We start from the raw sequence: 115,343 nt of genomic DNA on the forward strand, positions 1-115,343 counted from the left end.
AAACGGCAACAGGCCCTAGTCTTTAGATACTGCTTAATAATTATTAATTAAGCAATCCGCGTGAATAGATTTATTAATCACCAAACGTGCGTTGGGTAAATCATTTAATTCAGCACGAGCTAATGCGGCCTCTTCTGTCAAGCCATGATCCAACCAACGCTGCAATAAGCGTTGTTGCAGGATCTCTTCCGGCACACATAATGACACCGTTAGATCAAACAGTGGCTGTAGTTGTTGCCAGGGCGCTTGATCCAACAATAAGTAATTTCCTTCTGCCAGAATCACTTTAGTCTCAGGTGGGATCTCAATCGCGGAAGCGCGGGACAGGTCTGCTTTGCGGTCAAATAGCGGGGCATAAATCGTATCATCGCCTCGTTTGATACGCTGAAGTAAGTGAGCATAAGCTGATGCATCAAATGTCTCAGGACTGCCTTTGCGCGGAAGAAGCCCTCTTCTTTCAAGAATTACATTATCAAGGTGAAAACCATCCATGGGGACGACCACCGCACCATCAAGTTGATCAGCTAATTGCGCGACAAAGGTGGATTTACCGGAAGCAGGTGGTCCCGCAATGCCAACAATGACACGTTCATTACTAACAGCTAACCCCTTCACCTGATCCAGCAATTCATGAATATCAGACATATAGCAAAATACCTCTATTTAAGAATCCTATTACTTCATCACAAAAGACACCGGGCCAGAATGTACCGCACGTTTCCGGCGAAACTCGCTGGGTGTTACACCTTTGATTTCCAAAAAGCGCCGGTTAAAGTTGGCGACATTATTAAATCCAACCTTATAACAAATCGTACTGATGTAGTGTTCCGTGCTCATGAGTAGTTCGCAAGCATAACGCACACGAAGATGATTCATATAATCTGTAAACGTTTTGCCGGTAGCACGGCGAAAATCACGAGAAAAGCTATTAGCAGTCATGCCAGCATACTCCGCGACCTGCTTCATAGTGAGCGGATTATCGTAATTTAATGCAATGTACCCGATGGCCTTTTCGACTTTATGAACCTGACTGCCAGACTTTAAACGCTGGTAGTGAGCACTAGATAAGAGGCGATAATGTTGGTGTGAGGATAAGCGGTGTAGCAGTTGCAAAAACACACTGAGCCTTTCAACACCGGACATTTCCCGAATTTTATCAAGACTTTCTTCGACATCCCGACTTATGCGCTGAAATTCAATACCATATTTCGCGCGCTCAAGTAGTGGCATTAGCTCATGCAGCTCAGGGAAAATCAAACTGGTTCGGCGCAATGGTTTATCAGTAAACAAGAGCACTTTATCAACTACCTTAGCCGGTCCTCCTTCAGGGAACTCTTTAGCAATCCACTTGTATGGCAGATATGGCCCTATCAGCACTAAATTACCGGGCCTAAACTGCCCGATATAGTCTCCGATAAATGCTCTGCCAGATGTTTCCGTTATCAGATGAAGCTCATAGTCCTGATGTTGCTGCCAACGCAAGGACTGTTCCAATTGCGCTTCGCCATCTAAAAAGTGCACATAGTCACAGTCATCTGCTGCATCAGAAGCAGTGTTCTGGCTTTGTTTCCAGTCATAACTGACATCTACGACGTCAGGATACGTTATTATGTTACCTACTTCTTCATGAGAGACAGACAATTGTTCTAAACCTCAGGCAGTTGTGTCACCGATTAAAAATAAGTGAAAAGGCAGCAATCGCGAGTGCTCACGATTGCCACCTGGTTTATAGCCAAACGCCTTATTTGAGCGGGGGTCAATCAGGTGTATGGATTATAAACGTCATTGGGTGGATCCATCGCACCAGTCATGATTGCTACCGCATCTGACATACTGATTGTTTTTGGGTCTACCACGGCACAGCGTTTTCCCAAACGATGGATATGAATCCGGTCAGCTACCTCAAACACATGCGGCATATTGTGACTAATCAAAACGATTGGCGTACCACGAGACTTAACATCCTGAATCAGCTCAAGGACCTTGCGTGATTCTTTCACCCCCAACGCAGCGGTCGGCTCATCCATGATGATTACGCGACTACCAAATGCGGCGGCACGTGCTACAGCCACGCCTTGTCGTTGTCCACCTGATAAGGTTTCTACTGCCTGGTCAATATTCTGAATGGTCATCAAGCCGAGCTCGCTGAGTTTGTCGCGGGCGAACTGTTGCATCTTGGGACGATCCAACATACGGAACCACTTACCCAGAACGCCTTCTTTGCGAATCTCACGACCCAGAAATAAGTTATCTGCGATAGACAGCGCCGGTGACAGTGCCAGATTCTGATACACTGTTTCGATACCACTATCCCGCGCCTCCATAGGGGAATGGAAATCGACTTTCTCACCATCCAGCCATACATCGCCGGAGTCCGGAATTGTCGCACCAGAAACAGCTTTAATCAGTGACGATTTACCTGCCCCATTATCGCCAATGACCGCCAATACCTCACCGGGATACAGTTCAAAATCAGCGTGGTCTAATGCCGTTACACGGCCGTATCGCTTGACTAATCCTTTGGCCGATAAAATAGGTTGAACACTCATGACGACACCTTCCTTACCCACTGATCAAACGCAACTGCAATAATAATCAACCAACCAATAGCGAATACCTGCCAAAGCACATCCACACCTGCCAGCGCCAAACCGTTACGGAATACACCTACAATTAATGCACCGATGATCGTACCAACCACCGAACCACGGCCACCAAACAAACTGGTTCCACCAATAACGACCGCTGTGATTGCTTCGAGATTACCCTCATAAAAACTTTGTGGACTGATCGAACCAATACGTCCCACGGCAGCCCATGCCGCAATACCGCATAACAGACCAGCAACGATGTACACCGACATTAATATTCGTTTCGTTCTAATACCCGCTAACTCAGCCGCTTCCGGATCATCCCCTACTGCATAAACATGTTTTCCCCAGGCTGTGCGGTTTAGCAAATACCAAAACAAAATACACAAGAAAATCATTAAGAAGGAACCATAGGTAAACTGTGTTCCAAACACATCTACCCGTTCACCAAAGAACTTTAAGGAGGGTGCCGCCTTGTCGATGGACTGGCTGCGAATAGACTGACTACCTGAATACCAAAGGTTTAAAGCGAAAAAGATATTCCAGGTTCCTAAGGTCGCTATAAACGGTGGAAGCTTAAAGCGGGTAATCAACAGCCCATTCACGGCACCGCACACCATCCCCACAATAAACCCTAAAGGTATTGCTAAGAATGCAGGCACGCCTATGTTGACTGCAAAATTACCCATCACAACCGACGTCAATATCATGATTGCCGCCACCGACAGGTCAATACCTGCCGTCAGAATAATGAGTGTCTGGGCAATCCCCAGAATACCGATAATAGTCACCTGCTGAATAATCAACGACAGATTAAACGGTGTAAAAAAACGTTCTCCGGCAACGAAGCCAAAGCCCAGACAACTTAGTATTAATACAATCATTGGGACAATGGTAATGTTCCCATGAAGAATGTGCTGAATCTGCCCTAAAAAGCCACGCTTCTCAGTTTTAAACTCAGCAACACTCGTATCACTCTCATCCAACACAGTCTCAAAACTCTGTTTTGTCATGTTGTTCTCCACTCTTTAAACAAAAATCCCGCAACAGCCTAAGTCTGCTATTGCGGGATTTATTCCCTACTTTATAACGCTGACATTAGCCCCAGCAGAGCTTCATGCCTTCCTCTGAGCTTGTAGACTCCACACCATCGACTGGCTTATCAGTGATCAACTTGACACCCGTGTTAAAGAAATCCAAACCTTCAGAATTCTCAGGCTTCTTTCCGGACTTCGCGAACTCGGCAATCGCTTCAACACCCATAGAGGCCATCAATAACGGGAACTGCATTGACGTCGCACCAATCACACCATCTTTGATGTTTTCAACACCCGGGCAACCACCATCAACAGAAACAATCAATACATCTTTCTCACGACCAACTGATTTTAAAGCCTCGTAAGCACCTGCTGCTGCCGGCTCATTAATGGTATACACAAGGTTAATTGATGGATCTTTCTGTAGCAGGTTCTCCATAGCCTTACGGCCCCCCTCTTCACTACCACTGGTCACGTCATTACCTACGATACGTGGGTCATCTTCATCACCCATCTTTTTAGGGTCTTTAATATCGATACCAAAGCCCTGTAAGAAACCATTGTCACGTTGGTAATCTACGGAAATACCCGCAACACTTAAGTCTAATAGGGCAATCTTAGCGTCTTTGGCAGAATCGCCCATGGCTGCTTTAGCCCACTCGCCAATGAGTACGCCCGCTTTGAAGTTATCAGTAGCGAAGGTTGCATCGGCTGCATCCAAAGGCTCCAGTGGTGTATCTAATGCAATAACCAGCAGACCTGCTTTACGTGCAGCTTCAACAGAGGGAACGATTGCCGTTGAATCAGATGCTGTCAGCAAGATACCTTTAGCACCGGCTGATACGCAGTTTTCAATCGCCGCAACCTGAGTCTCACTGTCGCCGTCAGTTTTCCCCGCGAATGAACGAAGCTCCATGCCAAGCTCTTTTGCCTTAGCTTCAGCACCTTCTTTCATCTTTACGAAGAATGGGTTGGTATTTGTCTTGGTAACCAAGCAAGCAATATCTGCTGCTGAGGCTGGTGCAGCAAAGCCTGCTGCTAATAAAGAACCTGCGATTGCAATTTTTAGTGAATGATTTTTCATACTTCCTCCAAAGAATAAACAGCGGTACGGCCACCTAAATCCTATACAGACCGACCATGGAAAACTTAAACAGTAACTTCAGGTTCAAAAACGCCCGTTCGCCACTGCCTATTATTAAAACCCTACAAGAGAGTATCTGTCAATTAATAATTCCAAATGATTTATTAATTGACCTTGCAGACACCTATAAGCTAACTTAGAATCCGAGGCCATTACTTTTATACTCTTCCAGAGTGTCTAATATAGGAAACGTTTTATGTTTTTAGTTTGTGGCGAAGCACTGTTTGATATTTTCGTTGATGGCTCTGTGGAGGCCAGCAGCACTGAGCTTCCTCTGGACGCAGTCGCCGGTGGCTCACCGTTTAATGTTGCTATCGGTTTAGCGCGTCTGGCACAACCCACTGCCCTGCTGACAGGTGTTTCTCAGGACTTTCTCGGCCAGCGACTTATGGCTGTTCTGAAAAGCGAAGGGGTTAACACAGACTACATAGCCAGCAAAAATTTACCGACAACCCTCGGCTTTATTCAAAAAGATGAGCACGGTGTGCCTGACTACGCGTTCTATGGCAATGGCGCGGCTGACCGCTCGGTCTCTCTTGAAGATCTTCCGCAGTCTGCAGAGTTCTCAGGTATTCATGTGGGGTCTTATTCAATCGCAACCCCTCCGACCTCAGATTCATTACTGAGCCTGATTGAGAAGCACTCTGGTAAATGCCTGATCTCACTAGACCCCAATGTCAGACTCGGTGTAGAGCCAAATAAAGACATCTGGCGCGAGCGCGTGGCGTTGATTGCTAAGCATGCTGACTTATTGAAAATCAGTGATGAAGATTTCGAACACCTCTATCCTGAAGTCTCGTTTGAAGACAAAGCCAAGGAATGGTTAGCGCTCGGCATCAGCCTGGTGGTACTCACCAAAGGTGGTGATGGCGCACAGCTTTGGAGTCAGTCTTCAACAGCCAGTGTTGAAACACCTAAAATTACTGTTGCTGATACTGTCGGCGCGGGTGATACCTTCCAAACTGCACTGATTGATCAGCTACTTACCATGCGTGAAGCATCTACTGAGTGGTCATCAAAGCTAAGCGAGGAAAAACTCAAATCTATCGGTGAATTTGCAGCGGCCGCAGCAGCGATTACCTGTTCGCGCCAAGGCGCTGATCTGCCTAACCGTGATGAAATTTTAGCATCTATGAAGGGTGAGGCTTAATGCCTAAACTTCGTCAAAATCTAAGTCGCGGCACCAATCAAACGGGTGGTCGTATTTATAACGAGCGACTGGTTTTGTCGATAGTCCGTCATCAGGATGGACTGCCTAAGTCAGAAATTGCCCAACTTACCGGGCTTTCTGCACAGACTATTTCAGTGATTATGCAACAACTGGAAGCTGACCAACTGATTGTAAAAGGCCAACCACAACGTGGAAAAGTAGGACAACCCAGTGTCCCCTTTTCACTAAATCCGGAGGGTGCTTACTCCATCGGTTTAAAAATTGGTCGGCATAGCAGCGAATTAGTCCTGATGAACTTCGTCGGGAGTATTTTAGAGACCCGTGAAGTCAGTTATCGATACCCCGTTGTTGAGGCATTATTGGCGTTTGTTGAGGATTATGTTCCTGAGCTAATTGAAGCAATTGATGAGCCACTGCGTGATCGCATGGTAGGTATCGGCATCGCTACCCCATTTGAGTTATGGAACTGGGGTGATGAGGTAGGCGCGCCAAAATCCGTTATGGACGCCTGGAATGGCTTCGACATCAAACAAGAAGTCAGTCACGCAGCCAGACTACCGGCTTATATGCAAAACGATGCAACAGCAGCCTGTGCGGCAGAACTAACCTTTGGCAATGAAGACCAGCATGATAACTTTTTGTATATCTACATCGGCTACTTCATTGGTGGCGGGGTCGTACTAAACGGCAGTATTTTTGAAGGACCGAACGGTAACGCCGGGTCTTTAGGTGCCTTACCCATCCGAATCAGAAACCAGGGCGAACACTCCAGCGGTGATGCCCACCAACTGATTCGCGACACCTCAAAAATAAGCTTACAGCGATTATTAGAAGCAGCCGGTGAAGATGCTGGGTCTATTTGGGATAAAGAAAGTGACTGGTCGACACTAGGCGACACACTTGATACCTGGATTGATCGCTTAACCGATGATCTGGCCTATGCCATCGTATCTGCTATTTCCGTTATCGACTTTCCGGCCATCGTCATCGATGGGGATTTACCCGCATTAATCAGAACGCGGATTACACAAGAAGTCTCGGTAAAAATCGCTACCATCGATAAGCAAGGGCTATCCCCTGTGACCGTAGTCGAGGGCAGTCTTGGAAATAATGCGCGAGTGTTAGGTGGGGCATCGTTGCCATTACTGGCTAACTTCACCCGCAATCGAGATGTTGCTTTTGGTGCTGACCAGTAAGCACTGAGCCAACACCAATAAGCCTTTAAATGAAGCCTGAAGCAGACACTTCAGGCTATTTCCATGTTAGTTGGATTGCTTAAAAGTAATCGTTCTGATCGCCAACTTTCCACGGCGAATCTTGACCTTTTGATTCGTCACCAAACCACCGTAATTAATGCGAATCACGAACTCGCGTGGTGGTAAGTTAAATCTCGCCTTAGATGTTTGATTAGAACGACGAATCTCAGTCCCGTCCGGACGGTGTACTGAGATATCAGCAATCAATCCCTGCCCTGTTTCAGCAGACACAATGTTCACCTGTAAACCACCACGACGATTCGCTTGGTTTTGAGCAGGTCTTGGAGCTGCTGGCGTTTGTGCTTGGGGTGCCTGAGGAGCCGGGGCCTGAGTCACTGGTGCAGTGGGTGCAGGTATGACCGGAATTGGTGGAGGTGTAGCCGCTGCCGCAGGAGCTGCCGCTCGCTTGGTACTCATCTTGAAGACTTCACGACGTACCTGACCTTCACGAACAATCACCTGAACCGACTTATCTTCATAGCCTGTCGCACGAACCGTCACCTTATACTTTCCGGGTGGCAGCTTGTAGCCAATAGAGTCCACATAGGTTTTATTCGTGACGAGCTTGCCGTCAACCGTCTGTACATAAAAGTTAGACTTGATTGCCGCGTTGTTAGACGCAGACTGAGCAAACAACTCAAGTTTACCGGTCTTGGCAGTATTACTGTCAGCAGCACCGGCAGGACGTGAAGGCGCTGCAACTGCTGCTGGCGTGGCGGCAGGCTGAGTCTGAGCAGGACGTGGTGGTGTTTGTTGAGTAGCTGCAGTTGAAGTCGTCGCTGCCGCTGTTGTTGGTACCTCAGGAATATGGAATATCTCATGCATACCGCGGTTTGCAACAACCGTTACTTCAGTGACAACACGTGCTGTCCCCTTTCTAGCAGTAATACGATATTTACCAGCAGGAAGATTGAATTGCTGAGTGCTAACCCCTTTTACATTCTCAATATTCTCACCATTTAACTTCTGGATATAGAAGCTGGCATTGGTAGGTCGGTTACCAACTTTCGTCAAAGCAGATACTCGCAGACCACCTAACGCTGTGCTTGTGCCTGTCGCGGCATTCGTCACTGTTACTTCAGTGCTGGCTTCTTTAGCAGGCTGATCTACGCCATCCGCAGCAGGGTCTTCACTAGCTAACTCTTCGGACTCAGCAGCCTCTGCACGACTCTGCTCATCACCACTTTGCTCAGTTGCAGCTTGTTGTGCCGTTTGCGTTGTTTGTTGTTGCGCCTGCTGTTGGGCCGTATCTTCACCAGTACTGACCGGAGCTGTTTGCGTGGGAGTAACGACCTGAATCACCTCAGGCGCTTCTTCTTGCAATACAGGCACATCAAGCTCAAACACTTCCGAGCCATTCTGACCTTCAGACACTCCTAAGAAACGTACCAGTTTTGCATCACCTTGTGACACTGTGATTTTGTAATCACCGGCCGGTAAACTCAGCGTGCTGCTTTCTGTATTTTTTACCTGAGCAATCGCTGCCCCGTCACTATTTTGAATTAAGAAGTCAGCAGATGTTGCCTGACCATTCTCAGCGTTGACTGTGCTTAAGGTGAGTGTTCCAAACGCAGGAGACTGATTCGTTTCCTCGATTGCCACATCGGTGTCAGCACTGTCTTCGCTACCAAGCGGCTTTATCTTTATTGGTGAAGCACTGGTCCCCTGACCTGTTTGAGTTGCTGTATTTTGAGCATTGCCAGCTTGGGTAGCATCAGTCTGAGAGGCAGCATCTTGATTGGTAGAAGTCACCTGAATAGCAGGCGGCGTGACTTCTACGGCAGGCGTAGCGAGTTCAGCGGGTGCCGGAGCAACAACAGGCGTTGAACGAGCCACCTCATCACCGGAATCATTCATCATGTTTACAATGCCGAAACCAGCAAAAAACAAAATGGCTCCAATTATTACACCACTGATCAGGTACTTTAAGACCCGGGAAATATTCATCTAGCTACTCCAATAAAGCTGTCTATTTTTATGATGGCCTATAGTAGCAAGTGTTTGGGGCTGACCCAATGCCTTAATTGTTAATGTTTTGTGCAAATATTTCGGAGATTAATAGCAGCATTCGATGACACTACCCTATTAGAGCAGTAGACAGCGCCTGACGTATCACCATAATTAAGCATATTCTAATACTTGAAAGCTAACCCATGACTCAAGCCGCCCCTGTTCAAACACTCGCTGTCGATAATGAAGGTTTCTTGCTGTATCCGGAGGACTGGGATCAGGAGGTCGCGTTAAGGCTCGCGGATTCAATCGATATTGAAATGAATGACGAGCGCTGGGAAGTGGTCAACTTTGTACGTGATTACTTTGAAGCCAACCAAACTGTGCCCGAAGCACGTCGTGCACTCAAAGCAATGACCCTTGCCTTTGGCAAAGAAAAAGCCACACGAAAATACCTGTATCAGTTATTTCCCTATGGCTATGGGCAACAAGCCTGCAAAATCGCCGGTATGCGTAAACCACTCAAGCTAATGTTGGATATGTAAGATTACCCAGCCAACCAAAAGCTGCGGCCATCACCCGAATAAGGCTGTCGCGCCGTCCGCTACATACTGAACCGACAAAGCAGCCAACAACACACCTAACAAGCGCGTCAAAATCATCTTGCCCGTGCTACCGATATACTTATCTAATATCTCCGCCGCGATTAATGTCACTGCCGTCAGTGCCAACAGTACAAAGATTATCCCGATCAATATCAATACACCGAACCAATGATTTTCAGTGGTAGCAGCCGATAACTCAGACGACAACAGAATAGTCGCTGAGATAGTGCCCGGCCCCGCCAGGAGTGGAATCGCCAGAGGGAAAACCGAAATATTGGCAATGTGATCTTTCATCATCGACATCGACACCTCTTCCTTGCGCTCCTGACGTTTCTCATAAATCATTTCAAATGCGGTGTAGAACAGCAACAAACCACCAGCGACGCGGAACGCATCAATGGTAATGCCCATCGCATCCAAAATAGCCGTACCGGTTACGGCAAATAAGGTCAGTATGGCAAAGGCAACCAACACACCTCGAATCGCCACCGTCCTGCGATCAATCGTTGATAAACCTACCGTTAAGCCCAAAAACAGCGGTGCATTACCAATGGGGTCCACTGTCACAAACAGGGTCACAAAAGCATTTAGAATTAAGTCAAAAGATGGCATAAGCGATACACCTATTGCGCGGTTAAAATTGGCGAATATAACGCGATTAACCGGCTATTGATAGGCTAGTGATCTGTCATTTTCTGGCCTGCTACATTTACATTTAAATCAACCTTTTTGGTTGTCACTGCAAAGTTTATCCGCATAAAATGACGCTTTCGCACCACACGAATTCCTAACGAGGCAACACAATGATAAACAAACGTGAGTTTTACATTAATGGCGAATGGGTTGCGCCCGCTCAGGCGAACGACCTTGATGTTATCGACCCTTCTACCGAAGAAGTCTGTGCTGTCATTTCACTAGGTAATCAGGCTGACACTGATGCCGCTGTTAGTGCCGCTAAACAGGCTTTCGACAGCTGGAGCCAAACACCCAAAGCCGAGCGTTTGGCTGTTTTGGAACGCATCGCGGATATTTATAAATCTCGTGAAGCTGAAATGGCACAAGCGATTTCAACTGAGATGGGTGCGCCAATCGACATGGCACTAAACTCACAAGCCAGTTCAGGCTCGTGGCACATCCGTAACTTTATCAAAGCCTTTAAGGACTTTGACTTTGAGCAAGCACTCAATGACCACACGCCTAACGACCGCATACTTTATGAACCAATTGGTGTTTGCGGATTAATTACACCGTGGAACTGGCCAATGAATCAGGTCTCACTCAAAGTGATTCCGGCACTCGCCACGGGTAACACCATGGTGTTAAAGCCGTCAGAAATCGCGCCACTATCCTCTTTATTATTCGCTGAGATCATTCATGAGGCGGGTGTACCTGCCGGTGTATTCAATCTGGTGAATGGTGATGGTGTAGGGGTAGGCTCACAACTCACGCTGCACCCTGATGTTGATATGATTTCTTTCACTGGCTCTACCCGCGCTGGCACGGCAATCAGTAAAAATGCAGCCGATACCATCAAACGCGTCAGTCTTGAGTTGGGCGGTAAAGGGGCCAATATCGTGTTTGCAGATGCTGATGAAGCCGCTGTAAAACGTGGTGTTATGCATTGTTTTAGTAATACCGGTCAATCGTGTAATGCACCGACACGTATGTTGGTTGAGCGTTCTATCTACGATCAGGCGGTTGAAACGGCGATAGAAACAGCCGCTAACGCCTCGGTGGGACATTCAGCCGAACATGGTCGCCACATTGGCCCGGTGGTATCTCAAATGCAGTTCGATAAGATCCAACATTTAATTGGCGTCGGTATCGATGAAGGCGCTCGCCTGATCGCAGGTGGATTAGGTCGCCCGGATGGATTGGACAAAGGCTATTTTATCAAGCCAACTATTTTCGCTGATGTGAACAACCAAATGCAGATTGCCCGTGAAGAAGTATTTGGCCCTGTGCTGACGATGATTCCATTCGACACTGAAGAAGAAGCTATTCAAATTGCCAACGACACACCTTATGGCCTGACTAACTACGTCCAGACACAGGATGGCGCTAAAGCGAATCGTGTGGCTCGCCGCTTACGTTCGGGTATGGTGGAGATGAATGGCAAGTCTCGCTCAGCTGGTTCGCCCTTTGGTGGTTATAAGCAGTCTGGTAATGGTCGCGAAGGCGGCATCTGGGGACTGGAAGATTTCTTAGAAGTTAAAGCGATCAGTGGCTGGACACCGGAATAACCGGAACCACTCAATTGAATAAAGCCTTAAAATAATAAAACCGCTTGGTCGTAGGGGACCAAGCGGCTTGTGCGTACCAATTCTATCAAACAAGGGGTAAAGACAGATTGGGTGGTTCACGCTTTGCATAGCTTGTTTTCATTATTGACTTGCTTGAACATAGTGTAACGCACTTTGTTCGCCTTTTGTATTAAAAAATATTTATTTATCAAAAAAGCAAACAAAAGCCGATAGTAGGAATTTATTTGCTGAAGAAACACCCAGCCCAACCATTCATCATTTCAGATACTCCTTTAGTCACCTCTTACGGTTAATATTGCGATACTCTAAACCGCTCCGAGCCAGTGATAGCCGCCTTTTTCGCTTTTTTGTGACTATTAAAAAGTCACTAGTGCAATTGTCCAAATAGCCGATACGACCTACAAAAAAATATTAATTTACGTAAAAATGTAGAAACAATGACCCGATAAACGGTTGGCCTGCGCATTAGAGGGTGTAGACACAATAATTTCAAATATCGGAGATACCCCATGAACAAGAAAATCGCAATGACCGTGTTATCAGCTTCTGCTCTCTTATTTACGTATCAGGCTAGTGCGCACAACACCTCATCAGAAATCGATAAACAACAACACGAACAAGCCGTGATGATCGCTCAAGGCATGAAGACATGCCAACTTACCCCTGAAGAAGCGAAGTCACTAAAAGCGATGCAAAGCAGTATCGCAGCCCTTGAAAAGAAGTATCGCTACGGCGGACTGCAGAGTTGGGAATTAAACACCTTGGCCAGCAAGCTACACAACGCACGGGTCGAGATTAACAAATTGACTAAAAACAGCACCACTTGCAACGGACGTGTCACTGACCGTGACTTGCAGCCTGGTGTGATCGGTCGCTCCGATGCCTCACGCATATCACGTACAATGGAAGGACGTGGTACCGAGAATGTGGTCATCGGTCGATAAACAATCTCTCGCAGAGATGATTGTTGGAGGGCAGCTTTCGGGCTGCCCTTTTTCGTATTTACACCAAGACTTATGTCTCGATGCAAACACATGAAACACCCATTAGTTACTGAGTAGACTCAGCCTCATGGCTTTTCCAACGCTTCAATAATAAAGAATTACTCACCACACTCACCGATGACAAAGCCATCGCCGCCCCAGCCAGTGCCGGACTCAAGTACCCCAGCATCGCAATCGGAATACACACTGCATTGTAAGCAAAGGCCCAAAACAGGTTTTGACGTATTTTGCCAGCAGTTGCCTTCGCAATATCCAGTGCATCCGCCACCAGGGTCGGCTTCGAACGCATTAACGTCACCCCTGCCGTTTCCATAGCCACATCTGCACCACTGCCCATGGCAATACCCAGCTCAGCAGCTGCCAACGCTGGTGCATCATTAATTCCATCACCAATCATAGCCACGTGTTTGCCCTGCTTTGTCAGCGCTTCAATTTCAGCAGCTTTTTCATCCGGTCTGACATTGGCTTTCACCGCATCGATACCTAACTCATCGGCAATTCGCGCTGCCGACGCTTCATTGTCACCGGTTAGCAACAGAGTTTGAATACCTCTGGTATGCAAAGCATCAATCGCAGCTTTTGCATCCGGACGCGCTTCATCGGCCAGTGCAATCAGTCCGACAGGCACAGCATCCTTAGTCACACAAACCACCGTTCGCCCACCGTCACTCATGGCCTGCATATCAGCACGAATGGTTTCTGCATGCTCAGTAACAGCCTCACCAACCGACACAGCGCTGGTGGTAGGATCATCAGTGACAAAATCGACTTTACCGATACGAATAAGGGCTCCCTGAATCGAAGCAGCAACACCCTGCCCGACTGTTGCTTTGAAATTATCCGCCGCTTGCAGATCCAATGATTTAGCACGGGCAGCTTCAACCATAGCTCGTCCCAGCGGGTGTTCGGAACCTTGCTGAACTGAGGCGGCAATACGCAACACCTCATCTTCGGTGCCATCAAATGCTTTCACCTCAACCACCTCCGGCTTGCCCATGGTCAATGTACCGGTTTTATCAAACACTACCGTATCGATATGACTGGCGCGCTCCAGTGTTTCGATATCTTTAATTAATATGCCTGACTTGGCTGCTGTACCTGTACCCGCCACCAAAGCCGTGGGCGTGGCCAGCCCCAAAGCACAGGGACAGGCAATCACTAATACACTCACCGCAACGGTTAGCGCTGTTTCAAAGTTGGGGCCGAATATCCACCAGCCGATAAAAGTCAGCAAAGCAAGCACCAACACCACCGGTACAAAAATACCACTAATACGATCGACCAAACGTTGGATCGGTGCTTTACCCGCCTGCGCTTGCTCCACCAGGTTCCCAATTCTTGCCAGTGTCGTATCATCACCAATGCGTTCGGTACGAATGCGCAAAGCCCCCTCACCATTCATGGCTCCGGCGACCACCTGATCGCCTTTCACCCGCAACACCGGCATTGGCTCCCCCGTCAGCAAACTCTCATCCAGCTCACTTTCACCGCGCATCACCACGCCATCCACCGGAATACGTTCGCCAGGGCGAACAGCAACCATATCACCTACAAACACCTCAGCGATTTTAACCTCTACTTCCTCGCCACTACGCACCACTCTGGCCGTATCCGGACGCAAATTCATTAGCCCCCGAAGCGCGGATGATGCGGAACGCTTAGCACGTGACTCCAATACCTTTCCGGCTAACACCAAGGTAATCACTACCGCCGCTGCTTCAAAATAAACATGTCCAGCCGCGCCACTGCCACGGGTCAACACCTGCCACAGACTGAAGAAGTACGCCGCAGATGTGCCCAAGGCCACCAAAATATCCATATTGCCGCTGCGTGCCTTAATCGCCCGCCACGCACCTTTGTAGAAACGTCGGCCAATCCAGAATTGCACTGGCGTTGCCAATGCCAGCTCCAGCCACACAGACATATGCGTACCCGGCCAGATCATCATTACAATCATCTGGATCACTAGCGGTAGGGTAAATAAGGCGGCAATGCCCAGCTCGATTAAATCCCGGCGGGACTCCTGTCTGGCTTCTTCATCCTGATCCACCGTTTGCATATCGGCATCGGTAGTGGCGGTATAGCCAGCCTCATTGACTGTTTTCAGAATGGTATCGAGGTCGCATTGACCGGGAATGACACTGATATTGGCGCGCTCAAGCGCTAAATTCACATCCGCTTTAATCACACCCGGCAAGGCTCGTAGCTTTTTCTCAACGCCACTACTGCAACCGCTGCAAGTCATACCTTTGATATGCACTAAGAATTGATGCTCGCGGACGCCATAGCCGCCCGCCTTAATCGCCTCGCTAAGATGAGTGGGGTTGATAACAGCAGTATCAAATTGAATATCCGCCTTTTCCAGTGCCAGATTGACAGTGGCGGATTCCACGCCGGAGGTTTTATTTAATAAGGTCTCTACACTGGAAGCACAGCCAGCGCAGGACATGCCGGTCACAGGCAAGGATATCTGGGACAAAGAGGGATTATTTAAGTCGGTGCTCATAGCGCAAGTCTCACGAAAGCTTTCTAACAATAAGAAAACTCTTATACACCTATCTATACTATCGGGTACAGAGAATTTTCTCGCTAGCTCAGCTTAGACAGTTCCACACGCTCACCATCTGTTACCAATAGCCAAGCACTCAGCTTTGGCAATGCAGCAATCGCGGGCAAACTCAGGTATTCACTGACTTGTTGTTTACCCTCTTCTCGCTTCGATTGCCAACCGGCATCACCCGCACTTTTTTTGGTGTATTTCAGCTCGATTAAATGCTGATGATCGACTTCATAAGGGCTGCGCTCCAATAACAGCACATCCGGATAACGGCGGTTCATTTCACGCTCACTCTGAATAAAATACACCGGCGACTGATACAACAGAGTTAGTAAAATAGACTGAACATGCTTCTCATCAAAACGAATCGCATCACGATTAGACAGCAGCTGCAACACCTGTTCCAACTCATCAACCAAGGGCTGAATATCATCACGCAATGCCAATGCTTCAATCGCTACCAGCAAGTTGCGGCTGGAAATAGTAATTTGATTACGGCGCTCTAGCTCAACCTTAAAGTACTGAAAGTAAAGCTCATTAATGACGTGATTAGGCACTTTAAACACCGTACCAGTCAGCGTTTCATCAATCACCGTAATAAAGCCCATATAAGCCAGCAGACTAATGAAGTCATCGCGGTCAAAGCCTTTATCAAAATCAAATTTGCGGCGTTGGGTTGCTATGACAGAACCATGATTAATTAACTCTTCGAGCACTGCAAAGTTTTGGTCGCGATCCCCAATACTAAATAAGCCCATCAACTTGCCATAATCCGAAGCAATATTTTCATCCAACATCAACTTAGGATAGGCACACTTTTCTAGCTGGTAGTTCTTAATAAAATACAGCACCATATTAGCGTTATAGACTGATTCATTAGCTTCAGCGTGAAAACGATAGCCGTTATACCAAGCTGCCAAGTCAGTCAGCAATGCGTCTTCTTGCAGTCCACACTGCTTTATGAGCGGCTGTAGTAAGCCTTTCACCTCACTACGGGTAAAGCCCACTGCCTCATTAAATGAGGTTGTAAGTGATAGGTTCTCACCAATATTGAAACCACTGGTCATACTATCCAGCATTAACGGGGTGACGCCAGTGACGAATAAGCGATCTAAAGCACCACGCTGGGTTGCTGTTTTCAGCGTTTCATAAAAGCTTCGGACAAACCCACCCTTACCCACAATGCGCTTAAATTGCTGCAAGTCCTCAGCAAGAATGGCATTGGCAAAATGATCATACTCATCAATCAGGAATAAGATGTTTTGTTGATACATCGCCTCAAAAAACACCTTCATTTTTTCATGAGGTGAATCCTTTGAGGCCAGTTGATCAAGCAGCTTCTGGTCATGACCGTATCGTTGTATAAAACTATGCAAGCCAACTTCTACCGCAGTGGTAAATCCAGAATAGACCTGCTCATAACTGGTAGTCGTAATGCCACTAAACTCCATAAACAACACTTGATAGCTGTTTTTGAGTGGTGTGGGGCTTTGACCAATATACAAATCACCAAACAAAGCATCAAACTCATCAGCATGATTCTGATCGTAGTAATACTCCATTGTGGAAATAAGCAGGCTCTTACCAAAACGGCGCGGGCGCAGTAGAAATAAATGACTACCTTGCGCTTCTAAATCAGCGATGTAAGCCGTTTTGTCTACATAGGCATAGCCTTGCTCTCGCACTTTTTTGAAATTACTCAGGCCGTAAGGGATTTTCATGACGATTTCTGCCGGATCACAATGCGACAAGCATAACACTGCTTTGAATAAGCAACAAAGGCCGAAGAATTCCGTCCTTTTTCATTAACTGGCTTAACTTCTCTGCCGCAAATCCACCACCCGCTGCGCCTTCCCCAATGACCTCACAACCTCACCAACACCGCGCACATTCACCTCAGCACTTACACCAATAATCGTCTTCACCTGATGCTGCAGTATCCTCGCTGCCTCATCACGCACGCCATCATTCACATCATTACCACGCACTTCAACATTCACGGTCAGGCTGTCCAAATTCCCCTCCCGACTAATCTCAATCTGATAATGCGGAGACAAATCATCAATCTTCAGGATCTGTTCTTCAATCTGTGTCGGGAACACATTCACCCCGCGAATAATCATCATGTCATCGCTGCGACCGGTGATTTTTTCCATGCGGCGCATAACCGATTCACTGCCCGGTAATAGCTTGGTTAAGTCCCGGGTACGATAGCGAATCACGGGCATGGCTTCTTTAACTAAGGAGGTAAATACCAATTCACCCTCTTCGCCGTCGTCTATCGGCATGAGTAATTCACGATCAACGATTTCAGGATAAAAACAATCTTCCCAGATGGTCGGGCCATCTTTGGTACTGACGAATTCCTGTGCCACACCCGGCCCCATAATCTCTGACAGGCCGTATATATCCACCGCATCCATGCCCATGCGCTCTTCGATTTCTGTACGCATGGCATTGGTCCACGGCTCAGCGCCAAAGATACCAACCCGCAGTGAAGAAGTGCGCGGGTCTATCCCTTGACGCTCGAATTCATCCGCAATATTCAGGCAATAAGACGGTGTTACCATGATGATATCGGGCTTAAAGTCCTGAATCAGTTGTACCTGCTTTTCGGTTTGACCGCCTGACATTGGAATCACTGTGCAACCCAACTTTTCTGCACCATAGTGCGCACCCAAGCCACCAGTAAATAAGCCATAACCATAAGCCACATGCACGATATCTTTGGCACTGCCGCCAGCCGCCCAAATTGAACGCGCTACCACATCAGCCCAACGGTCGATATCGCCTTTGGTATAACCCACAACCGTTGGCTTTCCGGTGGTGCCACTAGAGGCGTGAATACGCACCACCTGTTCCATCGGCACGGCAAACGTCCCGTAAGGATAGTTGTCACGCAGGTCTTGCTTAGTGGTATAGGGAAATTTACTCAGGTCAGATAAGTCCTGTAAGTCACTGGGATGGACACCGGCATCATCAAACTTTTTGGTATACATCGGCACATTGTTATAAGCGTGATCCAGCGTCCATTTCAGGCGTTTTAACTGCAAAGCCTGCAACTCATCCTGACTGGCATCAGTTACCGAACTTAAACGTCCTTCCGGAAATGTACTCATAAATTCCTCCTGTCTATTCCTTCACCTACTACAAGTGTAGCGAGTCAGCTAAACCACCAGATGCATCTGATCCCTATGATTAAACACTCTCGATTATCATTGCGATACCCTGTCCGACACCAATGCACATAGTGCACAGTGCATAACGCCCGCCGACCCGCTGCAATTGATACGCCGCTGTCGTGACCAAACGCGCACCACTCATACCCAAGGGATGACCCAATGAAATCGCTCCACCGTTCGGATTCACATGACAAGCGTCATCCGGTAAGTCTAAATCACGCATCACCGCCAAACCTTGTGCAGCGAATGCTTCATTAAGCTCAATCACATCCATATCATCCAATGACAAACCGGTTTGAGCTAATACTTTGCGTGTGGCAGGCGCAGGGCCAAAGCCCATAATGCGCGGCTCTACACCAGCCGTTGCCATACCGACAATCCGTGCGATCGGCTGCAAACTGTGCTGAGTCAGTGCTTCCTCTGAGGCCACCAACATGGCACAAGCCCCATCATTCACACCAGAAGCGTTACCCGCGGTCACCGTACCACCCTCACGAAATGGCGTACCCAGTTTTGCCAAAGCTTCCATCGTCGTTGAAGCACGGGCATGTTCATCTGTATCAAACACCAGATCATCACCCTTACGCTGCGGAATCATCACCGGAATAATTTCTGACGCCAAAACACCATTGGCCTGTGCCTTAGCCGTTCGCTTTTGAGAGCGCAATGCAAACGCATCCTGATCTTCGCGGGAAATATTAAACTGCTCCGCCACATTCTCAGCGGTTTCCGGCATAGACTCTGTGCCATACAACTGCTTCATTAATGGGTTTGGAAAACGCCAACCAATAGTCGTGTCATAAATCTCAGCATTACGACTCCAGGCACTGCCCGCTTTGGGCATAACAAACGGCGCTCGTGACATCGACTCAGCCCCTGCTGCAATCATAATTTCAGCCTCACCGGACTTGATGGTACGCGCAGCCATACCGACTGCATCCATGCCCGAGCCACAAAGACGATTAATCGTCGTGCCCGGCACTGATACCGGTAGCCCCGCCAATAAAGACGCCATACGCGCTAAGTTGCGATTACACTCACCCGCCTGATTTGCATTCCCCATAATCACATCATCAATGCGCTCCCAATCTACACCGGGATTACGATCGATAAGCGCTTTAAGTGGTTTCGCCGCCAAGTCATCCGTACGAACACTGGCCAAACTCCCGCCGAAGCGACCAATCGCGGTGCGAAGAGGACTACAAATAAACGCTTGCTTCATACTACTGTTGTTCCATTATAAGTTTGTTGTGATGTTTAATCGTCGTGACTAAGAGTCGTCACCCAGAAATGGACGCTGCGTCATCGCCTTGCGCACTAACAAGGGCGACGCGCGGTAACGATCCTCACCATAAGTCGAGAGTAAATTATCGAGGATGGTAGCTACATTCACTGTACCAATCGCATCCGCCCACGCCATAGGCCCTTTGGGGTAATTCACACCAAACTGCATCGCTGTATCCACCGCCTCAGCACTACATACCTGCTGATTCACCGCATCGCTACCCTCATTGGCCAACATGCACACCGTGCGCATCACACACAAACCGGGAATATCATCAATCACCGACACCGTTTTGCCCAAGGCCTGCCAGAAGCCAATCGCCTCCTCCAGTGCAGATTCTGAGGTTTGATCAGCCGCAGCAATCGCAATGCGGGTCGCCTTGGCATAGTCCAGCGCCAAATCAAACACCACCAGATCCGACACACCATCTTCAGCCACCGCCTGTGTCGCCAAACGGCCATCGGTCCGTGCCAATATCGCTTCACCACACACAATCAAAAAATCATCCGGTTGATCCGCCGTTTCACGCTCCACCGCGATACCGGCCTTATTCATCAGATCAATCAATACCGGCGCATAAGGCGCATCACCCACCAATGTCACCATCGGCGGTGGCTCGCACGGTGGTGCCAGCAAAATTTCAGCGTTTGCATCACTGTACCTAACGCCTACATTGCTTGGGGCCTCCGGGCTTTGTCCGCTATCACCCGCAATGTCCTCACGATAATCATAAAAACCACGACCTGATTTACGCCCCAGATATCCCGCATCCACCAACTCTTTTTGAATTAATGACGGAGTAAACCGTTGATCACCGTAATAAGCAGCATGCACCGAGCAGGTCACCGCGTAATTCACATCCAGACCAATCAGATCCATCAGCTCAAACGGCCCCATACGAAAACCAGCGCAATCACGCATCAACGCATCGATGGTAGCCACATTTGCACCACCCACCTCAAGCACACGCAACGCCTCAGCATAAAATGGTCTGGCCACACGGTTCACAATAAATCCCGGTGTCGAGCGGGTGTGAACAGCCTTTTTGCCCCACTGCGTAGCCGTATCAAACACCGCCTCAGCGACACTGCGCTCAGTCGCTAAACCACGCACCACCTCTACCAGTTTCATCACCGGTGCCGGGTTAAAAAAGTGCATGCCCACCAAGCGCTCAGGACGCTCCAATGCCGCACCAATCTCAGTGATCGACAATGACGAGGTGTTACTGGCAAAAATCGTTTGCTGACTACATAAACCTTCAAGCTCTCTAAACAGCGATTGCTTGATATCCAGCCTTTCAGCTACGGCCTCAATCACCAAATCCGCTGCCGCCAGATCAGTCATTTGATTCACAGGAATAATCCGGGCAATCAACGACTGCTGCTCCTCATCACTCATGCGCCCGCGAGCAACTAACTGATTTAGCCCTTTAGTAATCTGCTGCACACCTTTGAGTGCCACACCTTCAGCCACGTCAAACAACAAAACCGGATGACCCGCTTTAGCTGCTACCTGAGCAATACCCGCGCCCATCGTGCCCGCCCCGATGACTGCAACAATGTTATCGGTATCCAATGCTGCCATAGTTTAGAATCCTTTAAATTCTGGCGCTCGTTTGTTAATGAAGGCTTGCACGCCCTCACGATAATCTTCCGTAGCACTCGCCAGACTCTGCAAGTCACGCTCCATATCCAGCTGCGTATCCAGATCATTACTCTGAGATGCATTAATCGCCTGCTTGATATACGCCAAACCTTGCGTTGGCTGTGTTGCTAAATGTAAGGCTAACTTATTCACCTCTGGCATCAGTTGATCATCATCAACCATTTGCCAAATCATGCCCCACTGTGCCGCTTGCTCAGCGCTGACTTTGTCGCCCATCATCGCCAGGCCCATCGCTCTGGCGCGCCCGACCAACCGTGGCAATGTCCAGGTACCACCTGCGTCCGGCACTAAGCCCAAACGACAAAACGCCTGAATAAACGAGGCAGACTTTGCTGCAATAACAATGTCGCAAGCCAAGGCAATATTAGCGCCCGCCCCCGCTGCCACACCATTCACAGCACAAATCACCGGCATTTCCAGCGTCATAATATTGCGCACGAAAGGATTGTAATTTTTCTCCAGTGACTCACCCAGATCCACAGGCTTATCTCCGCTCACATCACGATCCGCCAAATCCTGACCGGCACAAAAACCACGACCATTACCTGTCAAAACCATGCAACGAACTGACTTATCAGCACGAATCACCTCAAATGCAGCACGGATTTCAGCATGCATCTCACCATTAAAACTGTTCAGGCGATCCGGCCGGTTTAAAGTCAGGGTCGCTACACCATCACCGATGCTCAGTTCAATCGTGTTATAACTCATAGTCTAGTCCTTAATTTCCTAGTATTCACGCGTACCGTATCGATAAGTACGCGCCTGCTCCTCAAGATAATTTCAATATACATCAGGGGGATAAAGAGATACAGAATTATTATGTAAATACAATATTGCGTATCACAAAACACCAATCCCTAATAAAAAGCCCCTGCACTAACCGATGCAGAGGCTTTCTGACTAATCGCAATGCAAATACTGCACCGCCTTAGCGTGAATGATTACGCAGTGGTCTCAGCAATAAATGCAATCGCCTTCTCAATACGCTGCAAAGTGCGCTCGCGTCCCACCAAATTCAGAGTGACATCCAGGCCCGGTGACATCGGCGTACCCGCAACGGCCAAACGCAGTGGTGGCCCCACCTTACCCATGCCCAGCTCCAGAGCTTCACAGGTCGCGTTAATCGCTGACTGAATCGACTCAGGGTTCCAATCGTCCAATGCTGCCAAACGGTCATGCGTTGCCTGTAATGTCGCATCCACACCTGCTTTGAACTGCTTCTTCTGCGCTTTGGCATCGTAGCTATCAAAATCTTCAAAGAAATAGCGTGAAGTCTCAACAAAATCTACCAGATTCTTCGCGCGCTCACGCTGCCCCTCAATCACATCCGCCAGTGCCGGGCCATTGCTGATATCCAGCTTTTGATTCTCCAGATGCCACTGCAAATGCCCTTCAATTACCTCAACTGGCAAACTCTTAAAATACTGCTGATTCATCCAGTTCAGCTTTTCCGTATTAAACGCAGACGCTGCACCGTGAATATCTTCTAACTCAAAAAACTCCAGCATTTCCTCACGCGAGAAAATCTCCTGATCACCATGTGACCAACCCAAACGAATCAGGTAATTCAGCACCGCCTCCGGCAAATAACCATCATCGCGATACTGCATAACGCCTACTGCACCGTGACGCTTCGACAAACGCTTGCCATCATCACCCAGAATCATTGGGACATGCGCAAACGCCGGCACAGTGGCGCCCAAGGCTTTCATAATATTGATCTGTCGCGGCGTGTTGTTAATGTGGTCATCACCACGGATAACGTGCGTCATGCCCATATCGATATCATCAACCACCACCGTCAGGTTATAAGTCGGCGTACCGTCGGAACGTGCAATGATCAAATCATCCAGCTCACGGTTATTGATGACGATGTCACCTTTCACCAAATCTTTGATGACAACATCACCTTCCAGTGGGTTGCGGAAACGGATAACCGGCTCAACACCCTCAACCGGCTCAGTACGGGCACGGCAACGGCCGTCGTAACGTGGCTTCTCTTTATTCGCACGCTGTTGCTCACGCATCTCTTCCAGCTCTTCTCTGGAACAATAGCAATGATAGGCATGACCCTCATCCATTAGCTGCTGAATCACCTCAGCATAGCGATCAAAACGCTGAGTCTGAAACACCGGGCCTTCATCATAATCCAGCCCCAGCCATTCCATCCCTTCTAAAATGGCATCCACAGAAGCCTGTATCGAACGCTCACGATCCGTATCTTCAATACGCAGTGCAAATGAACCACCCGTCTTGCGGGCATACAACCAACTATATAAGGCAGTGCGGGCACCACCAATGTGTAAATAACCCGTAGGGCTAGGGGCGAAACGTGTCTTAACGGTCATAGGTCGGGTCTGGATATAAAAAATAAAGGATGAAGGGTATCATTTTGTCCGTTACATCAAAAGCCGTCTATTCCATATTAAGGAATGGTAAAGGCGATAATTTCTAACATTGTCTAAACAACAATTCAAAACACATCATAGCTGGGCGAAAGAGCCTGAAACATTCACCGGCCCATTGTTAGAAGATGTTGTCAAAATCGCCTGTGGTGGTGCTACAAAGATCAATATGAAAGCGTTGAATGATTACGCCATTGACGTTGACTTCGCCTATGCAAAATCCCTCAAGCCTATCGTAGCGCACAGCGTTAACGGCAAACGCATGTCGGTTCGTGACAAAGGACCACTATGGATTATGGTGCCTTCGGATAAGCTAAAGTCAAAACCAAAAGAACTAGATGGCATGCTGATCTGGCAGCTAAGTGACATCATCGTTATGGAAAATAGCTAATACGCTGACTCGATGAAACTTCCTCAAACCTACCAATTACACAACATCTTTCTAATGTTGCTTGGACCACTGTTGATTATTTGCATACTCATCAGTGGTAGCTACATCGTCGAGACGTTTAAGGATGTCGCTTACACCAAGCAAAAGTCGTTCTGGTCGATTGTGCAACTAGACAGAGAACTCGCCCACACACAGGTGAAAGTAAATGAGTACATCCACGACTTGACCACTGCCAAGTCTTTGGAAATGTCCTACAACATCCTGTGGAGCCGTATTCCTATTGCCATGAATACACTCAGTAAGGATGTCTCACTTGCCCGAATAGAAAACAGCTCTAATATCACCGTCCTGATCGATGACTTATTCGTCGATGTGAAACGTTTTGAATCCGTTATTGTGGGGCAGGATAAAATCAGCAAGGTGGCATTGGCTGTCTGGAAAGACGTGCTCAGAGAGCATGAAGAAGCCATTCGTGGCAACCTCATACACAATCTGGCATCAAGCAATAGCATCTACGCGAAACAAACCACGACGACGATCTTAAAAGCAGCGACTATTCCACTGTTCTTTGTGATTTGCTTTTTCCTCTACCTCAGTTATTTGCTATCCGCACTGTGGAATGAGCAACAAATCAACCAGAAAATGCTGGACCATGACAGTATGACTAAACTGCATAGTCGTGACTTCATGATGAACACCCTGAAAACACTGTCTAAAACTAACGAGCCCTTTATTCTTCTGGCGATGAAAAAGCCTTGTAGGATTGGTGAGGACAGCATATAGGCGAGTACCAGTACGGGTGGCGTGGTTTCGACACTCTGTGACAACCACACTCAGTGCATTTTAGAGCTGGCGGACAATGCGATGTATGAAGCTAAGCGCAATAAGCTTAAAACGATTTATTGGGCCAGTCAGGAGCAAAAGCCCAACGAAAATGCGCCTAAGCCCATAGAAGTGCCTTTACCCGTATGAGTAAACTGGCCGAGAAATAAAATCGGCCAGAATGCCTGCAAGGAATCACCTGACAAGGTTATCTGTCCCATCAGCCCACCCATTTTAACCGGCGTTTTCTGACGTGAGGAATAGCGCGTCCAGTCTTGCCAGTACAACTCCCGCTTTAACACCGGCACCTCGCGAGCCTGAGCCGACAAAGCCTTAAAATCCAGCTCTAAAGACTGATCCGTATGAAATGACTGCAATAAAGAAATACGCCGCATTAACACACTAAACAGCGCATAAAAATCCAACTCTGCCGCTTTAATCTCACGCCCCTTTAAGCGAAGTCTCAGTGGCGTGTTAAAACTCACCACCACCTCGCCCGAAGGACACGGCGGTACCTCCGGCATCAGCGGTGGCAACAACTGTAACGATTCACCGGGCGTATAAACACGTTGCCACAGATCACTACGCTGTGACAAACCAGTCACCTCAAATTGCCCCTGAGCAGAACCCAAGCCACGCTCCCCTGCTTTTTCAAAGGCATATAGCATATAAGGGACATGTTGATTTCCCGCACCAAACACCGTGAAGTACACCTGTAAATCTTCACCGGCCTCTACTGTCGTTTTTTGTGCCGGGTCAGGAATAATGACGAACGGATGAGGCGCTGCAGTATACTTGCGCATGACCGTTGTATCAGCCGGTGGCGGCGTTTCAAACACATAACTATAAACACAGTTGCGATACAGCAAGCAACCACCACACTCCGGCTTGCCAGTGACACACACAACCGATTTTAACGAATGACCAAACAAGCCACGCCAGGCCGACCCCGTGTAAGCAGGCAGTTGAATCGTACTTAAGGCACGCGCATGTACCCGATACTGAGCCAGTGGCAACTTCAGAGTCTCCATGGTTATGATCCTGATAATTTTGTTGCCTGATACGGCTCCAAGCGCGCGCCAAACTCACGCATATCCTGCGCGGTTAACTCCTTGCCCCTGCGGTCAGACGGAAGCTCCAGCGTTAGATGTAAGTACTGACCACCCCGTGCATTTACCTCAGCAACCAGATTAATCGGCAATGTACCTAATACACGATCCCCCTGCTGCACGATTGTCACATCAAAATGCGCTAAACGCTCATCAACATGAAAGCCCTCGGACTCTGCCCACTCAACTGCACCGGGGTGTCGGGAAATGAAATACGTTGTCATGAAAAATCTCGCTTGTTGAATGATTCGATATTGGGAGCGTAACGATATCACCTTACGTTGTCACGGTTCACAAGCTTGCGGGAATCCCTTCTTCATCAGGGCATCATTTTCACAGAGCTGGCAGAAGGATTAAGCACAATCCCGTTAACGTCTTAATCCCTTCTTCATCAGGGCATCATTTTCACCTAGACCTACTCGATAAAGGTTTTGGCGCACAGGTCTTAACCCCTTCTTCATCAGGGCATCATTTTCACATCAGCTAAAGAAAAAGAGACGGCGGCGGCGGCGGTCTTAATCCCTTCTTCATCAGGGCATCATTTTCACGGATTCTCTGCCTGCTATTCCCCTGAAGTCATCAGTCTTAATCCCTTCTTCATCAGGGCATCATTTTCACCAAAAACAATTTTTATTTCTGAAGAAGGTAGAGGGTCTTAATCCCTTCTTCATCAGGGCACCGTTTTCACAATCTACGACTGCGAAATCATCAAAGCCATCCCCGTCTTAATCCCTTCTTCATCAGGGCACCGTTTTCACGTACAGGGCAGCGTAATCTTGAATCATGAGGGGTCTTAATCCCTTCTTCATCAGGGCATCGTTTTCACGCACTAATAGACCATATAAACCCATTAGGGGATAATGTCTTAATCCCTTCTTCATCAGGGCATCGTTTTCACAATCTTGACTTCGGTTAAACCTCTAAGCCCTAAAGGTCTTAATCCCTTCTTCATCAGGGCATCGTTTTCACCCAGGCTAGGTTGAGTCATCGGATACCACTACGTGTCTTAATCCCTTCTTCATCAGGGCATCGTTTTCACACAGAGTAATTGAATACAAGGAAATGTTTCACGTCTTAATCCCTTCTTCATCAGGGCATCATTTTCACTTCGACAATGAAGGAACAAAAGAACTATGCAACGTCTTAATCCCTTCTTCATCAGGGCATCATTTTCACTGCAAGCATCAATTCCAGCCTTTGCAATCAACCACTTACAAAGGGGCTTAGCGGGATTTTGCGTTCCCAAAAAGCTAGGTTTCACTCATTTCACCTCCTGATTCAACACGCAAACTTGCGCTAAACGTGTTTGGTTAAATTGTTGCAAATCTTCTGGTTCACAGTCTATCACAACTTCATGAATATCCCGATCCACCTGCGCCAGCATCAAGCCATCAAAAAACGCCGGATCATTCAATGCCGGGATTTGGTAACGCTTACCAGCCTCCTGCATGGGCAACATCCCCAGCAAGCCCTGAAGCTCCGCGCGGGTAAGGTTTTTACGGCGGATTTTGCCCGGTAGTGTGGCACTAAAATTGTTCTCTGGTACATGCAGGGTAATCGCAATCAGATCGTTGTCGCGCTTTTCATTGCGTAGCAGGTATACCCAGATCATCAGAGAAATTAATCCGGTAAAAATACCGACGACAATGCCGATTTTGTCGAGCGTGTCCCAAGTGCTTGCCATTCCTTACCTCTCAATATTCCCATTAATCCTAGTTTGGAATCAGAACTTTAAATGCACGTCGAAGTGCCAAACTTAGTGACGTACGGTTAGCTAAAGCTTTTTTGACAGACTCATGTGACTGAGAACTACTATGAGCAAGGTTATTCCGAATACCTCGTAACATTAAATACTCATTCCAGCTGTCACTGGGCTGCTCTTTTTCATAATCACCTTTCGCTTGGCTACGAACATTGTAACTCTCCAAACCATTTGGATATTCTTCAGCGAGCTTGGTAATAAATGCTTCAAATCCATACAGCGTAGCTCGAAGCAAATTATCGTTTTCCAAAGCTTGCCACGCCACCGCTGACTGGCGCTGATGCGGTTGGTTCTTTTCTACCCATGAAAAACGTTGCTTTAATGCAGGTAGAAACAAAGCGGCATGGGGAGAACAAACCTCCTCTTCCTTTTTCAACAACGTGAGAAAATTTTTCAATTTGACCTGTGCTTTTTGGACGCTGTTTGTCTGTTCGTAAAAGGATGCATCTCGCAAACTATCCAGTGCATTTTTACTAAAACCTGACTGCTCCAGAAGTGGAACAAAGCTACCGTAGTCTCCACTCTCATCGTAAATAGCCAATGCCTGGTTCCAGCGATCTAACTCTAATAAACCACCGAGCTGCATAACTGGCGTAATATTGTCTGAAGTTAACTCCAATGCACCGTAATGAATCCCTGAAATAGTCACCTCTTTCAGGCTTTGTAACACCAAAGCACTTTGTTGAACCAACATTGGAAGGTGGCGCAATCCATGGGTAACATCCAGTATTGCTGTGTCTTTGTGATTAAAGCAGTTAACCAATATCTCCAGTGTTTTTGTTTGTTCTTCGTAATTTCGTCCATACGGAATCAATTTCAATACGCAGGGAATTCCGAGCACACCCTGTAGGTGAGCGGCCAGTTGATTCAAAGTTTCCTGTGTGACCTGGTCGTTTTGTGCTGCCTCACCCAGCTTTAGTAATTCCTCCTCCAAATCAGCATGTTCAGATAACTCTGTCTCTAGTAATAAGTTATCCCACATGCTGCCGGTCGTTCCGAGAATCACTAACTCATCTGGCGATACCTGTTTACAGAGTTCCAACCCAAAAAAGCGAGATGTTCTACGGCTTTTATCTTCAAACTCGTAGGTTGCTTGACGGTAGTTGCTACTGGCCTTTCCCAGCATTGTGACAAGTTTATGTGGCAAAGCGGTCTCCGATATTTGTATGGATTAGTAGTTCTTATTTCAAAAAACCAAGAACAATTTGAGTTCTGGCAAAGGGTTTGTCTTTTGCCGGATTTTTCTTGCTGGACTTCTCCCGCCAGATTTTCTCAGCTTTCATTCTGTCCCGGATGAACTCGGCAGCCTCTTTTTGAGAATCACCTTCCCAGTTACCCGAGGTTAACGCAGTAATTGCATCCCAGTACGTTTCAAACTCAGCAATTTCGCGCTCAATCGGGCTTAATTTGGAAAGCTCTAACTCACGCTGCGCATCTTCTGCCGCTGATCGCTCCATTTCGAGCCGCTCTTGCTCAGCCTCTTCAGCCCGTTTCTTATCGAGAAGCATCTGGCGCTCCTGTTCTTCTTGTTGCTTTTTATCGAGCGCATCTTTCAATGAATTTTTATAATCTTGATTCTGCCGTAACCAATCCGCCTTGCCTTCATTAAAGCGGTGCATCTCATCAACACCACTAAATAACTCAGCAGGATCGGTATCAATTTCTACTAATATCCAACCGAATGGCATCATCCCAAGTGCATTGTTTTTGTCAGTACTTGCCAACCACCACGTTTGAGGCGCATCTTTATACTTTGGCGCATTACCCTTTCCCGTCATAATCTTTATGTTACGAACACCTTCCAGAGTTAGCGCTTCTGCCCCACTATGGCGACCGACACGCAATAAAAATGCTTCATTGTTATCCAGTTTTCTCTGCATATTTTCAGAAAGAACCATTGAAACAAGCCGCACCCAATTAGCATCCAGATAGCCCAACTTCTGCATTGCCGATGACTCTTCTCTGAAGAGCTTCGTATAAAAACGATTACACAAAGCAGCAATATCCCTAACAGACCATTGCAGCTCTGACTTAGGCACTTTCCCATGTGTCTGCCGAATCTCGCTAACATCCTGAATATTTAGAGAGCCAGTAATACAGCGTGGCTGCATCGCACTAACACATTCAAGTGTTTGCGACAGGCCTTTCTCCTCAGCCATAGACTGTTGTAGGCGCTCTCCCTCTTGCAAACGACGCTTTCGATTAACCGCAAAACGGATTTCATTTCCCGGTATATCACCATCTGTTACCCAATGAGCATCACCAACAGAGATTAACCTCATTGGGTCTGTATGAAACTTTCCTTCAAATAAGCTTTCCTGAAAGCCTCTATTCTGGGCAGCACCGCGTTTTTGTTTCAAGTTATGAGATAAGGGCTGTCCTTTGTTTAGGCTATCTAATAATGCGGTTCGAATTGCACCTTTAATACTGCTACCAGGAAACATTGGTTTACGGTTTGCTTGGTTGTAACTGGTTCGCTCAATCTCCAGATTATTAATGACTTGTCTGCCACGCCCCTCATATTGAGCCGCTTTACCGACTCGCTTTTTATACTGCTCTGCAACGCCATCACCCACCGGAAAAAAGTGTTCAGCACCGCCAATCAGAGACTCACGATTCTGGTAGAACAGTGCCTGCACCTGTTTAAGCATTTCTTTAGTTGGCTTTCCCGTTACGATCTTGAGCAGTTCTTTGCGAGCAATATCCGGCAAGTTCCGAATGGCCGTATCAGGATTAAATTCATAGAGTGCCGTGCCTTCAATGACATAATTCGTTGGCTCATAAGTTTCGTTACAACCAATATGCACAGGTGTTAATGGTGTGAAGTGAAGAGTGTGACTCGATAAAAAACTCATAAATCAGCCTCCAACGACTTAATCTTATTGACCAGATCATCAGGAATTCTCAAAGGAACAACCGGACTGTAGCCCTGTTGAACGGTCTCCGGAATGGCACTGGACAACTTTTGCTTCGCCGCTCCTAGCCCTTGTCCAATAAAGCCTGCCTCAGTGTTAACGCCAAAAATTGAACCTGTTTTTGCCATCAATACGGGGCTTTTAAAGGGCTTTCCCGACTGATGAACCGCAATATCCCCATGCCGTCCGAAACGAGTAAATGGCTGATAAAAGCTAAGTGCTGAATCGTAGCCAAGCCCTTGAGGTGCGCAAGGAGCCAGTGTTAGTGATGCATTCGCGCCATCGACGTTTGGAACATCGAATGCACGTTGCTCACCGACGACTTCAAACTTTCCCGCACCTATCGTTGCATCTTTACCAAACCCAAAATGCCCAATGTTCTGTAATGTCTCACGCAAGTCAGTGATATCGAAACGCGTTTCATCCAGCACAATATGGCAGTCAAAATGTGCTTGCCCGGAATAATGGGTCAGCTCAACACTGTAAGGCGCAAACTCACCCGTACCGGTCGTACCACTCAGGCGGTTAATAGTATTATGTGGTTGCGCATCTTCTTTTGACCAAGCGGCACCCTCTGCACCTAGCAACTCTGAGGGAGACTTGCATTGGCCCTGCCACTTGCTTAAGTCCATATCTATCTTATCAAGCGGCATCCAGACCTTCTTTTTTAGTAGCTTCCTTAATTCAGGGTTAGCGTCCTCAAAAAACCAAGCCGGGACACTTGGCTTAGGAATATGTCCAGATGGAAAAGCATCAGAGACCACCATAAAGGGGCGTCCGTCTGTATAGCCATCCAATAACTCTGTTAAACGCCCCTCACCAAGATGATTCCTGATTGCCCAACAAAGCTGACCAAACAAAGTATCACCCAATATTTCCGTCGAGAATGCGGATAACGGTTTTAATGTAAAAGTATAGGTCTGCATCTCAACGCCTTATGCTGCCTGAAGGTCAAAGTCTGCCAATCTTTGCTGCAACTCAGGGTCATCTAATGAAATACTAACTTTTCCGTACCCACGCGAACCCGAGCCTCCAAGCCCTGTCAGTTCGAGGAGCTTTAATCCTCTGAGCAGAGTATGCTCCAGCGCTTCATCATCATGCACCCGCATGGACACATTAAATTCAAAGATGGCACCTGCAGGGACCCGCTCAGTGTTGCGCAAACTACCATTCGCTGCCGTTCCAGAAATTCTATCGATAGACGTTTCCATTTTTACTTCGGTCATCAAAAGATTCCTTTTCCCCATCTCAGATACCCACTCACGATCTAAGCCGCAGTCCCAGAATGCAAGGCGGGTTGGCCCAATCTCTTTTAGAACGTCGTCCGACAAATTCGGCTGTGGTGCACCACCGAACAATTTAAGAATATTTTTAGCGCCTTCTAACTGGGCATTGTGGACTTTTTCTAAATGCTCAAATGTCAGAGGTTTACCATCGGTGGTACCAACAACACCTAGCTCCCACTCAAGTAAGCTGCGCATTTTGCCTTTAATACTTGATCCGGGAATGTACGGCTCTTGAGTAAACGGATTCTTGATCACCGGGCTATCAGTTCCACCAATGTGCATTTCAGCATCACCACTACCAATGTGAAGCCCGGTTAATAGCTTAATTTTTCCAGAGATTTTGTTGACTGCATTCAGTTTCATTTTATATTCCTTTTAAACCTTTTAACCTGATGGACGTTCGACTTTGTAAAAACCCATAAACGCTTCAATGAATAGTTTGAAGACCCTCATATCTTGCGCAGTATTCACTTGCGATAAACAATGGCTGAGCAAAGTTACGTAGTTATCGTCAACAAGGTCACGGCCTTTCGCATAGGCCACTTTTGCGTTCAGCATACGAATAAAAGGTAGGTACTCGGAAAATTTATCCGGATAAGTATTCACCTTGTTTTCCCACATCACCACTTCATCGTAGAAACGTCGCAGCTGAGTTGGCTTATTGTGTTTGCTTTTAGCAGCAGCAACAGACTTCGCACAACGCTCTGCAATTGAGTCAAAGAGTTCCTTAGTAATTTCTGAAAAATTGATCCCACTGGTATCAATTCTAGGCGTGTCATTTTGACGCCTACCTTTGTGTTGGTAACTCATAATGGTTAATCCCGCTGCTGATATAAATGTGAAAATAAAGCGACTTTGTAGTCACCCTTGTGTAGCTCAATGCCATTAGCGGCAATGTCTTGTGCTAATTGCGCATGTCTTTCTTTTCTTTCATCCCCACTCAAGTTGCGTTGCCTCTCAAGCAACCGATAGGTGCGGTATGAAAAATATGAACGCCAAATTGCATTTTCTGGTTTTCCTTGATCCATTGCTTCGCGCATATCAACCAAGTTCAACAAACCATAAACGTAGCCTGTACTCAGTGACTGACTACTTTTGTGATGTTCCAAGCTTTCCCCGAGCTGCATTAATTCTTTGTAGCTTTTCCATGGGACAACTCTGGAAAAACAACTCACTGCATTCTTAGTGGGATCGCCACCCGTTGACGAATAAGCTTTCGCGTTATCTAGCGCTTCTTCGCCCCTCTCTGCAAGATATCGAATCGGTAGTCCTGGTTTTGTCATACTCAGCCCAGATGAAAAATGCACTTCATTGTTCATTGCGGCATACCGCTCAAAGTCTTGCTGCATTTCAAGTGACAACTTCATCATGGAATGCCAAGGACCAATGAGGAAGAAATCATCACCACCCGCAAAAACCGTGTAAGCACTTGGATACTTTGCATGACAAAGTTGAGGTAGGTGAATTGCAAAAAATGCATTCATCTGTCGTGACAGTGCGGCCATTTTCGCAAACGTTGGAGCACCTAACCCTTTCTGAAATATTGAACCCAAATCATCAACATCTCCTTTTAGGGTCATCAACGCAGTTTGCCCTTTCCACTTCCCTGACGTGTCAACCTTCCGATCATCACAGGCAATATGATTGAGTGTTTTCAAATCGCCAAATGAGAGGTCATCCGAGACTTTTTGGTATTTGTGGTGATCACGCTCTGTAAGGTCTCGCTCGGATACAATCGGCACATACGCGTTAATATAACGTCGTGCATAGCCGTTCCATAACACCTCGGATTCAGAATTTGGAATAGAAAAATCAATCGCTCTAAGTAGGCTGCGCTTGTCAACTAGTGGTTTGAATTTCCCGGTGGATTGCTCAGGCTTTGTAAACGCTAACCTGAACCCGAAAATGTCCAAGCCCAACGGCCTCAACTCCTGAGTTGACAACAGCTGTGCGTCCTTTCGACAAATTAGAAATCGATTGAACTTTGTGAGATACCCACCCACATCAATCTGATCTTTAGCCAGTTGGCAAATATACCGTTCAGTGTCTTTAAGCTTCACAACACCAGCGGAGTGGCCATCGATAGCACACACGCCCTGCTCATTGTTAAAGCTATCCAAAAATTCCTCAAAAACCGGAGCAGGAGCGGCCTGATCAACCATCTGCATACGCTTATGCTTTTTTAGCTCAAGCGCTTCAAATAAACGCTTTACCAGCTTCTGAAATGGTGGTTCTTGCGTTTGACCATCTGATTTTCTAAAGTCATTTGAGCTTGCGGGTAACCATGCAAGTCCAACGCCTGATTGGCCGTAACTATGCTTTAAAAACCAATCATCCAAGACGCCCTGGACTGTCTTAAGCTTTTCAGTGACCTCCGGGGTATTCGGGGCCACTATCAAAAACTTCCCTGCCGCATTGATTACCTGACTCGTTGAAGGCAAATCCAAAGCATCTAGTACTTTAAGTGCCGCACATTCTGTGAGTAATGAGATGTAAAATGAGCGCCCTCTCAGTAACTTTGCTGCTCGTTTTTGAGTTTCGCTACCTGCTGAAAAAATGAAGTTTTGGATTCCAAAGAAGTCGCCTTGTATCAGAAGAAATTTCTTATCTGACCAGGCAGTTTGGCTTAGTGGAACATCTTGTCTCTTAACATCCCATTGCGCCGTTAATTCTTCTCGGGCAGCCTCAGTATCATCATGTTGATGGTATCGCCACAGCGCTACCGCAAGCGCAGCTGTCGTTCTGGAGTGGTCATACAGTGAAACATCGGGCAGCGTTTTTCCGACGGTTGCCGAAGGTATCGCATAAGTATACGTTCCCCATAACGTCTCAAAGTGATCCAACCATAGGGACAGGTCACGGCGGTGACTCTCCGGAATCAGTGCCAGTCCAGAAACAAAGCCATTCCAAAGCTCACGATATTCAGCTTGTGAGTTGGTATTGCTATTCGCTTCATAGCCTTTTCTCTCAACCGGGAACAACGCAGAAGAGCTCAATGGTTTTAGCTTGTAACACCACTCAAGATCTTCCGCTGATGGCTCAGGCCTAGGCTCTTCCAAAGTAATTTGCTCAACCAATGTTAGCTGGCGGGTGTTGTAGTGATTCCGCTTTTCTTCGGACTCGTTATATTCTGCGAACTCCTGACGTTCAAAACCAGAAGCGACACGATCCGCAGTTGCAATGACCCATTGTAAGAATGTTTCAGGCTTATGGTGCATTGCGGCAGCATTGATTAAAGAATCATCTGCATCCCGATCTTTCCAAGGTTTAAACGGATACATATCACTACCAATAATTTCTGGTAGGTGCTTTTCGATCACGTCAAAACCAATGGCTGTGTAAGCTGCATGCACATGGGTGTAATGATCCTTAAACTTTGGGCAATACAATTGTTTATTCAGATCAGACCGTCTATTACCTTCCAAATCCATTGAGTCAGCTTCTTCAATTCGTGCGCGCTCTGCAAACTTTCCCAAGTCATGGAGAAAAGCGGCTAAAGCAACACGGCTGGAGGCATCAAGTAGTGATTTCGGATCAGACATATAAAGCCCTTTGAAATAAGATTAAGATTCTGTGATAGAGATTAAGCCGACAGCCGGCACACTGTCACGCTTTACAAGCTTGTAAGCCATTATCAAGTGGGAGAGTTTGATAATAAGAACAACAGTTTTGCACAAGTAAAGACAAACGGTCAATTTGTTTACTTATTAGCGAATAATTCCACAAAAATCAGGTCAATGAAATCGCCGCATCAGGTAAAGTAAGGCCAAACCGCGTATTCGGTCTTTTACCATGAGAATCAATCAGATAGCTTTGTGCAACACGCTTGCCCAGTGCCTTTCTTAACTGACTGTTCACGCGGGATTTTCGCTGTTCGAAGTATTCTTTGGTCATACCGTTGGTCAGTGTTTTTCTGGCACGTTCATAGGCGCCGCTTTCACCATGTAAGTCCCGATATACCGCTAAAAACTCATCCGCAAGCTTAGCGTCCGTCCAACGTATCGGTGGGGCTGACCGGGCAGCACGCTGTAACAACATCACATAAAAGCTAAGTTCCACCGCATTCATTTTTACCGATTTTCCGCTGCAGCTCAGTTGCAGGCTTGTCACATCAAACCCCACTTGCACAGGGGCAAATTCTGCTTGTGCCGCGTCTACCGTATCGCTAAAGCTGGTCTGTCCGCTGAGCAAACGGGATGGCAAGCCCTCGCGCAGGCGCACAAATGGAATATCAGCCAGCGTTACTTCTACTTTGCTGGCGTCAAAGCCAGTATTGTCTGGCCGTACAACCCAGGTTTCTTTGGGCGGTGGGTAGAAAAACTCTTCATTAAAAAAGTACTCATCCTCGACTAATACGTGACTCAATCGATCCTGCGGACGACCAAATAATGACAGCGCATAGCCGATGTAAAATGTCATGGTGCGTCGCCCGCCAGATAAGGACACATACAAGCTACTATCAGCGTCTGCGGTTAGCTCCTGCACGACTCGCGTAATGAAGTCAGCGGCATGTGTATTATCATCGCGGGTGCGTACATCTTCTAAGGCTACGCCGTTGGCATCGGCGATGAGGTGGATATGCGTTGACTCGCAGCTTGGTACAGGCAGCTGGTAGTCCTTGCACAAAGCCCCGATCCACCCCGGACTTGAGTCACTGGGCAACAGCTTCTCTACAAATGGCTGCCCTTTTTTAGTCGTGATGATATGCACCTCAGTCGGCATGCAGGCGTCATCGTCTAACTGAGTCAGTGCATAAATAGTCTCGGTCACAATCTGGGGTGACCGGGCGGCGACTGCCAGCAAAATGCGGCGGGGGTATTGATTTGGCTTCGACAATTTTAGTGGATTCATGACCGGATTATAGGCAGATCATTGTGATTTATAAAAGCAATCATGAAGCCGGTATATTGTTTATTTGTTTAACTATTTGTCATCTAGGCGCTAGTAATGTATAACAAATAGCCATAACTCTAATTCTAAGCAACGAGGATTCCATGCAGTTTGATACAGCGATTTTCTATGACATAGAAAACCTGATTGGCGGATACTCAAAAGCAGAGATGCTACCCTCACTCTCATTAGTCAATGTTCACCGCTTGGTAAATGAGCTGGATATTGGCAATATCGCCATACAACGGGCCTACGCTAACTGGAATACTCCCCGCCTGAATGTACTCAGAGATGATATTGTTACCTTAGGCATTAACCCGGTGCAGATGTTTGGATTTGGTCGTGGTGCTGATAAAAACGCCAGCGACATTCAAATGGTGATTGATGCAATCGACATCGCCTGCCACCGGCAAAATATTACCAACTTTGTGATTGTATCCGGCGACGGTGGTTTCTCCCCGTTGGCCATTAAACTGCATGAATACGGAAGGCGTGTAATTGGTGTCGCCTACCAGCGCATTACCAACCGCGTGTTAGAAAGCGTCTGCGATGACTTTATTTGGCTGCCCGACCCAATCGCAGAAAAGTCTGTCACGATTACGCCCCAACCTATCAAGCCCGTTCCCGCAACAGCACCACAGCAGTACACCGACCCGATTCTGATTAGCTACACCAGCCAGTTTCAGCCGCTGCATGAGCCGACTAAGGATCAGATTATGTCGGAGGGTGTGGCGATTGTTGAGTATCTGGCTACACATAAACCCATAGCCCGCAAACTTAGAAAGACCGGGCTGAATATCTCCGTGCTCGCACAGTTGATAAAGTACCGTTTGGGTGAGCTGAAGTACCCGCCGCTTGGCTTTGTTAAACAAATCGAGTTTATCAATTACATCGTCAACGCATCACCTTGCAAACTGGTGCTTAAAGCGCCTAGTGAATATCGCCTCGCCTTAGAGGGCTTCAGTATTTCCGGGTATTCTGATGTTGCCCCGGTTGAACAGCGGCACAATATGCACACGCCAGCGTGTTATGCCGATTTTCTGCGCAAAGGCCCAAAGCCACACATACGCTTGCCAGAGAAAATTGTTGTGCATGATATCGCCCGATATATGCTGAGCCATCCGACTTTTTTTCGGAATATCTGCTTTGCGGAGATTTGCCATCACTTACAAGAAAACCTGACCTATCAACTCTCCGATCTGGAACGTGGTGCAAGCGCGCTAATGCTTACCCCAGCTTTTACTGATGACGGCACTCGTCCTGATTTTGATGGTTGTCGGTTTACTTTGGCGGCTACTGAGTACGCTGAGATGTTGCAGCACTTGGAAGACACGATGTATGAAAAGCTGTTTCAAATACTCGGTGAAGTCAACGAGGATGCATTTACCGCGCTGTTGTCGTTAGACGCAGAATACGTCAGCCATGAAGCGCCAGACATCTCCCCGCAAGCGCCCGCTACTGATCACGAGTGAACCCCTTGAGACATCACCGAGAGTCTTAATCCCTTCTTCATCAGGGTATCGTTTTCACGTATATACCTGAAGATATTGAAAACATCCTAAGGTCTTAATCCCTTCTTCATCAGGGCATCGTTTTCACTGTAGTTGGCAATAAGTCTGTAAGCGCATAACGTCTTAATCCCTTCTTCATCAGGGCATCGTTTTCACGGTAGAGAAGTGGGAAAGCCTAATGGCTGGCAAGTCTTAATCCCTTCTTCATCAGGGCATCGTTTTCACCTTATGTAAAGAAAGGTTTGATTACCGCAGTGTCTTAATCCCTTCTTCATCAGGGCATCGTTTTCACGAATGGTTAGAAGAAACAGGTAAGCTTGACGTCTTAATCCCTTCTTCATCAGGGCATCGTTTTCACAAGGTAGTACACAGAACGATAATGCGTTCAACATGTCTTAATCCCTTCTTCATCAGGGCATCGTTTTCACTGCTGCCTTTACATTCTAAACACTTTCCAACTTGTCTTAATCCCTTCTTCATCAGGGCATCGTTTTCACCCTAACCCATGCGGTATCTACACCGTCGAGCCAGTCTTAATCCCTTCTTCATCAGGGCATCGTTTTCACACTCGCGCACGCGGAAGTGCTGGGGGCTAAACTGTCTTAATCCCTTCTTCATCAGGGCATCGTTTTCACCCCTTCGGTAGGCGATGTGATTATGAAGTCAGGTCTTAATCCCTTCTTCATCAGGGCATCGTTTTCACTTATGATCCTGACGTAGAGGTATGGCAGCTAAGTCTTAATCCCTTCTTCATCAGGGCATCGTTTTCACCCGTGTTTTACCTGAAAAGTGTTTAAACTTCTGGGTCTTAATCCCTTCTTCATCAGGGCATCGTTTTCACCCAGAGCAAAGGCTGAAGCTGCTGCAGAGGAAAAGTCTTAATCCCTTCTTCATCAGGGCATCGTTTTCACAAAATAGGAGAAAGTTATGAGTTTTGTAATATAGTCTTAATCCCTTCTTCATCAGGGCATCGTTTTCACAATACTCTGTCAGAAAAGAATAATTTGACAGTGGTCTTAATCCCTTCTTCATCAGGGCATCGTTTTCACCCTAATGCAGGCAGCATTGGTTTCTGACAATGTCTTAATCCCTTCTTCATCAGGGCATCGTTTTCACCTGTCACTTGGATGGATAACGATCATGTAGTTTGGTCTTAATCCCTTCTTCATCAGGGCATCGTTTTCACTTTAACAAATGCACGAAGATGGTGGTACCACGTCTTAATCCCTTCTTCATCAGGGCATCGTTTTCACGCTCCAGCGACGGCTCCGGCGACGGCTCCGGGTCTTAATCCCTTCTTCATCAGGGCATCGTTTTCACCTGAGCTTCTTAAGTATTGGTTACACGTAGCGTCTTAATCCCTTCTTCATCAGGGCATCGTTTTCACCCAACCGTCAAGACTACGCTGCAAATGTTCAGGTCTTAATCCCTTCTTCATCAGGGCATCGTTTTCACCTTAAGTATTGGTTACACGTAGCGGAATAAGTAGTCTTAATCCCTTCTTCATCAGGGCATCGTTTTCACAAGCAATATAGTGACATACTGCAAGCTAAGGGTCTTAATCCCTTCTTCATCAGGGCATCGTTTTCACAATCGGCAATGGCGGCTTTTGGTCTTAGTAGCGTCTTAATCCCTTCTTCATCAGGGCATCGTTTTCACGCAAAGCGACCGAGAATATTTATGATCTTAGTCGTCTTAATCCCTTCTTCATCAGGGCATCGTTTTCACCAGCACCGCGCGGATGGATTAAAGAACAAATGGTCTTAATCCCTTCTTCATCAGGGCATCGTTTTCACTGCAAGCATCAATTCCAGCCTTTGCAATCAAGCACTTACAAAGGGGCTTAGCGGGATTTCTCACTTTCAAAAAGCTAGGTTTCACCAAATACTCACCAAAACGTTGTATCTGCAGACCACAAATACCAAGCCCTCATTATCACCAACAAACCACCGTTTGTCACTCCCCACAAGCTTGTCAGTGAATCATTTCAAGCGAAGCTTGTGTGAGCACATAAACACCACGGCTGAACGCCCCACTTACAAGCTTGTAAACCTCCCCTTATCCCGTCGTTCGTGCCTACACTAACGCACATGAAAAATCGCAACCTCTACCTCATTGCCTATGATATCCGCCAACCAAAGCGCCTGAGGGCAGCGCTTAAAGCGACCCGAAGCTTTGCCACCGGCGGACAAAAATCCGTACACGAGTGCTGGATGACCGACGCCGAACGCGGCGACTTACTGGCAACATTATCCATGATCATTAATGAATCAGAGGACAGCCTCATCTGCATTCACCTCGACCCGCGACAATCCGTCATTCCATTAGGCAAAGCGCTATCACCTGCCGATAGCGACTGGTTTTACATAGGCTAAGTATTATGACAACCCTTTATATTGACCGCCGCAACACCCGACTAACCATCGAATCCAACACACTCGTGTGCTTCATAGAAGACAAGCGCCAACGCCCTGTGCCACTGCTGCTGCTTGATCAACTCATCATCAGCAGTATGATTGAGTTAAGCAGCACCGTATTGCTCAAACTGGCAGAGGCTCAGGTCATGGTGGTGTTTTTAAACCCCAGAAACAGCAAGCAACGCGCCAGCGTACATGGCCGTTTGGGCAAGAACCCACACATTCGACTGGCACAGTATCAGGCACAACAAGATACACTGCTAAGCTGCGAAATCGCACAGCAATGGGTGGTGGCTAAAGTAAAAAATCAGCGTCGCCTACTATTTCGCTACCAAGACAGCCGCAAAGATCTACGCTACCCACTGAGTAAGTCCATCGAACAGCTGACGCAAGCCCTTCAGACACTGGATACCCCCGTCGCAAATCTTGATAGCTTGCGGGGAGTCGAAGGCAGTGCTGCACGAGCAAGCTTTGCAGCCTACAAGGAGATTTTACCCAATTCACTCGGCTTTACCGGTCGTAAGCGCCGCCCTCCGCCCGATCCGGTCAATGCCTGTTTGTCACTTGCTTATACTTTGTTGCATGCGCGCGCAGTACAAGCCGCCGTCGCACAAGGCTTTGATCCAATGATTGGCTTCTTGCACGAACCAAAATACAGCAGGGACTCTCTGGCCGCTGACATCATCGAGCCATGGCGACCGCATGTGGACGCGTGGGTACTGGAACAATTTACCACTCAGGCGTTGCGTAAAGACGATTTCACTAACGATCAGGATTCCTGCTTATTGGGTAAAGCCGGTCGATACAAGTTTTACGCCGCCTACGAACCAGTACTCAAAACCCTGACGCGTGGCATGCGGCTGCAACTGTTTCAACTACGCAAAAAACTGTTATGAAGCCACTTTACTTACACGGCGCAGCAGTCAGTGGCATTCGTTTAGAGCACGATGCACTGCGGGTTGTGACCGAGCACCGGGCCGATACTTGGTTTCCACTCAAGCGTATTTCACGGATTATTCTTAGTGGCGATATACAACTCTCTTCCAAAGTACTTGCCGCGTGTTTAAGTGAGAATATCCCGGTTGTGGTCGCTGGTCAGCAAGGTGAGTTTGTCGGTGTCTGCTTTGGCACTAACTTTAAGCAACAGTCCTTACAGTCACACATTCTCGAACTGTACGAATCCCGTGCACAACTTTACATCCTCGACAACTGGTTTTTGGGGCAACAGCGCCAGCAGATTCTGCATTTACAAAAGCGCTTTCGACTGCCGCAAGACGTGTTTGAAGCTAATGAAATCAAAGCCAGACTGGATGAACTGATTTGTCTTGAGCATCGCTTTTACGACTGGCAAAGCTGCCTGCAAAAAATGATCCCCATGTTAGCCGCTCAGCTCACGGTATTACTGAGGCATTTTGGCTTTGATAGCGAAGTGCTAAGACCTGCCCCTGCCAGTATTGGCTTATTGCAACACTTTATTGATTTGCTGGAATGGAAACTCTGGGCACTGGCAGCCAACGGTCACTTACCCAGCGGCACACTGCGCAATCAGCTGATTCATTATTACCAATCACATAGTCACGACATCGAGCAATTTACCCGCTTACAAATAGACAAACTCTGGCACCGCTTTTACGAGGCACAACATGAGCAAGCGTAAATCTAAACCGTATTTAATCACCTATGACATCAGCGATAAGCGCCGCTTGCAGCGCGTACACCGCCAGCTAAAAAGCTGCGCCATCGCCATGCAATACTCGGTGTTTATCGCGGTAATGAATGAAAGTGATCGTGATGAGTTAATCGAAAAACTCAAGCAGCTGATTGATGAAAAGCAGGATGATATCCGGCTTTATCCACTGCCGCAGCAACCAAAATGGTATGCCTGGGGCGAGGCGCTCTGGCCTGATGGCTTAACGCTGACCGGAGATACACCGCTGCCGAAAGTGGAGTGAGCTCATTAAAAAAACCAGCAGTAGTGAAACAGTGTGTTATTTCATTCAGCGAATCGTTTCAAGCGAAGCTTGTGTGAGCACATGAACACCGCCGCAGTAGTGAAGCCGTGTGGTATTCAATTCGGCGAATCGTTTCAAGCGAAGCTTGTGTGAGCGAATTGAATACCACACGGCTGAACGGAAAATGTACTACACTCAAAACTCAACAAACTACCCAGAGAACATTCAATGAAACGCCCAATAAAACAACTTATAAGCGCTCTCTCAGTCTCTTTATTATGCAGCGCCAGTATCGCCGAGGAAGTCGCCGAATCCCACCGCATTAACCCCGCCAATGTCCTCAGCGTCATCAGCAATGACTGGAACAACGACGGCGGCATGGATCGCGCAGTACTTGTTGCCCCCACTGACATGGACGACGACGCCGGTTTATACATCTACCTCAGTGATGCCGCGTCGCCACCGCCACAACTGAATATATTCAAACCCAATCTGGCCTGGTCAGGCATTCTATGGGGCACTATTCCCCGGTTGGCGCTGGGTAAATCAGGCTCGATTGAGGTGCACAGCATGAACGAGGCCATTGGCCGTAACCGCTGGACACAGAAGCTGACCATTGCCTATCGCGACGGTGCCTTTGTGGTTGCAGGTTACACTTATGAGTCCTACGACACGCTGGATCTGAACTATGCATTTAGCTGTGATATCAATTTGTTATCGGGTAACGGCTTTAAGAACAAAAAGCCCGTGAAAGTCAGTCAACCAGTGGTGAAGCTGGCTGACTGGTCTGATCAATCAGTGCCCGAGGTTTGTCGCGCGGAGTAAGCATTAACGCATGGCGCGGACGTTTTCATAACGTGGGCAAGCGATACATGCGGTTGCATCTTTCGCTATCTGTTTCTGGCAATTCTCCGCGATAAACTCAATGAGTTGCGGGAAGATAGCAGGTGCTGATGCATCGCGGTGTCTGTTATTGCAGGAGGATTCCTGACTGCAACATAGCGTATCGGTGAAGCGCATTATTACGCTACCCAAAGCCATGACGCAGGATGAGTCTCTGGCGGGTGACTTTAAACAGTTGCTGGATAAGGCGCGAGAGCTTATCGACATGGGCAGCGACATTCGCTTTGTGTTTGTCGAGAACTGGATAGCCTCGACGAAAAACCGTCTGCCGGAGTGCTTTGCGGTCGTGGATGATGAGTATGTCTACCTCAAAAGTGGCGAGACACACTCTCGGCTGATGCAGCAGAATGATGATATTGCCAATTATCAAAAAGCGTTTAGTGTGAACTGGGATCGTGCGTTGTCTCTGGAAGACTTAGCAAATAATTAACATCCGCGCCATAATAAACAATTATAAATAACAAATATTTCATAAATTATAAGCCATATTTCAACTATCTTAATAGTGTAGTCATTCCGACATCGCCGGGATGATTACGCTATAACGCTGAAATAAATAAAATTATTACAGGTTCCATATCAATAATAACGAAAGGAGCTTATCAACATGGATGTTAATAATAAGCTATATCCCTTACTGTTGTGCGCCATTATTGCAGGATGCAATGGCGGTAAAGACACCGATCCCAAGGACCCCAAAGACCCACCGCCCACTAAAGATGAACAACTGTCGGCACTGATCAAACAAAACGGCCTGACAGGCAACCCGATGACCGGAAAAACACTGCCGGATATTAATGACCCGATCGCCGCTTTAGGAAAGCGATTGTTCTTTTCAAAGTCACTGAGCGGCAATCGCGATACCGCCTGCGTGACCTGCCATCACCCCCAACTTGGTGGCGGCGACAACCTTAGCCTGCCGATCGGCGTGGATGCCGTGGTGTCTGACTTACTCGGCCCCGGTCGCGCACATGACAGCAAAGCACATGGCTATGACGGTGGCCCGACTGTGCCGCGCAATGCGCCGACCACATTTAATATTGCCGCATGGAATACTTTTTTATTCCATGACGGGCGTCTCGAACGGCTTCAGGATGACGGTATTCGCACGCCTGACACACCGTTTAACCAAGGTGACCCACTGGCCGGCAGTAATCTGACTCATGCACAAGCCCGCTTCCCTGTGACCTCTCCTGAGGAGATGAAAGGTTTTGCGCATGAGGATAAAGACAATACACAGATTCGCCAGTTTTTGTCAGAGCGCTTAGGCGGCTATGGCTCGGGTGTCGGTGTATTGCCAAACACTGCTTACTGGCTGGATCACTTTCGCACGGCGTTTAATCAACCCGCTGCATCCGCTGAAGCGCTGATTACTGAGCAGAATATTTCTTTTGCTATCGGTGAATATCAACGCTCCCAAGTGTTTACTGCCTCGCCCTGGCAGCAATACGTACAAGGTAATAACGCTGCCCTGTCCACCTCCGCTAAACGCGGTGCATTGCTATTCTTCACCAGTGAAAAAGAGGGTGGAGTCGGCTGCTCTGCTTGTCACTCCGGCGACTCTTTTACCGATGAAGGTTTCCACAATATCGCGATACCACAGTTTGGTCGCGGCAAAGGTGATGGTGACGGCAGTGAAGATTTCGGACGTTTTCGCGAAACGGGTGATGACGCGGATAAATTCGCTTTTCGCACGCCCGGTTTGTTGAATGTTGAGGTGACCGGCCCGTGGGGACATTCCGGCGCGTACACCACGCTGGAAGGGATTGTCCGCCACCATTTACAACCGTATGACGCGGTCAGCAATTATAATAGCGGTCAACTCAGTCAGGCAGGTGTGCAAAATTTAGATAAACTGCAAAGCAATACACAAGCTGCGCTGAATCATTCCAATTTCGCCTTGCCAAATCTGAATTATACCGAGCAGGAAGTAACGGATCTGGTGAATTTCCTGAAGGCGCTGACCGATACTTGCACCAAGGATGCGACGTGTTTAGCCCCGTGGATATTAGATGAAACAGATGATCCCGACCCGAATGGCGATCAGCTCAGCCCACTGGGTTTGTAAAGATCCCACTGGGTTTGGCAGCTGGCATCATCAGCTAAAACAATGCCGGAGATGCTTTGACACGGTCTCCGGCATTGTTATGTGACTGGTTTCACTGAACTCACGCCTCGCGGCATTACGGAGTCAGGATGTAAAATTACGCCGCAGGCTTAAAAAACACATCCAAACTATTCTGGTACACCTTTGGCAATAACTCATCCAGCGGAATGTTTTTCACCACGCCAATGTGCTCGGCAATAAACGGCAGGTACTTCGGCTCGTTCGGTTTGCCCCGGTAAGGCACTGGGGTTAAATACGGTGCGTCGGTTTCAAATAAAATCTGCTCCATCGGCGTCAGCTCGACAATCTCGCGCACATTTTCCGCGGTTTTAAAGGTACTAATGCCATTAAAACCCAGATGAAAACCTTCTCCCAGACAATACTCCGCCAGTGCCCTGCCAGAGGTAAAGCTGTGAATCACACCGCGTTTGGGCATCTGCCCGACAAAGTTCTGTAAAATCGCCTGCATGTCTTCATCCGCTTCACGCGTGTGCACCACAATCGGCATCTCCAGATCAATCGCAATCTGTAACTGCTGCTCAAAGGCATTGCGCTGCTTGGTGCGGTCGGAGTGATCGTAGTAATAATCCAATCCAATTTCACCGATGGCGAGAATCTTTTTATCCACTGCATTTTCACGGATTTTTTGGCCAACGTCATCGGTGTAATCGTTGGCATCGTGTGGGTGAATGCCCTGTGTGCCGTAAACAATCTCATGCTCGCGGGTAATGCCCATCACGGTATCCAGATTATCCGGTGACACACCGATGGTGATAATACGTTCGATATTTACCGCTTGTGCGTTGGCAATGGTATCGGCCAGTGCGTCGCCCTCTAAATAATCGAGGTGGCAGTGGGTTTCGATAATGGGATGATCGAAAACGGGGATGTTGCGCTTTTTACTGGCCATGATGTGTATTTGCTGAGTGTGATTATGTTGTGGGGATTGTCGTTAATCCTGAGCGGCACTGCAAGGGTTTGACTGCATTTGATGCTTTAGCGCTGCTCAACCTCAAAAGTCACAATATTGCGATCTTCCTTACTAAACTCCACGCCAATTAGGTGAATCGGTTGGTTCAGGCCGCGATATTTATCCGCGTATTGCTTGTCTTTAATCTGCTGCAAAGCCTTACCATTGGGCGCTAACTCAACCACTTTAAATTCAAATAAATAGACCTGCTGATTGAATTTCAGCGTCATATCCAAGCGACCGTGATTAGTGCAGTCCTCAACAATCACATCTAACCCCAAAGCCGCAAAATAAGAATAGAACACGCTGGAGTAAAAACCTTCAAAGGACTGAATATTGTTACTGGTATACCAATGGTGTGGAATGCTGGCAAAGAAGGAATGGAACAAGGTTTTAAGGCCGTCAAAGTCATTACTCATCAGCAAGTCATACAACCGAATACTCTGATCTGACTGTGCACTTTTATTTTGCGTAAAGGTGTTTAGCAACAACTCATTCAGGCTTTGGTATACCTCCTGATTGGGATAACCCAAGGTGTAATAAATCTGTCCGCCAACCTGGCGCTGACCTTTAATCGTGAGATAGCCCGTTTGAAACAGCAACGCCTCTGTTGTCATATCGTCCACATCAAAACTGGATAACATACTGCTGCTACTATGCATACTATCCAGTGCCAACGACGGTACATGCCGCTTAAATAACAAATCGATTAAAAACGTAGGTGTGCCCGTTGCAAACCAGTAATTTTGGAAAGTGCGTTTTTTGAAGAGATTTAACACATCATAAGGGTTATAGACATGCTCACCCAACCAGTTATAGCCGTTATACCACGCTTTAATTTGCTCACGGTCTAAGCCTGCTAACTCAGGTGCAAACACAGTATCAATATCATCATCGGTATAACCACACAGGCTGGAGTATTCAGCATCCAGAGTAATATCGAAAAGATTGTTCAGGCCGGAAAATAAGCTGACTTGAGAGAACTTACTGACACCGGTTAAAAACGTGAACTTGATGTGTGCGTCATGATCCTTGATCGTGCCATAAAATCCACGCAGCAGGTCACGGTTGTTACGTGCAAGCTCGGAGTCTTGCAGCGCATCTAAAATCGGCTTGTCATACTCATCAATTAACACAACAACAGACTGACCGCTGCACTTTTCTGCCTGAGTGATCAGGGCTTTAAACCGTCCTGAAAAAGTCTCATAAATCGTCGGTACCCCGTAAGCCTGCTCTAAGACATGCAACTGCTCTGAAAGCACCTTGTCGGCTTCCCCTTGTTGCGCGTAATGACCACCGCTAAAGGTAAAGCGCAAGACCGGATACTTCACCGACCAATCCCACTGATCATACGCGAATAAGCCCTGAAACAACGGCTCATTACCTTCGAACATTTCTTTTAATGTGTCTAAAAAAAGGCTCTTACCAAAACGACGGGGGCGTGAGAGGAAGTAGCTCTTGCCTTCATTAATCAGTTTTAATGCTAACGCGGTTTTATCCACGTAGTAATAATCACCCGTACGAATTTCGCGGAAGTTTTGAATACCAAGGGGTAATTTACGTCGTTTCATACTGTGTCAGATAGTGGGTGATCAGAGCATTGAGTTTAGCATGAAATAAACCAGTCCGAACGCTATGCTGCGACTGTTGCTATCTGCACGGCAACCTAATGCTGTGAAACGAATAAAAGGCCCGGTAGCGTTCACTACCGAGCCTCTGAGTTTATAACCGAAGGGTTATTTTTTGTGCTGATCTGTTAGTTGTCGCTTTCGTGCTCTTCGTAGCTCAGACCAACGTTAACGATACCAACATAACCTTTCTGGCCATTTGCGCTGACACGCTCTTCAGCGACTACAAAGCTGTCATCTGTTACTTTCAATGTACCTGACTCAACGATACCCAGAGGCGCTTCAACCTGATACTCCAGTACATTTGATGGAACACTTTTCAGCTGGTTCAGCTTGGTGATACCGGCGTTATAAGCTGCTGCTTTAGTTGGTTCGAAACCAGTCACTAATGTGTCTGAAGTGCTACGTGTGGTTGCGTTTGCACCCATGCTAGCGATTAAAAGTGTAGTTGCGATGGTTGCTGTTAGTGCTTTCATAATTAATTCCTAAGTCATTGTTTGTTTAAGTGGGTTTACTATGCAATATCAGCACTGACATCAACCTTTCAAAAAAATGACATTATTGCCATTTGCGGAGTCGATCAAAGCAATTCACGCAGCGCTGGATAATGGCATTGCCTTGTTTGATACGGCTGCAGCGTATAGTGCGGGGCATTCAGAGCGGCTATTAGGCAAGGCTTTGAAGCACCATCCTGAGGCAGTGGTGGTGACTAAAATCGGTATTGGTATCAATGAGCAAAGCAAAGTATTGAGCTTTGATGAGTTTGAAGCGTCGTCTGTGATTTCGGCGATTGAGGCGAGTTTAAAACGGCTGGATCGGGACTGTGTTGATGTGGTGATGCTGCATTTAAATAGTCTGTCAGCAACGCAAGCTGCGCCATTGTTTGATGAGATGGAGAAGGCGCAACATGCCGGCAAGATCAAGTCCTTTGGTTGGAGCACCGATTTTACCGCCAACGCCAAAGCAATGGCATCACACCCCGGTTTTGTTGCCATCGAGCACGCCATGCATGTGTTAATGGATGCACCTAACATGCAACAGGTCGTTCATGACCATGATTTGTATGCACTGATCCGTTCCCCGCTGGCGATGGGCTTGCTGTCTGGTAAATACACAGTGGATTCCACGCTGCCAAGCGGTGACATCCGCACCAATAATCAGGAATGGACGAAATATTATATCGACGGCAAACCTAACCCTGATTATATCGAACGGTTCGATGCTGTGAGGGAGTTAATTCAAAGCGATGGCCGCACTGCGGTGCAAGGTGCATTGGCATGGTTGTGGGCTAAACATCCACGCAATATTCCGATACCGGGGGCACGCACAGTTAAGCAAATTGAGGGCTTGGCAACGGCTTTGCGCTTTGGCCCATTACCCACCTCAGTGATGCAGGAAGTCGATGCGCTGGTGGGTGATGCCTTTATCAGCGACGGGGAAAGTGAGCGTTGATTGTGCGATAGGACGGATTCGTCGTCATACACGTGGCAAACCTTAGTGATAATTACTATACTCCTACCCCTGAATCATCAATTAAAATAAACCAAAGGTAGCCCGTATGACTTTCTCCGCGACAGAGCAATTTGCAGGTAAACCCGTAAAGCAATGGACGGTTGGTTCACCCTTGCCTGACCCTGCACAGTACGCCATTAAGCTGGTGGTTGAGCCTTATGAAGATGGCCCGACTTATCCAGAGTATTTTGCGCAGTTTATTGAGTTGTCAGGTCTGGAAACGATCGACACACTCATTATCGGTGCCTGGGGAGAGGCATACGAGGAAAACAGTAGTCTACCCATAAAACTTCTGGTGGAGCACAAAGATAAATTCGCCGCACTTACGGCCTTATTTATTGGTGACTTAATGCTGGAGGAAGCCGAGGTATCGTGGATTCAGCAATCCGATATTTCATCGGTTTACTCAGCCTTTCCACGGTTGGAGCAATTAAAAATTCGCGGTGGTGAAGGCTTGTCATTAGGCAATCTGAGTCATGACCGCATTCAGTCGCTGATTATCGAGACCGGCGGCCTTAGCAAGACAATACTGGAACAAGCACGGCTGGCGAATCTGCCTTCACTCACGCATCTGGAGCTTTGGTTGGGTGATGAAAACTACGGCTGTGATATTGGTGCCGATGACTTGCGTGCCTTCTTAAACGGTCTGGCAGCTCAGTTCCCAAAACTCGATTATCTCGGCTTGAGAAATTACAGTCTTGCGGATGATCTGGCCGCGGTAATTAGCCAAGCCGATATTCCGGCTAGCTTGAGCACGCTGGACTTATCGCTGGGAGCACTCAGCGACAAAGGCGGTGAAAGCTTATTAGCCAGTGACAAGTTTGGTGGACTGAGCACACTGGATTTGCATTACCACTTCTTGTCTGACGAAATGATGGCTAAGTTAGCCGCTGCAGAGCTCGCGCCAACCGTTCTATTGGGTGATCAAAATCAGGCGGATGAGTACGACGGTGAAATCTACCGGTATATCTTCGTTTCCGAGTGATTAGCTCACCGCCAGACATTGGTTCGCAATGCATAATCCTTGGCAATAAATCAGACCCGCGCGTGCAAGGCTTTCTGCAGGCCCTGCAGCAGCGCGGTGTTAATGATGCCTCGGTAATCGACTACACCGCGGACTGGTCGCAGTTACTGCCCTCATTAGTTAAGCCGGACACCCTGCTACGCATTGAGTCACCGGGTTTTGATCTGGCCGCGGTACGTCAGCTCATGCAGCGCGGTAATTCGCAACTTGAGGCAGAGGGATTGACGCCTATGTCTTCGCAGGAAATGACGGGTCTACCAGCCGAGAACGGGGCATTTATACCTCCACATGCCGTGTACTTTGGCTTGCGACAGCGCTTGCTTGAATTGCAAGATTTACTGGCCGACACCTCCCATATTAGCTGTATGAATCACGTACCGGATATTCTGACCTTTTATGATAAGCAAGCCTGTCACCAACAGCTGGCGCAGCATGATATCCCACAAGCCAGACCGCTTTATAATATCCAAAGTTACGATGCACTGCGTGATGCGATGCAGCAACAAGGTTTAGCCAATGTGTTTATTAAAACCCGCTATGGCTCGGGGGCCAGTGGCATTATTGCGCTGAAAACAGCAGGATCAAAGCTTCATGCTTACACCACTTTGGAACAGGCTGATGGCAGCCTACACAAGGCACGCCTCTATAACCGCCGCAAGCTCATTACCCTTACTGACGAATCTCGACTCAAACAACTGGTGAATCAGCTGTGCCAATGGGGTGTGCATTGTGAAGCGTGGATTCCTAAAGCGAGTCTTGACGGGCAAAGTTGTGATTGCCGGCTCGTGGTAGTCAATGGCGAACCGGAGTTTGCGGTACTTCGCAAAAGCCACACGCCAATGACTAATTTACACCTGCTAAATGATCGCGCGGATATCGCTACCCTGCGCGATATTATGGATCAGCAGGATTGGGAGTCCTTACTCAATACTGCTCGTAAGCTGGCCGCTATCTTTCCTAAATCCTTTCACTTTTCACCGGATATTGCCGTGCATCAAAACAAACAGCGTCATAGTGTGTTGGAGGTGAATGCCTTTGGCGACTACATTCGTCATTGCCAAGTCAATGGCATGAATTCTTATGAATGGGAGCTGGAGCAATGGAGCAAGCGCAATGGAACCGGAGGCCATTCATGATTAATGCGGCAGCGGCCATCGGTTCGCACAATCTGGTGTTTATCACTTTTGATACGCTGCGATACGATGTGGCTGAGCGAGCGATGCAAGAGAACCGCACCCCTTTTCTGGCATCACTCTTACCAGAGGGACAATGGGAAAAGCGCCAGACACCGGCGACTTTTACCTATGCTGCGCATCATGCGTTTTTCGCTGGCTATTTACCAACGCCCGTGCCCAAACCGTTGGATTATCAGCGTTTATTCGCCTGTAGTTTCGAAGGCAGTGCAACGACCGGACAGTCCACATGGGTGACGCAGCATAGCAACATTATTGAAGGCTTGGCTGCGGTCGGCTATCACACCCTGTGTATTGGTGGGGTAGGATTTTTCAATCAGCAAAATGCGCTGGGGCGGGTATTACCGGATCTGTTTATGGAAAGTCATTGGTCGCGTGAGCTTGGGGTGACGGATGCGCACTCTACACAACATCAGGTAGCGCTGGCTTGCCAACGTTTAAAGGCATTGCCAGTCGATCAGCGTTATATGCTGTTTATTAATCTCTCTGCCATGCATCAGCCCAATTGCATTTTCAGCCCGCCAGACACTGGTGGCAAACGCCCGCAAGGTGATTCACCACAAACACAGCTGGATGCGTTGGCGTATGTGGACACTCAGCTTGCGCCGCTGTTTTATACGGTACGCACCCGAGGTGACAGTTTGTGTATTTTATCCAGTGATCACGGCACGAGTTATGGTGATGATGGAGTGTGGGGACATGGTGTAGCACATCCTAGTGTGTGGGAAGTGCCTTATCGTGAGTTTATTTTAAAGGCTGGGGCTTCATGACGAATCGAGATGTGACCGATACAACTACAACTGACCCTAACGTGACGAATCCGGGCATGATTAATGCAAAGTTTGCTGACACTTTTATGACTGAACAAGCCACGCGTTTATCCGACTACTTAGCGGGCAAGCCGTATCTTAATTATGTGTATTCCTACCCACATAAAACCAGCTATCGCGACTTTGAGACACCACGTTCACTGCGCGACTACTGGGCGGATGAGGACAAACGTTCGTTGTTTTTGTATCTGCATATTCCGTTTTGTGAGATGCGCTGCGGCTATTGCAATTTATTCACCACAACCAATCCAGAACAGGATTTGGTGACGGATTACCTCGCAGCACTGGAACGTCAGGTGCAGGTTACTGCAGAATTTTTGCAGCATGACTTTCACTTTGAGCAACTCGCCTTTGGGGGCGGTACACCCAGTTATTTATTGCCAGAGCAGCTACAGAGCTGCTTTGATTTATTGGAACAGCATTTACAGGTAAAACAATTACCAGCATCCGTAGAAGTCTCCCCTGCTACTGCCGACCATGAGCGTTTAGCGGTACTAAAAGCAGCAGGAGTTGAGCGCATCAGTATGGGTGTGGAAAGTTTTGATGCCGCCGACTTAAAAGCGCTAGGTCGACCACAAACGCCTGCACTGGTGGATAGCGCTTTGCACGCGATTAAAGACAGCGGTATTCCCCGTCTGAATATTGATCTGATTTACGGTAGTGCGAATCAGTCCTTACAAAGCTGGTTATATAGTGTGGATCAGGCACTGGCTTGGTCACCGGAGGAGATTTTTATCTATCCGCTATATATTCGCCCATTGACCGGGCTAGGCCGCAAAGCCCGACAAGAAACAGAGGATCAACGCCTCACCGCTTATTTTGCGGCACGAGAGCGTTTACTGGATGCAGGTTACGAGCAGTCATCCATGCGTATGTTTACCCGCTCTGATGCACCGGCTCAGACTGGCCGTTATCGCTGTCAGGAAGAGGGCATGATCGGCCTTGGTGCGGGTGCGCGTTCTTACACCCGCTCGCTGCATTACTCCGGACATTATGCGGTGACTAAACCACAAATCCGGCAAATTATTCAGGATTACATCAACACGCCGTCAGCTAATTTTGCACAGGCTCATTACGGCATTGAAATTGGCAGTGAGGATCAGCGACGTCGTTATGTGTTGCTGGGTTTATTACAAGTATCAGGCATCGCCTTTGATGAGTACCAGCAGCAATTTCAACGCAAGCTGCTGGAGGATATACCTCAGCTCACTTTATTGGTTGATCAGGGTTTGGCAGTGATCCGTGAGCACGATATACGCCTGACAGAGAAAGGCATCGCTTATTCGGATCTGATCGGTAGTTGGTTGTTTACCAATACTATCCGTGATCGCATGCAAGCCTGGGAATGGCAGTGATGACAACAGAACAAGCAGAACACCACACACGCGATCAGCCGCTGAGTATTTTATATCGAGGCTCTTTGCTGAGTTGTAATTATGACTGTGGCTATTGTCCTTTTGCCAAAGCGCAGGACAGCCGCGAGTCACTGGCGCGGGATGCGGTGGAGTTGCAGCGCTTTGTGGACTGGGTCAGTCAGCAGACTCGCCCTATTCGAATCTTATTCACACCGTGGGGCGAGGCCTATATTCGTCGTTATTATCAGCAAGCTATGGCGCAACTGGGTAACATGCCGCAGGTACGGCGCGTTGCTATTCAGACTAATTTATCACTCACCACTGACGCCATTGAGCGATCTTATAGTGAGACATTAGCGCTATGGTGTACCTATCATCCCAGCCAAACCACTGCCGAGGCATTTCTGGAAAAGTGTGCCTTCTTAAAAGGGAGAGGCATTCGTTTTAGCGTGGGCATGGTGGGCAATCGTGATGAACTGGGGCAGATTGAAACGATGCGCAAGGCGCTCCCTGATGATGTGTATTTGTGGGTGAATGCCAACCGTGATGAACAGGCAGATTATCAGGCGCAAGAATTGGCGATGCTGAAGCAGATTGATCCCTTGTTTGAGCAAAATCTTCATCATTACCCGAGTTTAGGAAAAACCTGTCACACCGGCTCTGAGGTGATTTCAGTGGATGGCTCCGGCAATGTTCAACGCTGTCATTTCATTAAACAGTCACTGGGAAACCTGTACGACGGAACGTTTCAGCCGACATTAGCCCCTTGCACTAATCAGACTTGTGACTGTCATATCGGCTACATTCACTTGCCACACTTGGACCTTAAAAAACACTATGGTGAAGGTTTACTGGAGCGAGTGCCAGAGACGATGACTCCACACCAGCACACCTAAATAATTAATTTTCATTCGATTGATTTAATAATTTATCTGCAATTATCTGATTTTCTACTATTGTTGATTGAGTGAGCTTTGTTTATACAAAAAATATAACTAACACAGCTTGTTCAATAAACAGGGAGAAAACCAATGAAACAAAGAAAATTACTTATATTATCCACCATGCTTGGCGGGGTACTGTTGCCGTTATCCGGACTGACACATCACTACACCGTGACGCCGGGCTATTTTGGTACTGTAAACTGGGCGAATAGTTTAAATGGCGTCAGCTTTAACGATCCCCGCTTCAACCCTTACTGCAGCAACTATGCCCAAACGGCGGTAAAACAAGCTCAGCGCCGCATATCTCAACAATGCACCAGCAAGATTCCTACTCATACTCAGCCACTAAAAGATCGCTGGAATACCAATCAATGGGGGCATAAAGGTTGGTGTATGAGCGTGTCTTCGCATGCATCAAGAAATGAACTGATGCAGCGTGAGAATGGTTTGAAACACTGCATGACCAACCACGCGCCAAGTAATGCGCAGATCCGACAGGCTTGTTTAGCCAATGACAACATGCACAAGAAAGCCGCTGCGGGTGATTATAACTACGTCAAAAAATGTCTGGATGCTGGCGTACACGCGAATATTCGTGAAGGTAATAACTGGACGCCTCTGCATTCTGCGGCGCGTAATGGTCGACTGAATGTTGTGCAGCTATTGATGCAACGTGGTGCGCAGGTGAATGCTCGTGATGTGACTAATCGCACACCGCTGGATCAGGCGATTGCGGGTAGTCACTGGGCTGTGCAGAATTATCTGACTAGCATGGGCGGTGTGACGCGTTAAAAAATTACTTTTGTGTGATTATGTTATGAAGAATGCCACCTTCTTGGTTGAGGGTGGCATTTTATTGACACCAATCATTGCCCTGTATCAATTTATTCAAAAATCATCATTTATAGTTTGGCTTTTATCTGTGCATCCCTAAGCAATGACGCCAAACGATAAAATCCATGAATCATTTTAGAAAATGGCGTGAGCAAAAAGAACGCTAATACACTGGCCAAATGAATCGCTAACAAAGCCGGCATTGCCCCCGTGGAGCCGAGCATATACAGGGCCAAACCGGTAGTACTGACAACAAACAGCAGCAACACAAAACCCATTTCACCACCCCAGACACGCGCATCGCCAAGGTTTTTATCCGCTCTTAACTTAAGGCTAGCCATACTTAATGTGCCCAGGCTCAGTATCACGCCACCAGTAATACCTAACAATTTGGGTAATGAAAACAATGGGTACGGTGCTGGCATATTGAAGAAATAATGCATGATCGTTGCCACACTGGTAGACGCAAAACACAGCAGGAAACCGTACATAATCGCCTGATGTGACCAGCGACGGGCATTGCTAAACCGGTCCTCGTCTTCAAAGTTACAACCTTCACCCTGCCCGCCAGACAGGTCTTTAAGCTTAGCGACCGATCCAAGGGCATTTGTAAAATGCGCAAGTCTCAAACGCTCGCCACCAATGCTTTTCCAGTAGCGCCGCAGACTAATAGCGATACTAATAATGGGTAAGAAGAATGCAGGAATAAATACAGCAATCATTGCGTTATGAGGCAGTACACCATAGAAGCCAGCGGCCTGAGCCTCACCAGCAGCGGGTGCTGCGTTTTGAAACAGCAGAAGGATAAACGCCAGCGCTGCTATCACAGCCAGCGCCATTAATACGCCGCTTTTATGAAAGGTTTTCGCGGCCATTGCGGGCACCGCGTAATCTTGCCAGCTTTCCTGACGCACTTCGGCCATAGCTTTGGGAATATTTACTTTAAACTCATGAGGTTCGGTGTATTGACAGGCGTAATAACAGCCCCGGCAGTTATGGCAAAGATTGGCCAGTTGGGTAATATCGCCATCTGAAAAATGACGTTCGCGATTGATCGCCGGAAATACTGAGCAAAAGCTTTCGCAATACCGGCAGGCATTACAGATTTCGACCTGACGACGCGCTTCTTCGATAGTTTTAGTGATTTGCATACTGTGCTGCCTCTTTTCCTGCGATACGACCGAAAACGGTGCCGATTGTCATGCCAAATCCGGCTAAATAGCCTTGCCCCAAAATGGAGCCCGCCATAATTTCACCAGCCGCCCAAAGATTTTCAACAGCGCCCTGTGGCCCCTGCACTTGGGCGGTTTTATCAACCTTTAACCCCAGATAAGTAAACGTAACGCCAGTTCGCAGGCTATAACCATAAAACGGTGCTTCCGTAATCGGACGAGCCCAGTTGGTTTTTGGCGGGGTCAGGCCTTGCGTCGCCAGACCATCCAGCTCAGTTGGGTGAAAATCACCGTCGGTACAGGCAGCATTGAACTCATTAATCGTGCTCTCCAGTTTCTCCGCGGGAATGCCCATTTTTTCAGCCAGCTCTGCAATGCTGTCAGCTTTTATCGGCGGAAAGACCGACGGCATAAACAGGTTCAGTGATTTGGCATCGATAATGACATAGCCGATCTGATCCGGTTGGGCGGCGACTAATCGTCCCCAAATAGCGTAACGCTTGGGCCAGACATCCTCACCTTCATCGTAGAAGCGTTCGGCATTTTTATTTACCACCACCGAAAACGGCACGCAGTCCAAACGCGTGACAATCCCGCCATCAAATTTCGGTGCACGACCATCTATGGCTACCGCGTGACATTGCGTCGGGTCACCCACTGACTGAATCCCCTGATCCAGCAAATCTTTTAATACCACGCCACGGTTATAAGGCGTACCGCGAATCAGGAAGTTTTTCGCCGCTGGCCCCCAAGCCTCTGCCAGCCAATCGGTATCCGCCTGAAAACCGCCAGATGCTGCAATCACAGCCTTGGGGTGTAAGATATGCGACTCACCTTGGTAGCTAAATTCAACGGCAGTAACACGATTTTGCTCCAAGCTTAAATGCGTCACCTTCGCCTCATACAGTACCTCAACACCCAATGCCTGAGCGGTGCGGTAATAAGCATTCACCAACGCTTTACCACCACCGGCAAAAAATGCATTCGTACGCGCCAGCGACAATGTCCCGGATAGCGACGGCTGAAACCGCACTCCGTTCGCTTCCATCCAAGGCTGGCATTCTTCAGAAGCATTAATCGCTAATTTCGCCAGCTCAGGATCGGTTTTCCCGCCTGTCACTTTTAACAAATCCTCGTAATACTCATCAGCATCATAGCGATCCACTAAAACCGACATCGGCTTTTGGTGCATGCAGCGGAAATTGCGCGTATGGCGAGAATTTCCACCCCGATATGCTTTAGGCGCACCCTCTAAAATCAACACCTTCGCCCCAGCCTCAGCCGCCGTAATCGCAGCACACAAGGCCGCATTGCCACCGCCGATAATGACGATATCCGCATCACTTTGGACTGCCATCAGAGCAAGCTCTTGAACATGGTAATAACACTTTCTGGCTTTTTCATCACAAACACTTTATTGCTCCTAAATTAACATCCACTTGGCGATACCTCGACCTTCACTTGCTGGTCTTTTCTTGGTCTATTACGGTTCTTTACCGTTCTCTTCCTTACCTACTGCTGGTTGCATACTGATCCCCTATTGATCATTCAACAACGCACCACATTAAGGGCTAAGGGAGCTCTGGGATTAACTTCACGCCGCGTTTTCAAACGAAGTTTGAGGGCAAGTGAAGTGAATACCAGAGCTCCCGCCACCACACCCAAAATACTACCTACCCCTGATTTATTTGTTAAATGCTCATTAAATAACTATTATTGCACTATGCGCATAAATTTCGATTTCACTGATTTGAGCACTTTTCTGGCCGTTGCTGAGCTAGGTTCTTTCCAACGCGCTGCCGAGTCGCTTCACCTCTCCCAATCCGCCGTCACACGACGCATTCAAAAGCTGGAAGATAGTCTGGGCGTGACACTGTTCGAACGCACCACTCGCTCGCTGAAGCTCACACTGGCAGCCCGATTATTTCAGGGTCGCGCCAAAGCTATTCTGGACAATGCAGAGGAAGCGATTATTGCTGTGGGCGATGATGTCGCGCAGTTCGAATATCACCGCAATACCGTTATTACTATCGCCACGATACAAACCGCTACGCACGCGGTTTTGCCGAAGATGATCAAGCTATTTCGGTATGCCGGTTACACCTCGCGCATTCGTATTTTGGATTTATTTGCCAATGACGTAGTGGATGCGGTGTCACAAGGTGATGCAGATTTTGGCATTAGCTTTATGGGGGCGCAGGAACCGGGGCTGGAGTTTCAGCATCTGCAGGATGATCATTTTGTAGTAGCGATGCACCCGGAGAATCCACTGAGTCAACACACAGAAATCAACTGGTCAGATTTGCAAGATCAATCCGTCGCAATTCCATGGAAAGGCACCGGCAATCGTATGTTGATTGATAACGCCCTGTCACATAGCCATGCCCCTTTGGAATGGGCATATCAGGTGCGGCACTCTGCCACCCTATTAGGATTGGCAGAGTCCGGTGTTGGGGTAGCGATTTTGCCATTCTCGGCGATTCCGCAATACAGTCCTGCCAGAGTCATTGCACGACCATTGGTGGGGCCTGCAGTAACGCGGGTGATCGGCAGTGTGCGACGTTCAGGACATACGCTGACTTCAGCTGCTGAAGCGTTTTATAAGCTGTTTGATAAGATTAGAACGGATTAAATATCGCTCACCTGTTGGAATATCGTTTATTGGCTTGTAGCCGCTTTGCTCAAAGCACCTAATACAGTGGTGACTTTAGCGAATACTGCATCACAGCCCTCGACACTGTGACGACGTTTCAGATACTCCGGGTTGTTATAACCCAACCATACTTTGCCTGCCTCATCTTGCCAGATCAGCTGTATATTTTTTGCCTGATGGATTGCGATTTTTTATTGCCGGTGTATGATCAAACCATCAAGATAAAGGCTCTTTGAAGCGCTGCCTTGAAATTAACGCGAGTATTTTGCTATTCGTTTTTTTCTCAAATCAGTTATCAAGGAGTTATTATGACTGATAAAACCATCTTAGATTCATCCACCCCAAACGCACCTGTCGGCCAATCTACCCTTAGTATTTGGGGCGGCGAGCAGGAACACGAGCTTTACGAGCGCTCCACACAGGTTCCGGTGGTTCACAGTGTTTCATTTGCTTATAAAGACATCGATACCTGGCACGCCGTTGCACTGGAAAAAGAACCCGGGCACATCTATTCACGCAATACCAATCCCACGGTTCGCGCGTTTGAAGATAAAGTCAAAGAGCTGGAAGGGGCTGAAGCTGCGACTAGTTTTTCCAGTGGCATGGCTGCCATCAGTAATATTTTTGGCACGTTCCTACGCCCCGGTGACCGTGTAGTGTCGATTAAAGACAGCTACGGCGGTACCAATAAAATATTCACTTCGTTTCTACCACCCCTGAATATTGACGTGACACTGTGCGATACCGTTGCCTATGATGAAATCGAAGCGGAAATCGCCAAAGGCTGCACTATGTTGTATCTGGAAACGCCCACTAATCCGACGGTGAAAATCATCGATATCAAACGTCTGGCTGCAGCAGCCAAAAACGTCGGTGCATTGGTCGTGGTAGACAATACATTTGCCACCCCGATTAACCAAAACCCATTGTTACTCGGTGCTGATTTAGTCCTGCATTCGGCGTCCAAATACCTCGGCGGACATGCCGATGCCTTAGGCGGCGTGGCTTGCGGCAATAAAGATCTGATCAAAATGGTCTACCACTACCGTGAAATTAACGGTGCAACACTGGCCCCAATGGACGCTTACAGCTTTATTCGCGGTATGAAAACCCTCAGCCTGCGCGTAAAACAACAAAACCAAAGCGCCTTAACCATCGCTCGCTGGTTAGAACAGCACCCTGCCGTTGAGCAAGTCAATTATCCCGGTCTTGAGTCACACCCGCACCACGACATTGCTAAATCACAAATGCGTGGATACGGTGGCATGCTGAGCTTCTCGGTAAAAGGTGGATTAGATGCCATTAAAACCTTCCTGCCAAAACTTAAATACGCGCACATGGCTGCCAATCTCGGCTGTGTTGAAACTGTCGTCGGTCCACCGGTCACCACCAGCCACGTCGAATGCACCGCTGAAGAACGCGCCGCTGCCGGCATTCCCGAAGGCTTGGTTCGCTACTCCACTGGTATCGAAGACGTTGAAGACCTACTAGCCGACCTGGAGCAAGCCCTAAGCCACCTATAACTCACCACCAACATAGCTGGTCGAGTGTTTACGAAAAAAATGTTCCCATCAAAGATGGCATTTTTGTAGTAAATACTCGACCAGCGGCCCACAGGAGACCAAGATGAAAGAGGCAAGACGCAGATTCACCCAATCCGAATACTCTGAAAGGCAACACAAAACCCGCCAAGCCATGCAAACAGCAGGTCTTGATCTGCTCATCGTCTACGACCCCGCCAATATGAACTGGCTAACTGGTTACGACGCATGGTCCTTCTATACCCACCAATGCGTCGTCATCGGTAGCGACGATACACTGTTTTGGTATGGTCGTGGCATTGACCGCGTCGGCGCCGGATTAACCACTGACCTGCCTGACACCGACATCATTGCCTACCCTGACCACTACGTGCAATCCCCCGATATTCACCCCATGGAATATCTCGCTGACATCCTCAAACAGAAACAACTTCACACTAAGCAAATCGGTATTGAGAAAGACAATTACTACTTCTCAGCGCGCGCTGCAGAGTCTTTATATAACACCTTACCCGATGCGACTTTCAGCGATGCAACCGCACTGGTGAATTGGCAACGTGCGGTTAAATCGTCTCAGGAGCTGTCGTACATGCGCACTGCCGGCAGCATTATTGGCAAGGTTTATGAGCATATTCTGGATGTGGTCACGCCTGACATGCGCAAGAATGAATTAGCCGCTGAAATCTCTCACGCAGCCATTACCGGTACGCCGGATGCCTACGGAGATTACACCTCAATCGTGCCGTTAATTGGTTTGCGCGAGGAAGCCGCTACCAGCCATATGACCTGGGATAATGAAGTGCTGGGTCATGATTCCGGTATGTTTATCGAGATCGCCGCGGCACATGCACGTTACCACTGCCCCTGCTCGCGCACGTTGTATTTGGGCACACCGACACCGCAATACCGCGACGTAGAAAAAGTCATTAATGAATGCATCGAAGTCTCTTTGGAAAAATTCAAGCCCGGTGTGACCTGCGGTGAAGTGGCCAGTACGTTTTTCAACACCTTAAAAAAACACGGCTATGAAAAAGAGAATCGCTGCGGTTATCCCATCGGTCTCTCCTACCCACCGGATTGGGGTGAGCGGACGATGTCACTTCGCACCAGCGATACCACGGTTCTGGAAGAGAATATGACGCTGCACTTTATGCCTGCGCTATGGCTGGAAGGCTGGGGATTTGAAACGACCGAAAGTATTGTCGTCACCGAATCAGGTGGGGAATGTTTATCGCATGTGCCGCGAGAGTTATTGGTTAAAGATTAAGGAGCAGTTATGAGCACTAACCCCATCTCAGCAACCATTGATTTTGATAAAGATGGTATTCAACACGGCTTTTTACGCCTGCCACACTCCACTAATGAATCGGCGTGGGGCTCGATTATGATTCCCATTACCCAATTTAAAAATGGCGACGGCCCGACAGCTTTGCTCAGTGGTGCGAATCATGGTGATGAGTATGAGGGACCGATTGCACTGTATAGCTTTGCTGCGCGTGAGCGATTCGATGATCTTCAGGGGCGGGTAATTATTGTGCCAGCTATGAACTACCCAGCCTTTTGTGCCGGCACACGCGTCTCTCCGATTGATGGTTTGAATATGAATCGAATTTATCCCGGTCAAGCTAAAGGCACGGTGACGCCGGTGATTGCAGACTACTTTTCTCAGACCTTACTACCGATGGCAGACTATGTGTTGGATATTCATTCCGGTGGTAAAACATTGGACTTTGTGCCGTTTGCTGCCTGCCATGTGCTGGAGGATAAAGCTAAGAAAGCCCGATGCATCGCAGCTATGAGAGCCTTTGGCGCACCTTATGAATTGAAAATGGTGGAGATCGATACAGCGGGTTTGTATGACACGCAGGTGGAATCAATGGGCAAAGTATTCGTCACCACCGAGCTGGGGGGGTGGCGGTACAAGCTCACCGGAGACCATCGCTATTGCTAAGCGCGGGGTGAATAATTTTCTGATTCATGCGGGCATTTTACAGGGGGCACTGACACCCTCACCAACTGACGCGATCGGAATCGATATGACAGGCGATGACTGCTTTGTCTTCTCACAGCATAAGGGTGTATTAGAGCCATTAGTGAATTTAGGCGATCAGGTGAAGAAAGGACAACTGCTGGCACGGATTCATGAAATTGAACGCACCGCAGCACCAAGTCATGACTACCTAGCGCCGCGGGATGGCATGATAATTTCCCGACATTTTCCATCACGCATTCGAATGGGTGATTGTATTAATGTGCTGGCAGAGACAGTGTAAGTTTGTGACGACTATTACGTCGCAATATTCTCAGGTCGCCCTTCGGCAAAGGCGATGACATTGTCAAAAGCAATCCGGAAATACAACTCATAACCGCCCTGCTCAACATAACCCAGATGAGGTGATGCCAATACATTGGGTAGGCTGATTAAAGGCTCCTTGTCCGGCCCTGCCGGTTCGTTTTCATACACATCGACCGCCGCAAAACCAGGTCTGCCAGCCTGCAAAGCGCTGTATAAAGCACCGGACTCAATTAATTCGGCGCGGCTGGTATTGACCAATAAGGCATCTGTCTTCATTAGCGCCAGATCATCAGCTGTGACACAGCCTCGGGTAGCATCATTGAGTCGTAAGTGCAGCGACATCACATCGGATTGGGCAAAGAAATCTTGTTTACTGGCCGCCACCTGAAACCCATCTGCCAATGCTTTTTCACGCGATGGTTCACGGCCCCACACCAATATTTCCATGCCAAATGCTTTACCGTACTTTGCGATGCGTTGACCAATTTTTCCATAGCCCCAAATACCCAGCCTCAAACCATTCAGTGCACGGCCCAAACCTAATGTGCCGGACTGTTGCCATTGACCTTGTTTAAAGTTTTCAGCATAAGGAACGATGTGGCGACTGCTGGCCATAATCAGCGCCCATGTTAATTCGGATGGTGCAACCGGCGAACCACGTCCTTCTGCAATCAAAACGCCGTGTTTGCTACACGTTGCCAGATCAATATGATTACTGATTTTTCCGGTTTGGCTGATCAGTTTCAAATCCGGCAGTTGCGCCAGCAATTCATCATCAATAATAGTGCGCTCACGAATGAGCACCAATGCTTCAAAGCCCTGTAGTCGCTCTACCAGCTCTGCCTTGGAGGCCGGTGGCGTTGTAAACACCGTCACGTCATGATCTGCCAATTGCTTAAAGCAGTCTAATGTCCGGACCACATCCTGATAATCATCCAATACCGCAATTTTCATACTGTCTCCTGAACTCATCTAAGGGTTTGTATCCGACTGTACCTTTCTAAATATTAACCGTTATAGGCTCAAGCGACTACACCCAGACAGACGATGGAATCATAATATCGCCACGCATTAATAAGCGTGCCGTTCTGACGATGCCAGCGCTGACCAACTCAAACTGTCCACCCTCGATCTTATAATCCACCAATACATCCATCTGTCCCATCGGATGTTCAATCACGATATGACCAGGGTTTTCAGGATTTAATCTCTCCAGACCAGCGGCAATCGTTCCGGGTGCCAGCACACAACTGGCAATACAAATACCACCGGTGACCGCCATCGATGGATGACAACTCCACGGCATAAAGTAACGAGCCGCAATGGTGCCTTCGGCATTAGGTGCTGACAACAAAGCCATTTTTGGTACGACTTTTTCCGTCACATCGCCTAAGCCCATGCGCTCACCCGCCTCGATGCGCATGACTTCCATCCGGTCTGTTACCTCGGTCATCTTATCAATATCAGCAGCTGCTTCATGACCGCTTAACCCTAAATCCTGAGCACGCACCATCATCATTGGCACTGCGGCATCAATCAACGTGACATCGATATTATCAATCTGCTCCTGTGCCTTATCGGTAGGAAATAATGCACCGGTTTTAGAGCCAACCACCCCCATAAACTTCAGCAGAATCGGTGCGGCGGTTCCGGGCACACCATCAATACGTGCATCACCGTCATACTGCACGCTAGGGATGGGCGCACCCGGTGTTTGCACAATCGCTTCAACCAAGGCACCGGTATTCACAGAACGTATTTTCACCGCGGTGGTAGCAGCTTTCGGTTTGACTAAGCCCATGGTAATTGCAGCAGGCCCTACACCTGCCAACATATTGCCGCAGGTGGGTGAGAAATCGACACGTTGCTCCAGCACATTCACCTGAGCAAAGAAGTAATCGACATCAGCCCATTCATGATCCGAGGGAGAAATCATCACAACTTTAGTAGTGACTGCAGCCCCGCCACCGATACCGTCGATATTCAAGGCATGACCTGAGCCAACAGCGGCAATCAACACCTCCGCCAAACGATCCAGATCATCCGGTAAATGATTACGGTTAAAAAACGGCCCTTTAGACGTGCCGCCACGCATAAAAATACAAGGAATTGCAATTTGTTCAGCCATGCTTAAATCCCTCTTAATGGCCAAGGAAGCTCAACCAATTCCTGCAGTAACCCCGGTGGGAAGTCACGATTCAACATATAAGCCACAAAGATCAGGAAGCCGACACCACACACCGTCAGGATTGCAGTACGCATCCAGCTGGCACCTGCTTGTAATCTCAGGAAGCCAATAAAGAACAAAGTAATTGCAATGGCAAAGCCGAATAAAGCCGTCAGAACCAACAGCCCCAGGAACCAGGACAACATTTTCCATAAGCCATGTGGTGCATCCGCTTCTTCACCACCGACCTCAACATCGTAGAAAATACCACTCGTCGCATCTGCCCGGTTCATTTTTATCAGCAGCAAGGCCATAGCAAACAAGGCAATACCAGCAATAGTCGCAGGGAAGACTTTATCGATCATCACATCCACCATTAGCGCATCAATAAATGACGCCAACAGGAAGCAGGTAATGAATAAGGCAAACCATACCGCTGGCTTTTTGTTCCACTTAAATGTGGTTTCGGGTGGGCGAATTGCTTTAGACTGACGCGCACCCAGCCAGACTGAGACCACGGTAATCACCGCTAACGTGATAACGATCGGCGAGAAGATATAATCAAAACCAACCTCTGATGCCTGTCTGAATTTAGAGCCTGCAATCTGATAAGCCTGATAGGTATAGACCTCTGCCTGACTTGCCAATACGAAGCCGATCAGGAAGGCGGGACGTGGCCAGTCAAAACGGCGCATAAATATACCGAGTAAACCGATACCCACCAACGCCACCAGATCCCATAATGTCTGTCGCGACTGGAACGCGGCGAAGGTGATCATCATAAATAAAAATGGCACTAACAAGGGGAATCGAATGGTCGTCAGTCTGGCGATACCGCCTGACATAAACAAACACAAACCGGCACCAAAGACGTTAGCCAATGCTAGTGACCAAACCACAGTATAGGTAATCGGCAAGTCATTAGTAACCATTTGCGGGCCAGCGTCGTAACCCAATAAAATCATGCCACCAATGAATACCGCCATCGAACCGGAACCCGGAATACCAAACAATAAAGTCGGGACTAATCCACCCCCCTCTTTTGCATTGTTAGAACTTTCAGGGCCGACAACACCACGGATGTCACCTTTACCAAACTGAGATTTATCTTTAGCCGTTTGCATGGTGTGACCGTAAGCGATCCAGTCTACTACCGAGCCACCCAGACCGGGGATCACCCCCACAATAACGCCGATGGTTGAACAGCGGATGGATAACCACCGGTTACGCCACCAATCCTTCATTCCATCGATCCAGCCCGCTCCCAGCTTTGCATCTTTTGAAATTGCGCGATCCTGACGCAATAAGGAAATAATTTCGGGTATTGCGAAGATACCCAGACCGATAATGACTAACTGAAACCCATCCATCAGGTACCAGTTTCCAAAATCCAAACGTGACGAACCTTGAGCCGGTGCCTCTCCGATAGTGCCAACCAGTACACCGACACAGGTCGCAATAATACCTTTAAGTAAGCTGCTACCAGCGAGTACACCCACCATTGAGAAGCCTAACAAGGTCAACATCAGTAATTCAGGTAAACCGAACGCCAACACAATCGGGCGCGCGATGATCACAAAGAAGGTAAGCACTACGGCACCGAATAGCCCACCAAACAGCGATGAAGTGAAAGCCGCAGCCAATGCGCGGGCTGCCTGACCTTTCTTGGCCAGCGGGAAACCATCCAGAACCGTCGCTTGTGAAGCTGACGAACCCGGTATCCCCATCAACACGGATGCAAAGGTGTCAGACGTTGGAATTACCGCAACCAGACCTACCATCATGGCCAGCCCCGATACAGGCTCCATTCCGTAGATGAATGGCAATACCAGACTTAATCCGGCAATGCCCCCCAATCCGGGAAATACACCGACCGATAAGCCCAGTAAAACACCAACGATTAACCAACCGATTTGTTCGAAGGTGAATATGAGCGCGAAGGCCTCTAGCAGTGCCGGAAGCGCTGTTCCAAAAATATCCATGTGTTATTACCTGAAGAACAGAGAATAGAGTGCAGCGACCATGAAAGCCGCTGCGGGGTCTTACTAACGGAGGAACGTTTTACAGGTTGACACCGTAACGGTCTTTCAACCACTTTTTGATCCATGCCTTTGTATTAGGTGCAACTTCTGTACCCAGCTTCTTGAATGCATCCGCCTTAGCCCCGGTTGCCTGCTCGTAGACACCTAAGCGCTTTTTCGCTTTTTCCGGGAAGTCAGGCTGCGAGGTCACGGCCTTAAATGCATTTGAATAAGTATCAATGATTTCTTGATCAGTACCCTTCGGTAAGAACACCATCTTTTGTGCCGGGAAGCCCGCTACAAAGAATGCTTTCCATGCATCCCACGCTTCACCAGAAGGCGCTTCACCTTTGACTTGCGTATAGACTTCTTTAAACGTTGGGATGTCCGGGAAGGTTGGATCACGCACAATCTCACCATTGGCATCCAAGGCACCCCAGGTCATGATCGGAACGGCTTTGCCTTCTTTAACCAGAGGCATGACTTTTGATAAGAATGCACCGGAAGTCTGGTAGTCGATATTGGCTTCGCCACGCTCAAACATTAAACGACCGTCACCGCGACCTTTAATACCGAATACCGGATCTACCTTCAGACCTAGCATTGTCCAAGCTAATAATGGAATTAAGTCCAGACGTGTTGCACCCTGTGAACCGAATACAAAGTTAGTATCCATGATTGATTTTGGATCTTGCTTCCATTTTGCCGCCAGATCAGCTGGTAAATAAGCAACACCGCCGGTTGCAGACGCCAGAACCACGTTCCAGTCTGCATAGTCAAACTTCACACGCTTGTCGCCAAGCAGGTATGGGAATTGAGTAGAACCTGATGTACCTAAGATCGTCAGGCCATCATTTTTTGCACGAGATGCGAACCAGTTAGCCCCTTTGGTCGAACCCGCACCCGGCATATTCTTTACAACAACGTTTGGTTTTCCTGGCAGCTGCTCAGACAACAACGGCGCGTAGAAACGTGCCCATTTGTCAGAACCACCACCTTCTGAGAACGGAATTACCCAGTCCACGGTTTTACCCGCCATATTAACTTCCGCCATGGCGACAGAAGCGCTACCGAGTGCCATTGCACTCACTATTGCCTTTAGCAGGGTACGGCGAACAAAGTTTGGCTTTTGCATTTGATTTCCTCCAAGGAATGTAAACTTCTTTCTTGTTGAGCCATCAATCAAGTATTTGATTATCTGACTCATTGCATCCATGATACTGATTGAAGCTGTCAAAAAACTGTTGGGATCAATCAATGTGAGAATTGTATTAGTAGAAGATAATGTGATGCTGTCGTCCGGCGTGCGCAAAGCATTGGAAGATGAAGGTCACTCCGTTGAGACATTCACAAACGGTGAAATCGCTGATCGTTATCTTGCTTCCGAAGGGGCTGATCTGGCGATAATCGATATTAATTTACCGGGTAAAGATGGTATTAGCATTACTGAGGCGATTCGCAACCGGCATCAAGCCTTTCCCGTCATTATGCTCACCGCCTGTGGCGACACTCAGGACCGTGTTAATGGCTTGGATGCCGGTGCAGATGACTACTTAGTTAAACCGTTTGCAATGGCGGAATTAGAAGCAAGAGTCCGGGCACTTTCACGGCGCCGGGGAGATATTGCACACCAGGAAGAAAGTCTTGGATTACTGAATTTTCAACGCACTGCCAGACGTCTGTTTAATACAGAAACTAAACAAGAGATCGACCTATCGCGTCGCGAACTGGTGCTGTTTGAAACACTACTCGACCGACAGGGACAGTTTGTATCTAAATCATTTCTGGCAGACACTTTGTACGGCGTTGGAGCTGATGTGGAAATGAATGCCATTGAGCTACAAGTTTCCAGACTCAGACGCCATTTAAAAGGTACTCAAGCCGCTATTCGCACTGCGCGTGGAATCGGCTATATGCTGGATGAAGAGAAACACTCATTGTGAAACAAGTGACTTCATCATTACGTTCAAGGCTGCTCAAGGTTATTATCATTCCACTTGTGGTATTGGCTATCTTCTTATCAGCAGGACGTTATTATGAAGCACAGGAAACCGCAGAAACCATTTACGATAAAGCCCTTCTGTCCATTGCTCATGTGATCATCCGGGATGTCGTTTTAACCGAGGGTGACTTACTGGCAGAAAATTTATTGGAAACGCTGACTGAGGCACTCGGCGATCAGTTTTATTATCATGTTTCTGGTGAAAACGCCGGCATTGTAGCAGGCTACAGTAATCCTCCTTCGATGCCAGGTGAAGTAACCGCCCACAAAACCAAACCGCTATTTTATGACCAGACTTATCGTGATGAGCCCGTGCGAGTGGTGGTGTTTCGCGAGTTTATTTCCGCTACGCCGTTTGAGGGCTGGGTGAAGGTGACGGTCTGGCAATCCACCTTACAACGAGACAAACTGAAGCTACGTCTTGCCGGTCGTGCACTAGGTATTTTATCGTTACTCACTATCGCCGCTGCATTGGTTATCTGGTTCGGTATTAAGTACGGCTTAAAGCCTCTTGAAGACCTTGAAGAAGCAATTAACATTCGCTCTCCCGATGACATCAGTAATATACAACGGGCGGTCCCCACCGAAGTATCTAGTCTGGTCACTGCCATGAATAGGCTGTTCAGTAAACTACGTGATTCTTTTGCGGAGAAAGATGCCTTTATTGCCAATGCTGCGCATCAATTAAGAAACCCCATTGCAGGATTAATGAGTCAGGCAGAGGCGGCTGAAAAAACCCGTGACCCCGAAGAATTACATCGCCGCGTGACTGATGTGGCTAAAGCAGCCAGACACACTACCCGGCTCACCCAGCAGCTATTATCGATGCAGCGAGCCAGTAACCCTAACGCACCAAGTGCATTGGTTGATTTTGATGTTTCCAAAACACTCAGCAAAATAATGATTCAATTCGTGCAAAAAGCTTATGCGGAAGGTGTGAGCTGCTCACTTGAAGGGGCTGAGCATGCTGCCATGATCAAAGGTAGTGAAGTGCTAATTGGAGAGGTCATTGAAAATTTACTGGATAATGCACTGAAGTACGGGAGCAACAGTGGAGATGAGATTCAGGTCAGAATGACTCGACGGGAAAACCAGATCATAATAAAAATAAAAGACTCTGGTGAAGGCATCCCTGAGAACCTTAAACCAGTGTTGTTTGAGCGCTTTACCCGTGGAGTCGATGACAGCAGCAATGGCTGCGGCTTAGGTCTGGCGATCGCTAAATCAATTACCGAACACCATCAAGGTCAGTTGGATATCATCTCAGATGAAACCGGAACCTGTGCAACGCTAATCTTGCCCGGCATCAACCCGCTCATATAAATCCGGCGTTGCCAAACTTATCCCTGCTTTTAAGGACTGGTTTAACACTTTCTCGGTGAATAACTGCTTAGTTTTGATGACCGATTTCATGTCCTTGGTGTAGTAATACACGCGCCACTCCACCGCATAATCACCTGTGTCGCCCACCCGGATTTCCAGCTCATGCCCAGATTCTATTGGGATGGATTCATCATTTGATGCTGCTGTATAAGCCTCCTGAAACATGGCTTTAACCGCTTCAGGCGATACATCGTAGCCAATTTTGAACAGCAGACCTTGTCGAAATCCACGAACAGAGGCAAATTTAGATAAGTTATAAATGGAGGATTCACGCAACTTGGCGTTTTTGATCAAGACACGACTATTGTTCACCATGTCTAACAATTCTGTATGAAACAAACGCGTCCGGTATACCCTTGCAGTGAAATTATCACCATCAATCTGTATCACATCACCCTCTTCCACTAAGTTGCTGTTTAAAATAATCAGCCCACTGATGATATCCGGTGCCCAAGAGCCTTGTGTAAGCGCTAGCACTACGCCTATTACCCCGATAAAGCCACTAGCCTCCAGCAGGCTCTCAAAGCCTAACAACTGGACAATTCCTATCAAGGCAAACACAAAAATAAAGGCGCCAACCAGCAAGCTTAAAAAGCGACTGTTGTAGCTTTCACTAATTACTTTCTCACCAGCGATTTCGCGGGTGTTTCCGTATTGCCTACGGATAAAGAACTGCAGGATCTGTGTTGCCCAGTAACCGGAAAACGCGATCATAATGACGCCAATGAGCTTTTTGGTAACGCCGCTTTCAAGACTGTTAAAGATAAATTGATTGAGCAACAGCACAACAATAATCAGGAGACCACTTGCTCTGAATATTTTTAATTTAGTTTGATTGCTGCTCAGCTTCAGGTCTAAATGAAATATTTTCTCGAAAATAGTCCGTGATAACAGAATGAGCAAAGCACAGCTCAGCCACAGTATTAGTTCTATAACAGACGTCGTACTCCAGACTTTGCTGAGGTATGACCCGATTTCAGAAATCACATGCGATCCTTTCTTTTCTGGCTTCGATTAATTCAGGCGAAGGTATTTGCCAGTTACGTCGATAATACGCACTGCGAGGCGAGCTTACAAAGGAATTGGAAATTGGATGGTAAAGCGGGGAGGAATATCAATGGTGCCAGGGCCTGAATCGAAGTAAGTCAATTAACCTATTAAATACAGCAACTTAGAAAATCACTAAAAATAAATACCAACAATTGTACCAACAAATTAAAACGCCTCACTGTATTTTGCTTAGTTTGTAATCAATATACTGAAGAAGATCACGCTGGCATCGTCACACACCAGTGCTGAAGAAGATCACGCTGGTATCAGTCACCCTCTAAATAGGTTCTAAGACTATTTTTATAAAGCCTCTAAAAACTACAAAACCAACCCTATTTAGACTTGATACAGGTATTTTATAAACCTCTAATTAGGGTATACCCTATTTATAGAACATATTCCCGACACCAAGAAAATGATACACACAAAAAAGCCGGAATAATTATCCGGCTCTCGTTCTGCGACTGGTTACGCTTGTCAGGGTGAATTGATCCAAGTACCCGTTTGATTCTCTTTCACTGAGTAGACTATCTGACAATCGGTGCAGCCTACTTGCCCGTTCCATGCTTTTAGGTTGGATTCTGAGACGCTCGTTTTTTTGCCACACTCAGGACAAGCCGATCTATACATTAGCTCCCCTTCTCCGGTCTGGTCGGTTGGTAATACGAATTCAGGATTGACGATATATTTAGCCACAACCTGACCACCTTTTCCGAAGTCTGGATTATCCAAAATAACCCGCTCATCTTTCAGTCTTTCCAGTATCTCACCTGCTTTCTGTTGACGTTCTGCATCAGTTACAAAACTAACATTCATCTTCACCAGCTTACTTTTTATAGGTCGCTGTGTTGGCTTAATTTCACCGATTAACACTCCGTCCCTGATTTGCTCATAATGCGTTTCTGAATAGTCGATTTTACCGCCCTTCTCAGTATCAACATTTGGTGTACGTACACCAGCATCATTTTCACTATTTGAAACCGCCCCCGCCATTGAATCAACTGGTGCGGGGCGGTTTTCAATGTCACCACTTGAACCCTTGTTAGAATTCACGCTTTCAGCTTGTCGGGGAAGTGCTTTAGCCGGGACTTTTTCACGCTGTAAAAACCCGTTAAATCGATTAGCTAAGGGTGAAAGTTCATGGTTTGCCGCTTGGAAATTTGAACCGTCTGAATTCCAGTCATGAGCCTTTTTCGCCTTCAAACTAAACGCTGGCATAGCCACAAGGGGATTGATATACACGGCATGAAACATAGACACGAATAGTGCACCAAAACTGCACGCGATACTGAATAGCATGATTGTGATGTATTGTTCATCGCTGCCGGATTCAAGCATTTGAACGGGCTTCTTTAACGTGTGACTTGCTTCCTGTTGGGCAATGTCTACCAGTCGGTTTTGATACGCTGCCTTAGCATCAAGGATTGCTATCTGCCTAGATTCTGAATTGTGTATCAGGCTTGCTCTGGCGATGGCTGCGTCTCTGGTGATGGCTGCCGATCGTTTCATATTGGCGAATGATGAAGCGCCTACACTGTAAGACGCTGTTTGAGTATCCCGTCTATCAGCATCAGCTAATTGACTATTCACACCAGCAAACACCGCCATACAAGCGATGACACAAGCGAATAGGGCCTGTATGAATACACCAAACGACAAACCGTCTAATCGATAGCTTGTCACCAGTGATTTGCCCAATGGTATTTCTAACGCTGCAATACCCGTTCCGGCTGCATAAAGCATCACTGACCAAATGAATAAACTCTCTGCCGTTGTTAGCTTGGAATCTAAGAAATTGCCCATGTGGTAGCTGTTCACCAGTACCAGTGACACGGCGATTAACATCAACAAAGCACCGAACAAACGAGATGCACCTACACTGTGCCCGGCTATAACTTGATTTCTAAATACTGCGCTCATGATAGTTTTCTCCGAGTAACCAAATAAAGTTCAACACCGTACTGATTAACGCCCTGATAGTTGAGAAACACTTCCCAACCATAGGCACGCTGTTGGATAACGTATGAATCACGTGATAGTTCATCTTTGAAAGTCATAGATTCAGTCATTGCTTGCTGCTCCTGTACTGGCATTGGGATAACTAACTGCTCCGCTGTTGCACTCATCGGCTCACCTCCATTCTGTGCAAGTCATTGGTTAAGGTGTTGAAGCAGTCCTCAAGGTCGCTTGCTTCCTGATCCGCTTGAAGCTTCAGCAACTTGATATAAGCCACCATCGGATTCCAACCGATAGCGGCCAAACCAGTGAAGGGAATATACGCTTGGTGCTGGCTGCCGTACCGCTCAATAATCACGCCGTTAATTGATAGCTTCATACTTCCCCCATTGCTTCGCGTTCCGCTGCTTCATAGGCTTCTGACTCGTAACCCTCAATTTTATTTAGCAAAGTTCTCTCCTCATCTGTTAAGTCACTTTCATTAACCAAGTAGTGAGAAATTAACGCCAACTCATTCACGGTCAATTGGCAATTGATAACGGTCATTCCTAATTCATGCTCATCTATTAGCAAGCTCATGCTGCCACCTCCTGAACATCGAAGATAAATTCCTTCAAACCATCCGAACGGGTCAACCAGTCGATAATTTGCTGAAGTTCTAAGCCTTCATCCTGTAGCGTTTTGAGTAATCGCCCGTAACTATGCTTTGCCCAATACACTTTCTTGGCAATAGATAGGCTTTTTTCTCGCTGAAAGTTGGATAGTTGAACCTGCTGTACACGCTCCAAGCTTAAAGAGGCGCGGTATTCGTGCATTAATTGACGAACGCCTGAACGATCTAGCGCAAAGTATTCATCGGGCCTTAACATCACGTCTAAAGGTATCTCGCGGCCTGTACCCTTGCGGCTCATTTCATGCTCAACACGTACCCAAGCGCGGTCCATGCTTTCCGGTTCCGCTTCAGCACCGAGTAGCTCCTTGCCTTTCTCATAAATCCTGAAGAAGTCCGCTGAACCTTTACGGCTGCCAATGTATGCAGTCAATCCGGCTGGACAATGCTCTATAGGGTCATAGCTTTCAGGGGTAACACCACCAACCAGCAAGGTTGACCAATCACCCGCAATAGAACTGGTTTGTTTCATATTTGGATTGCGTAGCTTGTCGGACTTGAACAACCCGTTATTGATAGCCTCACCGTATAGTGAAGGCACGGTATAACCATGCTCTAGGCAGTATTCGCCATCAAGGTCTAAGGCTATGTCTATGCGACTGAAACGCCATTCAAATTCAATGAATAGGGAATAAAGCTCTAACCATAGATCGGGGTATTGAAGCTGCAACCACTTACAACCAACACCCGTTAATTCAATCATGCCGCCTTTGTTGCGTCCTGCTTCAGCCATGGCAATATGACCAATGGTTAAATTGTCGTTATCTCGCTGTAGCAACAATTTGGCGCTCTGGTCGTAACCGTGTAAGCCTTTCTCAGTCCATCGGACTATGACATTAGCTTGATCCAGAATACCGCCTTTAGAGTCAACATCGCTCATGGTAGAAATGAAGCTTTCAAGGTCAGTACAGGTGGCGCGTAGCCAATCGATCTTAGTTACCTGTAACCCGTTTTTAGCCTGTTTTTTGGTAGGTAACCCATAACCCCCCGTATTACAGTACGGGGGATAAGTCGCGCTTTGCGCTCCTTTAAAATCAACACCTTGCAACATGTCACCGACAACCATGCCGCCCACATTATTAGATTTTAGCGATTGGAGCGCCTCGCGTTCTGCCTGTAGCTCCTTTGCTTGGTTCCGGTGTTTACGTGCTTTTTCAATGTGTCCCTTTGGTAGGTTCATCATGCCAACACCTCACGACTTAACCAACGGTTCCCCAAACAAGCTTGTAAGGCTGGCTTTTGCTTTTCTGGTGTGTTTGTTAGGCGCTTGCTGATTTCGCCTTGTACTAGGCTTACACGCTCCACGAATGGCAGTATCTTTGTATTGGGATTAGGCTTACTCATTCGTTCACCTCCGTTACACGCCACAATTCAAGCATTCCCGCCGCAATAACGAATCCCGCGGGTTCGATCACATCCGAACCTATGCACCAGTGAGTATGATTGACCTCAGGAATATTAGAGATAGTGGAAAACACCAAGCGCAGATAAAGCTCATAGGCTTCTGACTGCTTAAAGTCGGGATGCTCACAGGCTTGATAGTTCCAGCACTTACAGGCTGATAGCACTTGCGGCCATTGCGTTTCAAGTCGGTAAAACGTGAAGGAATAACGTTCCTCTTCGTCGAATTTCTCACGGTAACGATAGGCTACAGATTTGTGATTTTCCTTCAGCAACACCTCACCAATACGGTTAATCTCTAAGGGTGTGTCCTGAATGATCTGGTATTGAATAGCCGCTGATACAAGGTAGGAAATATGCTCATCTGGTAGAACGTATGCACTCATGATTCACCCCCGAACGTGTCAGTAATGAATTCAATGGCTTCCTGAAGGGTAAAGAAGTCTGCTGTTTCTAAGTTCTGGCCTCTCTGCGTCTGCCTGAAGTAAGACACGTCAACAAAACTGCATTCTTTCGGCTGTAAGTCCTGTTGGCCTTTGTGGTAGCCCGATACTATCCAAGCAATAGGATTATTGGCACGGTAAACGATTAAGCCGGTATCAGTCACAGAAAGCGTTATTTCACCCTGTAACGTGGTTTTAGCTGGTGCATAGGGAATTGATTCAACTACCGCGCTGAATGCGGGTAGTGGTGCGCCTGTTGGACGCAATAAGGTTGGTGCGGTCATAGTATGACTCCTACGGAATTATATAAGTGACACAAAAGGTCAGGAGCTTATAAACGTCCGTAAGAAACGCCGAAAAGGCCTTTCCACTTTTTAGCGGTCTTGTATAGCCTAATCACTCCCGACTATACCGCCGATTGTGAATTGTGCAGCTATCTCAAAACCGCCTGAAGCGGTAATATGCCGCTTACGTCTTTCTATAAGTCCCGCCTATGTGCGGTTAATGGCTCCGATCTCTCGGGCCTGCTATTAAGATAATGCTTTGGTGTTTATTTGGTCTAATGATAAAAATTCATAGATTGTTTGTTATCTATGAATATTGGTAATAGATTGAATTAGGTTCCGTTTTTGTCAGGCAAAAAAAAGCCACTCAAAAGAATGGCAAAGTGCTATCAGGGGAGTGATTAGCAAGTATTACTCAGGAACCATTGCACGACCACCAAGCATGGAGTCTAACACTTGGTTGACCGCTGCCAGTATTCCCGCGCTTGCGGTGTCTCTGTCTGGCAATTCCTGATTTATTATTGTTAATCAGAACCATACTCGATAAGGGTTAATCGTTCCCAGTCAATTCCAAGTGCATCCAATACGCCGCGCTCATCTTCGTGTTCAATACCAATCAAGCTTATCAGCTCCTTATCGTTGATAGGACTAGAAACAATTTCGTGATAATGCTTGTATTGCTCAGGCTCTAATATTTCTTGCGAACCTTGGTTGTAAACCCCTGCGACTAGATACAGGTATCCGGCAGCATCAGCGCCGCGCTTGATTTTATAAATACACCACCGTTCCGAAGGTTTAGCCATGTAAAAAACCACTTGAACGGCTTTAATCTTCACCGTAGGTTTGTCATCTGACTTTAGGGTAATTTCTGTGACTTTATCCATAATCGCTTAGTCTCCAAGAATAAAAAAAACAACACCATACCAACCTGATTAATCAGGTTGATTACTTGCGCCGCTTGCGTGTTTTGGCGCGTTTCTCTGCCGCTCGTTCTGCCTCAACTCTCACCAGTCGCTTTGCTGCAATACTGGCACGTTCCCAACTCACCAAACCTGTTTGGTTGTCATCAAGATCATAAATAGGTGCATCCATGATTGAATTCTTCAGGTAATTGATAGCATTCGTCTGCTTTTTGATTAGCGCCTTTACCACTCGCTTACTTGCTGATAGGTGGCGCGCTCCAATGAATTGAAAGACTTGTTTTTCTATGTCATGCGATAGTGGTTGCATTGAACGCCAAGCTTTTGAATGACTTGATAGTGCTTTGTTTAGCTCAGCACCACGTATGACAGACGGATTAACACGCTTTTTTTTCTTTGGTGGTGGTTGTGGTTGCTTCTTCTTCGGCTTGTCGAATGTTAATACCCGTTTATTCGTGCGTAGAATCGCCGCTGGTGCGTTTTCTTCGCTTTCTGGTGTATTGGTGGCTGTGGAGCGTTTGCGCTTGATTATGAGCGTTTTACGTGGTTTATCGTCTGACACTATTTTCAACACTCCTCTGACTACATAAGGTTAATCAGCATTATTACCCGCCTTGACTATTTTTTCCAATTCATCCAAGGCTTCATCTGACAACTTTGTTAAATCTAGTTTTCCAGCTTCATCCGTAAATTCATAAATTTCCTTTTTTGTAGCATCGGTCAATAAGTTAAAGTCAGCCTGACTATCTTCCTGCTTTGGCTCTAAGGCTTCAACTCGTTTAATCATGCGTTTTGCTTGCATCATTATTTCTGTCCCTTTAATTGGTCTTATTTAATTCTAACGCTTCAATCCTTAGCTCTAAATCTGCAAGGTCTACCGATTGCCTGAATTTATCGGCCATAGAAACCAACGAATTTAATTCCTCAATACTCAACGCGCCATCACCTAACAAGGTATTCAATGACGCATAAAACGCCGGAAGGTCAGACAAGCTTTGTAATGGTGGCAAGTCTACCGCTGGAATTGGAGCGTGCTTAATTGGTGGGGCTATCCTGTCGAGACATAACCTGATCGCAGTTATATCGCCACCTTTAGCCGCTTCAATCGCTTCCTTTGTGATAGCTTCGGCTTCATCCTTGAACAAACTATAAGCTGCTAGTGTCGTTTTGTTTCTGCTTCCCCGTGGTCTGCCGTTGGGGTTGCCTGAAACACCTTTTTCAAACCTACTACTCTGTTTTTTTTCTGTATTTTCAGATAAATCATTCATTATTTTTTTTAATCCTTTTTCTTATCGTCTAGTGATGTCGGAAAAATCGGGGTTTAAGTTTTTCACTCACGAACCAGCCATTCCTAATATGTTTAAACTCGGTAGTAGCTCAGGGGGAAACCCCCTGCACCCCCCAGTTTGGCAAAGAGTGAAAATTAGTAGTTCTTTTTCTCCTTCATACTTAACCCCATGAATTAACACACTGTTAAGCGTTGAAGCCTCGCGGGGGCGTGTTTCGCTTCGCTTGCGTATCCCTTCGGGCTACCTAGTTCCGTTCTTTGAATTTAAAAAGCAGTAACCTGAAAGTTCTTCTCTATCTATATTAACTACATATATAGGTAAAAAGTTATCGCAAAAAACAAAAAACAAATATAAAAAACAATCACTTAATCAGTTTTAAGGGTGGGACTGTGGTTCCCTTCATCAGGGACTGTGGTTCCCTGTCATGGGGGACTGTGGTTCCCTTCATCAGGGACTGTGGTTCCCTGTCATGGGGGACTGTGGTTCCCTTCATCAGGGACTGTGGTTCCCGCCTCTTAAAATTAAGATTGTTCCATTGCTCCCTTATTTGCTTTCCCGAACCTTCGTATCGCATACCGTAATCAGGATTAATCATAAAAGCACCGTCTGACTTATTGCGGATAACATCAGCGTTTTTTAATGTCTGAAGGATTGTTTTAAATGCGTCGAGTGGTTCCGCTGCTTTGCTAGTTGTCTTTTTCATAAATTTAATTTTCAGATCAACACTCAGATGAACAAGGTTCATTTCATCCATCCGAGTTCGCATCAGGTCAAAAATGGCGCGGGTGTTATTGTTCACACCCAACGCACAAAGCCTGTAATCATTTCGATATGGTGAGGCCATCAGTCACTACCTAGCATCGCCTTCGCTTTGGTAAGTGATCCAGTATCAAGGCAGTATTCACCATACCTGCACGGCTTCCCGTCCTGATCCCGTCCTTTGTGCCACGATAGGCTAATAAATAAACCTCGGTTTCGTAGCTGTCTAATGGTTTCGGCTGGATTATTTCCGGCAACGCCCAATAACTCCCGAACTGTTGTGCTTGCTTTGATTAAACGAATCAGTACACGCTTTTGACGAGGGCAAGATATTATATTTATGTTATTCTTTGCCTTAGGACTTGGGGCTGCTTCATTTTTTGGGGTGGCCTTTTTTGTGTTCATTTTATGCCACCTCCCCAGCTTTCTTGGTTTCATCTGGGTGTTCTGTACCTACAGGGGGTAACCCTTCCTTACCAAGCTTCCTAACATATGGACACTCCCACCGGCTTGTTCGTGTAGATAGCTTTAGTGGTTTTTTAATGCGTCCCTGTTTCACATACAACCACCAGCTTGATACTCCAATCCCTAAGAATTTACTCGCTGGTTTAGCACCGGTTAAGCCGTCATATGCAATTGTATTGGTTTGGTTTGTCATAAAGTTTTTACTCACTATTGAATTAACTTGTCGTTATTAAACAGTAGAGTAGTTGGGGTGGTGCAAGTGGGGTGGTGGGGTCTTTTTGGTGGGGTGGTGGGGTCTTTTTTACCCTGAACCTAAAAAATTGCCCTTTTTTGCATATTTCCAAATATCATTAAAGGTGCTGCGCTCGATTAGAAACAATTCTGGATACTTTTCACCGCACCTCATAAACACTTCTTGTTTTATTTTACTTATTTCTCCTGCATTCATTGGGTCACACCCCAATTCTTTCACTACCTCAACTAACGCAGCACATTGCTTGTCGCGCCTTCCTGATACAGGCTCTTTTTTTTGCATTATCCGGCTTAGGTCAATAACCAACTTTTCAAGCTCAAACACTATGGATGCTCGTTCCAGCATATTACCTTCGCAGTCTTCACTTTGTATAATCGGTGTAGATAAAGACTCCAAAAACTCGCAACAATTACCCCCTCTATAGGCTTCCTCTAGTCCTTCACTGTATGGAATAAAAAGTCCATCATTGCAAAATTCTTGTTTTGAAAATGAATAACCATAAACCGATCCAGTTGAGTGCAACTCTGCTTCTTCATAATCCGGCACCCTGACATATTCACACCAGACACCAATCCTACCGCGCTCTAGTGATCCGTTTTTAGTCGTTACAAACTTAACGGAACCAAAAACAGGCATTAAAAAACATTCTTTACCCATGTTTAGCCTGAAGGCTTCAGTCATGCTTAGGCTGTGGCTTGCGGCATATTCACTTAATTTTTGAACGTTCATCTATAGCACCTCTCATGCTCAGCCTTTCAATAAAAGCCACACCAGACAGTGAAAGGAATCTGCTTTTCGCCCCGTCGGGCTAGGTGTGGTGGTTTGCTCTGTTACGCCTGATTGCGCTTGATAGGTATTACATCAGCACCAGAACGCAATGAATCCAAGTAATCAGCATAGCTTTGCATCATCTTCACTCGTTCATCCCAATATTGAGCGCGATTATATGCCGCTCTCACCTTGTCGCCTTGCTGGTGGGCAAGTTGCGCCTCGATAGCATCAGGGTTCCAACCCTGCTCATTCAGTAGACTTGACGCCATGCCTCGGAATCCATGACTTACCATTTGGTCACGTGAAAAACCAAGCCGCCTTAATGCTGCATTGAATGTATTTTCAGAAAGTGGTCGATCTTTGGAGCGTAGCCCATGAAACACATACTTAGCATCACGTGTATGCTCTACCATGCTTTCCAATATCGATATTGCCTGCTTTGACAATGGGACTTTGTGCTCGCGTCTACTTTTCATCTTACCCGCCGGAATAATCCAGACTGCCAAGTCTATGTCTATCTCAGTCCATTCCATGTGACGAAGTTCACCCGGTCTACACATCAGATAAGGCAATAGGTTGATAGCTTGCTTGGTGGTGTAGTCGCCTTGATACTCTGCCAAGGCACGAAGAAGCGCCCCAACCTCTAAAGGCTTGGTGATCGTTGGGTAATGCTTTTCTCTAATTGGTGGTAATGCGCCGCGAAGGTCTGCCGCTGCATCACGCTTGCATTTACCAGTAGCTACGCCATACCGGAATACACGGCCTGCCGCCTGTTTTACTTCATGGGCTAAATAGATGGAGCCACGCTCCACCACGATATTACATGCCGCTAATACTTCCGGTGGTTCTATCTCGCTGATAGGCTTTTCACCGATAACAGGAAATAGATCACGCTCCAAATATTTCCACACCTTCGCTCTGTGGTTCGCTGTCCACCCTTCCGAGAATTTAGCAAACCATTCAGAAGCGATATTTTCAAAGCTGTCTTGGTGCTTTGCTTTCTCTGCCTGCTTTTCGGCTTGCCTTTCTTGACTAGGGTCAACACCACGCGCCAATAGTTCACGCGCTTCATTATGCCGATCTCTGGCAAGGCTTAATCCGATCTCAGGGTATACGCCTAAAGATAGTGTTTTCTGCTTTTTGTCGAATCTGTAGTTATACCGCCAATATTTTCCGGTTGTGGATACCTGAAGAAATAAACCACCACCATCAGATAGCTTGCTTACTTTGCCGTCTGGTTTGGTTTTGGCTGCTTTTATCTGTCTATCTGATAGCTTGCGCTGCATTGTTGGCCCCTCAAAAATGATAGATACCAACACAATAAAACACGATACCAACATTAATACCAACTTTTGAATTGGATTCTGTTGGTATTGCTTAGACTAACTTGGATATAAGAAAGTCTGTAAAGCTAGTAAATACAAGGGTTCTTAGGCTGTTTTGGATTAACTTAGATAGTGATTTGGTGCCCAGGGCCGGAATCGAACCGGCACGGTATTTCTACCGAGGGATTTTAAGTCCCTTGCGTCTACCAATTTCGCCACCTGGGCAGATGACTCGTAAAAACGTCTAATTAATGGAGGCTGGACCCGGATTCGAACCGGGGTAGACGGATTTGCAATCCGCTGCATAGCCTCTTTGCTATCCAGCCTTAATAAAACGTTTCTACAGAATGAAGATTTGGAGCGGGAAACGAGATTCGAACTCGCGACCCCAACCTTGGCAAGGTTGTGCTCTACCACTGAGCTATTCCCGCAACAATTAAAGCGTGGTAATTTTTGCATTATGCCTTCGCAAAGTGTGGTAAACCTTTGGAATCATAACACCTTTCATCTCTGGAGCGGGAAACGAGATTCGAACTCGCGACCCCAACCTTGGCAAGGTTGTGCTCTACCACTGAGCTATTCCCGCGTCGAGGTGGCGTATATTACGAATGTGAATGTTATCTGTCAACCTGTCTCATTACTTTTTTTTAAAAACCTTTCACAGCCCCGAAAATTAACATATTTGAACTTTATATCGGCGAGGTTGCCTTATGCTGCGTGGGACGTAGTACGAATTTTTTACCCCCGACTAACAACGACATCTCGTACTCATTTCACAACGTATAGGTAAACTAACAAAAACCGTTAAGCTCAGTAACTAATTCGTTCATCTTATATAACGATCTGTTCATGTTGCATAAGTATTAATGTATTACCCTGCTGCGACATTTAACAAACAACGGCGCATGCAAAGCTATAGGTATTGGCTTAGTTTTTTACGTAATTCATTAATTTTATTGATAACAATACACAGTATTGCTTTACCTGAGACGAAAATACGCTATAATCGCCGCGCTTTTAAGACTAGTAATAGGTTTAGAGCACCGGGGAACAATAACGCTATATAAATAACCCTTCATATACCTAGATGGATTTAGCTATGACAGCACAAATTACACGCAAATCTGCCCTTCCTGTTGATGGTGTTGAGCCATATGTTTCAGCTCCGGATGAGGAGTACATGAATCAAGCACAACTGGATCACTTCCGTAATATCCTTGTTAAATGGCGTGAGTCATTACAAGTGGAAGTCGATCGCACTGTTGATCACATGCAAGAAGATGCCAGCAACTTCTCTGATCCAGCTGATCGTGCAACTCAAGAAGAAGAATTTACACTTGAGCTACGTGCTCGTGACCGCGAACGTAAGTTGATTCGTAAAATCGAAAAGACAATTGTTCGTGTTGATGCTGATGACTACGGTTTCTGCGATGCATGTGGCATTGAGATCGGTTTGCAGCGTCTGGAAGTACGCCCTACTGCTGAACTTTGTATTGATTGCAAATCAACGCAGGAAATCAAAGAACGCCAACTAGCGAACTAAGATTGTAAGGCTTACTCAAGCCAGATTAGTGATGCCATCCTACCGGTTTGTGATTCACGCCGGTAGGAGAAATACAAGTCCGATTGGGAATAAGTACATTCCCCACCTCCGTAAATACTCCCTACTTCTACACCTGCCTTTTCAAGTCTGATTCGGGCGAGTTGATAGATGTCTGCTAAATATTTTCCGTTTGTTTTGACACTAAAAGCTGACTCAGACTCTTGATGGCTATCCACAAAAGCCTGCTTCACTTCTGAACCAACCTCAAATGCCTGTGGCCCGATTGCAGCGCCTAACCAAACCATGATCTCCTTTGCATCGCAATTCATACTAGCGATCGTAGACTCTAAAACACCTGAGGCAAGTCCGCGCCACCCAGCATGAGCCCCGGCAACTACGGTATCTTGGCGATTACAAAACAAAACGGGCAAGCAATCCGCGGTCATAATGGCGCACACCTGTTTTGCTTGATGTGCAACGATGGCATCTGCCTCATCACCATTCGAGGCAGTGGAATGGTCAAGCACGGTAGTACCATGCACTTGCGTCAGCCACACAGGTGGGTTAGGTAATGCTAATTGGTCAATCAGCAAGCTGCGATTCTTATCGACATGCTGTGGCTTATCCTGAACGTGATCACCCAGATTCATACTGTCAAACGGTGATTCACTCACGCCACCGGAACGCGTCGTCATTACTGCTTTCACAGCGGATGGTGCCGGCCAGTCAGGATAGAGAAAACCACTCACAAGACGATCACTCATCGCCTGACTCTCCCATCAAAACCGCGAGCAGCTCTTTCATATCATCAGGCATTTCGGCCTCAACACTTAAAGGCTCACCAGTGATTGGATGGTCAAGGCTTAACCTGGCCGCATGTAATGCTTGTCTTGGAAACTGTCTCAACGCATTACACTTAGCCTCCCCTAAACCACTGGGAATTCTGAGTCGGCCACCATAGGTCTTATCACCCACTAATGGGTGATGCTTCCAACTAAAATGCACACGAATCTGGTGCGTTCGACCTGTTTCCAGATGCACCCTGAGCAAAGTGTGCTTATCCATACGTTCTTCGATACGGTAGTGCGTAATCGCATGCTTGCCACCCTCTTCCAGCACCGTCATTTTCTTACGATCCCGAGCATGACGACCAATATTCCCTTCAATAGTGCCACCAGAAATTAGCTCACCACAGACCAGCGCCTGATATTCCCGGCTGATCTCGCGCTCCTGTAGTGCTTCAACCAAGGCATGATGGGCTTTTAAATCTTTAGCGACCATCATCAGTCCCGTCGTATCTTTATCAAGGCGATGGACAATACCTGCACGTGGCAACTCATTCTGATGATCATTATGTGCCAATAAGGCATTCATCAATGTACCGCTCCAGTTTCCGGCGGCAGGGTGCACCACCAATCCAGCTGGTTTATTCAGAATCAGTAAATAGTCATCCTCATAGCGAATATCCAGCGGGATGTTCTCGGGTTGAAAGTCAGAGCGCTGAATTGGCATGGCACGAATGACGATCGCTTCGCCTCCTCTGACTTTTTCTTTTGCCACCATGACACGACCATCAATGGTAATATCACCGGCTTTTAGCCACTTCTGTAGTTGACTGCGCGAGTAGTCCGGGCAGAGATCGGCCAAAACCTTGTCAACACGCTGGTTGAAGCTGGATTCAGGGACAATGAGTTCAATAATTTCCACGTCTGACATTGATGGTCTATAATCACGTTGCTAGATAATGCAGGGATTATACGGCATATCATCTCGTTCATGTCGTAATTCAGCGAGCATGCAGTGTATAATTGTTATTAAGGTTGACGGGGAGCTTGCAGTAATGTGTTTAGACAGTGTGTTCCCACCAATAATCATAAATATGAGTCACAAACTATGAACCGATGGAAACTTTTGGCAGTAGCCTCTCTCGCCATTAGCCTCAGCGCTTGTTCTATGCTGAGTCAAAACAAGGAAGAAAAAGCAACAGCTGCTGTTGAGTCTAATGTCAGCGCTGAACAATTATTAAAGCAAGGTCGCGCAAGGGCTTCAGAAGGCAACTATGAAGCGGCTATCAAGCAGTTCGAAACGCTTGAAGCGCGCTATCCACTAGGTAAATATGCTGAGCAGGCTATGTTGGAGTCTGCATATGCTTATTATAAATTCGACGAGCCTGATACAGCGCTGGATACACTTGACCGTTTTATGCGGATGTACCCGCGCAGTTCACGTGTAGACTATGCGCTATACCTGCGCGGCTTGGTTAACTTCAATCGCGGCGGCAGCATATTAGACCGTGTATTCCCAAGAAGCTTTTCTGATCTGGACGGCGTGCGTAAGAAAGAAGCATTCCATGACTTCCAGAAGCTACTAACGCGTCATCCTAACAGTAAGTACGCACCAGATGCCGCCAAACGTGTTGGCTACCTTCGTAACTCTTTGGGTGCCAGCGAAGTGAATATTGCAAAATATTACATGAGGCGTGGTGCTTATTTGGCTGCCTTCAATCGTGCGGAATACACGATCAAAAATCATCAGGGTACGCCGGCGATTATTGGTGCATTGCAAGTTAAAATCTGTGCCGCTCGCGCATTGAAGCGTGAAAACTTAGCCAGTGACACGATGCGTGTATTAAAGCTGAACTTCCCTAAGCAAACTAATTTTAGCTGTAAGTTCTAAGCACTACGGAATTGCGTGATAACAAAAGGCCGCAAGTTAACGCTTGCGGCCTTTTGGTTTTTATATATAACCACGCTCAGCGAAAGACACCACTTCATCACCAATAATAAAGTGGTCCAACACCCTCACATCCACCATACCCAATGCATCTTTTAAACGATCAGTAATGCGGTGATCAGCCTGACTGGGCTCTGCAACACCCGAGGGATGGTTATGCGCAAAGATGGTAGCAGCGGCATTATGATGGATTGCGCGACGTATCACCTCTCGGGGGTGGACACTAGCGCTATCAATGGTTCCCCGGAACATTTCTTCATACTCAATCACCCGATGCTTGTTGTCCAAAAATAAACAGGCGAACACCTCATAGGGATACCCCCTGAGTCGATGACACAGATAACTGCGAACTGCATTCACATCAGTCAGTGCATCGCCCCGCTTTATATGCTCTTCCAGATAACGACGGCTCATTTCAACAACGGCTTTAAGTTGTACGAACTTTGCCTGCCCAAGACCTTTACTTTGACAAAATCGCGACTCGTCGGCGCTTAGTAGCTCACGTAAGCCACCGGCATCACACAGAATATCCCGTGCTAAATCAACCGCACTTTTGCCCTTAATACCGGTTCTGAGGAAAATTGCTAACAACTCGGCATCACTCAAAAACTCGGGACCTCGTGCCAATAGTTTTTCGCGTGGTCTGTCTTCAACTGCCCAGTCTGTAATTGCCATAGAGTTATCCTGAATATTTTTTGTTATCATTTAATTATGAACAAACTATCTTCTAAAAACATACTTGTAGGGATAAGTGGTGGCATTGCTGCTTATAAATCCGCCGAACTCATCCGTCTGTTTAAAAAAGCGGATGCCAATGTCAGGGTCTGTATGACTAACGGTGCACAAGAATTTATTACTCCGCTGACTTTGCAGGCATTGTCGGGAAACCCTGTCCATTCAACGCTGCTAGACCCCGATGCTGAGGCTGGTATGGGTCATATCGAACTGGCTCGCTGGGCTGATTTATTAGTGATTGCACCAGCGACTGCCGATTTAATGGCCAGGATGCGTGCAGGCATGGCGGATGATTTACTGACCACTTTAGTTTTGGCCAGCAATGCACCTGTGCACATTGCACCGGCGATGAATCAGCAGATGTGGGCCCATCCTGCGACGCAAGATAATGTTGCAGAGTTAGCTAAATACCATCACATTCATGGACCTGCGGCCGGTGAGCAAGCTTGCGGAGATGTAGGTTATGGGCGAATGCTGGAGCCACAAGAGATTGTGGATGCGGTGGTTGGCACACTCAACCAAACGATAAATACGAGTGACGTGGAGCAACAACTAGCGGGTAAGAGAGTATTAATTACTGCTGGCCCAACCCGTGAGCCACTCGACCCTGTGCGCTATCTGACTAACCGAAGCTCCGGTAAAATGGGCTATGCAATCGCAGAAGCTGCCGCGGCAATGGGCGCTGAAGTGGTGCTTGTCTCTGGCCCGACACAACTCTCGGTATCAGACCATATCAAACGGGTGGATATTGAAACGGCTGAGCAGATGTTGTCTGCGGTTACTTCAGAAGTGGAAAACTGCGATATATTTATCGCGGCAGCGGCTGTTGCTGATTATCGCTTAAAAGAAGTTGCGACAAAAAAGATGAAAAAGCAGGGTTCTGGACTACACTTGGAGCTAGAGCAAAATCCGGACATCCTGGCAACGACGAGCATTGCCAATCCTGATCTGTTCACCGTGGGCTTTGCCGCAGAAACCAATGACGTCATTGAATACGCCACTGGAAAGCTCAAACGCAAACAACTGAATATGATTGTTGCCAATCAGGTCGGCATTAATAAAGGCTTTGATAAAGACAGCAATCAAGTTGATATTTTAACGGCAGATGGTGAACACATCACCCTACCAGAGATGAACAAAAAACAACTCGCATTCGACATACTGGACATTATTTGCCAGACCTATCACAAGGAAAAACCACACGCTTTATGACGCCTACAATTGACTACAAAATACTTGATCCGCGGATTGGTGACTCGATTCCTCTACCGACTTATGCTACTGATGGCTCTGCAGGTATGGACTTGCGAGCCTGTATTGATGCGGATTTAACCATCGAGCCGGGCCAAACCGAGTTAATCCCGACAGGATTAGCAATACATATTGCAGATCCCGGCATTGCAGCGACCATTTTGCCTCGCTCTGGCCTAGGTCATAAACACGGCTTGGTGTTGGGCAACTTAGTAGGCCTGATTGACTCTGACTATCAGGGCCAATTATTTATCTCTTGCTGGAACCGTAGTCAGAAAGCTTATACCGTTGAATCAGGTGACAGGATCGCACAGCTGGTATTTGTGCCAGTATTACAGGTCTCATTAAATGCTGTGGACTCTTTTGATGGCAGCGAACGCGGAAGTGGCGGTTTTGGTCACTCAGGCAAACAATAAGCTCAACCGCATTACTAAAACAAATTACAAAAATAAACCTAAGATAAAAAAGCCCTGACCCCCGTGGGAGTAACAAGATGACAAGACCTATTCAAGCAGAGATTTTTCGTGCCTATGATATTCGTGGCAAAGTAAACGAAGAGTTTTTTCCACCAGACGCCTACGCTATCGGTCTGGTGATAGGTCACCGTGTGCTCGCAAGTGGTCGCACAACAATACTACTAGGGCGGGACGGTCGTTTAAGTAGTCCGGAAATAAAAAAACATCTACAGTCAGGCCTGTTAGCGTCTGGCTGTGATGTCATTGATCTGGGACTCACCCCAACACCTGTCGCTTACTTTGCAATAAGCCACTTACAAGTGGTTGATGCCGTTATCGTCACCGCGAGTCATAACCCCGGTCATTACAACGGTATTAAAATGGTGATTAATAACGCACCATTATCCAAGGAAGAAATTCAAGACATCTACAGTTCCATCCACGAACAACAATTTGGTGTTGCAGAGCAAGTCGGTGAACTCTCTCAGTTTGACACCATTCTGGAGGATTACACTGCAGCCGTGGTGGGCAATGTAACTCTGAAAAAGTCAATGAAGATTGCAATTGATTGTGGCAATGGTGTGACCTCATTACTGGCTGAGACCTTATTTAAACAATTGGGTTGTGACGTAACACCACTGTTTTGTGAACTCGACGGGCACTTCCCTAACCATTCACCTGATCCGACAGAGCCAAAAAATTTAATCGCTCTGCAAGAATTAGTGATTCGTGAAAAGCTGGATCTTGGTATTGCCTTTGATGGCGACGGCGACCGGGTCATTGCCGTCGATGGCAATGGTAAAATACTCTGGCCTGACCGGATTATGATTCTGCTGGCACAACAAATCCTTCAGCAACAACCTAAAGCTGTTGTGGTGTGTGATGTAAAGTGCAGCTACCTACTCAGTAAAGCCGTACAAGATGCTGGTGGGCAGATCTCATTATGTCCAACAGGTCATTCACACCTGAAGAAACAGGTACGTGAACTTGATTCTCCTCTTGGTGGCGAATTCAGTGGTCATATTATCTTAAGAGACCGTTGGTCGAACTTTGACGATGGCTTATATGCAGCCGCCCGTTTGTTAGAAACACTCTCTGAGAATGAGAAAAGTTGTACTGAGGTATTTTCCGGACTCCCGGAAAACCACAGTACACCAGAGTATCGGCTAAGTCTTGCCAATGCAGCCGCAGCACAAACCTTACTTGGCACACTCATTCGTGACGCTGACTTTGAAGATGCTAAACCCTGTTTTATTGATGGTATGCGGGTTGATTACTCTGATGGCTGGGGACTGATGCGCGCGTCCAATACGAGTGCTGATTTAACATTTCGCTTCGAAGCTGCCACCGCACAACGCCTGGAAGCCATCAAACGGCCATTCCGTCATTTATTGAAACAAGCCGGAATAAAAGCTGATTTGCCCTTCTGATTGTTCCATAATGGTCGTTTTTAAATGATTCAAAACGACCATTATGACCGACACGCACACCCATAACGACATCGGAAATATACTGACCGAAGCGCTTCCTTACATCCAACGTTATTCTGGCAAAACGATTGTTATCAAATATGGTGGCAATGCGATGACCGACCCGAAACTGGAGCAAGGCTTTGCGAAAGACATCGTTCTACTAAAACAAGTAGGGATTAACCCGGTCATAGTGCATGGTGGCGGCCCACAGATAGCTAACCTGCTAAAGCAATTGGGCAAAGAAAGCCATTTCATTGATGGCATGCGAGTCACCGATACCGAGACTATGGATGTGGTACAGATGGTATTGGGTGGTCTGGTCAACAAACAGATTGTTGGCATGATCAGTCAGGCCGGTGGGCGTGCGATTGGTTTAACCGGTAAAGATGGCAACCTTATCAAAGCTAAAAAGCTGAATCTGGAACGCAAAGCAATCGCTGATCAGCCATCTGAGATTATCGACTTGGGCCATGTCGGAGAGATCGTTAGCATCAACACTTCCATCATAAACGTATTGGAAAACGAGTCATTTATTCCGGTCATTGCTCCTGTGGGCATGGGTGAAGATGGCACATCCTACAACATCAATGCAGACATTGTGGCTGGCCAGATCGCCGCATCACTTAAAGCTGAGCGCTTACTGCTACTGACAAACACGCCAGGCGTTTTAAATAAACAGGGTGAATTACTGACGGGTTTGAACACACAAGATATCAGTGCGCTGATTGATGACGGGACGATTCAGGGTGGTATGTTGCCGAAGGTCAGCTGTGCACTGGATGCAGCGAGTGCAGGCACTCAGTCGGCGTGTATTATTGACGGCCGTGTCGAGCACGCCGTACTGCTTGAATTACTGACAGATCAGGGCATTGGTACCCTAATTCGCCAGTAAAACCATAAGCTTAAATGGCCTGTTCAACAACGTCGTTTGTTGATTCTGGCATTTGCTGAAGTGGAATCACCTCATCAGCAGATGGCGGCAAATGCCATTGGCCATCTCTTAACTCAAATTTACCGATATCGTCATTCCAGACAAGACGGTAATTATAAAACTGTGGATTTGAGATCCTGTCGGTCTCGTGAGCATTCACGACGTATACATGCTTTGCATTGAGCATGTAGTTAGCACCAGCATAAACAATACCCGGCACAGCAATTAAGAATGCCAGATATAACATAATCTTCTTCATAGCCATCTCCTAACGCGGTGTTTATAGTCTAAGTACGATTGTCCAAATTTCTTAGTCAACGTTTGTTCTTCCGGGATAATCTGCTGAGTTGTCACCAATACAACAAACAACGGTAATCCCACTACTACTGATACGCTGCCAAACCAAATCGAGATGCCGGCAAGCACTAATAACATCCCTAAATACATCGGATTTCGTGTGTACTTGTACAAACCAGTCTCTACAATACTTTGCGAATTATCCGGTCGTAAGGGGTTGACGGTAGTTTTTGCCTTCCAAAACAAAGCAACAGCTAACAAGTCAATACATAAGCCCACGCCAATAAGTACAAATCCCAACTTATTCCAAGGCTCAACAAGCCATTGATAAACCGGAAAATAGTGATGTAGCAACCACATGATGGCAGCAACAGACAATGCGTACACTGGTGGTGGTATCTTAAGTTTTAACATGTCAGCCCTATACTCGTTCTATATGGTCAGACCACGCTTATAAACATTTGTTCACGTGACATACTGGCAGCTAAACGCTAGCTAGCCAATCATCATTACAAATATTTACATTGTAAAATCGGCTCACCTGGTGTCAGCAAGCAGATCGTGGAATGCTCGTTATGTGTATTTTCGTCATTAGATTGTGACAGTTTTGACGGCTACAATAAAAACACCGTCGGTCAGCTTCACGATAAATGAACAATATTAAATATTTCATGGGCTGACCATGGCGTAGCAATGGTTTAGACTTCGTTTGTAAAATCTACAGTTCCATATCCTCTAACCCATAACTCAAGTTTAATCTATGAACGCCCAACCTTCTATACGCTTACCCTTTTTCATCGGCTTTATTCTGTGTCTGTTGATGCTTGGATTTGCCTTATTCAGCCAGCATTACTTAGGCCTTGAGCCTTGCCCGCTGTGTATTTTTCAACGAGTCGCTGTGATGGCACTCGGTTTGGTCTTTCTGTTGGGCGCACTGCATAACCCGGCGACCAGCTTCGGCCGTCGTGCCTACGGACAGTTAGTCATTCTTGCTGCACTTTGTGGCGCAGCCATCTCCGGTCGTCACTCTTGGTTGCAGCACTTACCACCGGAAAAAGTCCCTGAGTGCGGACCTGGCCTCTCATACTGGTTGGATAATTTACCAATCACCTCAGTGTTCAACAAAGTATTTGCAGGCTCTGGCGAGTGTGCTGAAGTTGAATGGTCACTGTTTGGTTTGAGTATGCCGGAGTGGGTTCTGATTACATTTGTCGTATTTGCGCTTTACGGACTCAAAGTACTCATCAAAGGCCGCTAACTAGTGATACAATTGCCCCATTCGGTTTGACTTAAGAGGAAAATACCATGGATGTCATGGATAGAATTAAAAGTGCAGTAGACGAGAACCCGGTAATCATCTTTATGAAAGGCTCTCCAAAGCTGCCTCAGTGCGGTTTTTCTAGCCGTACCGCTCAGGCCTTAATGGCGTGTGGTGAAGAGTTTGCTTATGTTGATGTGATCCAAGATCCTGAAATCTTTCAGAATCTTCCACGTTTTGCTGACTGGCCAACATTCCCGCAGGTTTATGTTGCTGGCGAACTAATTGGCGGCTGCGACATCACTTTGGAAATGTTTGAAAGTGGTGAGCTACCAAAGATGATTAAAGAAGCGCGTACAGCTGCAGGCTTAGAAATTAACGAGCAAAGCGCATAATACGCCTGGCTTGATTGGTTCGTGAGTCTCTAAAGCCTCGTTTTTTACGGGGCTTTTTCTTGCCTGAAAATAATTTACTGCAAGCAGCGCACTACTGCTAAGTTGCACAAAATCTGCAAATTCTCCTCATCACTCTACAACATCTGATCCATAAACTACTCCTATTCATTCACAGGAGAGCCTCATGGAAATAATTTTCTCAATATTTGCACTGGTCGTGTTAGCCGCAATCGGCGTCGGCAGTGTCATGGTGTTACTTTTTTTCGCCCGCAAAATGGGACTGATTTCACCCCAAACGGCTACTCCGGCCAAAACGGAAGCATCGGGTGATTGGCAAGCAACTGAAACCAGCCCGAGTCAAGGATTTCAGCTACCAAAGCTAAAAGGCATCAGTCAGTCTCTGATTACCCGGTTTGTTTTAGTTGCAATCCTCAGTCTGCTGATGAACATCCCTCTCAATATGGTTGAGAGTGTGGTGCGCGAACGCGGCCAGCTTTACAACTCTGTTTTAAACAGTATCGCTAGCACCTGGGGTAAGCAACAACGATTATCCGGCCCTACACTACTCATCCCCTATACCGAGAAATTCGTTACTGAAAACACACTGACGGATAAAGATGGTAACGAGCGCAAAGTCAATAAAACCAGCTACAAACAACGCACCGCTATCGTGCTGCCTGAGAGTCTGGACATTAACAGTGATCTGAAAGGTCATGAGCGTACGCGTGGTATCTACAAGTCACTGGTTTACAGTGCAGACTTATCACTCAAAGGTCATTTTAAACGACCGGATATCGAATCTTTATCCAACTATATTGATGAGATTCACTGGGAGAAGGCCTGGGTTGCGCTGGGAGTGTCCGACACCAGAGCAATCAACAAAGTGTCAGCCCTGCGCTGGTCGGATCAACGTCTGGATTTTGAACCGGGCACCCGTGTCACTTCGCTGATTCAACAGGGCTTTCATGCCCCTCTCAGCATAGACAAGACTCAATCACGCTTTGAGTACTCACTGGATCTTAATATAAACGGCAGCAGTGGATTCTACTTTGAGCCTTTTGCCAAGACGACCGATGTAAAAATCACGTCTGATTGGCCACATCCGAGCTTTCAGGGCAGCGTTTTACCGACAGAACGAAGCATTACTGACAATGGCTTTGAGGCACATTGGTCGATTCCGCATTTAGCCAGAAACTTTCCTCAGATGTGGATTGTTGAGACTCAGCAATTTAATGTGCATGAGTTTAGTGCCGGTGTGAATTTATTCGAGCCAATCTCACTATACTCACAAATTACCCGCACGATTAAATACGGCATTCTGTTTATTGCACTGACCTATATTACCTTTGTGATTTTTGAGCTTGGTATTCAGAAGCGCTTGCATATCGTGCAATACGGCGTGATTGGTTTAGCACTAACAATGTTCTACCTGAGCTTGCTTTCACTGGCAGAGCATATTGATTTTATGCGCGCATATATTGCCGCAGCAGCTCTGATCAGCATTATGATTAGTCTCTATGCCTACTCTGCCGTACGTAGTTTATCCAGAGCCGGACTGGTGTTTGTATTACTCAGTGGTTTGTACTTCATTCTGTACTCATTGCTAAAGCTGGAAGATTACGCCTTACTGGTGGGAACAGGACTATTATTATTAATTCTCGCTGTCGTGATGTATTTCACCCGCCACATTGGTAACGATAAAGACGCCTCTGAGAACCCTGTAACTCCTGAAGTTGATACCCAAAGCATCGATAGTGACGCGAACAGCAGTGATCATTCACCCAAGGAAAACAGACTGGACACTCCAGACTCTCTCGGTTAACCACTAGGCGAAAGCCATACGCACTCTTACCCGCAGTCGGCGATGGGTATTCGCATCCAAGCTGTCTGCGGGGAGTATCACAACAAAACTCCCCGTAGGTCCTTTGAAGTTCAGCACTATCAACAACGGACTGACAAAGCTAGTTGGTAGCAAGTCGACTAGGTGCCACTTCTCACCAGCTAACACAGCCCACTGCTTCTCAGCATCTTGATTGATTTCCAGGACTGACTTGGCTAACGATTGCCAATAGTGCAACTTAAGATAATAAGCAGCGACCAAACCGAGCATACAAACCGGTAAGCAGAGCCAGAACCAAGCTAATGGTGTAAAGAAAACCACTGTTGCTGCAATTAATAACAACGGCATCACAATTAATAAGACAACACCTAAACTGCCTTTGATATCCAAACGCAATGGTGCAGTAAACGGTGATTCTAAAATCATGGTGAAGCGTGTGAGCTAGCTTTTGTAATCAACAACAGTTTGTAAATGATGCAGAACTTCTTCACGCGAGCCGTTAAACACAATGCGTTCGCTTTTCTTTGACATTTGATAATCGTACATCGGATCGTAATAATCCAGTAGCAACTCACCAAACACATTCGCAAAAGCGGCATAGCCCTGATTATCCGATAGTTGCGCCACTGCGCTTTTCATTGATTTCTGCATACGGGCATAGCGCTCACCACCCAGACGTTTTTGTAGTTTTGCCAGACTTCCGAGTAAATGTTCTTCAAGCTTGCCTAAGCCCTCAGCATCACCAAACTGATCGCAGTAGTCCTGATGAATATCGCAGGCATATTCCTGCACCGTGATATCAATTCTATCCTGATCCGATACCACCAGATTCACCACCGGTGACTGTGACATCTTCTCATGCATGACGGGCGGGACATGCAGCGAACCGACATTTCGGCTTTCATCTTCAATCACGATAGTGGTGAAACCTGCTGCTTCAGCTTTGAGCAAAGCCACCGCGACGTTGTTTTCGAAATTGATCTGAGTGGGCTGAGGTGTCGTAGTATTACCAAATGCAGAGCCGCGATGATTCGCGATGCCTTCTAAATCGATACTGTTTTCTAGTTTTTTGAGTAAGCGTGTTTTACCCGTACCACTGCGCCCACTAAGCACAATGATATTCATCTTCTCGACGATACGTTCAGTGCTATCAATCAGGAAGCGTCGCAGTGCCTTGTATCCACCTTCTACCCGAGGGTAATCAACGCCACAATCGTCGATAATCCATTGCTGAGTGGTACGCGAACGTAAGCCACCACGAAAACAGTAAAGCACGCCGTTAGGGTGAGTCTGCACAAATTCACACCAAGCTTTCAAACGAGCAGTTTTTATCTCACCACTGACCAGTTTGTGCCCCAATACGATTGCAGCATCCTGACCCTGCTCCTTGTAGCATGTACCAACGGCAGCACGTTCTTCATCGCTCATCAGCGGCAGACTGTGCGCATTAAAAAAACTGCCTTGCGTAAATTCTACTGGCGCACGTAAGTCAATCATCGGGATCTCATCGAGAAACAAACGTGCAAAATCGGTTTCAGTCAGGGTATTTGGCATGTTTTATATCGCTCTGTGACAGTCATCAGATAGTTTAAGATCACCCATGTAGACTCACATGAAGCAAAAAAGATCGCATTATACATCATGCCATTGACGGATTGATGTATTTTGCAAATGGTTGCGGTAGACTTCGCGCATGAACGAACTATCCCCAAATACAACAGCTAAAAGCCCTGCTGACACCCGCGTTATTGTCGGAATGTCTGGCGGAGTAGACTCTTCTGTAACTGCCCTGCTGCTGCTTGAGCAAGGCTATCAGGTTGAAGGTCTGTTTATGAAAAACTGGGAGGAGGACGATACGGAAGAGTATTGTACTGCAACGGTTGATCTGGCAGATGCACAGGCGGTTTGCGATAAAATCGGTATTCCACTGCGAACAGTCAATTTCTCAACTGAATACTGGGATCATGTGTTTGAGTATTTTCTGGAAGAATATAAAGCCGGCCGCACCCCAAATCCAGACATCATCTGTAACAAAGAAATCAAGTTCAAAGCATTTCTGGAGTTTGCCGTCGACTTAGGTGCGGACTATATTGCGACAGGTCACTACGCTCGCGTGGGTCGTCGTGATGACGATGTGCAACTGCTGAAAGGACTTGATGACAATAAAGATCAAAGCTACTTCCTCTATACATTAGGGCAAGAACAGCTATCACGTACCCTGTTTCCAGTCGGTGAACTCGAGAAAAGTAAAGTTCGTGAATATGCCGAAAAAGCGGGATTAGTCACGGCTAAAAAGAAAGACAGTACTGGTATTTGCTTTATTGGCGAGCGTAAATTTCGCGACTTCCTACAGCGTTTCTTACCAGCACAACCGGGTGAAATAATCACTCCGGATGGGGATGTCATTGGTACTCATCAGGGTCTGATGTATTACACACTCGGTCAGCGGCAAGGCTTAGGCATCGGTGGTCTGAAGAACTCAAATGATGATCCGTGGTTTGTTGTTGACAAAGATTTAGAGAAGAATCAACTGATTGCCGGACAAGGTCATCTTCATTCGCTGCTCTTGAATAAACAACTTGTGACCTCACAATTACATTGGGTCGCCGGTAAACCTCCTGCAGATAGTTTTCGCGCGAAAGCTAAGATTCGTTATCGTCAGCACGAGCAAGCGTGTGTCGTTAGCCGCATTGATGATGAGCAGTGGTCGGTTTGTTTCGATGAGGAGCAACGCGCCATCGCACCCGGACAATCTGTGGTATTTTATCAGGATGATGTCTGCCTTGGTGGCGGTATCATCGACAGCATGCAAAAGCAATGCGGCTAGTATTGCACTCTTTTTAACGTTTAATCAGGCACTGACTAACATTGGAACATTCAACTCGAAACCGGACTATCGCCCTAGCGGCCCTTTTTCAATGCATCGATGGCGTCATTCAACTTGCCAATAACGGTACGTGTGACGAAGACCTGTTGAAATCCTGCATTAACAGTATCTTGATTGATGATGCAATTAGCGCTGAAGCGCTTTACGGCGGTTTAGATCAGTTGAAACCAGGTTTATCATCGATGATGTACCAGCTGGGTAGTGGCCAAACTGACCCAAATGGTCGCGGCAAACAGCTTGATGCAACACAGTACTCAATCAATGTTCTGGCATTGGAAAAGAAGCTATCCCGCAATCCGGAAGTGTTTAGAAAGCTTATGGATGGAATTGCTGAAGCGCAAAAGCAACTGGAATTCTACCCTGACCCTACCCACACAAACATGATCGCGCGATTGGCAGACCTATATACCAATACCATCAGTACACTCGGTCCTCGCATTATGATCAAAGGCGACCAGAATTATCTGACGAATACCGAGAATGCAGCCAAGATGCGTACTCTGTTACTGGCAGGTATTCGTGCAGCGTTGTTGTGGAATCAGGCTGGTGGTAGTCGTTGGAAGCTGTTATTTGAGCGTGGCAAAATGCAGCGCGAAGCAGATAATTTACTGAAGCGTATATAAGCTATTTCACCTCTGAATCGATCTTAAAGTCTGGTGCTAACGAGGCATCAGACTTCGCAACTGCAAAATTCATCGTTCTAGTCACAAACGTTCTCTTTACAACTCATTTCACGGCAAAACATTAAAGTGGTTAGTAAGTCGTTGAGGGATGTCTGGTAACAAAGATTACATAACTCCTACAATTTCCCAACAGACTTAAGATAAGCTAATTTCTATCATGACTTCTTCAGACTATAAATAGAAGAGAGGTCACTGATGTTATCCCCCACACGAATTAACTCCGCTTCAACTCATAAATCCATCTTAAGCTTAGCCTTGCTTCTCGCCATCATATTTTTAATAAACGGCTGTGCAACGCTCAACAAAAATGATTGCCGTGAAGGTAATTGGGCTGGGATTGGTTTTAACGATGCGGTTGCAGGCTTGAGGAGTGATATTCAACTCAACAGCCACATTAAAGCGTGCTCACGTTACAAAATAGGTCATGATCAAATAGCCTATGACAACGGTTATAATCGCGGCTTACAACAGTTTTGCACACAAAGCAGCGGCATGCGATACGGCTCGGATAACAACAAGTACTACAATATCTGCCCTGCCCATTTGAAAAGTGACTTCTTAATTGGTTATGTTTCAGGGCTAACTTTATCAATAAATCATCTTCAAAATGAGATAGAGGACTTACGGCACGAGAGGCGCAAAAAAGACAGAAAGTTGTCAACGCTAGGAAAAGAAAACCGCAAAGACAAAAAGAGTCACAAAGAGATTAAAAAGCTAAAAGATAGCATCGAGAATATCGAGGACAACCTCACATCGAAACGTTCAACGCAAAATGATTTACGTGCCTGGTACTCGCTATGGTCACGCCAGATTTAATCAGGCTAATCGTGTGGCTCCGTGATTAAGATACTCATGCGCTATTGAATCAGTGTTGAAGATAGCCTGTATTTCACCAGCAACAGCTTAATCGACGGCTCAAATGAGTTGGGTGCGTAAACTTATGCCGCACTCAACTCATCAGACCCCGCCAGTAGCAAACTTAAGTCCAACAAAGCAACCCACACTCTGCCGTCACCTTTGTTGTCAACCTGACTTAAGCCTTTGATTAAGCGATCAACCTCGACCGCTTTTTCAGTAATTCGAATCCAGTCAGCGCTTTGCAAACGGCGAAGCGCGGGCTGCAACAATTTTTGCCGTGGCTTGGGAATTTTACTCATCGCCTGTTGTTCACCACCGCCATTTCTCAATACATGACTGGCTTCGGATAACTGCGTGACTAAGTCATTCACTACCCACAACACTAATGGCGTCGCAGTGCCTTCCTGACGTAAATGATAAAGAATATGCTGCACGCGTCGGCTATCTGCTGAGGTAATCGCGGTAGACAAATCAAACACACTGAAGCGTGCACTATCACTCACTGATGCTAAGACTTGCTCTTCGCTGATTTCAGATTCACCAAATAGCAATTTAAGTTTGTCGATTTCCTGAGCAGCAGCCAGCAGATTACCTTCTACACGTTCAGTCAGTAAACGAACTGCTTCTTGTGTGGGCTGCATGCCATTTTGACGTAATCGTTTAGCCACCCAACCTAAGGTTTGAGCCAGTGATAAGTCCCAGAACTGCACCATCACACCCGCATTGGACAACGCTTTAACCCAGGCACTGTTTTTTTGCCGACCATCCATGCGCTGACAAGTAATCAAGAGAATTTTATCTTCAGGAAGACGTTTGACGTATTCGACTAAGGCTTTGCTGCCTTTTGCACCAGGGGATTGTTTTTCTAATCTCAGATCCAGCACTTTACGCTGACTAAATAACGACATTTCATCAGCGGACTGACCCAGTGATGACCATTCAAAACCAGTTTCGACGCGTAAAATTTCGCGCTCGGTATAGCCCTGCTTTCGGGCAATTCGCCTGATTGCGTCCGCAGCTTCCATCATTTGTAATGGTTCATCGCCACTTAACAGATATACCGGGCTCAGAGGTTTATCTGACCCTAGCAAGCGCATCAACTGGTCTGCCTGAACATTCATTTAACTTGCGCCGCCCTTTTTCATTTTTTTACCGGCCTCAGCACGTTGCTTGCGCACCTCTTTAGGATCAGCCAGCAATGGCCGATACAATTCAATACGGTCTTTTTCCCGCAGCACCTGCGTTCGCGGTGCCACTTTGCCAAACAAACCTGTTTTTAGGGTACTCAAATCTAATTCCGGGTAATGTTCCTGAATGCCCGACAGGCTGATGGCCTGCTCCACCGTTGTCCCTTGTGGCACCATAAAGCTGAGCAAGGTTTGGTGCTCCGGAAGGGCGTAAACTAATTCTACCCCGATCTCAGGTGTGACTGATGTAGTGGTGTTGTTATCAAGCGTTTCCATAGACCACCTTTGCACGTTCTACGAAGGAATCCACGAAGGTATTGGCAACCTGATTAAACACCGGACCAATCGCCATACCGACGATACGATTAGAAAATTCAAACTCTAAATCAAAGGTGACTTTGCAGGCATTCTCAGAAAGTGCATCAAATCGCCAGAAACCCTGTAGTTTTTTAAACGGGCCATCCAATAAAGTTAATTCAATTAAATTCGGTTTGTGTAAGGTATTTTGCGTGGTAAATACCTTATTTATAGCGCCTTTTTGTATCGTGACAGACGCCTGAACATGCGACTCATCACGTTTATGTTCCTCTGCACCGCCACACCAGGGTAGAAACTGAGGGTAAGCAGATATATCATCGACCAGTTGGAACATTTGCTCTGCACTGTAAGCAACCAATGCACTGCGGTTAATGCTGGGCATATAAAAACTTTTCCTGAATAATGTACTGCTGAAAATTATCAACGAATTGCGGTATCGAATAACACCAAGCTAAGGGTATAATACACGGATGGCTAAGAAGCAAAAGAAAAAAGGGCATGGTGGTTTAACAATCGCGTTGAACAAAGTTGCACGTCATGAATACTTCATTGAAGACACTTATGAAGCTGGCCTTGTGATGGAAGGTTGGGAGGTTAAGAGTCTCCGCGAAGGCAAGGTGCAGCTTAAAGAAAGCTATGTCTTTATGAAGAATGGCGAGGCCTGGCTCAACAACGCACACATTTCACCACTCAGTACCGTATCCACCCATATTACAGCGAACCCACTTCGCGCACGTAAGTTATTACTGCACGTTGAAGAACTGATTCGCCTGGGGGCAGCGGTCGAACGCAAGGGCTATACCATTGTCCCACTAGCTTTATATTGGAAAAATAATCGGGTGAAACTCGAAATTGGCTTAGGTAAAGGTAAACAGCTGCATGACAAACGCGCTACCGCTAAAGAGAAAGATTGGAATCGCGACAAACAGCGCATGCTGAAAAACACCTAAAGTATTAACCCCAGATAACACACTATATATGACTGATCATACTGCCGAAGAACTAGACTTGTCTGCGTTTCAACAATTGCCCAAGCTTGAGCAGTCGTTATTGCACCTACTGTCAGTTATATACGCACCGACAGCGGCAACCCCGCTGGCAATTTGTGCGCGCAAGGTTGATATCAAAAACCCTGCGGGTGATGAAAGCTTTAATTTGCATAGCCTCAAACCTGTTCTGCAAGGTTTGATGGACAAGGGTTGGATTACCAGTGGTATCAATCGCTTTGCCTGCTGTGCACAGCTGCGTGAGCAGATAACACTGGACGCTATCAATGCAGGCGTATTCGAAGAATATTCCAAACAGATTCTGGAAGCTTTTGAGCCTCGTCAGGTTGATGGCATGGTGACCTGGCAAGACTTGGAGCACGGCATCTCATATGCGCGTATTCATCTGTATCGGGGTGACCGCAGTAAACTACGTCAGACACTGCTCAGTGTTTACCAACAATTCTCTCAAACCGAGACGCCACTGGATGCCAAGGGGTTCTACGAACCAATCTTTGGCACACCGCCCGATCCCCAAATTATGGGGGCATTATCGCCTGAAATTCTTGGCGATGCGTTTAAGGATCTTGCCCACTCTGGCATGCAGAAATTGCAGGACTTGCAACCATTGTGGGAGTTACTCCAAAAGAACAAATCTGAGAACCCGACTGATAGTGTTGATGATCAAATTCTGGAAACCCGCACGCTATATTGCCTGCTCACGGGGCAACTGAGTGCTTTAAACACTGATTACCGTGGCCCGGACATCAGCCCTGCCCGTAAGCTTTTCAACAGCATTCAGCAACTGGTACACGAAGGAAGTAATGCGGCTGTTTCCTCTCTGACCGTGGATGACATCGAAGCGATCGTAAACCTTGATCATGAGCTAACTGTTTTGCCACTGTTGGCGATGACAAACAGTGAAGAGTACGCTCAACTGCAGCTGGCGCGCACCTTATTAGTCAAACAGCAACATTCCTCAGTCCATATCTTACTGCAGCAATATCTCGACTCGCTGGGCAGTGGCGTATTTAGCATGAAAGCACCTAATGAAGAGCAGGAGCAAGGACAACTGGATCTGTTATTGCTTTGCTTGCTGAGCCACTGGTTAGGACAGACAATTGACGAAGGGTCACTCAAAGACCTGCAGAAGCGTCACGCGCTATCAGTGGATGCGAACTACCATTGGTTAGCGGCTGAATACGCACAGGCATTAGCACTACTTGGTCCTCCGGAAGCACGTGATGACTATGCTGCGATGGCAAAACAAGTGCATGAACAACTCGGTACATCAACCTTGTTTGATTTAGTTCAGCCCAAAGCAAAGTGGGAACGCGCGTTAGATGCTCTAAATATGCTGGCGGATCATCAGATTCAATCGGTTCGTCATAGCGAAGAACGGTTGATTTGGCTGCTGGATAAAGATTCTCATGACAACTACAGCCTGTCACCAAAGATACAAAAGCGTAAAGCAACCGGTGGTTGGTCAAAAGGACGCACGCTTTCGTTGAGTCGCCTAAAGCTGGAGTACACCGAACTCAGCCACCTCAGCGATAAAGATATCGAACTGTGCAATCTGATACAGCATCGCCCTGACTTTGATGCACACACCGGCGCGGCAACCAGTTATATCGATATGAATACTGCGTGGCCAGTATTGGTAAACCACCCTGCTCTATACTGGGATCAATCACGATTTACTCCGCTTGAAGTCGTACAAAGCGAATTCGAATTATTGGTTAATGAGGAAGGCGACAAGCTGCGTATCAGTTTTTACCCGCCTGTATTTACCAGCAAGGCTCATGATCAGTATGTATTACAAAAAGAAACCCCGACTCGTCTGTGCATCTACCGCAAGAATGAGCAAGTCATGCGCTTGCACGATATCCTGTCACAAGGACTATTGATTCCCCGGGAAGCCGAGGCACAGCTGCGTGAAACGCTTAGTTCTCTGGCACCGATGATCAGCATTCAGTCTGATTTGGAAGGTGTGGTGGATGCCGAACCGGTTGAAGCAGACTCACGCATACACGCAAACCTTCTGCCATATGGAGAAGGCCTGAGAGCGACCTTACGGGTAAAACCATTCGGTAACTTTGGTCCGCTATATCCACCGGGACAAGGCCGCAAAAAGCTCGTTACTGAACACTACGGTGAAAAATACCAAACAGAACGTGATCTGGCACTTGAAACGGAACGTCAGGCTTCAATCACTGAGGGCAGCTTAGTACTGACTCATGATGAAGAAGACTATGACGATGAATATCTGATTGATGATCCTCAGGACTGTTTAGAGCTATTAGAGCAACTGCGCGAGTTGGGCGATGAAGTTGTGATTGCATGGCCTGAAGGGGAAGCGCTGCGCGTTGAGTCACGTATTGATGGCAGCAGCATGCGACTTAACATCAACAAGTCAGATGACTGGTTTCAGCTGGATGGCAGCTTGGTAATTAACGATGATCTCGTGCTAACGCTGCAGCAGATTCTCGACTTATCTAAAGCCAGCAATGGACGATTTATTGAGCTAGGTGATGGCGAGTATGTTGCACTAACTAAGCAACTGCAAAAGAAACTGAACGCACTGCATAGCTTGTCAGAAACGCATGATGGCCAGATCCGCATTAGTAGTTTGGCAGCTTTGGCGCTTGATGAGTTAACTGAAGACATCGGTGAGCGCATCGTTGATGATGCCTGGATCGCGCATCTGGCCAAGTTGGAATCACTAAAAGATTTTACACCAGCCATTCCAGACACGCTGGATACAGAACTTCGCGACTATCAGGAGCAAGGTTATCAGTGGTTATGTCGTCTCGCTGAATGGGGCGTCGGCGCATGTTTGGCTGATGACATGGGTTTGGGTAAAACCATTCAAACCTTAGCACTAATACTCAATCGTACTGAACAAGGGCCAAGTTTGGTGGTAGCTCCTACTTCAGTGTGTAATAACTGGATGTCGGAGACTGAAAAATTTGCTCCCAGCCTAAACCCGATTTTCTATCGCGGTAAAGACCGTAGCGGCATACTTGAAAATGCAGGCCCGCAAGATCTTGTTATCAGTAGTTATGGCTTGCTACAACAAGATGCTGAGCAATTCATCAGTAAACAGTGGACTACGATCGTCTTGGATGAGGCGCAGGCGATTAAGAATGTGGGTGCCAAGCGTACCCGTACAGCACACCAACTCAAATCTGATTTCCGCTTGGTAACCACCGGTACGCCTATTGAAAATCACTTGGGTGAGCTGTGGAGTTTGTTCCGCTTCCTTAATCCGGGTTTGTTACATACTCAGGATCAGTTTATGAAGCGCTTTATGCTGCCGATTGAGCGCGATAAAAACAGTGGCGCACGTGAGGCACTGAAATCGTTGATTCAGCCATTCATGCTACGACGGACTAAGTCACAGGTATTGAATGAGCTACCGCCGCGGACTGAAATCACACTTGAAGTTCCACTCAGCGAAGGCGAACGTGCCTTGTATGAAGCGGTTCGTCTGCAAGCGATCGAAGGGCTTGAGCCGGGTGAGAAAGAAGGTGGCGGCGATCATTTGAAGGTATTGGCGGCGATTACACGCCTTCGTATGGCCAGTTGTAATCCTCGCTTGGTCATGCCGGAAACAACCCTGCCGAGTAGTAAGCTTGAGCAGTTCGCGACATTGCTGGATGAGTTGTTAGAGAACAATCACAAGGCATTGGTGTTTAGCCAATTCGTAAAGCACCTGAGCTTGATCCGTGAGCATTTGGATCACGCTGGCATCAGTTATCAATATCTTGATGGCAGTACCAGCATGGCCCAGCGTAAAGAACGTGTGGATGCATTTCAGGCCGGTGAAGGTGATGTCTTCCTGATCAGCCTGAAGGCTGGTGGTTCCGGACTCAATCTGACAGAAGCTGACTATGTAGTACATATGGACCCATGGTGGAACCCTGCGGTAGAAGACCAGGCTTCTGACCGTGCGCATCGTATAGGCCAGACCCGTCCTGTGACAATTTATCGTTTAGTCGCTGAGAACACTATCGAGCAGAAAATCATTAAGTTACACCAGCAGAAACGTGATTTAGCCGATAGTCTATTGGATGGTAGTGACATCAGCGGTAGCTTGAATGCTAAGGAAATGTTGGCGCTGATTCGGGATATCTAAGAATTAATATCATGTCTTGGCTTTTAACCAGCATGTGGCAAATTACTTGCTGGTTGAAGCTACAGCGCTCATGGTGCTCCAGATGTATCGTGACTAAACTCACTGCTGTACTAGCCCATATCATCTGACACAAGCGCTAATCAACATTACAGACAAGGCAACTCAGCTAACCAAATTTTATTTCGGTCGAGCTCAGATGCCTCAGCAATTTCACCAATGGTTTGCTTCAGCTCAGGATGCACCACATCAGCAGCAATTTCAGCCAACGGGTAAAGCACAAAGGGATACTTTACTATCTCAGCTCTGGGAACATCCTTATCCGGCTTTAACACCTCATCGCCAAATAACAGAATATCCACATCCAATGTTCGCGAGGCAAACTTAAAGCCGTCACGCGTACGTTTCTGCTTCGCCTCTAAGGCTTTGAGGTAAGCCAGTAGCTCTGCATATTCCATATCGGTGTTAAAAACTGCCGACATATTGATGAAATCATCACCCTCAAAACCCTCCGAGGCCGACTCATAAGGCTTGGAGAATTTCACATCAGGAAAGTCCAGGCGAAGCTGCTCTACACACGCACAAATATTTTGTACCCGATCGATATTACTGCCTATATCAACAAAGACCTGCGTCATTTCATTCTCACTTTGCGCTACGCTCAATGATGACACCGACTTCCTGAGACCCACTTACCGCTACAGGCTTGCCGAGACTCACTTTCACCCAAGGCAATTTCATTTCTTTAATCAATAACTCGGCGACTCTTTCAGCCAGTGTTTCAACGAGCTGAAACTCACTTTTCTGTACATAGGCTGCAACTAGTTTGGCAGACTCTTTGTAATTAAGTGTGTATTGGATATCGTCTGTCTCAGCAGCAGGTCGGTTATCCCAGCCCATTTCAAGATCAATTTTGATCTGTTGGCGAATCTTACGTTCCCAGTCATAAATGCCAATACAGGCATCCACTCTGAGGTCACGAATATAAACGATATCCATGGTAGCTCCTATGATTGCACTTCTAGTCGGGACACATTTTGATAGCCCTTGGGTAACAACTTACCGCGACGGCCACGCTCACCTAAATGCTCTTTGAGGGCTTCGCCTTGCAATACCTTATACTTCTTACCCGCATGAACCACCAGCTTGGCATCTTCAGGCAAGGCAACAACAGACACCACAGACTCTTCACCTGACTTCAGTTTCGCCGGTGGAATACTAATGAGTTTATTCCCCTTACCGCGAGCTAACTGAGGCACTTCGGATGCTTTCACTAATAATAGATATCCCGCTGAAGTCACCGCAGCGATGTAATCATCATCAACTGATGCAACCGCTTGAGGGGTAAGTAGCTTTGCACCCTTGGCTAATGAAACCGATGCTTTACCGGTTTTGGTACGGCTTTGTAAATCACTGAACTGACAAACAAAACCATAACCCAGAGAACTCACCATGAGGAAATATTGCTTATCCAGCCCCATCAATGCGTGCTCAAACACAGCATTAGCAGGCGCAGTGAAATAACCACTTAACGGATCACCTTGCCCTCTGGCCGATGGCAAGGTATGCGCCGCCAGTGAATAACTTCGTCCGGTGCTGTCCATCAGAATGACTTGCTGATTAGAGCGCCCGTGCGCGGCTGAACAGAAGCTATCGCCCGTTTTATAATTCAAACTTTCAGGGTCAATATCATGACCTTTGGCAGCACGAATCCAACCCATTTTAGACAGCACAACAGTAACTGGCTCACTCGGCAGCAACGCTGTTTGATCCAACTGTTGGGCCGCTTCACGCTGTATCAGTGGTGAACGACGATCGTCACCATAAGTCTCAGCATCCTCACGTAACTCATCACGAATCAGATTGGATAATAACTCTGGTGAATTCAGCAAGCTCTCAAGATAATCACGTTCATCTTCCAACTCGTCCTGCTCAGCACGAAGCGTAAACTCTTCCAGCTTCGCAAGATTACGCAAGCGTAAATTTAAGATCGCTTCGGCCTGAATGTCACTAATCCCAAAACGCGCAATCATCACAGGCTTTGGCTCATCCTCGTTACGGATGATTTCAATCACCTCATCAATATTGAGATAGGCAACCAATAAACCTTCTAAGATATGTAAGCGATCTAACACTTTAGCCAGACGCCATTCCAAACGACGCGTCACGGTTTGGCGACGGAACTCCAACCATTCAACCAGCGTTTCACGCAGATTACGTACTCTCGGTCGCCCGTCAATCCCAATCATATTCATATTGACGCGATAGCTACGCTCAAGGTCAGTACTGGCAAACAAGTGCAGCATGAGCTGAGCGAGATCAACACGATTTGAACGTGGCGTAATGACTAAGCGCGTGGGATTCTCATGATCCGATTCATCCCGTAAATCTGACACCATCGGCAGCTTTTTAGCACGCATTTGTGTGGCGATTTGTTCCAACACTTTACTTCCGGAAGTTTGATAAGGCAGATCCGTGATAACAATATCGGTACCTTCTTTATTCCAGCAGGCACGCATACGAACACTACCGCCACCTTTTTCATACATGCTACGCAGATCGTCAGCTGGCGTGATAATTTCAGCCGCAGTCGGATAGTCAGGGCCTTTGATGTGTTCCAATAATTCATCCGTCTCCGCGTCAGGCTTGTCCAGCAGCAGCAGGCAAGCGTTCACCACTTCGCGCAGATTGTGCGGAGGAATATCTGTTGCCATTCCCACAGCGATTCCAGAGCCACCATTCAGCAACACATTTGGTAAACGCGCAGGCAATAATGCCGGCTCACTCAAAGTACCGTCGAAGTTCGGATTCCAGTCTACCGTACCCTGTCCTAATTCCTGCAACAGTACCTTGGCATAGACGGTCAAACGCGACTCGGTATAACGCATCGCAGCGAAGGATTTTGGGTCGTCCGAGGAACCCCAGTTACCCTGCCCGTCTACCAATGGATAGCGATAAGAAAACGGCTGAGCCATTAGCACCATTGCCTCATAACAGGCACTGTCACCATGTGGGTGGAATTTACCCAGTACATCACCGACAGTACGTGCCGATTTCTTATGCTTGGATGCAGCCGATAAACCCAACTCTGACATCGCATAGACAATACGACGCTGTACGGGTTTTAAGCCGTCACCGATGTGTGGTAATGCACGATCTAAAATAACGTACATGGAATAATCCAAATACGCTTTTTCGGTGTAATCCTGTAACGGTAGTGTTTCACTCATAATCTATTTCAATCGGTCTGGTTATTATTTTACTGCTCAGCTTGCGGCGGCAAATTGCTTAAGATGAGGCAAGTCTGATGATATCAGTTGTTGTTTAAATTGATGATTTAATTCGAGGTATTCGGCATCACTAATGTCACCGCAGGTCTTTTGATATTTCAGGTATATACGGTAAATATTCGCTACATCAATTTCACATGCCTGACGAAGCGCCTGTATATTACCACCCAGGTATTCCTCTAACACGTCCAGCGCGCTCAGTCCCTTCCCACTGGCTAATCCTAACAGCTGCACCAACTCATCAAATGACGCTTCGGCACCTGGTGAGAAGCCTGACAAGACATCGGATAAATTCAGCGTCTCCATACTCTCGGCTTCAAATGAGTCTTTATTCCAAAACGCAGGGCATGCAATACCGTATTTTAAAAAGCGATAACCAATCACTGGTAAATCAAACTCAGCTCCTGTCCAACAAATCACCTCATCAGCTGACGCCAATTGTGTCGCCAGCTCCGTCAATAAGTCAGATTCACTGCTCTTAGCATCTCCGATTATTTGAGAACTCACTTTCTCGCCATCGATCGTCAGTAGTGCAATAGCGGCTATCTTGTGTTGATTTAGCGGTAAAAACTCAGTGCCGTTTTTTTGGTGTTGCAAGTGCATCATGGCCTTATACACACCATCATCTGGCAACTCACCTAACTGATAAATTGCGCGGCCCGCATTAGTACACGGCACGGTGCATAGCTTGAGGATGACAGTACTCATGAAGGAAAAACTCCGGTCGAGATATAACGATCACCGCGATCGCAAACAATACTGATAATGGTCGCATTCTCTACCTGCTGAGAGAGTTTCAGGGCAGCTGCTGCAGCGCCACCTGAAGAAACACCACAGAAGATACCCTCCTCAACGGCCAATCGACGCATCATGATTTCAGCCTCTTCCTGAGTCACATCCAGCAATTGATCAACGCGGGTAGAATCAAAAATTTCAGGTAAATAATCCTTATTCCAGCGACGAATTCCGGGAATAGAATCTTTATCACCAGCAGGTTGCACACCAACAATTTGAACATCCGGATTTTGTTCTTTTAGATAGCGTGATGTACCCATGATCGTGCCCGTGGTGCCCATTGCACTCACAAAGTGTGTCACTTCACCATTGGTATCTCGCCAGATCTCAGGGCCGGTCGAATGATAATGAGCATCTGGGTTATCCTGGTTGGCAAACTGATTTAATACTAAGCCCTCACCGTTTGATTGCATGGTCAAAGCCAAATCACGTGCTCCTTCAATCCCTTCAGAAGCAGATACTGAGATAATCTCTGCTCCATAAGCCTTCATGGAGGCACGGCGCTCCTCACTCATACTCTCAGACATAATGAGCTTCATTTTGTAACCACGAATGGCTGCGACCATGGCCAACGCTATCCCTGTATTGCCACTGGTCGCCTCAATTAAACTATCACCCGGTTTTATCGATCCTCTGGCCTCAGCCTGACGAATCATGTTCAATGCAGCGCGATCTTTAACAGAACCACCGGGGTTGTTTCCTTCCAGCTTCACCAGCATGGTATTGCTGCTATTGCCGGCAATTCGCTGTAAACGCACTAATGGTGTATTGCCCACTAATGTTTCTATTGTTTGATATGCCACTTATCTAACCCTCCAGAACCACATTTGCTACTGCATAATCCTGCTCATCAGACAGGGATATAAATAGATTTTTCACACCCAGTTGCTCAGCCTTCTCCAGCGTTGTGCCGTGCAGTTTTAAGTGAGGTTTGCCCAACTCATCCAGCCGGGTCTCAATTTCATCAAAATTAACGCCTTTAGCAATACCGGTGCCGAGTGCTTTGGCCAACGCTTCTTTAGCCGCATAACGCTTGGCAAAATAGGCCAAAGGCTGGCTGTGCTCGCTATAGATGGCCAATTCATTAGGATGCAAAATACGCTCGACAAATCGTTGCTGGTGGCGCTCCAGTACCTTTTCTATGCGTGATACTTTAACGATATCAACACCAATTCCAACAATCATCTGATAACGCCTATAGATACAAAGCAGCGATTATCGCTTGTTTTTGTAATGAATGCCAAAGCCTGTGATATCAACAGGAATAGTTATCTAGAATGAGAGCAATTTACGGCTATTAAATGGCTTACTCACCAGCTGTAGCCAAAACTTATCAAGAAATTGTCGTTGCTGCTGCAAGTCACTCATCGTCATTTCAGCCGGCTCACGCATCGCAATCAACAAATCGCTACTCACCAGAACCCCGGCAGGCTGAGGTTGATTTGCATCATATGGCAAAACACCGGAACCAGCGCTGTAGAGATAACGCTGCCCTGCAATAAGCTCACTGCCATTATGATCATCATTCCAAAGATTCAGTGTGTGCCCTAAACCGTCCATCAACGCTAACTCAAAGCGCATGGCAACTAACATCGGCTCGTCAGATTCAACCAACAACTGCAGCGCATCCTGATAGTAGCGATACATTGCATCTAATGAGGTGTTTTGAGGGATAAGCCTGAGAATCAATTCATTCAGATACAGTCCATATAGCAGGTTTGCCACAGGAATACGGTGCCTGAACCGTTCATCTGTCTGCGACAGGCGCAGCATTTCCCCACGACCTTGCAATTCAACCTGAAGTATCCGAAATGGCTGCAAATGACCTTTTTGTACTTTGCCACGAAGTTTGGCCGGACGCGCCATACAGGTTATGCGACCGGCTTGTTTGGAGAACAGATCCACAATCACATTAGCATCAGAGTATGGCCGAGTGCGTAGAATGTAACCCAGAGAGTGTTGCATTAGCGGTTAGACATGATCCCAAGATCTTGTAGGTGGCGCGGATTATTCTGCCAGTCTTCTTCGAGCTTGACCCATTGCTTAAGGACAACCTTCTTATCAACAAACTCTTCAATTGATTTACGGGCATCCGTACCAATACGTTTGAGTGTCTCACCTTTTTTACCGATGATAATGCCCTTCTGGCTTTCTCTGGCTACCCAAATGACCGCGTCAATTTCGACATGTCGGTCTGTTTCTTCATAACGCTCGATATTTACAGCAGTGAAGTAAGGCAGCTCCTGATGAAGATTTAACACCAGCTGCTCACGAATCAATTCTGCACAAATAAACCGCACGGACTGATCCGTGATGGAGTCTTCATCATAGGCCCACTCATCTTCAGGAGACGCTTCAACCAACACTTCCAGTAAGCGGTCTGTATTGATCCCCTTATCAGCAGAACCCGGAATGATTTCTTTAAAATCATACTTGGCTGCCATTTTTTCCAGATATGAAAATAAACGATTTTTTTCTTGAATGCGGTCAACTTTATTCACCAGCAGAAACACCGGCGCTTTAACGTGTTTCAGTCGCTTCAATACCAACTCATCTTCGTCTGTCCACTTCATCGCCTCAACAATCATGACGATGGCATCAACGGACTCCAATGCCGCGACTGCTTCACTGTTCAGTGTCATATTTAACAGGTTCTTCCCCTGCTGATGAATACCCGGTGTATCCGTAAAGATCAGTTGGTAATTGTCTTCCGTCACGATACCGCGGATATTGGTACGCGTCGTCTGAGGCTTGTTCGCGATCGCTGAGATCTTATAGCCAACCAATAAATTCAGCAGTGTTGATTTACCCACATTCGGGCGACCAATAATGGAGACGTATCCACATCGTTTATTCATTATTTAATTACCTGTTGGTAGGCTTTTGCAGCGGACTGCTGCTCAGCTTTGCGGCGACTGGTTGATACGCCTTGTGTGATGATGTTCAGACTATCGATCCGACACTCTGTGGTAAAGGTTTGGCGATGTGCGTCGCCTGTAGCGGAAATAAGTGAGTACTTTGGTAAGTCATGGCCGCGTGACTGCAGATACTCCTGCAAACGGCTTTTGGGATCTTTAAGCTCATCTTCTTCAGGCAACTCTTTAAGGCGTTGCTCAAACAAACTCAGAATAAACTGCTTAGCAGCCTCCATGCCTCGCTCAAGAAATACTGCAGCGATTAAGGCCTCAAGTGCATCAGCCAGAATAGAAGCACGTCTGAACCCACCACTTTTTAATTCGCCTGAGCCGAGTTTCAGCAAATCACCTAACTCAAGCTCCAAACTGATTTCAGCGAGGACGGACTCGTTAACTAATGACGCACGTAAACGGCTAAGATAACCTTCAGGCGCAGAAGGTAAACCATCAAACAGTGCCTCGGTAATGACAACACCTAAGATACTATCGCCGAGGAACTCCATGCGTTCGTTGTTATGCTTGCCGCTAACGCTACGATGCGTCATCGCCAGAACAAAATGTTGGTTCTGTAAAAAGTCGCTACCCAACAGTGTTTTAAGTTTCTTACTCAATCGCTTATCAATTCCGTTTTGATAACCGATTGTATTAACCGGTATCAGTTAGTTCTGTTTACCAAGCTCAACTGAATATTGGTAATCCATTAAGAAAGACACATTACCCAGCCAAGACTTTTTCACTTGGTATTGTACCGCTAATTCTCGCTTATTACTTTTCTTCAGTTTGACGATTTCAAATGGCTGCTTTGTACCGGGCTTACCACTCTTACCGTCATAATATGCACGACTTAAACTCTCAAGACTATTCACATTTAAATAGCGCTCAACGCGAGTCAATATTTCACGCTTATTTCTCTTTTCAATGCCCGGCTCAGAAGCAATGCCGTCCATAAAGCTTTTTACCGAATGATACTCAAGGTAATTCGGGCCGATCTTTAAACCTGCGCTGATAATCAGAATACCAACAGCGATTCCGATCATCCAGGAAATCAATGTTGCACCCATTTGCTTGTGCTGAGAATTTTTCA

General features: G+C 47.0%; 115 protein-coding genes, 4 tRNA genes and 2 CRISPR repeat arrays (1 of these 121 running past the window's edge). Of the genes, 43 read left to right on the top strand and 76 right to left on the bottom strand.

The window, feature by feature from the left end; translation table 11 throughout:
• Positions 1 to 33: 33 nt before the first annotated feature.
• From DKW60_RS09590 to DKW60_RS09610, 5 genes are all read right to left on the bottom strand, one after another.
• The gene (locus tag DKW60_RS09590) at positions 34 to 645 is read right to left on the bottom strand and encodes a nucleoside triphosphate hydrolase (RefSeq protein ID WP_109837438.1); all 612 of its coding nucleotides are present in this window, start codon (positions 643 to 645) and stop codon (positions 34 to 36) included.
• A 30-nt stretch (positions 646 to 675) separates the two neighbouring features.
• Positions 676 to 1,641: an AraC family transcriptional regulator gene (locus tag DKW60_RS09595; RefSeq protein WP_109837439.1), complete on the bottom strand. Its 966-nt coding sequence runs from the start codon at positions 1,639 to 1,641 to the stop codon at positions 676 to 678.
• Between the two features lie 119 nt (positions 1,642 to 1,760).
• Positions 1,761 to 2,549, bottom strand: a complete 789-nt coding sequence (locus DKW60_RS09600) for an ATP-binding cassette domain-containing protein (protein ID WP_109837440.1) — start codon at positions 2,547 to 2,549, stop codon at positions 1,761 to 1,763.
• A complete protein-coding gene (locus DKW60_RS09605; protein WP_109837441.1) occupies positions 2,546 to 3,604 on the bottom strand; it encodes an ABC transporter permease in 1,059 nt (352 codons plus the stop codon). The genes DKW60_RS09600 and DKW60_RS09605 overlap by 4 nt, the downstream gene beginning before the upstream one ends.
• An 85-nt stretch (positions 3,605 to 3,689) precedes the next feature.
• A complete protein-coding gene (locus DKW60_RS09610; protein WP_109837442.1) occupies positions 3,690 to 4,712 on the bottom strand; it encodes a sugar ABC transporter substrate-binding protein in 1,023 nt (340 codons plus the stop codon).
• Positions 4,713 to 4,968: 256 nt separating this feature from the next.
• Between DKW60_RS09610 and DKW60_RS09615 the strand changes: the two genes are divergently transcribed.
• A complete protein-coding gene (locus DKW60_RS09615) occupies positions 4,969 to 5,922 on the top strand; it encodes a carbohydrate kinase family protein (RefSeq protein WP_109837443.1) in 954 nt (317 codons plus the stop codon).
• Positions 5,922 to 7,139 carry an ROK family transcriptional regulator gene (locus tag DKW60_RS09620; RefSeq protein ID WP_109837444.1) on the top strand — a complete coding sequence of 406 codons (1,218 nt, stop codon included), beginning with the start codon at positions 5,922 to 5,924 and terminating at the stop codon, positions 7,137 to 7,139. The genes DKW60_RS09615 and DKW60_RS09620 overlap by 1 nt, the downstream gene beginning before the upstream one ends.
• Positions 7,140 to 7,205: 66 nt before the next feature.
• Here DKW60_RS09620 and DKW60_RS09625 read toward each other — a convergent pair whose 3' ends face one another.
• Positions 7,206 to 9,146 (bottom strand): hypothetical protein, encoded by a 1,941-nt coding sequence (locus DKW60_RS09625; RefSeq protein WP_109837445.1) that lies wholly within the window; start codon positions 9,144 to 9,146, stop codon positions 7,206 to 7,208.
• 206 nt (positions 9,147 to 9,352) lie between these two features.
• Between DKW60_RS09625 and DKW60_RS09630 the strand changes: the two genes are divergently transcribed.
• Positions 9,353 to 9,694: a TusE/DsrC/DsvC family sulfur relay protein gene (locus DKW60_RS09630; protein ID WP_109837446.1), complete on the top strand. Its 342-nt coding sequence runs from the start codon at positions 9,353 to 9,355 to the stop codon at positions 9,692 to 9,694.
• A 30-nt stretch (positions 9,695 to 9,724) separates the two neighbouring features.
• Here the strand turns inward: DKW60_RS09630 and DKW60_RS09635 are convergent, their stop codons facing one another.
• Entirely contained in the window at positions 9,725 to 10,366 is a 642-nt protein-coding gene (locus DKW60_RS09635; RefSeq protein ID WP_109837447.1) for a MarC family protein, read from the bottom strand.
• A 191-nt stretch (positions 10,367 to 10,557) separates the two neighbouring features.
• Between DKW60_RS09635 and DKW60_RS09640 the strand changes: the two genes are divergently transcribed.
• Together DKW60_RS09640 and DKW60_RS09645 are read left to right on the top strand one after the other, a co-directional pair.
• Positions 10,558 to 11,997, top strand: coding sequence for an aldehyde dehydrogenase family protein (locus DKW60_RS09640; protein WP_109837448.1), 1,440 nt, complete (start codon positions 10,558 to 10,560; stop codon positions 11,995 to 11,997).
• Between the two features lie 530 nt (positions 11,998 to 12,527).
• Positions 12,528 to 12,962: a hypothetical protein gene (locus DKW60_RS09645; RefSeq protein ID WP_109837449.1), complete on the top strand. Its 435-nt coding sequence runs from the start codon at positions 12,528 to 12,530 to the stop codon at positions 12,960 to 12,962.
• A gap of 106 nt (positions 12,963 to 13,068) precedes the next feature.
• Here the strand turns inward: DKW60_RS09645 and DKW60_RS09650 are convergent, their stop codons facing one another.
• The 7 genes from DKW60_RS09650 to gltX all read right to left on the bottom strand — a co-directional run bounded on the left by DKW60_RS09650 (position 13,069) and on the right by gltX (position 24,062).
• Positions 13,069 to 15,528 carry a heavy metal translocating P-type ATPase gene (locus tag DKW60_RS09650; protein ID WP_109837568.1) on the bottom strand — a complete coding sequence of 820 codons (2,460 nt, stop codon included), beginning with the start codon at positions 15,526 to 15,528 and terminating at the stop codon, positions 13,069 to 13,071.
• A gap of 83 nt (positions 15,529 to 15,611) precedes the next feature.
• On the bottom strand, positions 15,612 to 17,300 hold the full coding sequence (locus tag DKW60_RS09655) for an AAA family ATPase (RefSeq protein WP_109837450.1): 1,689 nt from the start codon (positions 17,298 to 17,300) through the stop codon (positions 15,612 to 15,614).
• 93 nt (positions 17,301 to 17,393) lie between these two features.
• Positions 17,394 to 18,698: a phenylacetate--CoA ligase PaaK gene (gene paaK / locus DKW60_RS09660; protein WP_109837451.1), complete on the bottom strand. Its 1,305-nt coding sequence runs from the start codon at positions 18,696 to 18,698 to the stop codon at positions 17,394 to 17,396.
• 79 nt (positions 18,699 to 18,777) lie between these two features.
• Complete coding sequence (gene pcaF, locus DKW60_RS09665) at positions 18,778 to 19,983, bottom strand: 3-oxoadipyl-CoA thiolase (protein WP_109837452.1); 1,206 nt, start codon at positions 19,981 to 19,983, stop codon at positions 18,778 to 18,780.
• Between the two features lie 48 nt (positions 19,984 to 20,031).
• Positions 20,032 to 21,630, bottom strand: a complete 1,599-nt coding sequence (locus DKW60_RS09670; protein ID WP_109837453.1) for a 3-hydroxyacyl-CoA dehydrogenase — start codon at positions 21,628 to 21,630, stop codon at positions 20,032 to 20,034.
• 3 nt (positions 21,631 to 21,633) lie between these two features.
• Complete coding sequence (gene paaG / locus DKW60_RS09675) at positions 21,634 to 22,422, bottom strand: 2-(1,2-epoxy-1,2-dihydrophenyl)acetyl-CoA isomerase PaaG (RefSeq protein ID WP_109837454.1); 789 nt, start codon at positions 22,420 to 22,422, stop codon at positions 21,634 to 21,636.
• 233 nt (positions 22,423 to 22,655) lie between these two features.
• Positions 22,656 to 24,062: a glutamate--tRNA ligase gene (gene gltX / locus DKW60_RS09680; RefSeq protein WP_109837455.1), complete on the bottom strand. Its 1,407-nt coding sequence runs from the start codon at positions 24,060 to 24,062 to the stop codon at positions 22,656 to 22,658.
• 109 nt (positions 24,063 to 24,171) lie between these two features.
• On the opposite strand from gltX, the gene DKW60_RS09685 reads away from it, so the two are divergent.
• The gene (locus DKW60_RS09685) at positions 24,172 to 24,510 is read left to right on the top strand and encodes a putative pterin-binding protein (protein WP_109837456.1); all 339 of its coding nucleotides are present in this window, start codon (positions 24,172 to 24,174) and stop codon (positions 24,508 to 24,510) included.
• Between the two features lie 12 nt (positions 24,511 to 24,522).
• Positions 24,523 to 25,293, top strand: a complete 771-nt coding sequence (locus tag DKW60_RS09690; protein WP_109837457.1) for a hypothetical protein — start codon at positions 24,523 to 24,525, stop codon at positions 25,291 to 25,293.
• A gap of 128 nt (positions 25,294 to 25,421) precedes the next feature.
• Here the strand turns inward: DKW60_RS09690 and cas6 are convergent, their stop codons facing one another.
• The 10 genes from cas6 to csm6 form a co-directional block, all read right to left on the bottom strand.
• Positions 25,422 to 26,363: a CRISPR system precrRNA processing endoribonuclease RAMP protein Cas6 gene (cas6, locus tag DKW60_RS09695; protein ID WP_109837458.1), complete on the bottom strand. Its 942-nt coding sequence runs from the start codon at positions 26,361 to 26,363 to the stop codon at positions 25,422 to 25,424.
• Positions 26,364 to 26,365: 2 nt separating this feature from the next.
• Complete coding sequence (csx16, locus tag DKW60_RS09700; RefSeq protein WP_109837459.1) at positions 26,366 to 26,665, bottom strand: CRISPR-associated protein Csx16; 300 nt, start codon at positions 26,663 to 26,665, stop codon at positions 26,366 to 26,368.
• 77 nt (positions 26,666 to 26,742) lie between these two features.
• Positions 26,743 to 27,617: direct repeats of the CRISPR family, unit length 36 nt; unit sequence GTCTTAATCCCTTCTTCATCAGGGCATCGTTTTCAC.
• Between the two features lie 85 nt (positions 27,618 to 27,702).
• Positions 27,703 to 28,125, bottom strand: coding sequence for a hypothetical protein (locus tag DKW60_RS09705; protein WP_109837460.1), 423 nt, complete (start codon positions 28,123 to 28,125; stop codon positions 27,703 to 27,705).
• A 28-nt stretch (positions 28,126 to 28,153) separates the two neighbouring features.
• Complete coding sequence (gene csx2 / locus DKW60_RS09710; RefSeq protein WP_146203463.1) at positions 28,154 to 29,350, bottom strand: TIGR02221 family CRISPR-associated protein; 1,197 nt, start codon at positions 29,348 to 29,350, stop codon at positions 28,154 to 28,156.
• Between the two features lie 34 nt (positions 29,351 to 29,384).
• Positions 29,385 to 31,058, bottom strand: coding sequence for an RAMP superfamily CRISPR-associated protein (locus tag DKW60_RS09715; protein ID WP_109837462.1), 1,674 nt, complete (start codon positions 31,056 to 31,058; stop codon positions 29,385 to 29,387).
• Positions 31,055 to 32,044 (bottom strand): type III-A CRISPR-associated RAMP protein Csm4, encoded by a 990-nt coding sequence (gene csm4, locus DKW60_RS09720; protein ID WP_109837463.1) that lies wholly within the window; start codon positions 32,042 to 32,044, stop codon positions 31,055 to 31,057. The genes DKW60_RS09715 and csm4 overlap by 4 nt, the downstream gene beginning before the upstream one ends.
• Positions 32,045 to 32,053: 9 nt before the next feature.
• On the bottom strand, positions 32,054 to 32,767 hold the full coding sequence (gene csm3 / locus DKW60_RS09725) for a type III-A CRISPR-associated RAMP protein Csm3 (protein WP_109837464.1): 714 nt from the start codon (positions 32,765 to 32,767) through the stop codon (positions 32,054 to 32,056).
• A 21-nt stretch (positions 32,768 to 32,788) separates the two neighbouring features.
• Positions 32,789 to 33,214, bottom strand: a complete 426-nt coding sequence (gene csm2 / locus DKW60_RS09730; RefSeq protein WP_109837465.1) for a type III-A CRISPR-associated protein Csm2 — start codon at positions 33,212 to 33,214, stop codon at positions 32,789 to 32,791.
• 5 nt (positions 33,215 to 33,219) lie between these two features.
• Positions 33,220 to 35,946, bottom strand: a complete 2,727-nt coding sequence (gene cas10 / locus DKW60_RS09735; RefSeq protein WP_109837466.1) for a type III-A CRISPR-associated protein Cas10/Csm1 — start codon at positions 35,944 to 35,946, stop codon at positions 33,220 to 33,222.
• Positions 35,947 to 36,133: 187 nt separating this feature from the next.
• Positions 36,134 to 37,255, bottom strand: coding sequence for a CRISPR-associated ring nuclease Csm6 (csm6, locus tag DKW60_RS09740; RefSeq protein ID WP_109837467.1), 1,122 nt, complete (start codon positions 37,253 to 37,255; stop codon positions 36,134 to 36,136).
• Positions 37,256 to 37,398: 143 nt separating this feature from the next.
• On the opposite strand from csm6, the gene DKW60_RS09745 reads away from it, so the two are divergent.
• The 6 genes from DKW60_RS09745 (at position 37,399) to DKW60_RS09770 (ending at position 43,999) form a co-directional block, all read left to right on the top strand.
• On the top strand, positions 37,399 to 38,766 hold the full coding sequence (locus tag DKW60_RS09745; protein WP_109837468.1) for an NYN domain-containing protein: 1,368 nt from the start codon (positions 37,399 to 37,401) through the stop codon (positions 38,764 to 38,766).
• Between the two features lie 22 nt (positions 38,767 to 38,788).
• Positions 38,789 to 40,601: a CRISPR direct-repeat array (repeat unit 36 nt; unit sequence GTCTTAATCCCTTCTTCATCAGGGCATCGTTTTCAC).
• A gap of 294 nt (positions 40,602 to 40,895) precedes the next feature.
• Positions 40,896 to 41,180 carry a CRISPR-associated endonuclease Cas2 gene (locus DKW60_RS09750; protein WP_109837469.1) on the top strand — a complete coding sequence of 95 codons (285 nt, stop codon included), beginning with the start codon at positions 40,896 to 40,898 and terminating at the stop codon, positions 41,178 to 41,180.
• 5 nt (positions 41,181 to 41,185) lie between these two features.
• Entirely contained in the window at positions 41,186 to 42,118 is a 933-nt protein-coding gene (gene cas1, locus DKW60_RS09755) for a CRISPR-associated endonuclease Cas1 (RefSeq protein WP_109837470.1), read from the top strand.
• The gene (locus DKW60_RS09760) at positions 42,115 to 42,879 is read left to right on the top strand and encodes a CRISPR-associated endonuclease Cas1 (RefSeq protein WP_109837471.1); all 765 of its coding nucleotides are present in this window, start codon (positions 42,115 to 42,117) and stop codon (positions 42,877 to 42,879) included. The genes cas1 and DKW60_RS09760 overlap by 4 nt, the downstream gene beginning before the upstream one ends.
• The gene (gene cas2, locus DKW60_RS09765) at positions 42,866 to 43,174 is read left to right on the top strand and encodes a CRISPR-associated endonuclease Cas2 (RefSeq protein ID WP_109837472.1); all 309 of its coding nucleotides are present in this window, start codon (positions 42,866 to 42,868) and stop codon (positions 43,172 to 43,174) included. Before DKW60_RS09760 ends, cas2 begins: the two co-directional genes overlap by 14 nt.
• Positions 43,175 to 43,402: 228 nt before the next feature.
• On the top strand, positions 43,403 to 43,999 hold the full coding sequence (locus tag DKW60_RS09770) for a hypothetical protein (protein WP_109837473.1): 597 nt from the start codon (positions 43,403 to 43,405) through the stop codon (positions 43,997 to 43,999).
• A 3-nt stretch (positions 44,000 to 44,002) separates the two neighbouring features.
• Here DKW60_RS09770 and DKW60_RS23505 read toward each other — a convergent pair whose 3' ends face one another.
• The gene (locus tag DKW60_RS23505) at positions 44,003 to 44,194 is read right to left on the bottom strand and encodes a hypothetical protein (protein ID WP_146203464.1); all 192 of its coding nucleotides are present in this window, start codon (positions 44,192 to 44,194) and stop codon (positions 44,003 to 44,005) included.
• Between DKW60_RS23505 and DKW60_RS09775 the strand changes: the two genes are divergently transcribed.
• Positions 44,184 to 44,507 (top strand): hypothetical protein, encoded by a 324-nt coding sequence (locus DKW60_RS09775; RefSeq protein ID WP_109837474.1) that lies wholly within the window; start codon positions 44,184 to 44,186, stop codon positions 44,505 to 44,507. The two genes, DKW60_RS23505 and DKW60_RS09775, sit on opposite strands and share 11 nt — an antisense overlap.
• Positions 44,508 to 44,684: 177 nt before the next feature.
• Positions 44,685 to 46,145, top strand: a complete 1,461-nt coding sequence (locus tag DKW60_RS09780) for a cytochrome-c peroxidase (RefSeq protein ID WP_109837475.1) — start codon at positions 44,685 to 44,687, stop codon at positions 46,143 to 46,145.
• 136 nt (positions 46,146 to 46,281) lie between these two features.
• Here the strand turns inward: DKW60_RS09780 and DKW60_RS09785 are convergent, their stop codons facing one another.
• The 3 genes from DKW60_RS09785 to DKW60_RS09795 form a co-directional block, all read right to left on the bottom strand.
• Positions 46,282 to 47,094 carry a TatD family hydrolase gene (locus tag DKW60_RS09785; RefSeq protein WP_109837476.1) on the bottom strand — a complete coding sequence of 271 codons (813 nt, stop codon included), beginning with the start codon at positions 47,092 to 47,094 and terminating at the stop codon, positions 46,282 to 46,284.
• An 86-nt stretch (positions 47,095 to 47,180) separates the two neighbouring features.
• Positions 47,181 to 48,725 (bottom strand): ATP-binding protein, encoded by a 1,545-nt coding sequence (locus tag DKW60_RS09790; protein ID WP_109837477.1) that lies wholly within the window; start codon positions 48,723 to 48,725, stop codon positions 47,181 to 47,183.
• Between the two features lie 185 nt (positions 48,726 to 48,910).
• The gene (locus DKW60_RS09795) at positions 48,911 to 49,258 is read right to left on the bottom strand and encodes a DUF3316 domain-containing protein (RefSeq protein ID WP_109837478.1); all 348 of its coding nucleotides are present in this window, start codon (positions 49,256 to 49,258) and stop codon (positions 48,911 to 48,913) included.
• Positions 49,259 to 49,334: 76 nt separating this feature from the next.
• Here DKW60_RS09795 and DKW60_RS09800 point away from each other — a divergent pair, with 76 nt between their 5' ends.
• The 7 genes from DKW60_RS09800 (at position 49,335) to DKW60_RS09830 (ending at position 56,432) form a co-directional block, all read left to right on the top strand.
• A complete protein-coding gene (locus tag DKW60_RS09800; RefSeq protein ID WP_109837479.1) occupies positions 49,335 to 50,234 on the top strand; it encodes an aldo/keto reductase in 900 nt (299 codons plus the stop codon).
• A 106-nt stretch (positions 50,235 to 50,340) separates the two neighbouring features.
• The gene (locus DKW60_RS09805; RefSeq protein ID WP_109837480.1) at positions 50,341 to 51,279 is read left to right on the top strand and encodes an STM4015 family protein; all 939 of its coding nucleotides are present in this window, start codon (positions 50,341 to 50,343) and stop codon (positions 51,277 to 51,279) included.
• Positions 51,276 to 52,454 carry an STM4014 family protein gene (locus DKW60_RS09810; RefSeq protein ID WP_109837481.1) on the top strand — a complete coding sequence of 393 codons (1,179 nt, stop codon included), beginning with the start codon at positions 51,276 to 51,278 and terminating at the stop codon, positions 52,452 to 52,454. The genes DKW60_RS09805 and DKW60_RS09810 overlap by 4 nt, the downstream gene beginning before the upstream one ends.
• A complete protein-coding gene (locus DKW60_RS09815) occupies positions 52,451 to 53,281 on the top strand; it encodes an STM4013/SEN3800 family hydrolase (protein WP_109837482.1) in 831 nt (276 codons plus the stop codon). The genes DKW60_RS09810 and DKW60_RS09815 overlap by 4 nt, the downstream gene beginning before the upstream one ends.
• Entirely contained in the window at positions 53,278 to 54,696 is a 1,419-nt protein-coding gene (locus tag DKW60_RS09820; protein ID WP_219988701.1) for an STM4012 family radical SAM protein, read from the top strand. Before DKW60_RS09815 ends, DKW60_RS09820 begins: the two co-directional genes overlap by 4 nt.
• Complete coding sequence (locus DKW60_RS09825) at positions 54,696 to 55,592, top strand: STM4011 family radical SAM protein (protein ID WP_109837570.1); 897 nt, start codon at positions 54,696 to 54,698, stop codon at positions 55,590 to 55,592. The genes DKW60_RS09820 and DKW60_RS09825 overlap by 1 nt, the downstream gene beginning before the upstream one ends.
• Before the next feature lie 135 nt (positions 55,593 to 55,727).
• Positions 55,728 to 56,432 carry an ankyrin repeat domain-containing protein gene (locus DKW60_RS09830; RefSeq protein ID WP_109837483.1) on the top strand — a complete coding sequence of 235 codons (705 nt, stop codon included), beginning with the start codon at positions 55,728 to 55,730 and terminating at the stop codon, positions 56,430 to 56,432.
• Between the two features lie 110 nt (positions 56,433 to 56,542).
• Here DKW60_RS09830 and tcuB read toward each other — a convergent pair whose 3' ends face one another.
• Together tcuB and tcuA are read right to left on the bottom strand one after the other, a co-directional pair.
• A complete protein-coding gene (gene tcuB / locus DKW60_RS09835) occupies positions 56,543 to 57,625 on the bottom strand; it encodes a tricarballylate utilization 4Fe-4S protein TcuB (RefSeq protein WP_109837484.1) in 1,083 nt (360 codons plus the stop codon).
• The gene (gene tcuA, locus DKW60_RS09840; protein WP_109837485.1) at positions 57,612 to 59,003 is read right to left on the bottom strand and encodes an FAD-dependent tricarballylate dehydrogenase TcuA; all 1,392 of its coding nucleotides are present in this window, start codon (positions 59,001 to 59,003) and stop codon (positions 57,612 to 57,614) included. The genes tcuB and tcuA overlap by 14 nt, the downstream gene beginning before the upstream one ends.
• Positions 59,004 to 59,369: 366 nt before the next feature.
• Between tcuA and DKW60_RS09845 the strand changes: the two genes are divergently transcribed.
• The 5 genes from DKW60_RS09845 to DKW60_RS24505 all read left to right on the top strand — a co-directional run bounded on the left by DKW60_RS09845 (position 59,370) and on the right by DKW60_RS24505 (position 64,113).
• Positions 59,370 to 60,278: a LysR family transcriptional regulator gene (locus DKW60_RS09845; RefSeq protein WP_109837486.1), complete on the top strand. Its 909-nt coding sequence runs from the start codon at positions 59,370 to 59,372 to the stop codon at positions 60,276 to 60,278.
• A 329-nt stretch (positions 60,279 to 60,607) separates the two neighbouring features.
• Positions 60,608 to 61,822 (top strand): cystathionine gamma-synthase family protein, encoded by a 1,215-nt coding sequence (locus DKW60_RS09850; protein ID WP_109837487.1) that lies wholly within the window; start codon positions 60,608 to 60,610, stop codon positions 61,820 to 61,822.
• A gap of 103 nt (positions 61,823 to 61,925) precedes the next feature.
• Positions 61,926 to 63,107, top strand: a complete 1,182-nt coding sequence (locus DKW60_RS09855) for a M24 family metallopeptidase (RefSeq protein WP_109837488.1) — start codon at positions 61,926 to 61,928, stop codon at positions 63,105 to 63,107.
• 9 nt (positions 63,108 to 63,116) lie between these two features.
• On the top strand, positions 63,117 to 63,791 hold the full coding sequence (locus DKW60_RS24500; protein ID WP_219988702.1) for a succinylglutamate desuccinylase/aspartoacylase domain-containing protein: 675 nt from the start codon (positions 63,117 to 63,119) through the stop codon (positions 63,789 to 63,791).
• A 7-nt stretch (positions 63,792 to 63,798) separates the two neighbouring features.
• Positions 63,799 to 64,113: a hypothetical protein gene (locus DKW60_RS24505; protein ID WP_425451319.1), complete on the top strand. Its 315-nt coding sequence runs from the start codon at positions 63,799 to 63,801 to the stop codon at positions 64,111 to 64,113.
• A 14-nt stretch (positions 64,114 to 64,127) separates the two neighbouring features.
• On the opposite strand, the gene DKW60_RS09865 is transcribed toward DKW60_RS24505, so the two are convergent.
• The 4 genes from DKW60_RS09865 to DKW60_RS09880 form a co-directional block, all read right to left on the bottom strand.
• Positions 64,128 to 65,090, bottom strand: coding sequence for a D-2-hydroxyacid dehydrogenase family protein (locus DKW60_RS09865; protein ID WP_109837489.1), 963 nt, complete (start codon positions 65,088 to 65,090; stop codon positions 64,128 to 64,130).
• A 76-nt stretch (positions 65,091 to 65,166) separates the two neighbouring features.
• Positions 65,167 to 66,264: a 4-oxalomesaconate tautomerase gene (locus tag DKW60_RS09870; protein WP_109837490.1), complete on the bottom strand. Its 1,098-nt coding sequence runs from the start codon at positions 66,262 to 66,264 to the stop codon at positions 65,167 to 65,169.
• Positions 66,265 to 66,266: 2 nt separating this feature from the next.
• Positions 66,267 to 68,285 carry a tripartite tricarboxylate transporter permease gene (locus DKW60_RS09875; RefSeq protein ID WP_109837491.1) on the bottom strand — a complete coding sequence of 673 codons (2,019 nt, stop codon included), beginning with the start codon at positions 68,283 to 68,285 and terminating at the stop codon, positions 66,267 to 66,269.
• 79 nt (positions 68,286 to 68,364) lie between these two features.
• Complete coding sequence (locus DKW60_RS09880; RefSeq protein ID WP_109837492.1) at positions 68,365 to 69,459, bottom strand: Bug family tripartite tricarboxylate transporter substrate binding protein; 1,095 nt, start codon at positions 69,457 to 69,459, stop codon at positions 68,365 to 68,367.
• A gap of 124 nt (positions 69,460 to 69,583) precedes the next feature.
• On the opposite strand from DKW60_RS09880, the gene DKW60_RS09885 reads away from it, so the two are divergent.
• Entirely contained in the window at positions 69,584 to 70,267 is a 684-nt protein-coding gene (locus tag DKW60_RS09885; RefSeq protein ID WP_109837571.1) for a response regulator transcription factor, read from the top strand.
• Positions 70,264 to 71,649 (top strand): sensor histidine kinase, encoded by a 1,386-nt coding sequence (locus tag DKW60_RS09890; protein ID WP_109837493.1) that lies wholly within the window; start codon positions 70,264 to 70,266, stop codon positions 71,647 to 71,649. Before DKW60_RS09885 ends, DKW60_RS09890 begins: the two co-directional genes overlap by 4 nt.
• Here DKW60_RS09890 and DKW60_RS09895 read toward each other — a convergent pair.
• The 22 genes from DKW60_RS09895 to DKW60_RS09990 all read right to left on the bottom strand — a co-directional run bounded on the left by DKW60_RS09895 (position 71,617) and on the right by DKW60_RS09990 (position 83,881).
• A complete protein-coding gene (locus tag DKW60_RS09895) occupies positions 71,617 to 72,696 on the bottom strand; it encodes a mechanosensitive ion channel family protein (protein WP_109837494.1) in 1,080 nt (359 codons plus the stop codon). The genes DKW60_RS09890 and DKW60_RS09895 overlap by 33 nt on opposite strands.
• Positions 72,697 to 73,236: 540 nt before the next feature.
• Positions 73,237 to 74,679 carry a hypothetical protein gene (locus tag DKW60_RS09900; RefSeq protein ID WP_109837495.1) on the bottom strand — a complete coding sequence of 481 codons (1,443 nt, stop codon included), beginning with the start codon at positions 74,677 to 74,679 and terminating at the stop codon, positions 73,237 to 73,239.
• Positions 74,676 to 74,885, bottom strand: a complete 210-nt coding sequence (locus DKW60_RS09905; protein ID WP_109837496.1) for a hypothetical protein — start codon at positions 74,883 to 74,885, stop codon at positions 74,676 to 74,678. The genes DKW60_RS09900 and DKW60_RS09905 overlap by 4 nt, the downstream gene beginning before the upstream one ends.
• Complete coding sequence (locus tag DKW60_RS09910; protein WP_109837497.1) at positions 74,882 to 75,094, bottom strand: hypothetical protein; 213 nt, start codon at positions 75,092 to 75,094, stop codon at positions 74,882 to 74,884. The genes DKW60_RS09905 and DKW60_RS09910 overlap by 4 nt, the downstream gene beginning before the upstream one ends.
• Positions 75,091 to 75,294: a hypothetical protein gene (locus tag DKW60_RS09915; RefSeq protein WP_109837498.1), complete on the bottom strand. Its 204-nt coding sequence runs from the start codon at positions 75,292 to 75,294 to the stop codon at positions 75,091 to 75,093. The genes DKW60_RS09910 and DKW60_RS09915 overlap by 4 nt, the downstream gene beginning before the upstream one ends.
• Positions 75,291 to 76,568 carry a replication initiation factor domain-containing protein gene (locus tag DKW60_RS09920; protein ID WP_109837499.1) on the bottom strand — a complete coding sequence of 426 codons (1,278 nt, stop codon included), beginning with the start codon at positions 76,566 to 76,568 and terminating at the stop codon, positions 75,291 to 75,293. The genes DKW60_RS09915 and DKW60_RS09920 overlap by 4 nt, the downstream gene beginning before the upstream one ends.
• On the bottom strand, positions 76,565 to 76,729 hold the full coding sequence (locus DKW60_RS23665) for a hypothetical protein (protein WP_181389644.1): 165 nt from the start codon (positions 76,727 to 76,729) through the stop codon (positions 76,565 to 76,567). Before DKW60_RS23665 ends, DKW60_RS09920 begins: the two co-directional genes overlap by 4 nt.
• Positions 76,726 to 77,172 (bottom strand): hypothetical protein, encoded by a 447-nt coding sequence (locus DKW60_RS09925; protein ID WP_109837500.1) that lies wholly within the window; start codon positions 77,170 to 77,172, stop codon positions 76,726 to 76,728. The genes DKW60_RS23665 and DKW60_RS09925 overlap by 4 nt, the downstream gene beginning before the upstream one ends.
• Positions 77,169 to 77,513: a hypothetical protein gene (locus DKW60_RS09930; protein ID WP_109837501.1), complete on the bottom strand. Its 345-nt coding sequence runs from the start codon at positions 77,511 to 77,513 to the stop codon at positions 77,169 to 77,171. Before DKW60_RS09930 ends, DKW60_RS09925 begins: the two co-directional genes overlap by 4 nt.
• Before the next feature lie 524 nt (positions 77,514 to 78,037).
• The gene (locus DKW60_RS09935) at positions 78,038 to 78,397 is read right to left on the bottom strand and encodes a hypothetical protein (protein ID WP_109837502.1); all 360 of its coding nucleotides are present in this window, start codon (positions 78,395 to 78,397) and stop codon (positions 78,038 to 78,040) included.
• Positions 78,398 to 78,458: 61 nt separating this feature from the next.
• Entirely contained in the window at positions 78,459 to 78,995 is a 537-nt protein-coding gene (locus DKW60_RS09940; RefSeq protein ID WP_109837503.1) for a ProQ/FINO family protein, read from the bottom strand.
• A gap of 30 nt (positions 78,996 to 79,025) precedes the next feature.
• Positions 79,026 to 79,238: a hypothetical protein gene (locus tag DKW60_RS09945; RefSeq protein WP_146203466.1), complete on the bottom strand. Its 213-nt coding sequence runs from the start codon at positions 79,236 to 79,238 to the stop codon at positions 79,026 to 79,028.
• A 13-nt stretch (positions 79,239 to 79,251) separates the two neighbouring features.
• Complete coding sequence (locus DKW60_RS09950; RefSeq protein WP_109837505.1) at positions 79,252 to 79,701, bottom strand: DUF5681 domain-containing protein; 450 nt, start codon at positions 79,699 to 79,701, stop codon at positions 79,252 to 79,254.
• A gap of 382 nt (positions 79,702 to 80,083) precedes the next feature.
• On the bottom strand, positions 80,084 to 80,566 hold the full coding sequence (locus DKW60_RS09955) for a replication/maintenance protein RepL (RefSeq protein ID WP_109837506.1): 483 nt from the start codon (positions 80,564 to 80,566) through the stop codon (positions 80,084 to 80,086).
• The gene (locus DKW60_RS09960; protein WP_181389645.1) at positions 80,566 to 80,886 is read right to left on the bottom strand and encodes a helix-turn-helix domain-containing protein; all 321 of its coding nucleotides are present in this window, start codon (positions 80,884 to 80,886) and stop codon (positions 80,566 to 80,568) included. Before DKW60_RS09960 ends, DKW60_RS09955 begins: the two co-directional genes overlap by 1 nt.
• A 1-nt stretch (position 80,887) precedes the next feature.
• A complete protein-coding gene (locus tag DKW60_RS23670) occupies positions 80,888 to 81,139 on the bottom strand; it encodes a helix-turn-helix transcriptional regulator (RefSeq protein ID WP_181389646.1) in 252 nt (83 codons plus the stop codon).
• 108 nt (positions 81,140 to 81,247) lie between these two features.
• Positions 81,248 to 81,928, bottom strand: a complete 681-nt coding sequence (locus tag DKW60_RS09965; RefSeq protein WP_109837508.1) for a hypothetical protein — start codon at positions 81,926 to 81,928, stop codon at positions 81,248 to 81,250.
• A 101-nt stretch (positions 81,929 to 82,029) separates the two neighbouring features.
• Positions 82,030 to 83,256: a tyrosine-type recombinase/integrase gene (locus tag DKW60_RS09970; RefSeq protein WP_109837509.1), complete on the bottom strand. Its 1,227-nt coding sequence runs from the start codon at positions 83,254 to 83,256 to the stop codon at positions 82,030 to 82,032.
• Between the two features lie 177 nt (positions 83,257 to 83,433).
• Positions 83,434 to 83,520: transfer RNA gene (locus DKW60_RS09975), tRNA-Leu, on the bottom strand.
• A gap of 27 nt (positions 83,521 to 83,547) precedes the next feature.
• Positions 83,548 to 83,621: transfer RNA gene (locus tag DKW60_RS09980), tRNA-Cys, on the bottom strand.
• A 30-nt stretch (positions 83,622 to 83,651) separates the two neighbouring features.
• Positions 83,652 to 83,726 (bottom strand) — tRNA-Gly (locus tag DKW60_RS09985).
• 80 nt (positions 83,727 to 83,806) lie between these two features.
• A tRNA-Gly gene (locus tag DKW60_RS09990) sits at positions 83,807 to 83,881 on the bottom strand.
• A 513-nt stretch (positions 83,882 to 84,394) separates the two neighbouring features.
• On the opposite strand from DKW60_RS09990, the gene dksA reads away from it, so the two are divergent.
• Positions 84,395 to 84,838 (top strand): RNA polymerase-binding protein DksA, encoded by a 444-nt coding sequence (gene dksA / locus DKW60_RS09995; RefSeq protein ID WP_109837510.1) that lies wholly within the window; start codon positions 84,395 to 84,397, stop codon positions 84,836 to 84,838.
• An 11-nt stretch (positions 84,839 to 84,849) separates the two neighbouring features.
• Here the strand turns inward: dksA and pgeF are convergent, their stop codons facing one another.
• Both pgeF and rluD read right to left on the bottom strand, forming a co-directional pair.
• Positions 84,850 to 85,602, bottom strand: a complete 753-nt coding sequence (pgeF, locus tag DKW60_RS10000) for a peptidoglycan editing factor PgeF (RefSeq protein WP_181389647.1) — start codon at positions 85,600 to 85,602, stop codon at positions 84,850 to 84,852.
• Positions 85,595 to 86,554, bottom strand: a complete 960-nt coding sequence (gene rluD / locus DKW60_RS10005; protein ID WP_109837511.1) for a 23S rRNA pseudouridine(1911/1915/1917) synthase RluD — start codon at positions 86,552 to 86,554, stop codon at positions 85,595 to 85,597. The genes pgeF and rluD overlap by 8 nt, the downstream gene beginning before the upstream one ends.
• A gap of 177 nt (positions 86,555 to 86,731) precedes the next feature.
• Between rluD and DKW60_RS10010 the strand changes: the two genes are divergently transcribed.
• Complete coding sequence (locus tag DKW60_RS10010; RefSeq protein ID WP_109837512.1) at positions 86,732 to 87,514, top strand: outer membrane protein assembly factor BamD; 783 nt, start codon at positions 86,732 to 86,734, stop codon at positions 87,512 to 87,514.
• A 60-nt stretch (positions 87,515 to 87,574) separates the two neighbouring features.
• Here the strand turns inward: DKW60_RS10010 and radC are convergent, their stop codons facing one another.
• Positions 87,575 to 88,246: a RadC family protein gene (radC, locus tag DKW60_RS10015; RefSeq protein ID WP_109837513.1), complete on the bottom strand. Its 672-nt coding sequence runs from the start codon at positions 88,244 to 88,246 to the stop codon at positions 87,575 to 87,577.
• Between the two features lie 36 nt (positions 88,247 to 88,282).
• Here radC and coaBC point away from each other — a divergent pair, with 36 nt between their 5' ends.
• From coaBC to argB, 4 genes are all read left to right on the top strand, one after another.
• Positions 88,283 to 89,518: a bifunctional phosphopantothenoylcysteine decarboxylase/phosphopantothenate--cysteine ligase CoaBC gene (gene coaBC, locus DKW60_RS10020; protein WP_109837514.1), complete on the top strand. Its 1,236-nt coding sequence runs from the start codon at positions 88,283 to 88,285 to the stop codon at positions 89,516 to 89,518.
• A complete protein-coding gene (dut, locus tag DKW60_RS10025; RefSeq protein WP_109837515.1) occupies positions 89,515 to 89,973 on the top strand; it encodes a dUTP diphosphatase in 459 nt (152 codons plus the stop codon). The genes coaBC and dut overlap by 4 nt, the downstream gene beginning before the upstream one ends.
• Positions 89,974 to 90,050: 77 nt before the next feature.
• Positions 90,051 to 91,442 carry a phosphomannomutase/phosphoglucomutase gene (locus DKW60_RS10030; protein ID WP_109837516.1) on the top strand — a complete coding sequence of 464 codons (1,392 nt, stop codon included), beginning with the start codon at positions 90,051 to 90,053 and terminating at the stop codon, positions 91,440 to 91,442.
• Positions 91,443 to 91,485: 43 nt separating this feature from the next.
• Entirely contained in the window at positions 91,486 to 92,376 is an 891-nt protein-coding gene (gene argB, locus DKW60_RS10035) for an acetylglutamate kinase (protein ID WP_109837517.1), read from the top strand.
• 10 nt (positions 92,377 to 92,386) lie between these two features.
• On the opposite strand, the gene DKW60_RS10040 is transcribed toward argB, so the two are convergent.
• Entirely contained in the window at positions 92,387 to 92,674 is a 288-nt protein-coding gene (locus DKW60_RS10040) for a hypothetical protein (RefSeq protein WP_109837518.1), read from the bottom strand.
• Complete coding sequence (locus tag DKW60_RS10045; protein ID WP_109837519.1) at positions 92,671 to 93,126, bottom strand: methyltransferase family protein; 456 nt, start codon at positions 93,124 to 93,126, stop codon at positions 92,671 to 92,673. Before DKW60_RS10045 ends, DKW60_RS10040 begins: the two co-directional genes overlap by 4 nt.
• A gap of 346 nt (positions 93,127 to 93,472) precedes the next feature.
• Here DKW60_RS10045 and DKW60_RS10050 point away from each other — a divergent pair, with 346 nt between their 5' ends.
• The 3 genes from DKW60_RS10050 (at position 93,473) to creD (ending at position 96,187) form a co-directional block, all read left to right on the top strand.
• Positions 93,473 to 93,970 carry a disulfide bond formation protein B gene (locus DKW60_RS10050; RefSeq protein ID WP_109837520.1) on the top strand — a complete coding sequence of 166 codons (498 nt, stop codon included), beginning with the start codon at positions 93,473 to 93,475 and terminating at the stop codon, positions 93,968 to 93,970.
• Positions 93,971 to 94,017: 47 nt separating this feature from the next.
• A complete protein-coding gene (gene grxD / locus DKW60_RS10055; protein ID WP_109837521.1) occupies positions 94,018 to 94,365 on the top strand; it encodes a Grx4 family monothiol glutaredoxin in 348 nt (115 codons plus the stop codon).
• 184 nt (positions 94,366 to 94,549) lie between these two features.
• The gene (gene creD / locus DKW60_RS10060; protein WP_109837522.1) at positions 94,550 to 96,187 is read left to right on the top strand and encodes a cell envelope integrity protein CreD; all 1,638 of its coding nucleotides are present in this window, start codon (positions 94,550 to 94,552) and stop codon (positions 96,185 to 96,187) included.
• Positions 96,188 to 96,190: 3 nt separating this feature from the next.
• Here creD and DKW60_RS10065 read toward each other — a convergent pair whose 3' ends face one another.
• Together DKW60_RS10065 and mnmH are read right to left on the bottom strand one after the other, a co-directional pair.
• Complete coding sequence (locus tag DKW60_RS10065) at positions 96,191 to 96,631, bottom strand: protein YgfX (RefSeq protein ID WP_109837523.1); 441 nt, start codon at positions 96,629 to 96,631, stop codon at positions 96,191 to 96,193.
• A 15-nt stretch (positions 96,632 to 96,646) separates the two neighbouring features.
• Complete coding sequence (gene mnmH / locus DKW60_RS10070) at positions 96,647 to 97,759, bottom strand: tRNA 2-selenouridine(34) synthase MnmH (RefSeq protein ID WP_109837524.1); 1,113 nt, start codon at positions 97,757 to 97,759, stop codon at positions 96,647 to 96,649.
• A gap of 139 nt (positions 97,760 to 97,898) precedes the next feature.
• Between mnmH and mnmA the strand changes: the two genes are divergently transcribed.
• The 3 genes from mnmA to DKW60_RS10085 all read left to right on the top strand — a co-directional run bounded on the left by mnmA (position 97,899) and on the right by DKW60_RS10085 (position 100,591).
• Complete coding sequence (gene mnmA, locus DKW60_RS10075; RefSeq protein WP_109837525.1) at positions 97,899 to 99,032, top strand: tRNA 2-thiouridine(34) synthase MnmA; 1,134 nt, start codon at positions 97,899 to 97,901, stop codon at positions 99,030 to 99,032.
• Positions 99,033 to 99,073: 41 nt separating this feature from the next.
• Complete coding sequence (gene hflD, locus DKW60_RS10080; protein WP_109837526.1) at positions 99,074 to 99,715, top strand: high frequency lysogenization protein HflD; 642 nt, start codon at positions 99,074 to 99,076, stop codon at positions 99,713 to 99,715.
• 255 nt (positions 99,716 to 99,970) lie between these two features.
• A complete protein-coding gene (locus tag DKW60_RS10085; protein ID WP_109837527.1) occupies positions 99,971 to 100,591 on the top strand; it encodes a DUF2799 domain-containing protein in 621 nt (206 codons plus the stop codon).
• A gap of 122 nt (positions 100,592 to 100,713) precedes the next feature.
• Here DKW60_RS10085 and holA read toward each other — a convergent pair whose 3' ends face one another.
• The 3 genes from holA to DKW60_RS10100 are packed head-to-tail and all read right to left on the bottom strand — an operon-like array spanning position 100,714 to position 102,520.
• Positions 100,714 to 101,754 (bottom strand): DNA polymerase III subunit delta, encoded by a 1,041-nt coding sequence (holA, locus tag DKW60_RS10090; RefSeq protein WP_109837528.1) that lies wholly within the window; start codon positions 101,752 to 101,754, stop codon positions 100,714 to 100,716.
• Positions 101,755 to 102,096: an RnfH family protein gene (locus tag DKW60_RS10095; RefSeq protein ID WP_109837529.1), complete on the bottom strand. Its 342-nt coding sequence runs from the start codon at positions 102,094 to 102,096 to the stop codon at positions 101,755 to 101,757.
• The gene (locus DKW60_RS10100; protein ID WP_109837530.1) at positions 102,083 to 102,520 is read right to left on the bottom strand and encodes a type II toxin-antitoxin system RatA family toxin; all 438 of its coding nucleotides are present in this window, start codon (positions 102,518 to 102,520) and stop codon (positions 102,083 to 102,085) included. The genes DKW60_RS10095 and DKW60_RS10100 overlap by 14 nt, the downstream gene beginning before the upstream one ends.
• An 88-nt stretch (positions 102,521 to 102,608) precedes the next feature.
• Between DKW60_RS10100 and smpB the strand changes: the two genes are divergently transcribed.
• Both smpB and DKW60_RS10110 read left to right on the top strand, forming a co-directional pair.
• Complete coding sequence (gene smpB / locus DKW60_RS10105; RefSeq protein ID WP_109837531.1) at positions 102,609 to 103,088, top strand: SsrA-binding protein SmpB; 480 nt, start codon at positions 102,609 to 102,611, stop codon at positions 103,086 to 103,088.
• Between the two features lie 28 nt (positions 103,089 to 103,116).
• Positions 103,117 to 107,262, top strand: coding sequence for a DEAD/DEAH box helicase (locus tag DKW60_RS10110; RefSeq protein ID WP_109837532.1), 4,146 nt, complete (start codon positions 103,117 to 103,119; stop codon positions 107,260 to 107,262).
• A 146-nt stretch (positions 107,263 to 107,408) separates the two neighbouring features.
• Here DKW60_RS10110 and folK read toward each other — a convergent pair whose 3' ends face one another.
• The 10 genes from folK to DKW60_RS10160 form a co-directional block, all read right to left on the bottom strand.
• A complete protein-coding gene (folK, locus tag DKW60_RS10115) occupies positions 107,409 to 107,933 on the bottom strand; it encodes a 2-amino-4-hydroxy-6-hydroxymethyldihydropteridine diphosphokinase (RefSeq protein ID WP_181389648.1) in 525 nt (174 codons plus the stop codon).
• Positions 107,905 to 108,258 (bottom strand): dihydroneopterin aldolase, encoded by a 354-nt coding sequence (gene folB / locus DKW60_RS10120; protein WP_109837534.1) that lies wholly within the window; start codon positions 108,256 to 108,258, stop codon positions 107,905 to 107,907. The genes folK and folB overlap by 29 nt, the downstream gene beginning before the upstream one ends.
• A gap of 8 nt (positions 108,259 to 108,266) precedes the next feature.
• Entirely contained in the window at positions 108,267 to 110,489 is a 2,223-nt protein-coding gene (parC, locus tag DKW60_RS10125; protein ID WP_109837535.1) for a DNA topoisomerase IV subunit A, read from the bottom strand.
• A 36-nt stretch (positions 110,490 to 110,525) separates the two neighbouring features.
• Positions 110,526 to 111,257 (bottom strand): ribonuclease H-like domain-containing protein, encoded by a 732-nt coding sequence (locus DKW60_RS10130; protein ID WP_109837536.1) that lies wholly within the window; start codon positions 111,255 to 111,257, stop codon positions 110,526 to 110,528.
• Positions 111,254 to 112,147: a cysteine synthase CysM gene (cysM, locus tag DKW60_RS10135; RefSeq protein WP_109837537.1), complete on the bottom strand. Its 894-nt coding sequence runs from the start codon at positions 112,145 to 112,147 to the stop codon at positions 111,254 to 111,256. The genes DKW60_RS10130 and cysM overlap by 4 nt, the downstream gene beginning before the upstream one ends.
• A 4-nt stretch (positions 112,148 to 112,151) precedes the next feature.
• Entirely contained in the window at positions 112,152 to 112,529 is a 378-nt protein-coding gene (gene acpS, locus DKW60_RS10140; protein WP_109837538.1) for a holo-ACP synthase, read from the bottom strand.
• An 87-nt stretch (positions 112,530 to 112,616) separates the two neighbouring features.
• Entirely contained in the window at positions 112,617 to 113,309 is a 693-nt protein-coding gene (gene recO / locus DKW60_RS10145) for a DNA repair protein RecO (protein ID WP_109837539.1), read from the bottom strand.
• Positions 113,309 to 114,202, bottom strand: coding sequence for a GTPase Era (era, locus tag DKW60_RS10150; RefSeq protein WP_109837540.1), 894 nt, complete (start codon positions 114,200 to 114,202; stop codon positions 113,309 to 113,311). Before era ends, recO begins: the two co-directional genes overlap by 1 nt.
• Entirely contained in the window at positions 114,202 to 114,870 is a 669-nt protein-coding gene (gene rnc, locus DKW60_RS10155; RefSeq protein WP_109837541.1) for a ribonuclease III, read from the bottom strand. Before rnc ends, era begins: the two co-directional genes overlap by 1 nt.
• Before the next feature lie 48 nt (positions 114,871 to 114,918).
• Positions 114,919 to 115,343: the 3' portion of a DUF4845 domain-containing protein gene (locus DKW60_RS10160; protein WP_109837542.1), read on the bottom strand. It continues 1 nt past the right edge of the window; only the last 425 of its 426 coding nucleotides appear in the window; its start codon straddles the right edge of the window (only 2 of its three bases are visible, at positions 115,342 to 115,343); its stop codon occupies positions 114,919 to 114,921.

The sequence above is a fragment of the Leucothrix pacifica genome (assembly GCF_003172875.1).
GTDB classification, from domain to species: domain Bacteria; phylum Pseudomonadota; class Gammaproteobacteria; order Thiotrichales; family Thiotrichaceae; genus Leucothrix; species Leucothrix pacifica.

Coding starts and splice junctions, on each gene's coding strand:
- DKW60_RS09590 (WP_109837438.1), bottom strand. CDS start 645: ATGTCTGATATTCATGAATTGCTGGATCAGGTGAAGGGGTTAGCTGTT.
- DKW60_RS09600 (WP_109837440.1), bottom strand. CDS start 2,549: ATGAGTGTTCAACCTATTTTATCGGCCAAAGGATTAGTCAAGCGATAC.
- DKW60_RS09605 (WP_109837441.1), bottom strand. CDS start 3,604: ATGACAAAACAGAGTTTTGAGACTGTGTTGGATGAGAGTGATACGAGT.
- DKW60_RS09610 (WP_109837442.1), bottom strand. CDS start 4,712: ATGAAAAATCATTCACTAAAAATTGCAATCGCAGGTTCTTTATTAGCA.
- DKW60_RS09615 (WP_109837443.1), top strand. CDS start 4,969: ATGTTTTTAGTTTGTGGCGAAGCACTGTTTGATATTTTCGTTGATGGC.
- DKW60_RS09620 (WP_109837444.1), top strand. CDS start 5,922: ATGCCTAAACTTCGTCAAAATCTAAGTCGCGGCACCAATCAAACGGGT.
- DKW60_RS09625 (WP_109837445.1), bottom strand. CDS start 9,146: ATGAATATTTCCCGGGTCTTAAAGTACCTGATCAGTGGTGTAATAATT.
- DKW60_RS09630 (WP_109837446.1), top strand. CDS start 9,353: ATGACTCAAGCCGCCCCTGTTCAAACACTCGCTGTCGATAATGAAGGT.
- DKW60_RS09635 (WP_109837447.1), bottom strand. CDS start 10,366: ATGCCATCTTTTGACTTAATTCTAAATGCTTTTGTGACCCTGTTTGTG.
- DKW60_RS09640 (WP_109837448.1), top strand. CDS start 10,558: ATGATAAACAAACGTGAGTTTTACATTAATGGCGAATGGGTTGCGCCC.
- DKW60_RS09645 (WP_109837449.1), top strand. CDS start 12,528: ATGAACAAGAAAATCGCAATGACCGTGTTATCAGCTTCTGCTCTCTTA.
- DKW60_RS09650 (WP_109837568.1), bottom strand. CDS start 15,528: ATGAGCACCGACTTAAATAATCCCTCTTTGTCCCAGATATCCTTGCCT.
- DKW60_RS09655 (WP_109837450.1), bottom strand. CDS start 17,300: ATGAAAATCCCTTACGGCCTGAGTAATTTCAAAAAAGTGCGAGAGCAA.
- paaK (WP_109837451.1), bottom strand. CDS start 18,698: ATGAGTACATTTCCGGAAGGACGTTTAAGTTCGGTAACTGATGCCAGT.
- pcaF (WP_109837452.1), bottom strand. CDS start 19,983: ATGAAGCAAGCGTTTATTTGTAGTCCTCTTCGCACCGCGATTGGTCGC.
- DKW60_RS09670 (WP_109837453.1), bottom strand. CDS start 21,630: ATGGCAGCATTGGATACCGATAACATTGTTGCAGTCATCGGGGCGGGC.
- paaG (WP_109837454.1), bottom strand. CDS start 22,422: ATGAGTTATAACACGATTGAACTGAGCATCGGTGATGGTGTAGCGACC.
- gltX (WP_109837455.1), bottom strand. CDS start 24,062: ATGACCGTTAAGACACGTTTCGCCCCTAGCCCTACGGGTTATTTACAC.
- DKW60_RS09690 (WP_109837457.1), top strand. CDS start 24,523: ATGAAACTTCCTCAAACCTACCAATTACACAACATCTTTCTAATGTTG.
- cas6 (WP_109837458.1), bottom strand. CDS start 26,363: ATGGAGACTCTGAAGTTGCCACTGGCTCAGTATCGGGTACATGCGCGT.
- csx16 (WP_109837459.1), bottom strand. CDS start 26,665: ATGACAACGTATTTCATTTCCCGACACCCCGGTGCAGTTGAGTGGGCA.
- DKW60_RS09705 (WP_109837460.1), bottom strand. CDS start 28,125: ATGGCAAGCACTTGGGACACGCTCGACAAAATCGGCATTGTCGTCGGT.
- DKW60_RS09715 (WP_109837462.1), bottom strand. CDS start 31,058: ATGAGTTTTTTATCGAGTCACACTCTTCACTTCACACCATTAACACCT.
- csm4 (WP_109837463.1), bottom strand. CDS start 32,044: ATGCAGACCTATACTTTTACATTAAAACCGTTATCCGCATTCTCGACG.
- csm3 (WP_109837464.1), bottom strand. CDS start 32,767: ATGAAACTGAATGCAGTCAACAAAATCTCTGGAAAAATTAAGCTATTA.
- csm2 (WP_109837465.1), bottom strand. CDS start 33,214: ATGAGTTACCAACACAAAGGTAGGCGTCAAAATGACACGCCTAGAATT.
- cas10 (WP_109837466.1), bottom strand. CDS start 35,946: ATGTCTGATCCGAAATCACTACTTGATGCCTCCAGCCGTGTTGCTTTA.
- csm6 (WP_109837467.1), bottom strand. CDS start 37,255: ATGAATCCACTAAAATTGTCGAAGCCAAATCAATACCCCCGCCGCATT.
- DKW60_RS09745 (WP_109837468.1), top strand. CDS start 37,399: ATGCAGTTTGATACAGCGATTTTCTATGACATAGAAAACCTGATTGGC.
- DKW60_RS09750 (WP_109837469.1), top strand. CDS start 40,896: ATGAAAAATCGCAACCTCTACCTCATTGCCTATGATATCCGCCAACCA.
- cas1 (WP_109837470.1), top strand. CDS start 41,186: ATGACAACCCTTTATATTGACCGCCGCAACACCCGACTAACCATCGAA.
- DKW60_RS09760 (WP_109837471.1), top strand. CDS start 42,115: ATGAAGCCACTTTACTTACACGGCGCAGCAGTCAGTGGCATTCGTTTA.
- cas2 (WP_109837472.1), top strand. CDS start 42,866: ATGAGCAAGCGTAAATCTAAACCGTATTTAATCACCTATGACATCAGC.
- DKW60_RS09770 (WP_109837473.1), top strand. CDS start 43,403: ATGAAACGCCCAATAAAACAACTTATAAGCGCTCTCTCAGTCTCTTTA.
- DKW60_RS23505 (WP_146203464.1), bottom strand. CDS start 44,194: ATGCGCTTCACCGATACGCTATGTTGCAGTCAGGAATCCTCCTGCAAT.
- DKW60_RS09780 (WP_109837475.1), top strand. CDS start 44,685: ATGGATGTTAATAATAAGCTATATCCCTTACTGTTGTGCGCCATTATT.
- DKW60_RS09785 (WP_109837476.1), bottom strand. CDS start 47,094: ATGGCCAGTAAAAAGCGCAACATCCCCGTTTTCGATCATCCCATTATC.
- DKW60_RS09790 (WP_109837477.1), bottom strand. CDS start 48,725: ATGAAACGACGTAAATTACCCCTTGGTATTCAAAACTTCCGCGAAATT.
- DKW60_RS09795 (WP_109837478.1), bottom strand. CDS start 49,258: ATGAAAGCACTAACAGCAACCATCGCAACTACACTTTTAATCGCTAGC.
- DKW60_RS09800 (WP_109837479.1), top strand. CDS start 49,335: ATGACATTATTGCCATTTGCGGAGTCGATCAAAGCAATTCACGCAGCG.
- DKW60_RS09805 (WP_109837480.1), top strand. CDS start 50,341: ATGACTTTCTCCGCGACAGAGCAATTTGCAGGTAAACCCGTAAAGCAA.
- DKW60_RS09815 (WP_109837482.1), top strand. CDS start 52,451: ATGATTAATGCGGCAGCGGCCATCGGTTCGCACAATCTGGTGTTTATC.
- DKW60_RS09820 (WP_219988701.1), top strand. CDS start 53,278: ATGACGAATCGAGATGTGACCGATACAACTACAACTGACCCTAACGTG.
- DKW60_RS09825 (WP_109837570.1), top strand. CDS start 54,696: ATGACAACAGAACAAGCAGAACACCACACACGCGATCAGCCGCTGAGT.
- DKW60_RS09830 (WP_109837483.1), top strand. CDS start 55,728: ATGAAACAAAGAAAATTACTTATATTATCCACCATGCTTGGCGGGGTA.
- tcuB (WP_109837484.1), bottom strand. CDS start 57,625: ATGCAAATCACTAAAACTATCGAAGAAGCGCGTCGTCAGGTCGAAATC.
- tcuA (WP_109837485.1), bottom strand. CDS start 59,003: ATGGCAGTCCAAAGTGATGCGGATATCGTCATTATCGGCGGTGGCAAT.
- DKW60_RS09845 (WP_109837486.1), top strand. CDS start 59,370: ATGCGCATAAATTTCGATTTCACTGATTTGAGCACTTTTCTGGCCGTT.
- DKW60_RS09850 (WP_109837487.1), top strand. CDS start 60,608: ATGACTGATAAAACCATCTTAGATTCATCCACCCCAAACGCACCTGTC.
- DKW60_RS09855 (WP_109837488.1), top strand. CDS start 61,926: ATGAAAGAGGCAAGACGCAGATTCACCCAATCCGAATACTCTGAAAGG.
- DKW60_RS24500 (WP_219988702.1), top strand. CDS start 63,117: ATGAGCACTAACCCCATCTCAGCAACCATTGATTTTGATAAAGATGGT.
- DKW60_RS09865 (WP_109837489.1), bottom strand. CDS start 65,090: ATGAAAATTGCGGTATTGGATGATTATCAGGATGTGGTCCGGACATTA.
- DKW60_RS09870 (WP_109837490.1), bottom strand. CDS start 66,264: ATGGCTGAACAAATTGCAATTCCTTGTATTTTTATGCGTGGCGGCACG.
- DKW60_RS09875 (WP_109837491.1), bottom strand. CDS start 68,285: ATGGATATTTTTGGAACAGCGCTTCCGGCACTGCTAGAGGCCTTCGCG.
- DKW60_RS09880 (WP_109837492.1), bottom strand. CDS start 69,459: ATGCAAAAGCCAAACTTTGTTCGCCGTACCCTGCTAAAGGCAATAGTG.
- DKW60_RS09900 (WP_109837495.1), bottom strand. CDS start 74,679: ATGAGCGCAGTATTTAGAAATCAAGTTATAGCCGGGCACAGTGTAGGT.
- DKW60_RS09905 (WP_109837496.1), bottom strand. CDS start 74,885: ATGAGTGCAACAGCGGAGCAGTTAGTTATCCCAATGCCAGTACAGGAG.
- DKW60_RS09910 (WP_109837497.1), bottom strand. CDS start 75,094: ATGAAGCTATCAATTAACGGCGTGATTATTGAGCGGTACGGCAGCCAG.
- DKW60_RS09915 (WP_109837498.1), bottom strand. CDS start 75,294: ATGAGCTTGCTAATAGATGAGCATGAATTAGGAATGACCGTTATCAAT.
- DKW60_RS09920 (WP_109837499.1), bottom strand. CDS start 76,568: ATGATGAACCTACCAAAGGGACACATTGAAAAAGCACGTAAACACCGG.
- DKW60_RS23665 (WP_181389644.1), bottom strand. CDS start 76,729: ATGAGTAAGCCTAATCCCAATACAAAGATACTGCCATTCGTGGAGCGT.
- DKW60_RS09925 (WP_109837500.1), bottom strand. CDS start 77,172: ATGAGTGCATACGTTCTACCAGATGAGCATATTTCCTACCTTGTATCA.
- DKW60_RS09930 (WP_109837501.1), bottom strand. CDS start 77,513: ATGACCGCACCAACCTTATTGCGTCCAACAGGCGCACCACTACCCGCA.
- DKW60_RS09935 (WP_109837502.1), bottom strand. CDS start 78,397: ATGGATAAAGTCACAGAAATTACCCTAAAGTCAGATGACAAACCTACG.
- DKW60_RS09945 (WP_146203466.1), bottom strand. CDS start 79,238: ATGATGCAAGCAAAACGCATGATTAAACGAGTTGAAGCCTTAGAGCCA.
- DKW60_RS09950 (WP_109837505.1), bottom strand. CDS start 79,701: ATGAATGATTTATCTGAAAATACAGAAAAAAAACAGAGTAGTAGGTTT.
- DKW60_RS09955 (WP_109837506.1), bottom strand. CDS start 80,566: ATGGCCTCACCATATCGAAATGATTACAGGCTTTGTGCGTTGGGTGTG.
- DKW60_RS09960 (WP_181389645.1), bottom strand. CDS start 80,886: ATGAACACAAAAAAGGCCACCCCAAAAAATGAAGCAGCCCCAAGTCCT.
- DKW60_RS23670 (WP_181389646.1), bottom strand. CDS start 81,139: ATGACAAACCAAACCAATACAATTGCATATGACGGCTTAACCGGTGCT.
- DKW60_RS09965 (WP_109837508.1), bottom strand. CDS start 81,928: ATGAACGTTCAAAAATTAAGTGAATATGCCGCAAGCCACAGCCTAAGC.
- DKW60_RS09970 (WP_109837509.1), bottom strand. CDS start 83,256: ATGCAGCGCAAGCTATCAGATAGACAGATAAAAGCAGCCAAAACCAAA.
- dksA (WP_109837510.1), top strand. CDS start 84,395: ATGACAGCACAAATTACACGCAAATCTGCCCTTCCTGTTGATGGTGTT.
- pgeF (WP_181389647.1), bottom strand. CDS start 85,602: ATGAGTGATCGTCTTGTGAGTGGTTTTCTCTATCCTGACTGGCCGGCA.
- rluD (WP_109837511.1), bottom strand. CDS start 86,554: ATGTCAGACGTGGAAATTATTGAACTCATTGTCCCTGAATCCAGCTTC.
- DKW60_RS10010 (WP_109837512.1), top strand. CDS start 86,732: ATGAACCGATGGAAACTTTTGGCAGTAGCCTCTCTCGCCATTAGCCTC.
- radC (WP_109837513.1), bottom strand. CDS start 88,246: ATGGCAATTACAGACTGGGCAGTTGAAGACAGACCACGCGAAAAACTA.
- coaBC (WP_109837514.1), top strand. CDS start 88,283: ATGAACAAACTATCTTCTAAAAACATACTTGTAGGGATAAGTGGTGGC.
- dut (WP_109837515.1), top strand. CDS start 89,515: ATGACGCCTACAATTGACTACAAAATACTTGATCCGCGGATTGGTGAC.
- DKW60_RS10030 (WP_109837516.1), top strand. CDS start 90,051: ATGACAAGACCTATTCAAGCAGAGATTTTTCGTGCCTATGATATTCGT.
- argB (WP_109837517.1), top strand. CDS start 91,486: ATGACCGACACGCACACCCATAACGACATCGGAAATATACTGACCGAA.
- DKW60_RS10040 (WP_109837518.1), bottom strand. CDS start 92,674: ATGAAGAAGATTATGTTATATCTGGCATTCTTAATTGCTGTGCCGGGT.
- DKW60_RS10045 (WP_109837519.1), bottom strand. CDS start 93,126: ATGTTAAAACTTAAGATACCACCACCAGTGTACGCATTGTCTGTTGCT.
- DKW60_RS10050 (WP_109837520.1), top strand. CDS start 93,473: ATGAACGCCCAACCTTCTATACGCTTACCCTTTTTCATCGGCTTTATT.
- grxD (WP_109837521.1), top strand. CDS start 94,018: ATGGATGTCATGGATAGAATTAAAAGTGCAGTAGACGAGAACCCGGTA.
- creD (WP_109837522.1), top strand. CDS start 94,550: ATGGAAATAATTTTCTCAATATTTGCACTGGTCGTGTTAGCCGCAATC.
- DKW60_RS10065 (WP_109837523.1), bottom strand. CDS start 96,631: ATGATTTTAGAATCACCGTTTACTGCACCATTGCGTTTGGATATCAAA.
- mnmH (WP_109837524.1), bottom strand. CDS start 97,759: ATGCCAAATACCCTGACTGAAACCGATTTTGCACGTTTGTTTCTCGAT.
- mnmA (WP_109837525.1), top strand. CDS start 97,899: ATGAACGAACTATCCCCAAATACAACAGCTAAAAGCCCTGCTGACACC.
- DKW60_RS10085 (WP_109837527.1), top strand. CDS start 99,971: ATGTTATCCCCCACACGAATTAACTCCGCTTCAACTCATAAATCCATC.
- holA (WP_109837528.1), bottom strand. CDS start 101,754: ATGAATGTTCAGGCAGACCAGTTGATGCGCTTGCTAGGGTCAGATAAA.
- DKW60_RS10095 (WP_109837529.1), bottom strand. CDS start 102,096: ATGGAAACGCTTGATAACAACACCACTACATCAGTCACACCTGAGATC.
- DKW60_RS10100 (WP_109837530.1), bottom strand. CDS start 102,520: ATGCCCAGCATTAACCGCAGTGCATTGGTTGCTTACAGTGCAGAGCAA.
- smpB (WP_109837531.1), top strand. CDS start 102,609: ATGGCTAAGAAGCAAAAGAAAAAAGGGCATGGTGGTTTAACAATCGCG.
- DKW60_RS10110 (WP_109837532.1), top strand. CDS start 103,117: ATGACTGATCATACTGCCGAAGAACTAGACTTGTCTGCGTTTCAACAA.
- folB (WP_109837534.1), bottom strand. CDS start 108,258: ATGGATATCGTTTATATTCGTGACCTCAGAGTGGATGCCTGTATTGGC.
- parC (WP_109837535.1), bottom strand. CDS start 110,489: ATGAGTGAAACACTACCGTTACAGGATTACACCGAAAAAGCGTATTTG.
- DKW60_RS10130 (WP_109837536.1), bottom strand. CDS start 111,257: ATGAGTACTGTCATCCTCAAGCTATGCACCGTGCCGTGTACTAATGCG.
- acpS (WP_109837538.1), bottom strand. CDS start 112,529: ATGATTGTTGGAATTGGTGTTGATATCGTTAAAGTATCACGCATAGAA.
- recO (WP_109837539.1), bottom strand. CDS start 113,309: ATGCAACACTCTCTGGGTTACATTCTACGCACTCGGCCATACTCTGAT.
- era (WP_109837540.1), bottom strand. CDS start 114,202: ATGAATAAACGATGTGGATACGTCTCCATTATTGGTCGCCCGAATGTG.